The organism is Carboxylicivirga agarovorans (assembly GCF_050589845.1).
GTDB lineage: Bacteria > Bacteroidota > Bacteroidia > Bacteroidales > Marinilabiliaceae > Carboxylicivirga > Carboxylicivirga agarovorans.
The window spans coordinates 173,015-288,357 of sequence record NZ_JBNGPA010000004.1 but is presented as its reverse complement, the minus strand read 5'-3'; the positions used below and the strand labels follow the sequence as shown (position 1 = coordinate 288,357).

The following is a 115,343-nucleotide window of genomic DNA, read 5'->3' as shown; positions in this document are numbered from 1 at the left end:
CACGTGGTTTATAGAAATCTGTATCTATAGGATTTGGAATATTATAAAAATCCTTTCTCCTTAACAACTTACTTTCCTGAGAAAGAGTACGTAACCACTTACTACATGTGACTATACTTAAAGGTGATTCATTATAGATCTTTCGCTTTTGGGCAAAGATTCTGGCAGAGAGATCCTTTTTCCCTGATTTACGCAGAAATGGGCAATATGAACAAAACTCCAGAAATTCAAGACAGGTGCCAGCATAATGGCATCCTCCGGTAAAGCTCCACATATCATGCTGAGTCCATACAATTGGTTTCCCACATTTAAGCAATTTACCTAAAGTCTCAATAGATAAAAACCCTTGATTGATCCAATGCAAATGAATGATATCTGCTTCTTTAACAAGTGGGTGATCTGTAATATCAATACCGGTATTTGCAGGTGAAAATGCAAAACGAACGGAAGCATTGCGTTCATAGGGTAAGAAAGTTATCCTTTCCCAGGCAAAACGGGCAAAAGCTTTTTGCCGATAGGCAAATCCTGAACCAACAGGGTAAACCCCTTCTTCATCGCGAAACAAATCCTGAACCAACAATTTAGAGTCCACTCCGTTACGACGTAATGCCTGATTAAGACGATTGGCTGCTACAGCAGCACCTCCGCCTGCATCTGTTTTATTGATCTGTAGGATTTTCAATCTTAGACAATCTGGTTTGAGCCGTAAAAATAATAAATCTATTAAATAAGTAAAGCCTAAAAGCATTTAGCTTTCCAGCTTATGCGGGAAATCAATATTAAAATGCAATCCTCTGCTTTCCTTGCGCTTTCGGGCCATTTTAATGATCAGGTATCCAACATTGATCTTATTACGCAGATGGCAAATCTTTTCTGACACCTTAGAATCCTGATACAGAGCTTCAGTCTCCCTGTAAAGTACTTCCAGACGATCATAAGCTCGATTAAGTCGTATTTTAGAACGAACTATCCCAACATACTTACTCATAATTTGTTGAACCTCTTTATTTGATTGAGTGATTAAGATCATCTCCTCAGGATGAGAAGTTCCTTCATCATTCCAGTCAGGAATTCGATGATTAAATTCAATACTTTCTATTTTCTCCAACACATCTTCGGCTGCAGCATTGGAAAATACCAATGCTTCAATTAACGAATTACTTGCTAAACGATTAGCACCATGTAAACCAGTCGAAGCACATTCTCCGGCAGCATATAAATTAGTAATAGAACTCCTGGCCATCAAATCAACTTTTATACCACCACATAAATAATGGGCAGCCGGCACTACAGGAATCATATCTTTAGTAATATCAACCCCAAGAGACAGGCACTTTTTATAAATATTCGGAAAATGTTGCTTTGTTTCTTCAGCATCTTTATGAGTAACATCAAGATAAACAAACTCTTCCCCGCGGTTTTTTAATTCATTATCAATGGCGCGGGCCACAATATCACGTGGAGCCAAACAATCTCGTTTGTCATATTTTAGCATAAACTCTTCACCATTCTGCCGGCGAAGAATTCCGCCATACCCCCGCATGGCCTCTGTTATTAAAAATGATGGTCGCTCAGATAAATTATACAATGCCGTTGGGTGGAATTGCACAAACTCCATATTCTCAATAATACCTTTAGCTCTAAACACCATGGCAATACCATCACCGGTAGCTATTAAGGGGTTGGTAGTCGTCTGGTACACACTACCTATACCGCCGGTGGCCATCATGGTCGTTTTGGCCAGAAAAGTTTCTATTTTCCCATTGTCCTTATTGAGTATATATGCTCCGTAACATTCAATATCACGCATCCAGGGTTCAGTAACCTTACCTAAATGGTGTTGAGTAATAATATCTACAGCGAAATGATTTTCGAACACAGCAATGGAAGGATGATTTTTAACTTCATCAATTAAAGCCCTTTGAATTTCAGCTCCCGTATTATCTTTATGATGTAAAATCCGGTACTCGGAATGACCACCTTCTCGATGCAAATCAAATTTACCATCTTCGTTTTTATCAAAGCTGGTTCCCCATTCAAGTAATTGCTTAATCTGTTCAGGCGCCTCCTCTACCACTTTTTTAACGGCCTCTATATCGCATAGTCCATCGCCGGCTATTAAAGTGTCATTTATATGCTTTTCAAAAGAATCAGGTTCATAAGTTACAGATGAAATACCCCCTTGTGCATAAGCAGTATTGGTCTCTTTAAGCTCTGTTTTACTAACCACGGCAACAGAACCATGTTTAGCTACTTTTAGCGCATAACTCAATCCGGCAATGCCTGAGCCAATGACTAAAAAATCAAATTCTCTTCTCATTGGAAAAATCTTTGTACAAGATACAAAGGTAGCAAGAATTCAAAATTTTACGTCAGATCAGATTTTTAATTGCTATTGAACCGCAAAAGACCTGGTCAGTACTTCTTTTTCACCCTTCTTATTAACACCGGTAATTATCATAGTATAATCAGAAGAATCATCGCCAGTATAAAACTCAATACCTACCTTTTTCTTGTCATTCAAATGATTATAACTTGAGTAATACAAAACATTTCTGTAATCAGCTAATCTTGATTTCTCTAACTTATCCATTGAATAATCAGGGCTGTCATATGTATATGAATTTAAAAAACCATCATGTACCTGTCTGAAAATCCGTTGATCAAAATCCATATTACCCATATCATTCTCACGTGTATAAAACAACACCAAACGTCCCAGATTTTCATCTCTGATATAGTAATTCAGGTTAATAACATCAATTTTTTCAAGATACTTGGGGTCTATACCAAGGATACGGTTGGCATCACGTACCGGAACCCCATCGACAAATGTTAATGAACCACCATCTCTGGGATACAGTGATTTTTCTTCATAGACCCTAAAATCATATTGCCCCTTACTTTTTCTTAAACTGACGTATGGTACGATTTCTCGCACAACCTCTTCTGTGGTAGGTAAATCAATATACTTATCTATCAGGATTGTATTTTCAGCATCTCCATAAAATGAATGAATTTGCTCAATTGAATCAGCCAACTCTATTTCAGGCATATGACTGGCATAAATCGTATTGATTTGCATATTGATAATGGCTTTGTTTATCTCATTCACCCTAACAGTATCAAGGTCCAAAGCAGGCATTTCACGCGTTGAATAGTGACCCGAATAATTATCCTCTAATTCAATTTTATAGTTTAATAACGCAGTATCTGGCGAATAGGGCTGAATAACCATTTCCTGTCTGCCAAAGCGATTTGCTTCAAACACAAACTCTCCCTTCTCATTGGTTTCTGAAAACTCCAGAACAGGGTTCTCACTTAGAAAAGATAACATCATTTTCTCATTGACCAGAAATTCATTGGTATTTGTGTTAATTACCCTTCCTTTTATAATCTCCCCTTTATATTCAGGCACTTTCATTGTACCATCAACAGCAAATACTGAAGAAGAGCCTGCTGAAGAAAAATCTACTGGCTTATACAAACATGTTTTAACCACCGAAACAGTCAAACTATTCCAATTCAAATTTTCAACATCAAGGTCAACCTTAACTTTTTGGCGATTGGTATAAGTGGCTTTTAAACCTTCAATACCTGAGATGTTTTTCTTAGGGTATACAACAGCTTCCTGGTCACCCATTCCTTCATCAACCGACTGCTGTGGTAACGAATTATTTGCAAATGGATTAATGATTGATATGACTTTTGCCTCATAATTATCAGGTGAATAGTTACTCATCCAGCGGGTATAACATCGCACCAGATAATTACCGGTAGAAACAGAATCAGGAATAGTGACCATCGATGTTACCGATCCTTCTGAGAGAAATAATTTCTGCTGTATAATTGGTGTGTTTACACTGTTCAGCACTTCTAAATATGTCACCTTACTAAGATCAGAATTCCGAAATGTTTCATTACATATATTATTGACAGTAAACCAAATAGATTCACCTCCAATATAAATATCGCGATCTGTAGTTAAAATAAGTTTCTCTTGAGAAGAAACAAGCGATTGTAGAAGAAAGATACAGCAAAGGGTTAAATAGGTTTTTTTCATATTGGTATTGTTAGTCCACCCAAAAATCTGGTTTTTGAATATTTCCGGTTAATCTGCAGTCAGAACATCTTGGTTTAGCTAATAGCAGTCCTATAATCGCCATACTTCCTTCCGCTTCAACCCCTTGATAAAGATTATAACTACCTGTAATAACCAAAGTCTCATAAATCTCCAATGGAGAGCTATACGATAAACCGTCAGCAATAAAAGTATCAACCCGACACCCTTCATTGTATTTACGTATTGGCAAATCCAAATCAACAAGTTCATTTCTGTCAATAAAAATTCTCTTTGACGCAACACTGCCTGTTTGAAAATATCCCAGAACAGGCTCCTTTCCATCGTTAATATTCTTTATATTTCCTCTAATAGAAAAAGGCTGAACTCCAAAAACATCACCAACATCTTCAGTTGATATTTTCAATTTATTCCAAAACTCATATTCCTGTTTGGATATTGATAATTGCTTAACATTAATACTATAACGAACAGTCAACTTATCAGTTTCTTCAGACGGAACAAAACATACTTGCTTATCCTTTAATTCGGAATTACTCTGACCTGCAAACGAATGCACTATTACCTGATCAGAACTATGGCTCTTATAGCAAAATTCATTTACCGGCCTGACACGCTCCCAGTCCTGTAATTCGTAATTATAATCCAACATAATCGGATATGGTGTTTTAAACTTCCAGTCCTCATCATATAACCAACGAACATACCCTCCTTCATACGAACCTCCATCAACCATGATGTGAAGACCATTATATTCTTCAGTTTCATCTGAATTCCATTCTTTCCCTACTTTGTAACGAACATCTTCTATATTAGATTTAGGTAATAACGTACATGATTCTGATTGATAAGTAGTACCATTGGAGGTTCTGACAGAAAGGCTATATGTACCTCCAACCCTGGCAATGAATTGCAGCTTATCTGTTTCATAGACTCCAGGTTCTATTTCTGTAAGAACTTCTTCCTTACCCGTTTCATCGGTAATAATCACAAGGGCTCCGGATTCAACAGAAGGCTGAACGTCTAAATTCGGGACAGATCGGGAAAGATATACCCGATGATTTTTAACTTCATCAGTAATTAAAGCATCGACGACGAGTAAATCTTCGTAATCTTTAATATTGACTTCATATTTTTCAAGACAAGAAGAAAAACTTAAAGCAAGAAAAACAATTGGTATAAATATTCTATTCATAATAGGATTAAGTTGTGTGGTAATAAATTCAAATCTGCAAAAAAAAACTCAATTTTTAACACCTACTCAATAAAATGATTGATTTTTAAGTTTAAAAGGTCAACAATTGCTTGCTTTTTATATTTTTGTTGTTACACATTTAAAACTAAACCCTTATGCGTAACCTAATCCCACTTGTAACTTTCCTTATAAGTATTCTTACTTTTTGTCATGATCTTAAGGCCCAGCATCCAGCTCTTCCCAGCTCTTCCATTCATAAAGATTCCCTAGTTCAGTTATACAATAATAAATTCTATAACGAGCTCGAGTATATCAATGGGCGCGAGTATAAACCCTACCATTACCCAACGAACGAAACACCTTATCTGCATTCAAAGCCAGGAACAGGAACAATCTATATTGATGGTGATGAATACCCTAAAAAGAAATTACTGTACGATATCTATAAAGATCTTTTAGTTGTTAATCCCGAACACTACACACTTTCAAATACCTATATTCAACTTGCTAAATCAGAAGTAGACTCATTCACAATACTATTTGAAAATCAAGCTTATACCTTTATCAGCCTCAAAGACAACATTATTAAACCCGGCATTAAAGCGGGTTATTACGAACAAATTTATTACTCTGAACAAACTTCACTCCTGATCAGGCATTTTGCAAGAAGAGGCGTTGACAATGCTCTGCCAACCTATTCATACAACACCGATCGTTATTTACTTAAAAACGGACGGTACTTCAATGTCACAAGCAAGAAGAAGTTATTAAGCCTCTTTCCGGATGATAAAAAACAGTTAAAGAAAAAGATTAAATCCATCAATCTATCCTATAAAAAAATGAGTAATATCCAGTTATCTCAACTACTTCAATTTATCGACACACTCTAAGCCTAACCTATGAAACGCCTTATTTTTTTATTACTGCTCCTACCAGTATTCAATGCAGCAGGTCAAAACATCACTTTACAAAAAGATTCACTTGACTTCGATGAAATAATCACCCAACTGGAAACTAAATCAGATTACACGTTTTTCTATGCAGAGAGCTGGATTAAGGATATAAAGTTAAATCCTAACTTCACCGGGCAACCTATCAATAAAGTGATTCAATGGCTGGCTAATGAGTGCGGACTGGAATATACCATTATTGATAATACCAATGTAATTTTCACAAGTGACTATAAAGTCAAAAAAGACTATGCACAAACCTTTTCGAATTACATAAGAGACAAAAAGTCCATAACATTGGACTCTATCATTTATGAAGCCCCTCAAAAAGAAGACTTAACAGAGGAAAAAATAAACAAGGAATACCTGGTATTTACAATCGGCAGCCAGGCAAAGAACCTCTATTCAAACAATGCTATCTTGAGTGGAAAGATTACAGATATTGAAAGTGGTGAGCCTCTCGTTGGCACTGTTGTATATATTGATGATTTGAAAAACGGCACAGTGACCAACCTGTATGGACATTATTCATTTTCCCTTCCCAAGGGTCAATACAAAGTGGAATATCGTTCAGTAGGAATGAAAACCACCTATCGTAACATAGTCATTCACTCCGATGGTTCTCTGAATGTTGAAATGAAGAGTAAACCGACCTCCCTGAAAGAGGTAACCATTACCGCAAAGACAGAAGATCCTGTTCGCAACTTACGCATGGGAATGGATAAGATTACTATGAAAACATTAAAACAATTACCCCTTGGCATGGGTGAAGCTGATGTTATCAAAACAACTCTTCTTCTTCCCGGGGTTCAAAGTGTTGGTGAAGCATCTAACGGTTTCAATGTAAGGGGTGGTAGTACAGACCAGAATTTAATTCTGCTGAACGATGCACCTATTATCAATACTTCTCATTTCTTTGGCTTTTTCTCAGGTTTTAATGCTGATATCATTAAAGACATTACCCTATACAAAAGTGGTATCCCGGCTAAATATGGCGGACGCGTTTCCTCAGTAATGGACATGACCGTTAAAGAAGGAAACAGAAAGGAAACCAAGATAAATGGTGGTATAAGCCCGGTTTCAGGTCGACTTACACTGGAGTCCCCAATAAAAAAAGATAAAAGCTCATTTATTCTGGCCGGCCGTACAACCTACTCCGACTGGGTACTAAAATTACTCGATGATCCAAAACTAAAAAACAGCTCAGCGAACTTTCATGATTTACAAGGCAGCTTTTCATGGGATATTGATGATAAAAATAGTATCTACCTGACAGGTTATTATAGTCACGACGACTTTGATTATTACACAGAAGATGCGTTTGAGTATAATACTTTAGCTTCTACTCTAAAATGGAAACACATATTCAGTCCTAAATTATTTTCTACATTTTCAGGAGTTGTCAGCAATTACGACTATACAACTGAATCAAGAACAGATTCAAGTCTTTTGCATGAAATTGACTACCAGCTTAACCAATACAGTTTTAAATCGGACTTTTCATATTTATCAAGCAAAAACCACAAAATTGATTTTGGATTACAAGCAACATGGTATGACTTAATGCCTGGTAAACAACGCCCAACATCTACAGAGTCACTTATTGCCTATAAGGAACTTGAGAAAGAACAAGCGCTGGAGGCCGCCGTTTATATCAGTGATGAATTTGAGCTTACTCACTTCATGTCTATTTCTGCAGGCCTAAGGTATTCGATGTACAGTAATTTTGGACCCAAAACGCAATATAATTACGCCAGTGGTTTACCGCGCACTATTGAAAACATAACCGACACAACAGAACATGGAAGTGGCAGCATCTCCTTTTATTCTGGTCCTGAATTACGCTTTTCATCAAATATTCGTTTAAGCGGCAACAGCTCAATAAAACTAGGATATAATCGAATGTATCAGTACATTCAGATGATATCGAACACTGCAGCAATGGCTCCTACCGATATATGGAAGTTAAGTGATAAATACCTGAAACCACAGCGAGGTGACCAGTACTCCATTGGATTTTATAAAAACCTAAGAAACAACAGCATTGAAGCTTCTGTTGAAACCTATTATAAAAGCCTACATAACATTATTGATTACAAAGGCGGTGCACAGCTGGTGATGAATGAGCATTTGGAAACAGATGTTCTTAATGGAAGCGGAAAAGCCTATGGTATTGAACTCATGGTTCAGAAAAAAAGAGGTAAACTAACCGGTTGGATGAACTATACATATTCCCGAATTAAACACAAAATAGAGAGTGACTTTGATGAAGAACAGGTAAATAATGGCGATTATTTTCCTGCTAACTACGATAAGCCACATGACTTCAAATTCGTTGCCAATTATAAATTCAACAGGCGTCTAAATATTTCTTCTAACTTTTTCTACAGCACAGGTCGACCATTCACCGCCCCTGTTGCCTACTATAATTTTGGAGGAGCCGACAAGGTCTATTATTCAAACCGCAACTCAATGCGCATGCCTGACTACATTCGCCTTGATGTTGCAGCAACATTGAATGGTAACCTGGTTGCTAAAAAGCTCAATCACAGTTCATGGACATTTGCTGTATACAACGTTCTGGGTCGACAAAATGCTTATAACGTTTTCTTCAGGTCAGAAGGCGACAAGATTCAGGGATACAAAATGTCCATATTTGGTCAGCCTATTTTTACAGTTACCTATAACTTTAAATTCTTAGGAAACGCCAAGGACGACTTTTAAAGAAACGATACTAAAAACATAACGGGTGTGCCTTTGTTATAAAATCAAAGCACACCCTTTTTTTTTGAAAAAACACCTTACCATATTACTACTACTTGCGAGCTTAACCGCGTCGATAGGTGATTCATTTATTTTGTTGGTTTTTAAGCTCAACCAGCAATACATAGCTACGAATTTATGTGTGCAAAAGGAAGTTGATAACAACAATTGTCAGGGTTGTTGTCAACTAAAAAAACAGATGGAACAACAAAATGAGCAGGACAAAGCCAATCCTAATCAATCTAAACGTAAAATATTAATCGACCTGTTTACTGTCGCAACACAAACCAGCAGGATCATATGCAGTTCTAAAACAATTAGTTATTACACGGTTAATACCTTTCAACTTCAAACATTTATTGCGGAAATTTTTCACCCTCCTCAATCTTGATTTCCTCATATTATTCAAATTAAAAGTGCACTATCTGTTAGTTATACTAACAGATTAAGTTGTGCCATTTGTATTAATCATTACACACATCGAAAATGAATAAATTCATATTTTTTGTGGCGTTAATGTTGTGTTTGAGTTTCACCAAATCAAGCGGTCAATCGATCCAATTGCTTGATAAAAACCTGCAAACTCCCATCGTTAACGCTAACTACCAGTATGGCAAGCAACAAGGAATCAGCGACCAGGAGGGAATAATAACATTGATATATGACGCCAATTCAGTCTTAATAATATCACATGTCAATTATGGTATAATTCATCTTAGTTCCACTGACGTCGAATCCCTTATAAAAAAGAAAGAATTCCAATGGCAAAATCATGAGTACGAACTACACCCGGTAAGTATAATAGCTCTGCACCAAGCCAATACGGATTCATTATCCATCCTTTTTAACAATCAGAACCGCATGTCACACGATGCGTCGGCCTTATTGGGTCAAATGCCTGAAATTGCACTCATCCGTAAGAGTGGTAATTATGGCTTTGATCCTGTGTTACGTGGTTTTAAATATGACCGGCTGAATATTGTGTTGGACGGTGTGCAAAGTGCCAATGCAGCATGCCCGAATCGCATGGATCCTCCCAGTAGCCAGATGCCGGTTAATATGCTATCGCAAATCTCCATCTTAAAGGGCCCGTATTCATTGCGTTATGGCAATGCCTTTGGAGGCACCATCAACTTTAAAACAGACCAGCCAGACTTTGAGTCGGAGAAAAGCATCAAGGGACGTCTCTCTGGCAGCTATGAAAGCAACGGCGTTATTTATCGTAGCGAAGGCTTGTTTGGTTTTAATGGTCAATCGCATGATATAAAAGTGTATGGTTCACACTCAAGCGGTGATAATTACAAAGATGGTGATGGAAACACAGTACTTTCATCATTCTCGAGAAATAATATTGGTACCTCAATGGCATTCAGGGCAGGCACGAACCAGGTCCTTCGTCTCAATGCAAGCCATAACTACGCTTCAGATGTTGATTTTCCGGCACTGCCGATGGATCTCCGCAAAGATGATACATGGCTGGGTAGTTTGCATCATTCCATCCGTTTTAAGAAGAAACTTAAAGAATGGAACACTAGCATTTATTTGACTTATGTTGATCACCTCATGGATAATTTCAATAAGAAGCTGGACCCACGAATGGTCAATGCCGAAACAGCCGCCAAAACCTATAATTATGGAGGACGAACAGAAGGTCATTGGCTATTTGACACGAATCAACTATACGCAGGTATAGATTTTCGCGCAGACAAAGCCGAAGGTGAGCGTAGCAGACATTTTTTGATGGGGCCTAATATGGGAAATACCGTTTACGACAATGTGTGGCAGGATGCATTTATCAACAAAGCTTCTGCTTTTGCTGAATTCACGCAATCATTGGATAAATGGAATTTAGTATACTCGGCGCGAATAGAATACAATAAAGCCGATGCCGATGATCCGGATGCTAATTTTTCATCATTTTACAATGAGCTATCCTCAACAACTATCAATCCGGCAATCAGCTTTGGCGCAACACATCGCCTGGGTTCAAAATTCAGTGCCGAACTATGGCTGGGCCATGCCCATCGAAGCGGCAGTTTAACAGAACGCTATATCAACTTTCTACCTGTTGGGGTTGACCCCTATGAGATGCTTGGAAATCCTGAGTTAGGTTCTGAACAAAATAATCAGGTTGATTTGAGTTTCAGCTATGGCGACCATTCATCAAAGATAAAGATAACAGGTTTTATAGCATTGATGAACAACTATATATCATCAGAAATAAGAGATGATATTTCTCCCAAAATGCCTGGCAGTCCGGGTGTTCGCCAATTTATAAACATCGATAATGCAAGGCTGGCGGGCTTTGAAGCTGTGTGGTTGCAAAAATTACCTGCCAGGCTACGGCATCGTTTCAGCATAGCATACACTTACGGTAAAAACGACGATACAGATGAAGCATTGCCTGAAATACCACCATTGGACCTAAGGTATTTACTAGGTGGTCATTATTTTAACAATAAGCTAAGCCCCGAAGTAAGCATACGACATGTACTTGAGCAAAATCGAATTGCCCGTAGTTTTGGAGAGACAAGAACACCTTCATTTACCGTTCTTGATCTGTCGTTGAATTATAGCGTTAACCAACATTTGGAGCTGAGCGCTTCGGTCAATAACCTGTTTGATGAAAGCTATTACGAGCATCTTACACGATCTGTTAAAGGAACTGATCAGGCTATTTATGCTCCCGGACAAAGCTTTCTATTTACTCTTGTAGCTAAGCTGTAACAGCACTATCACATTTAAACCTGTCGGGTTTGGCAAACCTGACAGGTTTTATAATTTTGAAGGTCATGAAAATGGCTTTTATCAAAAACAAAAGGAAATGGGTATGGATTGGTTTAGCACTGTTGGCACTAAGCTATTATTTTTGCCTGCCCTCCAAACTATTTGACACACCCTACTCCTACATCATCAACTCCGGCAATGGAGAATTGCTATCTGCACATATTGCCCGCGATGGTCAGTGGCGCTTCGAAGCAGGCGACTCCGTTCCATATAAATTTGAGCAATCCATCATTTATTTTGAGGATGAATATTTTCGTTATCACCCCGGGTTCAATCCCGTATCCTTATTGAGGGCAAGCTGGCAAAACCTGTCAGCGGGCAAGATTAAAAGCGGTGGCAGCACACTATCCATGCAGGTTATAAGACTGGCCTTTAAACGCGAGCGTACCATAAAAAGCAAATTAATTGAAACCATACAGGCAACCCGACTTGAACTAAGATCTTCGAAAAATGAGATTTTAAATTTGTATGCCGCCCACGCTCCTTTTGGTGGCAATGTTGTTGGAATAGAGGCTGCTGCATGGCGATATTTTGGACGATCGGTGCATCAACTATCATGGAGTGAATCTGCCTTACTGGCCGTATTGCCAAATGCTCCATCGATGATCCACCCTGGCAAAAACCGCGATGCATTGCAGCGCAAACGGAATTTTCTACTCAAAAAACTACTTGTCAATAACATCATTGATTCGACAGAATACTACCTGTCTTGTGCTGAACCCCTTCCCGACAAACCGCTGCCTCTTCCCCAGGATGCCCCTCACCTGCTGAATACCCTGATAAAAAAACATAGCGCCAGTAGCTTCAAGTCCAACTTGAATAAAAACCTTCAACAGCAAGCCAGGCAGATTGTTAATAATTTTTATAGTATAAACAGACATAATGAAATACATAATATCGCGGCCATTATTATTGATAACAAGTCAGGACAGGTAATTGCCTATGTTGGTAATTCTTCATTTAACACACATGGTTACGGCCACGATGTGGATATTATCCAGGCTAAACGAAGTACAGGCAGCACCCTAAAACCTTTTCTTTACGCTGCTGCACTCGATGACGGTTTGATTTTACCCCATATGCTCCTGGCTGATATACCAACCTATTACAGCGATTTTTCACCACAAAATTATAATAAACGCTTTGATGGAGCAGTACCTGCTCATGCTGCATTGTCCCGATCACTAAATGTGCCATTTGTTCGACTCCAGCAAGATTATGGAACACAAAAGTTTCATGCTTTACTGCGAAAACTGGGAATTACTTCCATCAATAAGCCGGCTTCACACTATGGCCTGTCGTTAATATTGGGAGGCGCTGAAACGTCTTTATATGAACTATCATCTGTATATTCGTCCATGGCACGTTGCCTGTTGACTTATACTACCGAATCAGCTCAATACGATAAGTATGATTTTCATCCTGCTCATTTAATGCCAACTGACATAAAACCGCTTCCGGAACTTGATTATAACCCGAAGGTCGTTTCAGCAGCATCGGTTTACCACACATTTGAGGCTTTAACCAATGTACAAAGACCTGTGGAAGAAACCGGGTGGGAAAACTTTTCATCAGGGCGCAAAATAGCCTGGAAAACAGGCACCAGTTTTGGCTTCAGGGACGCCTGGGCCGTTGGTGTAACACCCGAATATACGGTTGGAGTATGGGTTGGTAATGCAAGCGGTGAAGGTCGTCCCGGCATCATTGGCGGAAGTGCGGCTGCTCCCATCCTGTTCGAATTATACCGTCAACTGCCTTCCACAAGCTGGTTTATGAAACCATATGACGACATGGAACAAACAGCCATTTGCAGGCAAAGCGGCTATAAGGCATCCCAGTTCTGCAATCAGATCGACACAGTTTATATTCCTAATATTGAACATGATGCACCCGTATGCCCTTATCATCAGTTGGTCCATTTAAGCGCCGATAAAAAATACAGGGTTAATGCCGACTGCTACCCAATTGACAAAATGCAACACCAGAGTTGGTTTGTATTGCCACCCGTAATGGCCTGGTATTACCAGTTTCGCGACCCGCTATACAAGCCATTGCCTGCATTTAAAAACGGTTGTTTCGAGCAACAAAAAGTCATTGAAATCATTTACCCGCAAGCCAACGCATTGCTCTATGTTCCCAAAGAAATAGACGGCAGCCTCGGACGAATTATTTGTAAAGCCACACACCAAAAAGCATCTTCTTACCTGTTCTGGCACATGGATAATGAGTATCTGGGTCAGACAATACATCACCATCAAATGGCCATTACCCCTGAAAAAGGCTGGCACACTCTACTTATCACCGATGAAGATGGTAATTCAGTAAGTTGCCGTTTTAAGTCCTTGGGAAAAGGAGAATAGGTCTGGATCCAGAGCTGTTCGATATATCATGTGAGGTATTTAAATGTTGGAGTATGTAATTGAATGTGCATTTCAATAGTAGTACAATTCAACAATTTTGAACTTTCTTCCCTCCTGATTGGTTAATAATAAGTTAAAGTCCCGCCCCTCATCAAGCTAACAACTTGATTCTTTTGTATGAAATATTAACTTTGTGAACCACGCTATGGTAAGGTCTTAGTTAAATGCAGAAAAAGACCGTTAAACTCAGGTAAAAAATAATAAAGACAGAATATGAATAAGTTTTTGAGAACACGTAAAGTAAGATGGATTACAGGTGTTTCGCTTGTAATGGTGATGATGTTAGGACTTTACAGTTTTAACGATGATAAACGCAACTTCGAAGTCGTTAAAAACCTCGATATTTTCTATACGCTCTTTCGCGAAGTAAACAGCTACTATGTTGATGAAACTGACCCTGAGAAACTGATCACCGAAGGGATTAACAACATGCTGGAATCGCTTGATCCTTATACCACTTATATTCCTGAGTCTGATATGGAGGATTTTCGTTTTATGACGACAGGCGAATATGCCGGTATCGGTTCATTGATTTCAAAGCGTGGAGAATATGTTGTAATTGCCGAGCCATACGAAGGTTTTCCGGCAGCATTGGCTGGATTAAAAGCAGGTGATAAAATTCTTGAAATCGACGGTAAGAATATGGTTGGCAAAAATACGCCGGATGTTAGCGATAATCTAAAAGGTCCTGCCAACACCGAATTAAAAATCAAGGTAGAGCGTCCAGGCACTGAAAAACCAATTAACATTGAGCTGGAACGCAAAAAGATTTCTATTAACCCTGTGCCCTATTACGGTATGGTAAACGACGAAACAGGTATCATCCAGTTAAATAACTTCACCCAGGATTGCTCGCGCGAAATTGAAAAAGCTTTTCTTGATTTGCGTGATAACCAGGGAGCTAAAAGCATTGTTTTGGATCTACGTGCCAACCCGGGAGGTTTGTTAGACGAGGCTGTAAAAATTGTTAACCTATTTGTTCCTAAGGGCTCGGAAGTGGTAAGCACTCGTGGAAAGGTAAAACAATGGGACAAAACATACAAAGCCATGCGTGAGCCAATTGATACGGTTATGCCCCTTGCCGTGATGATAAGTCGTGGTTCAGCCTCTGCTTCTGAAATTGTATCAGGTGCTATTCAAGACCTTGACCGTGGAGTGGTTATCGGACAGCGCTCATTTGGTAAGGGCCTGGTACAAACAACCCGTAACTTATCTTATAACGCCAAATTAAAAGTAACGACAGCCAAATACTATATTCCTTCTGGTCGATGCATTCAGGCCCTGGACTATACCCACCGCGATGAAGATGGTGCTGTTGGTTTGGTTGCCGACTCACTGATCAGTGAATACAAAACCTTAAACGGACGTTCTGTTTTTGATGGTGGCGGTATATCACCGGATATCAAAGTAACATCACCTAAGTATGCCAATGTAACATTTGCTTTGGTAGTACAAAGCATGATCTTTGACTTTGCAACAGAGTTTGTATTAAAAAACAAAACAATAGAAGCACCTGAATCATTTACTATTACTGAAGGTGTATACAATGATTTCGTTGAATTTGTCAAGTCGAAAGAAGACTTCAGATACGAATCATTATCTCAGGAGAAGTTCAAAGAATTAGTAAAAACAGCCAGGCGCGAAGGTTACTATGAAAAATCCAAAGACGACTTTACAGCCATGGAAGAGCTGTTGAAGTTGGACGTAGAAAAGGATATGCGCCAATTTGAGGACGAAATTAAGGAGTTAATGGTAATGGAGATAACCAAGCGTTACTACTACCAAAAAGGAGCCATTAAAGCCAGCTTACAGAAAGATATAGAATTGGAAGAAGCTAAAAAGCTGTTTAAAGACATGAACCAGTACAATGGTTTATTGGATGGCACAGTTGTCAGCCATGCTGGTGACAGACGTGCTACTTCAAAGAAAAGCTAACAAGCAGAAAGCTTATCAAAAAAAAGCGCTTACCAGGTGGTAAGCGCTTTTTTTTGCTTATATCCTATACTGCTAATCACCTTGCGAATTAATCAGTCCGCGTATTAGCTGAATGCCTCCAAAAACGATGGCACCCCAGAAAATATAGCCAATTTCAGCAGCTGTGGCTACAATTCCTCCAACACACCATATGGCTCCCCAGAGTATATCTTTATTGGCGCGCTTCTTCTTAGCATCAGAGATCTGGCTTTGTAAATTTTTCACAACAGTACCTGCAACATCTTCACTTAAGCCTTGCTCAACCAATGCAGCACGGGTTTCGCTAGCATTCTTTTTTTCGTTGACCATCAGGTTAGCGGCAAAATTGTAGATTTGATCTACAGCCTCTTGTTCGGTTAATTCTTTTTCCATTGGTAGATAAAATGAAGTTTATCTGGTATCATACTCGTTTTGAGCACATAGGTTGCATTTTGTTTCAAATAATCTGTCAATCACTTAAACAATCAACCCCTCCTTATAGCCACGCTCGCCCATATTCAATAATTTATGATACCCAGGTATAAACAATATCTTTTATCAACCAACTACAATCCTCTTTAACCAGGTATATGATAAACCCTCCAGCTCCCAGGCTGGCATAATGATGTGAAAACTCGAATACAGCCTGTGTTTTGTTTTTATTAAAACCTATCTGTGTTAAGCGCATATAACCATTGGAATCATGCGACTTGTAATATTCATTCCAGGAGTCATTAATATCCTGTCCGTTAAAAATATATTTCAACTCATCTGAAGTGATAAGTGCAAATTCCTGGTTGTGGTTCAGGAACTTGTTTTCAAACAAGAGGGACTCACTGTTTTGGTATGCTAAATCAGTCAGTAAGTAAGAATCAAAACCCGGATTATTTTTAAGCAGCATTTCATGAAAGGAATTATCTTTCTCAAGCCATAGATTTGTTTGTGAACTTTGGGCTATTACAATTTTATCAGATTCATACATCTCATCAAACACAGCTGAATAAATCAAATAATTATCGTCTGGTATTTCATCGGGCAAGTCCAGCTCAAACTGTGGTCGTTCAGCAGAACTATCACAGCTTATCATAGAAAAGCCAATTGCCGTTAGCATCAGTAAAAATTGTAGTGTTTTCATAGTCAGAGGTTTTACATTCTTACTTAAAGATGTAATATTTTTTGAATGGTTGCTTTTATCATTACATCTAATTGTTACAGCAAACTGCTATTTTAAATATAAGCAACTAAAAAATTCGCCCTGTAATGCACAACTATTATCATCTCTTTATAGCCTGTCATTCAAATGGGTCATAGTAGGAAAATGCCTTATAAGGGTTAATCACTCAACTGTGTCAGATCCGAATGACTTCCCATATTCAGCCTTATAAAACCAACCCCAGGTTTACCATTCTCACTTAATCCCTCAATATAAATACAGACTGGTGCCCGATCATCAGAAGTATAAAATGAAATTTTAGCTTTACCATCGTTGTTTGTAATGACCTCAGGATTCCAATATAGTGTTGCCCGATGATCTGGGATATCAACCTCTTCATTAGTATATTTTGGACTATAAAAATCACGCGCTTTATAATAGCCCTTAAGCTTTTGGAATATCGCACCTTTCAGGTAATCATTATCAGATGAAATAACACTTCCCTTTTTAGTATAGACTGCAAGTGCTCCTTTATATCCACGTACACCAAAAATAGCTGATTTAGAAGGATCAACGAACTCAACCTTATCAATAGTTGACATAGGTACAGTATTAATAAATTCTGAATCAACAGGCATACCATCTAATAAAATCAATCTTCTAGAACTTCTATATCTATCGTGTCTGCTTTCGTCTCCAATGGCAGCCTCACCCACCTCATCTACCTGTCTATCAATATCCTCATATGTGCCAAATCCAGACGAGAACCTTGAAAACGACGGCCATTTTACATCAATATAGTGCATAACATTCATGTACATAAAGTCTTCATCTTTTACAACAAAAACCCGATCCGCCTCACCATATAACCTAAAATGACCATCAACTGCTTCTACGTGTTTCTTAAATTCAGCTTTCACCTTAATTTCGTCAATCATCTTCGTATACTTTTCCGGAAAAAAGGCCTGATCCACCCTCTCCCTTTCTTCAGCCATACGATTAAAATGTTGATTACTAACACCATCAAACATTGTATAATAACAATGATTTGAAAAAACTTTTGGTGGATTGATTAAAGCTGAAACATTTACTATCTCAGTACTTTTTTTACCGTGATGATTCAACCCTTGAATAAACATTTGAGTTGAATCATAATAATTCAAATTACTAAATTTAAACAGTCCTAAACTATCAGTTGATGAGTGGCACAATTCAAATTGATTGTACTTCCTATTACTAAGAAATAGTGTTATATCTCCTCTTTTAATTCCTTTATTTGAAAAAAGCCTTTTTACTTTTCCTTGTATCTCTAATCCATATTTTTTTGCATGTGTAATGCTTTCAAGTGTATCTCTTAAGTTATTCCAGTTATAATTTCTCCATCCATGTGTCAGCATTAAAAGATCTAACTTTTCATTCGTTGCAATACCATTGTCTTTGAAGTAATATGATGGATTAAAAACCATTCCTTTAAGCTCAGAATCCAATAAACAATATGAGAGTATATTTTGAGGATATTCTTCTAATGACCTGACTTGATTGGCGTTAATAGCAGTAATAGAAAGGTTTGAAGCAACACTTTCATTATTAAGCATTGTTGAAATTTCAATATCTACCTTTTCCCTGTTTGCATAATCAAGCTTTTCCGGATGTAATTCAATATTTAGTAAAGATTCGTTTTTTATGAAAATTAACCTCTCTGCCAAAGGTTTCATTGTGTCATCTGTCAGAGTAAGTTCGTTAATTCCCATTAAGAATTGTTCCTTTGAAATCCGAAGATCAAACTCATCTTTATTCATTTCAATTGGCACAGCAAAGGTTACCAGACCTTTTGCGGTATTTACGAGGTATAGCTTTCTGTATTTGGAATTTGAACTAACTAACTTAACATGTATTTCCTTCTCTCTTCTTTTACCTACCGTAAACTTCACACCATCGATCGCTTGAGGTAATTCAATTTCCAGATCTTTGTAATTATCCAATACGGCATAATATTTTTCTCCTTTTTGTGGTATCAGCATTGTTTTACCCATACCGTCATGCACTGATTCAAATCGTATCAGTTTATTACGATTACTATTCCTTATCCAACCTTTTACTTCAATCGGCCTACCGTCCTGTGTTCGAGCAATAAAGCCCAGAGTATTCGCTTTATCATTGATCAGAAATCCCCCTTCTGGTAAAAACTGAAAGTCAATATTACCATTGGCAGATGCAGAGACATTATTTACAGCAACTTTAGAGCCTATAACAGTGTTATTGGCAACATCAATAATTAACAATTTCTTTTTAAAGAAGAATTCATTACCAAAATTTTGCTGATACTCTGTATAGGCACGTAATAAATAGTTTCCCTCCTTTAATTCGCTTTTGGATAAATCCATATCGCTTTTCCCGTAGCCATTATCTATTCTAACTACATTCCTATGGACAATACTATCTGATTCATCCAATAATTCAACATAAACACTTCTTATACCGGCACATTGGAAGTTAGTCTGCGACTCTGTTAAATAAACCTTAAACCAGACAGAGTCTTTGACAGAATAGATTTCACGATCGGTATGAACGTATATACAATCAGGTGAGTTTTCCGTCAGAATACGTGACGCTGAATCTTGTTTAATATTTAATGCCGGTTGAGATACAAGTACCTGGCAGTTTAAAAGAAGAAAACAAGTTAATAAACAATAACATTTAAATAGTTTAATCATAGTATTAGGCATAAGTTAAAGCAATACAATAACAAATTCTATACCAAACATATAAACTATCGTCTATATCATAAATACACGAATATATATATTATCATCTGATTACCTAATTATTACAAAACCTATTTAATTCATAAAATAACTGTATGTATTACAAATAAATCCTTCACAGCAGATGTCTTCTACTTACTAATATATTTTATTAGAAGTAATGGCAAGTATTTAAATCCAAGGTTATTATCATCAAATTATATTGTAATACTTTAACCAGTATGATACCATCATTCAATCTCTTTAAAAATAAAAGTGGTGCAAATAACATTATCCGAATTTCCTCCTGTAGTTGATTCCAAGGTATACCCTTTACTTTCTATTTCACTGATTTTTTCATGAATAATCAGAAGATTCTCTTCTGGTTTACCGGCATTTAGTTTTCCAAGAGCTGTTTTCTCAACGGTGCCATCCTCATAAATAGTTACCATACTCGATGGTTTCATGCCGTATATTTCAAGTGTTCTGACAATGATATATGAATTAGCCGGTATACTTGCTTTATCCTGCTTTGCGGCTTTTAAACCACTTAAGGTCATTACCCCGATAATTGAAATGATCAGGAGCAAAAGAATACTTGTTTTCTTCATAGATATTTTAAATTTGAATGTGTGTCTGGTTAATTAGTAATACTTTACATTGATTTATTAAAAACTTACTATAACAGTCTTAATCATCCAGTTTTTTTATCATTTCATATTGCTTACCGCTTACAGCAATAGAGAAAGTCGCCAGGAAATGTGTGAGTGAATGACAATCAATATCAGTATTTATCACTTTTACTGCATTGTGCTTATTACACTCCAAAGCCCTTTCTAATAGTAATGTCCCAACTCCGTTTCGTCTGTGATCAGCATGCACCAGTAATTGGGTGATATCACCCGCATATAATTCTGTAATACAATAACCAACGAGCTTTTCATCAATAAAAGCTCCAATGGCTGTAAACTTGTCAACTTGCCTGTCAATAGCTTCAAAACTATTTTGCCACGAGGGAGTAAACTCCATCTGATCAGTCAATGAGCTGCATTGATCAACATCAATTATTCTTATTGAAAGTGATCCATTATTGGGCCTTTCGATAACTTGAACAGCGGCTTTATCAGCCACAAAATAATTGAACTCACGACTCACTTTAAAACCAATATTCTTATAGATCTTGCAGGCTTTAGCATTATGTTGTAATACCTCAAGCAAGTATTGCTTAATACCCGCCTTCTTAAGGTAAGGCAGTGAAAACTCGAATATTTGTGTGGCCAGACTTCTCCCCCTGAACGAAGGTATGGTACCCGTGCCAGTATCATAGGCTGTTTTTATACCATTGAACCGACCAATACCATTGAGGGTGAATGAAACAATAGCATTATCCTCAACTGCAGCAAAAGACAGACCAGCCTCAAATCCACGTCTTTGCAGCATATTTTTCAACTCTATCTTAGATAGTTGGAAGTCATAATCTTTAAATGCTTCACTAAAAGCTTTAAATAACTGTTCAAAGCTAAAATTTGCTAAGGAAACAATCTCCATATATACAATTGGTTAGTTAAAAGTAAATGAAAAAGCAGAACATAAGCTTTATGAAAATACTTTCTATTTCTTAATAATAAGTTGAGATAATGCGTTAATACGTTTCTATTTAATGGCCCAGGAAAAGTATCAAATTTTGCGCTATCGTTTTTTAATCCCTCTTCCCCAGATCTTCTACCTTAGCCAGCCATTTTTCCCGCTTTATTGTAGCAGAGCCTTTAACCGGTGAAAAAACAGTCTTCCTGACCGGCTTAACACCACAGAAATTCAGAACACCTTTTTCCATGGCATTATGGCCAGGTTGTTTGTATATTAAACGATAATACCACGTAGGGGTATCCATCGTTACTATCAGGCGTGCACTTTTACCTTTCAACAATTTATCCCACCAAACTGAATCTTTCCGATATCCAAAAGCAAAACCAGGAAGAAAAACGCGTTCAATAAAACCCTTGAGTAACGCAGGCTGTGTACCCCACCAGGTAGGATAAACAAATACCAGGTGATCAGCTGTTTTGATAGCCTGCCAGGCCTTTATCAGATCAGGTTCCCAATCCGTACGTTGCCGATACCCATGCTTTAATATGGGTGAAAACTCTAATTCACAAAGGTTAATAAGCTCACAATTCTTACCAGCCTTTTCTGCCCCAGCCTTGTAGCGCCGCGCCAGTTCAAAACATAAACTCTCACTATCAGGATGTCCGTTAATAATTAAAAACTTCTTCATAATTAGTTGGCCTGGTTATTTTTATTCGTTTAAGGTATTAATTATCCAAGACTTTTATAAACAGGTAATCTTATAATTTGTCAATACGTTTTAAATCCAACATCGTAAACCATTAATCATTAATCGAACAGCCTCACAAACCCCTCACCTTTTGCGCTTTTAATTTCAGTTCCCTGTTCGATAATTCAAATGATGGCGCTTTCGATTTAGGCTTCATGCCGAACAGTATACGCATCAAATTAAATGGGCGAACTACGCACCAGTACAATATAATAGTTGAACTAAAAGATAATACGGTAATCGCTATTGCTTTCCATATCAATGCTATATCCCAACTAACTATATAATAAGCGAACAATACAATAACAGGCTGGTGAATTAGATAAAAGGGGTAAATGGCTTCATTGGCTATTTTCCTGAACGGCGTGTTATAATTCAAGTACCGGCGTGCATAACCTAAGGCTGCCAAACCACAAGTCCAGGCAAGTGTACAGCTTGCCAATCGCCACACAAGCCTTCCCAATGCTTCCGATCCCATTTGGTATGGAATAACAAACATGATAACTGCAGCCAGTATTGATTCTACCAGGTAAATGCGTCTTTGTTGCTCAATACTTTCCATTAAACGGGCATTAGAAACAATAATATAACCCGACAGGAAATACAGTATATAATAAGCCATTGCAGCCCAGTCGTTAATAAGATCATGCGTATTATCAGGAAAATATGGTCGCAGTATTAGTTGCGATATCACTATTGGTACTAAGAATATGTTGGCACCAAATCGTTTGGCAATAAGCGGAGTAATACTTTCAATACGGTTTTTAAAGCGACTGCTCCTCATATATTTAAGAAAAGGAGAAACTACCAAAGCAATGAAGAACAAATAAGCGATAAACCACAAATGGTGCCAGCTAAAGTTTCCAACCGGATAGATACCGTCAAACATGTGTGGATAATAATCCATTAATGAACTGTACTGACCGGCTCGCTCAAGGTAAACCTGCACAGGTACCAACACAAAGATGCCCGCTGTCAAAGGTATAAACAAACGCTTGAAACGCTCTGATAAATACTGTTTGACACTTCTCGTTCCTAATGCTAAAAAAGTACCTGCTCCTGAAACCAATACCAGTAAAGGCATGCGCCACTGACCAAGATATTCCATTATGTACCAGAGTGTACTCTTATGCGCAAAAGTCACCTCATTTTTGATGTGCCAGTCCCATGAATTAAACACCATTCCTATATGAAATAAAAAGACACTGACTATAAGTATAATCCTTAGCCAATCAATATAATACAATCGTTCTTTTTGAGTCGTTACCTGCTTTTCCATTTCTAATTCATTTTTGATGACAAAGCAAATCTACCATGCACATACGCATTTTAACGACTGAGCCGTTCATCGGGTCGTTCGATATGAACGGCTCGTACATCGCACAAAAAGTTAAATATCTGATTTATTATACCTTATGAATCCTTATTAAGTTGCCTGAATTCTGATGGAGTGTGACCTGTATAACGTTTAAAGGCAGAATTAAAAGAGGATTTGGAGTTATATCCAACCCTGTCGGCTATCTCTTCAATGGTCAGTTTCCTTTCTTTATCGCCGATTAAGATCTGCGAAGCTTCACGTACCCGGTACCAGGCTATTAACTCAAAAAAGTTTTTCTCATATTTCTCATTGATCACCTGCGAAACATGATGCTTATTTTCATGAATGCTTTTTGCCAGTCCCGACAGCGATACAAGGTTATTTTTGAAATAACTCTCCTCTTCCAGTATAATCCTCAGTTTTGATAAAATACGTTCTTTATCGGCCTCATTCAGCGACGAACGCTGATATTTCGCAAATGATAGTTCCGGAAATAAATGCGGCGTATCAAAATAGGATGATCTTTGCATAACCTGGTAAGAAGTTATAAAGAACATGAAGGCAATATAAGTAGCTATAAAATAACTGCCTATATCGCTATCCATACCAAAATAGAATTTCGTGCCCGTAAATATCAATACAATAATAAGAAAGTGAAGCATGGTATTACGTAACATGCGGAGCACCTCGTTCTTAGGGAATACAATGGATTGTTTAAGAACCCTTATTTTCCTAATTATTAATGACAATGACAATATGATATAAACAATAAAATGAATCAACGTCATTTCATTGACAAAGTTTCTCAGGCCCAGCGGATCATCTGGATAAATCCGATCCACATTCATATACTCCCATTCGGGATGTTTGGTCTCCAGATAAGAGTTGTACTTAAGTGCATCGGGCTGAATAAAGTAGAAAGTCATATACAATAGCCAAAACACTGCCGGGAGGAGATGCAGCCATTTTTTCGGTGATTTATCATGGTTTATTACTTCTTTACAATACAGGTAAAACAAGGGACCAAAGGTGAAATTCATGGGTTCTGAAAAATCAGATAAAGGTAAAACCTGAACAATATAACCGGTATTATTGAGCAGCTCCTCAAGAATCGTTAATGACAAAAACAGCAATAATAAACCCTGCAAGAGCTTAGACTGGTTTTCATGCCTGGCTTTTTTTAGCAACATGAAGGATAAAAAAATGCCCTGTATAACCCCCAGGAAGATGATCACATCAAAAACACCTATGCTAATTGTCTCATTCATAAAAACGGCTGGTTTGACTGATGTAATATCGGAAAATCCCGGGATAAAGAAGTTATTATTGCTTGAATTGTCGTTTTAAAACAACTAAGAATCAGATTCTGATACCGATTAAGCAAAAACAGTTGGATGCGATAAAACCAATCCAATTTTAGGGTGGGTAACTATATCTTATTTATCTAAATATAAAATATCATTCTTCCCTAGCGTCACCGACCTGGATGCTAACTGCTTCAAGGCTTTCAGGGGACATCTTCGGATCAACCTCGCTGTCGGCGAGGTTGATCCGAAGGTGTTCCGAACAAATCCCGAAGAACTACCGAAGAAGCTTTATTAAATTACCGAAGACATTTGGCGCATAAACTTGCTTAATTTTCGCATTATTTACATACTCGAAAGCATTATTGTAAAATAGAACAAAACTATTCAGATCAGAGGATCATTCCCGGGTCTATCCTTCTTTTGACGCTGAAAGGTGAGTTTTTTTGAGTGTGGGATCAAATTCTATCCAGATACTCATTTAGTATCAACAAGCCGAATCAAATAATGCACCTCGTTAACCTATAAACCATTTTAAATTAGACAGTTCAATAGATGATTAATAAATTAAGCGACCTTAAATTCAACTATTTGACATGCAACCATCCTAGTGTGCTTCAAGCCAGTTAACACCCACACCCATATCCACATCAAAGGGTACAGACAAGCTGATGGCATTTTCCATTTCTTCTTTCACGATGGTCTTCACCTGTTCCTCTTCCGATTTTATAACGTCGAAGTTCAATTCATCATGTACCTGAAGAATCATTTTAGAGGCTATTTTTTCACTTTTAAAGCGTTCCTGGATATTGACCATTGCCTGCTTAATGATATCAGCAGCAGTGCCCTGAATTGGCGCATTGATAGCATTTCTTTCGGCCATACCGCGCACAACACCATTTCTTGAGTTAATATCACTCAGGTTACGCTTACGACCAAACAGTGTTTCAACATAGTTGTTCTCCCTCGCTTTGGCCACACTACCATCCATAAACTCTTTCACTCCGGGGAAACTATCAAAATAGCCATCTATGATTTCCTTGGCTTCCTTGCGTGATATTGTGAGACGTTCAGCTAATCCAAAGGCAGAAATACCATAGATGATACCGAAGTTGGCTGTTTTGGCTTTACGACGCATATCACTTGTTACCTCTTCCAAGGGTACCTTAAATATTTTGGCAGCAGTTGCAGCATGAATATCTTCACCCCGGTTAAAAGCGTCAATCAAATGTTTGTCTTTACTGAAATGTGCCATCAGACGCAATTCAACCTGCGAGTAATCAGCCGATAGGAATACATGCTCATCATCTGATGCTGTAAAGGCTTTACGAATCTCTTTTCCGTTTTCGTCGCGGATAGGAATATTTTGCAGGTTAGGATTATTAGAGCTTAAGCGACCTGTTACCACGGTAGCCTGACTATAGCTGGTATGAATCTTACCGGTTTTCTGATTAATCAGTTTTGGCAAGGCTTCCACATAGGTATTCAGCAGCTTCACCAAACCACGGTATTCCAGAATAGCAGGAATAATGTCGTGCTTATCTTTAAGTTTTTGCAGAACCTCTTCACCCGTACTATATTGCCCACTTTTGGTTTTTTTCGCTTTTGCATCGATTTTTAAATGCTCAAACAATACTTCCCCCACCTGTTTGGGACTTGATATATTAAATGGCATACCAGCCAGCTCTTCGATCTTTTTCTCCAAATCGATGATCTGTTCGCGCAGTTTTTCCGCAAAATCCTTTAAAGCACCGTCATCCAGCTTAACGCCTTCAAATTCCATATTAGCGAGAACATCAATCAATGGCATTTCAATATCGTAGAAAAGTTTTTCAACATCACTGCCCTTTAGTTCTTCCTGGAACTTTTCGGCCAGTTGCAGAGTGATATCAGCATCTTCAGCGGCATAATCAAGAATGTTTTCCTGGGCAATATCACGCATGTTCTTTTGCTTCTTCCCTTTCGGTCCAACAATTGATTCGTAGGATATCGGCGTATAATTCAGGTAAGTTTCGGCCATAAAGTCCATACCATTCTTCATACCAGGGTACAGGAGGTGATGCGCTACCATCGTATCAAAAAACGCCCCCTTTACGTCAATACCATAGTTTTTTAATACCAGTAGATCGTATTTCAGGTTTTGCGCGATCTTAGTTGTAGCAGCATCTTCAAAAACTGCTTTAAATGAAGCTACAACAGAACTATCAACCTGACCATTAACCATTACAGGAACATAATATGCTTCATTGGCTTTCCATGAAAATGACATACCTACCAACTCGGCCTCCATGGCATTGACTGATGTTGTTTCGGTATCGAAACAAAACTGTTTTTTGGTGCTTAATTCCGCTCTTAAAGAAGCCAGTTTTTGCTCATCGTCAACCAGGTAATAATGATGAATGACATCCTTTAAGGTCTGACGAGAGGTATACACCTCTTCGACTACTTCTTCAACAGGTGCAGCTGCCATACCAAACAAATCGCCCTGAACAGGTTTTGTACCATACAGTGCATTGATCCGCGAGATCAGATTCTTAAACTCCAATTCATCAAATAGCTGATTGATGGCGTCCATATCAGGCTTTTCCTTCTTCAAAGCCTCAACATCCAGTTCAACCGGCACATCCAATCTGATTGTTGCAAGGCGATAGGATAATTCCACCTGCTCACGGAAGTTGATCATATTTTCCTTCTGCTTACCTTTCAACTCCTCAATATGCTCATAAATCCCAGGAATACTGCCATATGCTTTAATCAGGTCTTTGGCGCGTTTTTCGCCTACTCCTGGACAACCGGGAATATTATCGGCAGCATCGCCCCAAAGGGCTAAAATATCAATTACCTGTAAAGGATTTTCAATATTAAATTTCTCTTTTACTTCATCAATACCCCATATGTCAATTCCACCACCTTTACTGCGTGGTTTGTACATAAACACATTATCCTTTACCAGCTGAGCATAATCCTTATCAGGCGTAACCATATAAGTTTTAAATCCTGCTGCTGATGCCTTAGCCGATAAGGTACCGATCACATCATCGGCTTCAAAACCATCTTTGACTATAACCGGGATATTCATCGCCTCAATAAACTGCTTGATATAGGGAACAGAGGCCTTGATATCTTCAGGCGTAGCATCGCGATTGGCCTTGTACTCCGGAAATTCCTCGTGACGAAAATTGGGTCCCGGAGGATCAAAAACAACAGCTATATGGGAAGGGTTTTCCTTGGTCAATATCTCCAGTAATGAATTGGTAAAACCAAAAATGGCGGATGTATTAAACCCTTTGGAATTAATACGAGGGTTTCGTATAAACGCATAATAAGCTCTGAATATTAATGCATAAGCATCTAACAAATACAAATCCTTCTTTTCTTCTGCCATAGCTATCGTGTGTTTTTTTGCTAAAGATAGTAATTAGCTATCAGAGGCAGGCCGATAGAGCTCAGCTTATTTTGCGATAAATAAAAATGGCGAATGATCAGATCATTCGCCATTTTTAAGCTACAAACGAGTTTATAAATCGATCAAGCTTATTCGTTATCACTGGCATACCATTCGGCATAGCTAGTGGCAGTTTCATTAAGTTTTAGGCTGAACAGGCTAATATTAGCCGGCAAACGCTTGCGGATACGCTCGGCGAAATCGACCAACATATTTTCACAGGTTGGTTGATAATCCACTATCTCATGTCGTTCTCCCATTTGAGGTAATGCCAGTAGTTGTTCGGCAGGTGCATTTTTACTTAAAACTACCGCATGATCCAATTTATCTACTATTTCATCGTTGACAATTTGCTTTAAATCGCCAAAATCCATCACCATACCCAATTTTGGATTAGTTTCATCGGCAATGGGCTCACCTATCACCGTAACATTTAAAATGTATGAATGACCATGCAGGTTTTTACACAAGCCATCATAATTCCATAAAGCATGGGCCATTTCAAATCTAAACTCCTTAGTCAATCGTATTTTTGCCATCTTCACTAAATAAAAAAAGACTGAATAAATCAGCCTTCATATCATCAACTTCTTACATTCTTACTTTACAATCGTACACTTACTCACACAATCAACAATATTGCGCAAACTATTGTGTTTAAGGTAATAAAAAGTATTCTTACCATGACGTTCACTGGCCAGTACCCCTTTATCCTTTAATATTCCCAAATGATGGGAAGTGGTTGATTGTTCGATATTCAGCAATTTGTGAATTTCAGTAACAGTCAGTTTACTACCATCTTCCAGGTGGCTTAAAATAGCGATTCGCATAGGGTGAGCTATTGCTTTAAGCATACCTGCTGCTCTGTCGAGCATCTCCGTATCTAAATCTTTAATCTTCATCATGGAGCTTATCTATATAAATACTTACAAATGCAAATATATAACTATCTTGTTATATTAGTATTACGAACGGGCAAAAATATTTAAATATTTAGATAATATCAATATGATGGATAAAAATCCTGAATAATAATTAAATTTGGCATCCATCTAAAACGATTGGTATTAGAACACAATACATATGTCAGATACATCCATTATAAAAGCTCCTATAAAGGAGGAAATGAAGCAGTTTGAGCCCTTTTTCAAAGAGCAGTTAAAGTCCAGCATTCCTCTTCTTGATATAATTACAAACTACGTATTGCGCCGCAAAGGGAAGCAAATGCGCCCAATGCTGGTCTTTTTATCAGCCAAATTAAATGGTGAAATTTCAGAGGCCAGCTATATTTCAGCCACTCTCATAGAATTACTGCACACTGCAACTCTTATTCATGATGATGTAGTAGATGAAACCTATCAACGACGTGGCTTTTTTAGCATCAATGCCCTATGGAAATCGAAAATTGCTGTTTTAGTTGGTGATTTCTTTTTGTCTAAAGGCTTAAGTTTATCACTTAAAACTGATCAGATCGATGTATTAAAAGTTGTATCTGAAGCAGTAACCGAAATGAGTGAAGGAGAATTACTTCAAATAGAGAAGTCGCGTAAGCTTGATATTACCGAAGATGTCTATTACGAAATCATCCGCAAGAAAACAGCTACCCTTATTGCCGCCTGTACTAAAGCAGGTGCCCTTTCGGTAGGTGCCAATGGCGACAAGTTTAAAAATATGGCCAGCTTTGGAGAAAACCTTGGTATCGCCTTTCAAATTCGTGATGACTTGTTTGATTATGAGCAAAACGGCATGATCGGAAAGCCAACAGGTAACGATATTAAGGAAAAGAAGTTAACCTTGCCCCTTATTTATGCACTTAACAATGCGGATAAAACTGAACAGCGACGTATTCTTCGAATGATTCGCCGCCACCATAAAAACGAAAAGAAAGTACAGGAGATCATTGCTTTTGTTAAAGCTAATGGTGGTATTGAGTACGCTAATGAACAAATGGAAACCTATGCACAAAAAGCTAAGGATACACTGTCAAGCTATGAGGATTCAGATGCTAAAACAGCATTATTAACCATGGTTGATTATACTCTTAAACGAAAAAAATAATTGTCAACAACATAAAAGAAACGCTTCTTATTTAAACATTGAATAAGAAGCGTTTTTTATTTCTGGCTATGATTAGAAGTACTTAATCTCTTTCCTGTATCCGTTTTCAAGTTCAAATACATCACTTATCAGGTTATTTGCCAAACGACTGGCTCCTATCCTGAATAGTTTATTATTTAGCCATTCATCCCCACAAATCTGTTTAACCAGGCAATAGTAGATCAACGCATCTTCGGCAGTAGAAATACCTCCTGCAGGCTTAAAACCTATTTTATGACCTGTTTCTTCATAAAACATTTTAATGGCCGAAAGCATTGTATATGATGCGTCAAAGGTCGCTGCAGGCTGTTGTTTACCTGTCGATGTTTTTATGAAATCAGCTCCATATTCCATGGCAATAATGCTCGATGTCCATACATCTTCCTGCTTTGTGAAAGTTCCTGACTCAAGAATGACCTTTAAATGCGCATCTCCCATCACGCTTTTAATTCCTTTGATCTCCTCTCCCACAAATTCATAGTTACCTTCCATAAATTCTCCGACAGACTGAACAATGTCAATTTCCGTTGCTCCAAAATCAACAGCACGTTCAGTTTCCATCTTTTTCACATCAAGAAATGTTTGTGATGAGGGAAAGCCAGCCGAAACAACTGCCCGTCCAATGCTATCATCCTTTAATCCGCTTTTCAAAACAGCAGCAAACGCCGGATAAACGCACATGGCGGCAACCTGTGGAACAAAGTCAAAATGGGCGGGCAATTCGTTGACCTTCTCCACGAAATCCCTTATTCCATCGGCAGAATCTTCTGTATTTAAGGAGGTAAGGTCAATACAGTTGAATAGAAGTTTTAGCACATCTTTATCCTGTATCAGCGTTTTAGCTTCTTGTTTTGCAAGTTCAATACCTTCTTGTATTTGCTTATCTGAAAGCTTGAATTTGAACTTGTCCAATAATCCTTCCATATTGTAAAAGCTTATAGCTGCAGACAACTATGCTACAGCTGGTTATTGTTATTTTAATTTTTCGTTGTTTAAATGCCTTGTATTATCGCGTTCTGTTTTCTTTGCCATATTTTTTGCAAAGGCTTCTTCCAGATCAACCCCTGTTTGATTAGCAAGGCATATCAATACCCATAACACATCAGCCATTTCATCAGCCATATCAGCTTCCAGATCTGTTTTCTTAAAAGATTGATCACCATATTTTCGTGCCATTACACGTGCTAATTCACCAACCTCTTCAGTTAAAATGGCCATATTGGTCAATTCACTAAAATAGCGAACTCCATAGGTTTTTATCCATTTATCAACCTGCTTCTGAGCTTCTGATAATTCCATTATTCTTTTCTTTTAGAATCGATTATAATTGTCACAGGTCCGTCATTGATCAGTTGGACCTGCATATTGGCACCAAATTCTCCTGTACCCACCTCTACACCACTTTCCTTTTCTAGTTTTTGAATAAATTCCTCATACAAGGGTATGGCAATTTCAGGGCCAGCAGCATTCACATACGACGGTCTGTTTCCCTTTTTAGTGCGAGCCTGAAGGGTAAATTGACTAATAAGTAATAATCCTCCATTTACATCTAAAACAGATTTATTCATGACCCCTTCTTCATCATCGAAAATACGCAGATTAACAGCCTTTTTAACCAGCCAGTCAATATCACCTGATGAATCTTCTGTTTCAATACCAACCAATATCATTAACCCTTGTTTAATGGACGATTTAACCTGACCGGCTATTGAAACGGAAGCTTCACTAACTCTTTGAATTACCAAACGCATAGATAGAATTTTAAAAACCGAAAATACAATATATCTTTAGATAGTTCACATTAAAATATCAAAAACCGACCATTTGGTCTACATTATTTCCTTAAACAAAATCAAAAGATTGAAGTTTAATAAGGGATCACAAACCAGATAAGAAAAATGAACGGATTGTTAAGTACCACAAATGACCCTGCTTTTAATCTCGCTACTGAGGAATACCTGTTAAGACATTCTGATAAAGATGTCTTTTTTCTATACACAAATTCACCCTCTATCATAGTAGGTAAACACCAAAATACATTATCAGAAATAAATTACCGCTATGTAAATGACAACAACATACCTGTGTACAGACGACTAAGTGGCGGAGGCACGGTTTACCACGATAATTACAACTTAAATTTTTGCTTCATACAAACTGGAAAAAAAGGTGAATTAGTAAATTTTGCCAAATATTCAGAACCTATTCTTCTTGCACTCAGTTCATTGGGAATCAACGCAACATTTGGTAAGAGGCATGATATTCAGGTGGAAGGTAAAAAAGTATCTGGTAACGCTTCTCATGTTTACAAGAATCGAGTAATGCACCATGGGACATTACTCTTTAGTTCTGATTTAGATATTTTAAATAAATCACTTAAAAACAACCCTTTAATAATAAAAGACAAGGCTGTTAAATCAGTCAGAAGCGAAGTTACAAATATCTCCAGGCACCTTGATGCTTCTTTTGATTATCCAAGCTTCGTTAAATACATATTTAAAGCCCTTTTAAACTATTATAACGGATCAACAGAGCTATCTCTTACAAATAAAGAAACAGAGCAAATAAAGACCATTTCTGGAGATAAATACAATACTTGGGAATGGAATTACGGCTACAGCCCCAACTTTGAATTAAACAAGCGCTACAAGCTGAATAACGGAGTAAGGATCATCAGTCGTATAAAAGTTGCGAAAGGATTAATTACTGAATGTGATTTAAAGGCATCAGATTCATCTTTTTCGAATTTGATAAAAGAAGTGTCAAAATCAATTTTACAGGTACAACACGATAAAAGGTCACTAAAAGATTTATTATATACAATTGATGATGAAACATTATCAGAAACAATGATTTCAGAACTGCTCAATGGATTTTTTAGCTAGATGACTATTTCTATGATACGACACAATAAAGTCTTAATGTGCTGTTTTACTGATTCTTAAATCATTTTATCTTTATTAAAATATGAATATATTTTATTTGCTTTATCACTCCCCACCACAGACGCTAAATTTTCAATTGTAGCGGCTTTTATATTGTTAAATGACTTAAAGTGCTTGTACAATAATTCAATTGTCTTGTCCCCAACTCCGGAAATATTATTCAGTTCAGATTGGATAAAATTTATCGATCTCTTTTGCCTGTGAAATGTAATACCAAAACGGTGCGCTTCATTTCGGAGGTGTTGAATTATTTTTAAGGTCTCTGAATTTTTATCCAGATACAAAGGAACAGGATCTCCAGGATAGAAAATTTCTTCCAGGCGTTTGGCAATTCCAATAACAGAAATCTTGTCTGTCAAATCCAGATCTCTTAATATTTTGACTGCAGCACCAAGCTGACCTTTTCCCCCATCAATGACTACTAATTGCGGTAAACCCTGTCCCTCTTCTTTAAGACGTTTATAACGCCTGTAAACCACTTCCTCCATTGAAGCAAAATCATTGGGTCCTTCTACGGTTTTGATATTGAAATGGCGATAATCCTTTTTATATGGTTTCCCGTTTCGAAAAACAACGCAAGCAGCAACTGGATTTGTACCCTGAATATTTGAGTTATCAAAACACTCTATATGCCGGGGAAGCACTTTAAGGCGCAAATCAGATTGCATTACTTTCATCAAGCGTTCTTCTTTAGGCTCCTTCTTATGCAGGGACTGTTGCTTTAGTTTATCTAATCGAAAGTATTTAACGTTACGTTCAGATAAATCCATTAACTTCTTCTTATCCCCTATTTTGGGTACACTAAATTGAACCCTTTCGAATTCGACATCCACTTTAAAGGGTACTAAAACTTCTCTTGCCAGAAGTTTTAAACGGGTTTGAATTTCAGTAATAGCTAAAAGTAAAATCTCAGATAGATTCTCATCAAGCTTCTTTCTGAACTCCATGGTATGCGATTGAATAATGGCACCATTAACAACCCTGATAAAATTGACATAGCCGGCTTTATCATCGTCAATGATACTAAATACATCAACATTGGTAATTTTAGGATTAACAACGGTTGATTTTGATTGATACCCTTTTAATAGTTCTATTTTATTTTTAACCTCTTCAGCTTTTTCAAACTCCAAATTTTCAGCATAATTCATCATCACCTTATGCATATACTTAAGCACAGAAGTAATATTTCCCTGAAGAATATCTTTAATGGCCTGGATATTTTCCATGTATTTTTCTTCCTCATATTTACCAATACAAGGAGCTTTACATTTACCTATATGATACTCCAGGCATTCTTTGAATTTACCATCGGCGATGTTCTCCTTACTTAAATTATGCTTACAGGTTCGTATGGGATATATCTGACGAAATAAGTCAATTAAAGTTCTAACCATACCAACAGAGGTATAGGGTCCAAAATATATGCTACCATCCCGAATGAAATTCCTTGTTTGAAATACACGTGGATAAGGTTCGTTTTTTACCACTATATAAGGAAAGGACTTATCATCCTTCAATAGAATATTATATCGCGGCTGGTACTTTTTAATTAAATTATTTTCAAGTAATAATGCGTCTTCTTCTGTATCAACAACGATGTGTTTAATGTCAAAGATCTTACGTACAAGAATCCTTGTTTTGCCATCATCATGCTGTTTTGAGAAATATGAAGAAACGCGTTTCTTTAAATTTTTAGCCTTACCTATATATATAATAATACCATCTTCGCTAAAATACTGGTAAACACCTGGCGAAGATGGTAGAGACTGAACCAATAATTTCAGTCTGTTTTCTTGTTCTGAGGCGCTACTTTTCATCAACAAATAAACTGGTAAAGGCGAATTTATTCACATCAAAAAGCCCCTTATCTCCTATTTTTAAAGACGGAATAACTAATAAAGACATAAAGGCTAAAGTCATAAAAGGAGCCTTCATATCACATCCCATGAGCTTAACAAAGTCATTTATTTCCGTGTATTCTTGCGCTATTTTGACACCAGAATCAGCACTCATCAATCCGGCAACAGGTAATTTAAGCAGTTTTTTCACTTCAGAATTACACGCTATAATACCTCCTTTAGATTCAATAATTCCATTTATTGCAGTCAATAACGACTCATCGTCACAACCAATGGCGACGATATTATGACTATCGTGGGCAACTGAACTCGCCAAAGCACCCTGCTTTAGACCAAAATTTTTAATAAATCCAACAACTGGTTTAGCGGTAGAATAACGATTTACCACTACAATTTTCAAAATATCATCTTTTACACTTGACTGCAAACTATCTCCAGGCTCACAATTTGTCTCCCATATATACTCGTCAGTTAATAATTCGCCATCATCAGCAACCATTACTTTCACCTTGGAATTAGCAGTTGGACCTTTAATTTCGAGATCATTACTACTTAAAGGCTCACAATTAAAATTATTAATTATAGTTGTTTTGGGTACATCGAACAACACTTCCCCTTCTTCTGCTACTTTTATTCCATCAATATAAGTAGCTAAAACATTAAAAGATTCAAGGGAATCGACACTAATAAAATCAGCTTTATCACCTTCACGTAGCAAACCAATTGGTAAATTATAATGCTTCACCGGGTTAATTACAGCTACTTGATACATATCAAAAATTGAGTATCCTTTGCTTAATCCAAGACGAATTAATCGATCAATATGTCCTTTCGCGATGATCAAATCCGGGTGACTATCATCCGTACAAAGCATTGTATTATATGGTTCCTTTACAATTAATTCGTGTAAAGCTTCAAAATTACGCGCAGCACTACCTTCCCTAATTTGGGTTTTAATTCCCAATTTTATCTTTTCTAAGGCTTCTTCAATTGAGAAAGATTCATGATCAGTAGTAATTCCACCCTTAGAATACTTCACTAAATCTTCTCCTTTTAAACCTGGCGCATGGCCATCAATAGGTACTTTATACTTTTGTGCAAGATTTAATTTATTCCATACTTGCTCATCTTTATAAATAACACCAGGAAAATTCATCATTTCGGCTAAAAAAGGAGCTCCTTTTTTAAGGAGATACTCCACATCTTCGCTATCAATTCTGCTACCAGCACTTTCAAAATCAGTTGCGGGTACACAAGATGGCACACCAAAAAAACACTTTAAAGGAACCTTTTCAGCATCATCCATCATATACTCCACTCCCTTTACTCCGAGTACATTTGCTATTTCATGTGGGTCAGAAACAACACCTATCGTTCCACGTGGAACAACCAGTTCTGCAAAACGTGATGGCACTAACATACTACTCTCAATATGCACATGACTATCAACTAAACCGGGAAGTATATAATTAGAATAACTTAAATTAGTTTTTTCAACTTTTACAATAAGATCATTCTCCACAGTAATTTTACCTGGATAAATAATCCTATTAAAAATATCAACAAGATTTCCTTCTATAATCATATAAATTGTTTCACGTGGAACATTAACGCCCCATTAATACAAGTAGTACATTTATATCACTTGGCGATACACCTGAAATTCGACTTGCCTGACCAATAGTTTCAGGTTGTATCTTTGCCAATTTTTGACGAGCTTCTGTGGATAATGATTTTATGGAATCGTATTCAAACTTATTTTTAATGTTCAAATTTTCGAGACGCTTAAATTTATCAGCTAATAATTTTTCTCGATTTATATATCCCGAATACTTTAAAATAATTTCAGCAGATTCTAAAACCTCTTCCCTCCTATCTTCATTAATTGACTGCACAAAATCACTAAAAGGCTCAACTCCCTTAATTAAATCGTTTATGCCAATTTGAGGTCTCATTAGAATATCAATTAATTTCACTCCCTGCTTGAGAGGTGTCGTACCCATTTGAATTAACCACTCATTGATAAATTTAGGCTTAACACTAAATCCTTTTAGGAAATCTATTACCGAATTTCTTAATTCTATTTTCTTTTCAAGGTGCTCAACCCTATCATTTGATGCTAGTCCAATTTGATGGCTTTTAGGCGTCAAACGACTATCGGCGTCATCCTGTCTTAAAAGAATACGAAACTCCGCGCGAGATGTAAACATTCGATAAGGCTCATCAACACCTTTTGTAACCAGATCATCAATTAACACCCCGATATAAGCTTCATCCCTACCAAGAACAAATTCATCTTTACAATTAATTTTCTGATGTGCGTTTATACCAGCCATCATTCCTTGAGCTGCTGCTTCTTCATAACCAGTTGTTCCGTTAATTTGACCAGCAAAATACAAGTTTGATACGGCTTTTGTTTCTAAGGTATGATACAATTGTGTTGGTTCAAAAAAGTCATATTCAATTGCATAACCAGGACGAAACACTTTTACATCCTCTAATCCAGGCACTAATTTTAATGCATCTATTTGAGTTTGTAATGGCAAAGAAGAACTAAAGCCATTTAAATAATATTCAATGGTAGTTTCTCCTTCCGGCTCCAGAAACAATTGATGTCTTTCCTTTTCAGCAAATGTTACAATTTTAGTTTCAATACTTGGGCAATAGCGTGGACCAATACTTTGAATCGTTCCATTATACATCGGCGACTCATCCAAGCCCTCTTCAAGCTTTTTGTGAACGTCAGGATTAGTATAAGTAATGTAACAACTTCTCTTCTTTAACCCATTATCAGATTGAGGCAAATAACTGAAGAAATAATTACCCTTATCACCCTCTTGCTCTTCGCATTTATCAAAATTAATACTTCTTTCATCAATTCTTACAGGAGTACCAGTTTTCATACGTCCAACCGTGAATCCTCTATCAAAAAGTTGTTCAGATATACCTTTAGAAGCTGGTTCGGAAACACGACCACCTTCGGAAGTAACTGAACCAATGTGCATTAGACCATTTAAGAAGGTTCCGGTCGTTAAAATAACGGCCTCTGATAAGAACTCTACATTATTTGCCGTTCTAACGCCCTTAATTATGTTATCCTGAAATATTAATTGAACGACAGAGTCCTGCCAAAAAAATACATTGTCAATTTTCTCCAGTTGGGTTCGCCACTCAGATGAAAACACCATCCTGTCACATTGTGCACGTGGACTCCACATTGCCGGCCCTTTAGATCTGTTGAGCATACGAAATTGTATAGATGATTTATCGGTAATAATACCTGTATAACCACCCAGAGCATCAATTTCTCTAACAATTTGACCTTTGGCAATTCCTCCAATAGCCGGATTACAAGACATTTGAGCAAACCTACCCATGTCCATTGTAATCAGCAAAACCTTACTACCTAAGTTGGCAGCTGCAGCAGCTGCTTCGCAACCGGCATGCCCTCCCCCGACGACAATCACATCGTACTTAAAATCCATACGTTAAAATATTATTCATTCACTGTTAGATAAACAGCAAAATTAATGAAAAGTTGATAACAATGATAAAGCCTTATCTTCCTCTTGACGCATTATGACCTTTTCATCTTCTGTTGCATCTTTGAAACCAATGAGATGAAGAATACCATGTATCATTACACGGTGCAGCTCATCATTATACGGGGTATTGAATTTATCAGAATTGCTTTTGACGGTATCCAGACTAATTATAAGATCACCTGAAATAACCATTCCATTACAGTAATCGAAGGTTATAATGTCAGTATAATAATCGTGATCAAGGTATTTCTGATTAACTTTAAGAATTTGTTCGTCTGAACAAAATAAATAATTTATATCGCCTTTTTCCTTATTAAATGAACATATTACTTCATCAATCCAACGTTTTGTAAGGTCAGATAAAAAAGAAGGTAAAACTACATCCTCGGTAAGAAATTCGATCATTTAAATAATATTGAAAGTCATTTTGACGATACTTCCTTCCTCTTCAAATTCAATATCATCAGCTAAATGATGCATTAAAAAAATACCTCTACCATGCGTCTTTTCAAGGTTTTCAGGCTTTGTTGGATCAGGAATATTAGTATAGTCAAATCCGATTCCTTCGTCCATAATAGTGAACTCTACCTTCTCATCATCAATGGAATATTCTACAGTAACGATCTTGTCTTTATCAAGTTTATTTCCGTGAACAATCGCGTTATTAACCCCTTCAACTACAGCCAATAATAATTTACCATAAATATCGCTATGCAAATCATACTGACTTGATAAATCATCTATTAATTTCTCTACGATATTAATATTTTTAGTTTCAGAGTTGAATTCTAATTTATTCACGGTCAATTCCATTATATAATGCTTAAAATTAGAAAGAGTTAGCCTTATTTAAAAGACTTTTATTCAATATTCTATTAAACTCATTCGTTTTATACGAAATAGTTATGAAATAGTTATACGATCAATCAACAATTAATGTAATAACCAGTGCTCAGGGTTCAATTTCACACTTTCCTCCCAAATTTCAAAGTGTAGAACACCAGAATTTTCACCTTTTCCGTCGTATATAGTACCAATATTAGTGTTTTTAGTTACGTTTTGCCCGGGATTTACATGAACTTCCTCAATATTGGCGTAAACGGTTAAAAATCTTCCATGACGAACCAATACGGCTTTATTATAACCTGGAATTGGAACAATTCTGGTAACTTTTCCACTAAATACAGCCTTTGCGGTATTATCAGAAGTACTTTGAATATCTATACCATTATTATTAACCTTAACGTATTTTAAAACAGGGTGTTGATGCTCGCCAAATTTACTTACAACGATACCTTTTTGAATAGGCCAGCTTAATTGTCCTTTGGCTAAATGAAAATCTGACGGTTCAACCTTTTCTTTTGACATTTCAGCAATAACTTTAACAATGGCATCTTCAAGCTTTTTTAAGGCTCTCTTTTGTTTGCGTATATCCTGTTTTACTGACGATTCCTTTCGTTTTAAATCCTGAATTTTACGATTAACAGCAGACTTATCAGACACCAACTGTTCATGCTGTGTTTTTACACTGTTTAAAGCATTATTTTGAACTTTTAATTTAGTATTTAATAAAAGGTATGAATTATCAAGTTCCTTCGCATTTTTCTCTATCAAAACACCTTGATTATGACGGAATCTATTGTATTCTTTCAACATTGAATAACGCCGGTAAGCTTCATTGAACGATTCTGCGCCGAAAAAGAACGATAACTCATTATATCTCTTCTTGTTATTATAGGTTTCAGAAATCAACTTGGCATACTGCATTTTTAACTGCTCAAGTTTTTCTTTTGTTTCGTCTATTTCAATTTCTAAAGTCCTTATATCAGACTCGAGTACTTTGATTTCCTCCTCGTAAATAGATATAAGACGTTCACGATCTTTGATTTGAAGATTTAATAAATTGATATTTTTAATACTGGTAGTTTTTTGCTTATTATAGCTTACAAGTAGCGCGTTCGCATTTTTAATACGTTGATTTAACTGCTTTTTTTCATTCTCGAGTTGCTCGAGAGACTGACTACTTGCCTGAAAGGAAAGTAGTAAACCAATTAAAATTATAAACCAGGTATTAATCTTCATTACTAATAACGACTTTTTTGTATTTGTCAGAAAACTTAAATCCAAGCGAACTATCACTATCTATATCAATATGTTCGAAGCGAAGTTCAATGGAGAAACTATCATTACCACGCTGACCATTGATATTGATTATAGAAGGAAAGATACTCTTATTTATATTTAAAAAATTATCATAGTTAATATCTAACTCGCTATTGGCATTAAAATCCTTGATATTTACTTTTGATATTTTAAAAACATCTGGCATAATCGAGAACTGATGAAAAATCATTTCATTCGTTTTTTCCTTTCGATATTTCCTTTCAAACCTGCCGGTTTTAACAGATTGTAGCAGGTATTCCCCGATACCAACTTCATGTTTGTATCGTTTAATTAACTTTTGATCACTATTGATAGGATAAACAAATAACTGATTTGTCAGTATACTTTGTAAGGTATGATAGTCAAGCTCAACCATAAATTTATCCCATAAAATTTTATAGTCTCCACTAGTATATGTCTTCTTTCTTTTATCAAGAATTTCAACAGAATTATTTGTTAAACGGACTCTAAACCATTCTATACCTTTTAACACGGAAACTACTATTGATGAATCCTTTTCAATGTATAAATTACCGGTAAAAGAAAGTGTATTATTCGAATCTTCGTATCTCGCCTTAAAACGCTTATAGAAAAGTGTATTATAATTCAAATAATTCTCAGTAGTTGAATTAATTAGTTTATAATCAGCTATATTTCTTAAAGTCCCTTCCTTGGTGTAATATTCTTTTGTTGATTTACAACCTGAAAAAAGAATCAATATAATCCCAACTAAAATAATCCCTGACTTTCCCACTATTCAATATATGTTTTTGACTCAATTTTCATTTTTATAGTTTTGCTGTCACTTCCCATTTCAAGGGCTTTTTCCCATTGTAAGACAGCACCATCTATGTCACCGTTCTTGTATAATATATCACCATAATGCTCGACAATTACAGCACTATTATCTCCGCCATTATCAATGGCACGTTCAATGATATATTTAGCTTCAAAGTAGCGTTCTCTTTTAAAAAGAACCCATGCATAGGTGTCGAGATAGGTAGAATTACCTGGCTCTAACTCCACACATTTACTACTCATTCGTTCAGCTTTATCCAAATCTTTACCTTCAAGGGTCAGGTAATAGCTGTAATTATTTAGAACCACAATATTCAGTTCATCGATCTTTAGTGACTTTTCGTAAGATTCAAACGCTTTATCCGGATTATTATCAGAATAAGCAATATCACCAATATTAGCATAGAACTGAGCCTCCATGGCTTTATTATCCTTGACCTTTGACAATCCAAGTTCTAATAGTCTTATTGCTTCCTTATGCTCATTCAACTGACCTGCAGAACTTCCGGCTAGCAAATAAAAGAAAGCATTATCTGGAAAATGATTGAGAGCAATCTTGGAGTTACCATAGATTTTATTGAAATCCTGACCATCGATCATTAACAAAAGGTAATCCTGCCAAATCAATTCATTCTTTTCCTCTATTGACAGAGCATCTCTATAAGCAACCAAAGCATTATCATTATCATTTAATGCACGATAAAAATTACCTTTATAAACATAAGCCATGGCCTCATATGGGTGTGCTTCAATTATCGTGTCAAGGAACTCGACTAAAAAGCCTTTGTACTTATTTAGGTTTTTACTATCCATTAAAAAAGGAAGAATACGCTGAAATTTTAACTCAAAAGGTGTTGTTTTAGACTGTAATCCTTGTTTATAATATTCAACAAACTGAACCGTATCATTGGCCTGGAAGGCAAGGTTACCAAGACTGAAAAATGCCATAACGTTCCCAGGATCTTTTTCAAGAACTATATTGTAGTAGTTTCTTGCGTTTTCATCATCCTCAAGATAGAGGTAATAATCAGCAATAAAACCATAGTATCTGGCTTCGTCAGGATACTTCTTAACTAATTTATTTAATTCTTGTAAGGCTGATTTATTTTTGCCTATTCCAAGTAATATCTTTTCCTTCTCAAGAATTATAACCTCATTAAGACCGAGACTTTTTTCAAGTTTATTATAGGCGGACAGTGCCTTTTCATTTTCACCATTTCTTTGGTATACTTGAGCTAAACCATATAAATATTCATCATTATTGGGGTAGTCGGCTACAATCTGTTCATACAATCGTATGGCTTGAAATCCCATTTTATTCTGCTGATATAGCTCGGCCAGCATTAATCGATACCAAATATTTTCGGGTTCGATTGCAATGGCACGTTCTAAAAGACCTTGAGCTTTAACAACTTCATTACCCGCAACCAGAATATTAGCCAGTTCATACATCGATGCACTGCTTGTCGCATCAATTTTAAGGCACTCAGTTAAATACATGGCCGATTTTTCAAGATTTCCTTTCATCTTTTCACGACTGGCTTCGTAAAAAAAGTAATCGAATTTCCGTTTCTGTATATCTGTTAACTGAACCTTTTTAATTTGTTCCTTACTAACTTCTAGGTCTGTACCAGGCTTTAGAGATTTACACCCGAATAATGAAAATGTAAGTAAGGTTATGAACAAGAATCTAATATTCATTGTATTAAATAATTAAAAGTGTAAGAATTAATTCGTTCCAGTGTGCCCAAAGCCGCCACTGCCTCTAACACTTTCTTCTAGTATTTCAACTTCATTCAGCTCCACTTTGGTATACTGAGCTATAACCATCTGACAAATACGTTCTCCATCATTAATCGTGAAATCTTCATTAGATAAATTTACAAGGATAACTTTTATTTCACCCCTATAGTCTGCATCGATAGTTCCTGGTGTATTTAAAACAGTTACGCCGAATTTAGCAGCTAAACCGCTACGTGGCCTTATCTGAGCTTCATGTCCATCAGGTAATTGAATATATAACCCGGTTGGGATTAGAACACGTTGTAATGGTTTTAATACTACAGGACCATCAATGTTAGCTCTTAAATCCATTCCTGCAGAATGCTCAGTACTATAACCAGGTAAAGAATGCTTACTTTTATTAATAATTTGAACTTGTGTCATGATAAAATTTTAATGAACTCTTTTCTTTCAATTATATAAAGAAAAGCAAAATAACTAACAAATATAGTGCCTTTGATGGCATAATGAAATAATAGAGAATCTGAACGAAACAGATTACTTACATAAACTATTAAAATAGCAGCAACAATATGAATTATTATTCTCGTAAGGGGATAGTCTATCGGATAATATTTCTGCCCTAAAATATAAGAAATCAGTGTCATAATAAAGAAACAACAAAGAGAACTAATAGCTGCCCCTAAATATCCGATTATAGGCACTAAAACAACGTTACCAATAATTACAAGTATTGCACCTAAACCACTAATTAAGGCACCATAATTAGTACGATCGGTAAGCTTATACCAAAGCGATAAGGAGTAATAAATACCGAAGAATAATTGTCCCATAAGTATAAATGGAATAATAACATTTCCTTCGTAATACTCTGGTAATAAAAGAATATTTACAACATCAATAAAAACAAGAACACCAACATAAATAATACATCCAAAAATAACAAAGTACTTAAGAATCCGGGCATACAAATCTTTTGAGGCCTTTTCCTTTCCCTCTTTAAAAAAGAATGGTTCAAACGCCAGACGATATGATTGTATGAACAACGCCATTAATATACCTATTTTGTAGTTTGCTCCGTAAATACCAAGAGCTTCCATAGGATCCATAAAATCAGTATCAATCAAATGCACCATCAATATTTTGTCACTGTTTTGAATCAGCATTCCAAACAAACCGACCACCATGATAGGTAAAGAATATTTCAATACTTTTTTGATCAACTTTAAATCAAAGGAAGCTTTTACAAAGAACATTGTTGGTATCAAGAAAAAGCTAATTATAAGAGAACTTAATAAATTCGATACAAAAACGTAATAGAGCTTATTTTTTGGATCAAATATAACTTCAATGATGTCATACCCCTCTTTTAGCAGATAAGGGCAAATAACGAGGAAAAAGACATTAAAACCCACATTCAAAATAACTGAGATAAACTTTAAAGAAGCATAACGTATTGTTCTGTTTTGAATTCTCAGATCAGCAAATGGAATACTGGTGATTGCATCGAGAGCAACAATAGCGGCGGCGATAAGAAAATAATCAGCTCGTAAATACTCATCTCCAAGCACATCAGTTATAGGAGATTTAAACATATAGACTAAAACGACAAACAATAAACTGAGTGATGTAATAACAGTTCCAAGATTTTTGAGCAGTACCTGCCTTCTGTGTTCTTTAACAAAACGAAAATATCCGGTTTCGAAACCTAAGGTCAATATAACAAGAATTACAGCTATATAACTGTAAATATTTACAACACCACCAAATTCGACTTTATCAAGAGTTCGAATGTAAAACGGCATTAACAACCAATTAATTAATCGCCCGAGTATGGTGCTAAGACCATAGATAACTGTATCTCCGGCAAGCTTTTTAAGTTTACTCAAAATACTATGAAAATAGGGTTCCCTGGTTTAAATTCGTTTCTCTTCCTAAATGTTCATATGCATGGGCTGTTGCCATACGACCTCTTGGTGTGCGTTTAATAAACCCTTCCATAATTAAAAACGGCTCATAAACTTCCTCAATGGTACCGGCATCTTCGCCAACTGCAGTTGCAATGGTATTAACACCAACAGGACCACCATTAAACTTATCGATTAATGTTAACAGGATTTTATGGTCCATGGTATCAAGCCCAAAAGTATCTATATTCAAAGCATTTAAGGCCAACCTGCTTATATCAAGGTTAATTGTTCCATCTCCCTTGACCTGTGCAAAATCACGAACCCGTCTTAACAAAGCATTGGCAATACGTGGTGTACCGCGACTTCTTCTTGCAATTTCATCAGCGGCGTTTTGGTGAATACGTACCTCAAGAATATCTGCTGAACGCTCAATAATGTGCGCGATGGTTTCTGAGTTATAATACTCCAGATGACTGTTTATACCGAAGCGGGCTCTAAGAGGAGCTGTCAATAAACCACTGCGAGTAGTAGCCCCTATAAGTGTGAATGGATTTAAGTCTATTTGTATACTTCGCGCACCAGGACCTTTATCAATAACGATATCAATTCTGAAATCTTCCATCGCACTATACAAATATTCTTCAACAACGGGGCTTAAGCGATGTATTTCATCAATAAACAATACGTCATTCTCTTCAAGACTTGTCAAAATACCTGCCAGATCACCCGGCTTATCTAAAACAGGACCACTTGTTAACTTAAACCCAACACCTAACTGATGTGCAATAATATTTGATAATGTTGTTTTTCCCAATCCAGGAGGACCATGCAACAAAACATGATCCAACGCGTCGCCCCTCATTCTGGCAGCCTGAACAAATATTTCGAGATTTTCGACAATTTTATCCTGTCCTTTAAAATCAGAAAATGAAAGGGGCCTTAAAGCCCTCTCAAGCTCCTTTTCTGTATCTCCATTACCTCTTATGTCGAAAGTCATATACAGTTTAAATTATATTCAATTTCTTTAAATTAGTGAAGAATTCCTGAAGATCGAAAGGTTTAGCCATATACTCGTCCATACCATATGACAGACACTTTTCACGATCGGCGTCATAGGTATTAGCAGTTAAACCAACTATTGGCATATGTTGCTTTGTGACTTTCTCCTTTTCACGAATCGCAACTGTCGTTTCCAATCCATCCATAATTGGCATCATCAGATCCATAAGAATCAGGTCATATTGACCGTGCTCCAGTTTTTCCATAGCTTCCCTGCCATGATTGGCGATATCAATCTTAAAACCATACTTGGATAAATTGAGAAAGATCAATTTTTGGTTCAACACATTATCTTCGACTAATAAAACAGATACAGGATGTTCTAACTTTTCCATTGCGGGTAAGGTTCGTTAAAGGTTCTTAAAGTCCGGCTTTTTTTGAAATATCCAACATTCTATTAATTGGTTTAACTGCATCCTTTCGAATATCCTCATCCACATCAATAGATGGCCATTCATACTTTAGTGAATTATATAATTTCTCCATGGTGTTGAGTTTCATATATTCACAATCATTGCAAGCGCATGTCGAATCATTGGGAGGAGCAGGAATAAAGACTTTATCTGGACTCTCTTTCTGCATCTGATGAATGATTCCTGATTCTGTTGCAACAATAAATTTGTTAGCATCACTGTTAATTGAATGTTTAAGAAGTGCTGCGGTACTACCTACAAAATCGGCCAGTAATAAGAGCGGCTTTTTACATTCAGGGTGTGCCAGCACAACAGCTTCAGGATGTTCTTTCTTTAATTCTACTATTTTTTCAACAGAGAATTTTTCATGAACATGACACGCACCATCCCATAACAACATATCCCTTCCTGAAATACTATTAAGATAATTACCCAGGTTACGGTCAGGACCAAAAATTATCTTTTCTTCTTTAGGTAAACTATCAACAACATTTTTTGCATTCGTTGACGTCACAACGATATCAGATAAAGCTTTAATTTTTGCAGTGGTATTAACATAGGTTAGTACGGTATGATCAGGATGCTGATCAACAAAAGCTTTAAACTCCTCAGGCGGACAACTGTCAGCAAGACTACATCCGGCATTTAAATCAGGCACCAGGACTAATTTATCAGGTGAAAGAATTTTAGCCGTTTCACCCATAAAATGAACACCCGCTAAAACAATGATTTTAGCGTCTGTTTTAGCCGCTTCTTGTGCAAGGGCTAAACTATCCCCAACAAAGTCGGCAATGTCCTGTATTTCGTCTGTCTGATAGAAATGAGCCATTATAATAGCATCCTTCTCTTCCTTCAAACGAATTATTTCCTTTTTAATATCTATATGTGTTGGAACCGGTTCATTCACATATCCACTTTTCAACCAACTATCTTTTATATTCATATTATATTATAGAAAGAAATTTAAAAAATATAGTAATAATGATATCCTGTTAGCAAGGTTAGTATTTTTATTGAATAAAGTTTGTTTGTCAGGTTTTCACAATAAAGCTAATGCTTACTAACCGCTTATTAACATGTTTACAATCTGTTAATTCATTGATATTAATTAGATTTTAAACTATTTCAACAAACTGTTAATAGGCTTCAAATTTAATAATTTCTTTGTTTGTTAATGTTTAAAGAGGGGTTAAAAACGGTTTAAAAATCAAGATAAAATAAATGGCTTACCAACATCTATAATTCAATTGCGTGTTTGTATTGTAATTATCTTTTACATTATCAAGACAAAGTTTTCATTATTAATGAAAGAAAGTTCACATCTTTTTAACATTAAACAACAGGTTTTTTAACATGTTTTAAAATGCCTGAAGCATCACTATCTTTGTAAAAAAAAAATAGGATGATATTTAAATCAATTGCATTAGCAGCAGACCATGCCGGATACGAGGCAAAAGAAGCCATTAAACGTTTTCTAATTGAAAAAGGTGCAGAAGTAAAGGACTATGGTACTTATTCAGAGGAAAGTACCGATTATGCCGATTATGCTCATCCCATGGCATCAGCTGTCGAAAACAACGAATATGAAATAGGTATTGCAGTTTGTGGAAGTGGAAATGGTATTAACATGACTGTTAATAAACATCAGGGGATCCGTGCTGCTCTTTGTTGGAGTGTTGAAATCTCAGAGATGGCCCGCTTACATAATGATGCTAATATTTGCACTGTGCCAGGACGTTATGTGTCAGAAGAAGTAGCAATTAGTATTGTTGATAAATTTGTTAATACCTTGTTTGAAGGTGGAAGACACCAAAAACGCATAGATAAAATTCCTTTAAAATAGGTTTATTGAATACTGTTCATTCATTTAAAAAAGACGCTGCAAGAGTATCGGGCGATATTGATCATCGACGTATTATTCATTATAATATGTCAAAGTATGATATGGCCGTGAGCGCGGGGAAAGAACGGTATCAAAATTTGGGACTGGCAAAGGATATAGCTTCAGATATAAAAGACACCGCTATTAAGCATCTGCCTTATTATCTTGAACTATTCGAGCAGAATGCAATTAACAACGGGGCAGAAGTTTTATGGGCTGAAGATTCGAATGATTTAATAAAACAGTTATCATCTGTTTTACAAGCAGAACAATGTAAGATGCTTGTTAAAAGTAAGTCCATGGTAACTGAGGAGATTGAATTGAATAAAGAGCTGGATAAAATAGGAATTGAATCTGTTGAAACTGATCTGGGTGAATTTATTGTGCAGGTTGCCGGAGAGAAGCCCTACCACATTGTTACTCCTGCCATGCATAAATCAAAGCAAGATATTGCTGATTTATTTAATGCGCATTTTCAAACAGATAAATCCCTGACAGCTCAAGAATTAACAGGTTTTGTTAGAAACTTGTTAAGAAAGAAGTTCATCAATGCTGATGTGGGGGTTACCGGAGCTAACTTTCTTTGTGCCGATGAGGGAGCTGTTGCAGTAACTGAAAATGAAGGAAATGCTCTACTATCATCATCTTTTCCAAAGCTGCATATTGTTATTGCAGGTATTGAAAAGGTAATACCCGGTATTGAACAACTGCCGCTTTTCTGGCCTTTACTGGCAGCTCATGGTACAGGTCAGCAATTGACGGTTTATAGTAATGTATTTTTTGGTCCTAAAAAAGAGCAGGAATTAGATGGGCCTGAAAGAATGATTATTTTTTTACTGGACAATAAACGTTCTGAAATATATCAAAACGAGAATGTTAAAAAATCCCTGAAATGTATCCGGTGCGGTGCATGTCTTAATGCTTGTCCTGTATACAAAAATATAGGAGGATACACTTACGGTACAACTTATAGTGGACCAATCGGTTCTGTTTTATCACCTTATTTCAAGGGTTTTAGAGATTACAATCACCTGAGTTTTGCCTCTTCATTATGTGGTATGTGTGAAGAGGTTTGCCCTGTTAAAATACCTTTAACTGATATGTTGCTTTATAATCGTCAGCTTGCTCAGCTTAATCAATCAATAATTGATAAAGGGACCAATGCTTTTCTATTCAGGATTTTATCAAGCCGTCAATTGATGAATAGTTTCGGAGGAAAGTTAAAGAGTACATTCTTTAAAATTGTAAAGAATCGTTTTATCGGCCGAAAGAAGGATCTTTCTCCTTTTTCTGAAAAAACATTTAATGAGCAGTGGAAAAAGCATATAAAGAGATAAAGGTTTTTTAATGATTTTATTACCTTAGCCACAAACTCAATAAAAATGTTATCAAATACGTGTAAATATGCCATTCGTGCAGTAATTTATTTAGCTGTAAATGACGAGGATGGAAAGAAAATTGGCATCAAACAGATTTCAAAAGATCTGGATATTCCCACGCCTTTTCTTGGAAAAATATTGCAAAGTCTGGCTAAGCAAAAATTATTAAAAAGTACAAAGGGTCCTCATGGCGGTTTTAGTATTGGACGTGCAGCTGAAGAAATTACCCTTTATGATATAGTATCTATTATTGATGGCAGCGATGTATTTACCAATTGCCTGATAGGTATGCACTCATGTAAAAGCAATAGTGAAGAGGGCTATGCTTGTCCGGTTCACGATCAGTATAGTTCTATTCGTAAGCAAATGTTTGACTTCTTCTCCAATGAGACTATCGCAAAGATTCTGACTAATATGGAAGAGAAATCAGATTATATTAAGCTTTAAACATTGGCTTTTTTAATGGGAATAACATCCATTTATTGAAAAAGGTGTTATTCCTTAAATAAGCTACCGCTATGAAAGCTGCAAAAATTCCGCAGCCGTTAGCTAACATATCCCACCAATCTCCACTTCGGTATGGAGTTACTGCATACTGCAACACTTCCATAATACCGCCGTAAATAAGTGGTAGTATCAAAATTTTTGAAACACGGGTAATGGTTTTATGATGGTGAATATAGTATTCAAACATGAATACAAATCCCAAAGTAAAATACATCAGGAAATGAACAATTTTATCAAAATGTGGTATTACTGGCAGGTTATCGGGTTTTATTCTGACCGTATTAATGAGGCTTAATACAGTAATTATTAAAATTATACTTAATGTTTTATGGTATTTTTTGAAATAATACATTTGCTTGTTGAAGTTGTTAATAAGTTAGATTTAAATGTTTAAAAACTGTTGATAACCGGTTAATAAACGACTGTTCTTCAGTGTTTCACGTGAAACAATCCTAGTAATGGCAGGCATTTACATACATGTTCCGTTTTGTTATACACGATGTTCATATTGTGATTTCTACAAAACGACAGATCAACAATTGAAAGACGAATATATTAAAGCTCTTTGTAAAGAAATAGAGCTTAATCGTACTTTTTTCTTAAAAGAAGATATTCAAACCATTTATTTTGGAGGTGGAACACCTTCAACCCTATCGATATCTGAACTTGAAAAAATCATTCTAACCTTGAAAGAATTTGCTTCATTTAAAAATTTACAAGAGTTGACCCTCGAAGTTAATCCGGATGATGTAAATGAAGAATATATTAAAGATATCGTAGCACTCGGTGTTAATCGTTTGAGTATGGGTATTCAAAGTTTTTTTGACTCTCATCTACGAAAAATGAATCGCCGGCACAATGCTGATCAGGCTCAAAGAGCTATTCATATTGCCAATGAAATGGGCATAAAAAATATGAGCATTGACTTAATATATGGATTACCATATATGACATTTGATGAATGGAAGGAAAATGTAAGACTGGCCATTGCCAGCAATGTACAACATATTTCAGCCTATCATCTGACATTTGAAAAAGGAACCCTCTATTACGATTATTTAAAGAAAGGTAAACTTAAAGAGGTACCCGAAGAGTCAAGTATCGAACAATTTGACTATCTGGTTTCTGCCCTGAAAGATGCCGGTTTTGAGCACTATGAGATTTCGAATTTCTCAAGAAAAGGACTTGAATCAAAACACAATAGTAATTACTGGACTGGTATGAAGTATCTTGGTTTAGGTCCCTCGGCTCATTCTTTTGATGGAATAAATCGAATGTGGAATGTCAGGGATCTACGGAAGTATTGCCATGCTTTACTTAATGATCAATCCTATACAGAGAAGGAAACCTTAACTGATACTGACAGGTATAATGAATTTGTTATGCTTGGCCTGCGCACGCAAAAAGGATTTCATCTGGATTTTATGGAAACGTTCAATTCTAAAATAAAGCACCATTTTAACAATGAATTAAGGCACCAGTTAAAACAAAACAATGTCGTGGTGCTTGATGGATTTTGTTTTGTATCAGAAGAGAGGAAAATGATAACAGATAGTATTATATCTGATTTTTTTTACGTTGATTAAGTATCAGCATCCTGAGTAAACAAATCATCAATTAGATTGTCTTAACCCTTGAAATTATTGATTTTTTTATGGAAAATAAGACTGGGATTTTAGCCACCTATGGCTCAATCTTGTTAAATATCTTTTTATTTGCGATTAAACTCTGGGCAGGAATTGTAAGTTCATCGGTAGCCATCATTGCTGATGCCTGGCATACATTAAGTGATAGTATTTCATCAGTTGCTGTATTGATTGGTCTAAAAGTGTCAGCTAAACCCGCTGATAAAGAACATCCATACGGACATGGTCGTGCAGAAGTTATTGCCTCAATAATTGTTGGTATGTTATTAGCCATCATTGGTTTTAGTTTTTTGAAAGAATCAATTCTTAAATTACAAAGTCGCAGCGAAGTGGAATATGGAACAGTAGCTATTGTTGTTACAGTTATTTCCCTCGTTGTGAAAGAAATTATGGCACAATATTCCATTATTATTGGGAAACGAACACATTCTAAATCGATGGTTGCCGATGGCTGGCACCACCGTTCTGATGCCATATCATCATTGGTGATATTAGTTGGCATATTCATCGGGCATTATTACTGGTGGATTGACGGCGTGTTAGGTATTATTGTCTCATTATTATTGTTCTATACTACCTATTCTATTTTAAAGGAAAATATCAGCCATCTGTTAGGAGAAGGAATAGAAGATGATTTACGTAAAGAAATTGTTCTATTAGCAAATGAAGTAGCAGATTTTGAGTTGTATCCACATCATTTTTTAGTTCATCAATATGGGAATCATACAGAAATGACTTTTCATATTCGTTTACCTGCTGAATTTACCATTCACCATGCACATGAAATTGCTACTAATTACGAAATTCTAATAAAAAAGCGAACCAATATACAAGCTACCGTGCATATTGACTCGCTGGAATAATATTCTTAGTCAGGTTGATTTAGTAATTAAGTGACGCACCTGTAATGGCCATAAAAATATCTAAATCGCGTAACTGATCATTAATTTTTAATAGTTGTGATAGCTTGATATAACCTATTTTATAACTGTACTCGGGTCCTTTGTATTCTTCACTAATAGATTCAAAGTTAAATTTTTCCAGTATTGCTTCATCCGAGTATCTGAGGTAGAGCTCTACCTGGTGCTCTTTTGAGTAATTGAAATCATCAGCATAGTTCATCTTTTTATATTCATAGGCATAGTTGTGTGCCAGTGCTGTTATATCAGATAATACTGCCGAACCCGTTGGATGAGCTCCTGCTCCTTTTCCAAACATGAACTGTTTGTCGTATGCTTTTCCCTTGATCACAACGCCATTGAATTCGTCTTCAACACTGTAGATGTATTTATCTTTACGAACAAAACGCGGTAAAACAAACAAGGTTATATTATTACCAGGCAGCCGTTCTACCTGACCAACTAACTTGATCTTGTAGCGTTTTTCACGCGCGTACTGGATGTCAAAATCAGAAATGTTGGAAATACCATAGGTTAATACATCATCAGGATCTATAACTGATCCAAAGCTATGTAAGGTTAGTATAATCAGCTTATATAACGAATCAAAGCCTTCTACATCAAACGTTGGATCGCTTTCGGCAAAACCCAGATCCTGGGCATCCTTTAGTGCTGTCTCGTATGATTGGTTGTGATCAAAGATTTTTGATAAGATATAATTGGAGGAACCATTCAATATTCCGGTAACCGAAAGTAACAGATCATTGTCATAGTACTCTTCCAGGTTTCTGATAACCGGGATACTTCCACAAGCTGAGGCTTCATAAAGTAATGAAACATTGTTTTCTTTTTGCAGTTGTATCATCTCTGCCATGTTCTCAGCCAGCATTTTTTTATTGGCTGAAACAACATGTTTTCCATTTTGTAAGGCCTTTTTTACAATGCGATAAGCTTCATCGGCATTATCAATTAATTCTACAACAGTGTTGATATCCGGATCATCCAATATATCATCAGCATCGTAACAAAAGAAATTTTCAGGAAGTGAACGTTCCTTCTTGTTCTTTACACAAATCTTTGAAATTTCAGAATCAAACGCAGGGCTGGTTTTCAATACTTCGTATAATCCCTGACCAACTACACCAAAGCCGAAAAGACCAATGTTAAGTTTTTGTTTCATGGTTGTCTTTTTTAACAAGTTACTTAAAGCTTGTTATTGGTTATTTTTGTTTTGCTCTGCAAAAGTAAAGGAAATTACAAACCATCCAATGTGTTAGCTAATCAGATGGTTTGAAATATTATTTAAAGTTGATCAAAAGCTTGTGACAGATCATTCTTAATATCATCTATGTGTTCGATACCAACAGACAGTCTCAATAATCCAGGCTCAACTCCTGAGGCTTTCTGTTCCTCCAGACTTAATTGTTCATGAGTGGTTGAACTTGGGTGAATAATTAAAGATTTAGCGTCACCAATGTTGGCGAGGTGACTTATTAATGACAGGTTGTTAATAAAATTATCAGCCGCCTGAGCATCACCTTTAATCTTAAAGCTCATCACACCACCAAAACCTCTTTTAAGGTATTTTTTAGCTAATGAATTGTATGGACTTGATGATAATCCAGGATATTTCACATAGTCGACTTTTGGATGACTTTCAAGCCATTCAGCTATCTTAAGCGCGTTTTCTACATGACGGTCAACACGCAAGGATAAGGTTTCGAGACCCTGAATTAGAAGAAAAGCATTAAATGGACTTAATGCAGAACCATAGTCACGGAGTCCTTCCACACGGGCGCGAATAATAAAAGCGATGTTACCAAACTGACTGTCTGCTCCAAATACTTCCCAATATTTTAGTCCATGATAGCCTTCTGACGGTTCAGTAAAGGAAGGAAATTTACCATTACCCCAGTTAAAATTACCTCCGTCAACAATGACACCACCAATGGATGTGCCATGGCCACCAATCCATTTCGTTGCCGATTCAACTACAATATTTGCACCATGTTCCAATGGACGGAATAAATATCCAGCTGCTCCAAATGTGTTATCGACCACCAAAGGTATATCATGAGCACTTGCAATGGCAGCGATGGCTTCAAAGTCAGGAATATTAAACTGTGGATTCCCTATTGTTTCGATATAAATGGCTTTTGTATTTTCGTCAATGGCAGCTTCAAACTCTTTTGGATCATCACCTTCAACAAATTTTACCTTGATACCAAGTCGCTTGAATTGCACTTTAAACTGGTTATATGTTCCGCCATATAAATATGAGGTGGAAACAAAGTTATCACCAGCCTCCAGAAAGTTTGTCAATGCAATGAATTGTGCGGCCTGGCCCGATGAAACGGCCAATGCCCCTACTCCACCTTCCAATGCGGCAATACGTTTTTCAAATACATCAGTTGTTGGATTCTGGATGCGTGTGTAAATATTACCAAATTCTTTTAAGCCAAAAAGATTAGCCGCGTGCTCTGAATCTTTGAATAAGTATGAGCTGGTCTGGTAAATAGGGACTGCTCTTGACAAGGTTGTTTCATCTACATCATGACCAGCGTGTAACTGGAGTGTTTCAAATTGAAAATCAGACATAATTATTTAGTTTTTATGGTTAATGTTCTGTTTTAACCTCTACCGGGCTCAACGCACCGGTCTGTACTATTAATTGTTTGATTTTCAGATACGATGCGTTGTGACACTTAGCGTGTCATCATCATACACATCATCATATGAGAAGTGAAATTAATTGCTGTAGCAGCGATTAATCTGGTAGAAGCGATATGAAATAATTGCTTTTTCATTGTTTACAAATAAAGAGAATTTACTCTTAAATTCAAATAAAAAAAATAATTATTTGCATAATAATTAGATAGTCAATCCGTTATGAATATTAATAAATGTTGATGGAAATTTTCTCTTGACAAACGCAACCTTAAGTAATATGTTACGTCTAGAGGAATGAATCGGGAGTTGGAATAGTAGTAAGAAACTGTAATTTACATTGAATAAAACCAGTAAACTATGATGGCTCGAAAATTATTAACCATTAGAGAATGGGTCAGAGGAATTGACATTCCAGTAAGGTTCCTGATTTTGCAGATTTTTATTTTATCTGTTATCGCCTTAAGCCTTGCCTTATAAGGTTAAAAAAACTGACTGAAGTATAAAAAACAATACTCCAATCAGTTTTTTTATTTTATTGATCTGATGGTGGAAATGCACTACTGTCATTCCATAATTCTTTATTTTCTCTATCTGACATCTCAAATACAAGGTGACCTCCCGCACTTACCTCATGATGGTAAATATAAGCTCTGTCTAAAGGTTTCCCATTGAGTGTTACATTCGTTACATATTTGTTGTTCTGAGACATATTATTAGCTGTCATTTCAAATGTTTTACCATTGGCAAGTTGAATGCTGGCCTTTTTCCACAGAGGTGTCCCTATGACATAAATGCCATCAGACGGATTAACCGGATAAAAACCCATTGAACTAAAAATATACCAGGACGACATTTGTCCGCAATCTTCATTTCCACAATGACCATAAGGAATTGGAGCATATTGAGTTTCTAATATTTCTCTTACACGTTCCTGGGTTTTCCAGGGTTTACCCAGGTAATTGTACAAATAGGCCACATGATGACTTGGTTCATTACCATGGGCATACTGGCCAATCATACCAGTACTGAAAATTGGTAATTCATCGTCATCTTTTGGGTGATATGTAAACATGCTATCCAATTTTTCTTCGAAGCGCTCATAGCCACCTGTTTTATCAATCAAACCCTGTATGTTATGCGGAACAAACCAGAAATAATGCCAGGCGTTACTCTCACAAAAATGATCGGTATAATCTTTAGCTGTAAAATTCTCCAGGAATTTACCATCAGCCTTTTTAGGGCGTAAAAATGATGACTCACTATCGTAATGATTTTGCCAGTTGCCGGCGCGTTGCATAAAATAATTGTAATCATCTTCTTTATTCAGTGCTTTAGCCAATTGTGCTATACACCAGTCGTCATAAGCATATTCAACTGTTTTTGAAACCGACCAGTTTTCATGATCAAAAGAAACCGGTACATAGCCCAGTTCGCGATACTCTTTGATTCCATGAGCATCGTCCATGGCATTTGATTTACAGGCCTCGTATAATAGTTCAGGATCAAAATCATTCAGTAATCCTTTAAAATAGGCATCAACAATTACCGGAACAGCATGATAACCAATCATCATATCAGTTTCATTGCCTTGCATTGACCATACCGGTGATAATCCTGTTTCCTTATAGTGGCTTAACATGCTATTGACAAAATCTTTTACTCTCTCAGGATGCATGATGGTGTATAGAGGATGGGCCGCTCTGAAGGTATCCCATAGTGAAAAAGTATCATACTTGTCATAGTCGTCAGCCAGGTGGTATTCTCCATCAGCACCTTTATAATGACCTTCAGTATCACTCAGTAATGTTGGTGCCAGCATTGACTGGTAAAGGGTGGTGTAAAATGTTTTTTTCCAGGTATCGTTGTCTGTTTCAATCTTTATTTTAGATAATTCTGCCTCCCACATATCAGAGGCTGATTTAGTGTATTTGCTAAAGTCATTATGATATGCCTCTTTTTCAAGGCTTTTTGATGAACCAAGATTCGATGCTGTTGAAAAGCCAACTTTAACCAGTATTTTTTCACTTTCACTTGTAGAAAACCTGACGATTACTTTCGTGTTTTTATGTGTCACAGATGAACTTTCAGAGGGCTTGTTGTCGGCATAAAGCTGAGTGGTTTCAAATGGTTTAGAAAACTTAGCTGTAAAAAATACACGTTGATCTTTGGCCCATCCTGTTGAAAAGCGATATCCTTCTATGGTTGTATCATCCACTATTTTAAGATATGTATCAGTTGGAGCATCCCAGTTTAAAGCATATCCCAAATCTATTATAAAACCCGAACGATCATCCTGAGGAAAGGTGTACTGATGAATTCCTGTTCGACGTGTAGTAGTTAACTCCGCATTAATTCCGTAATCCTGCAGGTATACCTGGTAATATCCCGGCTCGGCATGCTCATTATCGTGTGAGAATGTACTATAAGGACGATTTCCGTTTTCAGCTATTGTCTTCGTAGCTTTAGAGTTGATCGGACTTAAAAGGATATCGTACAAATCACCTGCACCTGTACCTGTTAAATGCATGTGACTAAAACCTGTAATAATAGTATCAGGATAAAAGTAACCAGCAATGCGATCCCAACCACCAATACCATGGTCCGGACTAAGTTGTATCATACCAAAAGGAACAGAAGAGCCAGGATAGGTATTGCCAGGTCCATCTGTGCCCATAAAAGGATTAACATATGATGTAAACCTCTCTGCTGTATCTGCTTTTTCGTTGGTGCATGAAAGAACAACAGAAAGCAAAAGTGTAGTGAATACGAGTGTAATGTTTTTCATTTGAAGAGTATTTTCTGACGCAATTCGTTAAATTACAAAGAAAATATCCGCGGTGCATTACTAAGGTAGTCAAAGGTTCAATTTAGTATATTTTTCATATTAATGTGAAGAATATAGGAAAACGACAGTACTGTTACTTAGACCAATTCTAAAAAGTATATTTAGAGGTTAAAAAATCATTAATAGAATGTAAAATAAACATTAAGAGATGAAAAAAAATTACATCTTTGGGGCTTTTATTTTGAGATAGTTGAACGGGTTTATTTTTGAGGATTTAAGACCTCTCATTTCATGAAATTATGAATTATTCACTTTTTGATTTTCTAACCCTGATAGGATCATTAGGGTTGTTTCTTTTTGGGATGAAGATGATGAGCGAAGCATTACAAAAGGTTGCTGGTGCTCGTATGCGAAAGATTTTGTCTGCCATGACATCCAATCGATTTTTAGGTGTGTTAACCGGATTTTTGGTAACCACCATCATACAATCATCATCGGCCACTACAGTTATGGTAGTGAGTTTTGTTAATGCCGGTCTAATGTCGCTGGTTGAGTCCATTGGAGTTATTATGGGAGCCAACATAGGTACAACCATCACTGGCTGGATGATCACTTTACTTGGTTTCAAAGTGAAAATAAGCGCTTATGCCTTGCCAATGATAGGTTTGGGTTTGCCTCTGATCTTTTCAAAAAATTCGTCTCGTCGCTCCTGGGGAGAATTTTTGGTTGGTTTTGCACTCCTCTTCTTAGGGCTGGAGTATTTAAAAGGTTCTGTACCTAATATTAAAGAGAGCCCTGAGGTTTTGAGCTTTTTACAGCATTACACGAATCTTGGATTTGGCTCAACACTAATATTCTTATTTATTGGTGCCATTTTAACTGTTGTTATTCAATCTTCCAGTGCAACAATGGCCCTGACCTTCGTAATGTGTAATCAGGGTTGGATTCCTTTCCACCTGGCAGCGGCCATGGTGATGGGTGAGAATATAGGTACTACCATCACTGCTAATATTGCCGCTGCGGTCGGTAACGTATCTGCTAAACGAGCTGCACGTGTTCACTTACTGTTTAACCTTATGGGTGTAACCTGGATGCTAATGGTCTTCCCGTGGTTTGTTGATGCCATTGATCACTTTGTATCCAAAAGCAATGGTGTTTCACCATCTGAATCAGTGGCGGCTATTCCAACGGCATTATCTATATTCCATACTTCATTTAATGTTCTTAATGTACTACTGTTTATATGGTTCGTACCTGTATTTAAAAAGGTAGTTGTAAAAATGGTTCCTTCATCGGAGCTTGAGGAAGAGGAATTTCGTCTGAAGTTTATTACAACCGGTATGCTTTCAACATCTGAGCTATCTATATTGCAAGCTCGTAAAGAAGTGCACTGGTTCGGTAAACACAGTAAAAAGATGTTCGGCTTCATTCGTAAGCTGATGAACCAGAATAAGGATAGTAAGTTCAGTAAGCAGTTTGCACGCATTGAAAAATATGAGGGTATCTGTGATAATATAGAAGTTGAAATTGCAAACTACCTTGCACAGGTTAATCAGGGTAAACTCAGTGATCTTGGACGTAAAAGGGTTCGTTCAATGTTAAAATTGGTTGATGACCTGGAAAGCATTGGCGATTGTAACTATAATCTGGCCAAGACGATCAACCGAATGCGTAACGCCAATATTAAATTTGATGAAGAAATTCTGAAAAAGCTGGAGTTAATGTTTAACCTGGTTGATGAGTCATTGGATGTGATGCTGACTAACCTCGATGATTCCAACGAAGACATTCACATAACAAAAGCAAAGCAGTTGGAAGATGAAATCAATAATTACCGTAACCAGCTTAAGGTAGAGCATCTGGATAACCTTAAGAATGGGGTTTATACTTATGAGGCTGGTATTATATTCAATGATTTATTCTCAGAATGCGAGAAATTAGCCGATTATGCCATTAATGTAAGCGAGGCTTTAGCTGAAGTTAATGCCTAGAATATAACTGCATAGAAGTAAAAGAAAAGAGGATGTTGATAACAACATCCTCTTTTTATTTCATGGCTTTTAATTAAGTGTGCATTGCCTTAGTGGAGGTAGGCTATGCTTATTTGTCATGGAAGGTAAATACCTGTTTATAAATTGGGCTGAAATACCTATCTGTATTTATCAAAATACCATTTTTTAGCATGCCTTAATGCTTCTGGTCTGGAAGTGACCTGCCATGGGGCTTACAGGTACCTGCTTCGGATCAACCTCGCTGCCAGCGAGGTTGATCCGAAGCAGTTCCGAAGAATTACCGAAGAACCCCCGAAGGAGACCCAAAGATTTACCGAAGAAAACTTCATGCTTAAAAGCTTTAAAATACTTAGAAAAGCCATGTTTATTTATATTATTGTTAAATAATAATTCTTATTCAGGTGTAATATATCTGCTGAAGTATTACCCTATAATGCGAGTTTTATAAATAGTGTATATAGTAGCAGTCACACGCTATGGGTAATGGCAGATAAGCTCGCTTAGGACAAATTTTTACTCAAGCCCTTTTTTAAGCAATAATTACGGATCATATTCAAAAGTTGGGTCTAATCTGAAAATGTTTAATTTTGTTGACAATTAGAATTAAACTAAAGAGCTTATTAAGGAAGTTATCAGCTTTTTTCTATAAGCATAATACACCAGCTTGTATCTAAGATATTTCTTAGGCTGAATTGAAAATCGACGCAGTCAAAGCCTAAAACATCACAACAAGGGGCAACGCCCCTTGTAAGATTAATCGATTAATTATCAGGCTGTAAGTCTGAAACTATCGCCAATAATATTCAGGCTTATATTCCAGGTTATACTCCTTAAAAAACATCTCAAGCTCCTCTTGATAGGATAAAAGCTTATGATGTTCTTTTTGGTTGATTATATATCTATTTATAATTTCTATTTTTGAACTACTTACTGAAAAACATCCGTAACCTGTTTGCCATGAAAAATTAGGACAGGAAGGAATATTATCTTTCACCCATTTAGAAGATTCTTTCTTAATATTTTCAACTACTTTGGATAATGCATAATTCTTTGACAAGCGAAACAGGATATGAACATGATCTACAGCACAATTAGATACAATACAGGAAGAATCATGATTCTTTAAAATTCCTGCAATAAATGCCAGAAGTTTTCTCTCCCAATCCGAAGAAATAAAAGGATATCTTTCTTTTGTGCCAAAAGTCAGATGGACATAAAGTTGTGTTAATGATTGTCCCATAGTTTATGGATAATCGTATTATAAATGTTCCAGACCTACAGCCTGGATTGTCATTGTATATATGTGCTTGGGGCGATGCCCCAAGTTTTGATGTATCAGGCTTTCAGCCTGACATACAGCTATAATATTATTAAATTTTTCATCAACGGAGAAACTGAAATTTCAGTTAATCACCCCAAACCTAAAATAATAAAAACAGAAGGCAGTTTAGAGGCGTGACAGATGTGAAGTTCTTTCTCTATCGTTTGTGTAAAATTTATGCCTGGACCCAGAAATTGGTTGTGATCCATAATTACCTTTTTATACTGGTATTACAGCATTCATTGTAGCTAATGAAATCAAGGACTATTTATAGATGGTTAATAGCTTTAAAGCTCCGGTTTAATGTGGGTGATCCCTTATTGGTTCATAAGAGACTTGTATAAACGTAAAAAGGTTCGGCGAACCGAACCTTTTTTCATCTGGATTTTATCTGATTTAAGGGAAAGGGCTTAACTTTCACGTGTTAAATATATATAAAAATGTAGTTGTTTCTTCTCTTTGATAAAAAAAAAATAAGATGTAATTAACTCATAGCTAATAAATTGAAATTGTTTATTTTGAAATAAATATAAATACCCCTTGAAAATAAGGTGTGAAAAATTGTTAAAATGTATTTTTTATAATACACCCCCTAAAAAATTATACAAACATCACTAAAAAGTATAAAAAAATATTCTTTACCCCCTGTTGTAATTTTAAAGGGTAAGGTATTTTTAACTTGCCTATTTATAGTGATTCAAAATAAAATTTACTCGGCGTAGGGAAATTTAATGTCTTTAACCATTACCTGTAATGTGGTAATACCGTTATATACATTTTCTTCAACTGTGTAGCATATGTCGAACGGATCATTGGATTTAATATTATCAATCACATGACCCATTGAAAAGGCAATGCCTTGTTTAATAGCCGCTGAATGTTCTTCAATAATTTCCAGTTTAAGATGGTCACGATCTTTTCCAACACATTTACTGGTTCCATAATCAAATACACGTTCAGACGAGAAAACGGGTTTCATATTTCCAGGTCCGAAAGGACGGAATTGCTTTAAAATACGGTAAAATTTTGGGTTAATATCCTTAAGGTGTAGTTTTGAATCTATCTCAATTTGAGGAATTAGCTGATCAGGTGTGATATTTTCTTCCACATACTGCTCAAAACGACGTTGAAATTCGGGGATATTCTCGATTTGCAAGGTTAATCCTGCGGCATACATATGCCCTCCAAAGTTTTCTAAAAGATCACTGCATGATTCAATGGCTTTGTATAGATCAAAACCGTCAACAGAACGGGCACTTCCGGTGGCTAATCCTTTTGATTCGGTTAAAATAACCGTTGGTCGATAAAACGATTCGGTTAATCGCGAAGCAACAATACCAATGACGCCTTTATGCCAGTCTTTATTATAAAGAACAGTCGACTTTTTACTAAGTAATTCAGGATTGGTGGCGATCAGATCATGAGCTTCGATGGTAATGCTCCTGTCCAGATCTTTTCGTGTTTCGTTACACTCATCAATGTCCTTACTCATCAGTCCTGCATTACCTGAATCACGGCTCACCAACAGATCCACAGCATCACTACCGGCATCAATTCGGCCTGCAGCATTAATGCGAGGTCCTATTTTGAACACGATGTCACTGATGGTGATTTCGCGGCCTTCCATACCTGCAATCTTGATGATTGAGCTCAGCCCTATGCCTGGATTTGAATTAAGCTTTTCTAAGCCATAGTAGGCCAAAATGCGGTTTTCACCGACAATAGGAACAATATCTGAAGCGATACTAACGGCTACTAAATCGATTAAATCGTATAATTGTGACTCTTTGTAATCTTTAAAACGGCAGAAGCCTTGCATTAGTTTAAAGCCTACACCACATCCCGAAAGATTTTTATCAGGATAGGTACAGTCATGACGTTTTGGATCAAGACACGCCGCGGCATTGGGTAATACATCACCGGGTGTGTGGTGATCGCATATAATAAAATCAATGCCCTTTTCACGGGCATAATCCATTTTTTCAACGGCTTTAATACCACAGTCAAGAGCAATAACAAGGGTTACACCCTTATCGGCAGCGACGTCAATGCCTTTGTATGAAATACCATAACCTTCTTCATAACGATTGGGTATATAGTAGTCAATCTGGCTGTAGTGGAGACTCAAAAACGAATAAACCAAGGCCACACTTGTGGTACCATCTACATCATAATCACCGTAAATAAGAATCTTTTCATTGTTATCAAATGCCTTAACTATACGGTGTACGGCCTCTTCCATATCTTTCATAAGGAATGGATTATGAAGATCGGTGAGTTTCGGGCGAAAGAATGCTTTCGCCTCATCGTAATTGGTTACTCCTCGTTGCACGAGCAAATTAGCCAATACACGATTGATATTTAGAACCTCGGATAAGTGACCAATTATTTCTTCATCACTTTCGGGTTGTATGCTCCACCTTTTTTCCATCTCCTTACTTGCCCGTTTAAAAGCATAAATTTTTCGAAAAATTATCTTAAATCAAAAGCCGAAAGCGCAATTGTTAATAAAAATTAATTACTAAAAAAAGATCATTAACCCTATGTTGTTTAAGCTCACTTGTTTAATTGTAATTCAAATATGTCAGATAATTTTTGAAGTAAGACATTCTTTACTTCCTGCATATCCAGTTTTTTGCCAAGTTCCTTTTCCATTGAGGTTACACCTTTATCTATAAAACCGCATGGATTGATATGATTAAAATAAGTAAGGTCAGTATTAGTGTTCAGCGCAAAACCGTGCATAGATACATAACGGCTGGCTTTTACTCCTATTGCACAGATCTTACGTGATTTTCCGGGAACTGTCGTATCGATCCATACACCGGTAGCGCCATCAAGACGTTCGCTTACAATATTATATTCGGCTAAAGTTTGAATGATGGCTTCTTCCAGCTTATGAATGTATGTTTTAACTGTTAATCCCAGTTCCTCCAGATCTAAAATTGGATATCCAACAATTTGCCCAGGTCCGTGATAGGTAATATCTCCTCCCCTGTTAATTTTATAAAATGTAGCGTTTATCTGCTTAAGAAACTGATCATTGATCAACAGGTTATTTTGAACGCCACTCTTACCCAAAGTATAAACATGTGGATGTTCAACAAATAAAAGGTGATCAGTGATGCTTTTTAAATCTTTAGGGTTATCACGGTTGTGTAATTTTACATCAACAACTTCAGAGAATAACTTCTCCTGATAGTCCCACACCTCTTTATAGTCTTTTACTCCAAGGTCTTCAAATATAGTGTTGTGTTGCATGCGTTCCTTATTTGAAATATTAGTTCATTCAGCCACTTATGGTGATGTTAAGGGCTTAACTTATTAAGTTTGTTAGCTATTCAACGCGTTAATATGTTGCTCAGCGTGGTAGGACGAACGTACCATTGGTCCGCTTTCAACGTACTTAAAACCTTTTTCAAGGCCTACATGTTTATATTTTTCAAACTGTTCGGGCGTTATATATTCAGTAACAGGCAAATGATTTTTGGATGGCTGAAGGTATTGACCAATGGTCATAACAGTCACACCTGCTGCTAACAGATCATCCATGGTTTCAAATACTTCTTCTTCCGTTTCACCTAATCCAAGCATTATTCCCGATTTGGCTACCATGCCTCCATCAGCAATATACTTTAAAACTTTAAGACTTAAATCGTATTTGGCTTTGGTTCTGATTTGTGGTGTTAGTCGACGAACCGTTTCAAGGTTGTGTGAAATAACCTCTGGTTTGGCGTCCATTACCTCCTGAATCAAATGGTGCAATCCATTAAAATCAGGAATCAGCACTTCCATAGTTGTATTCGGATTAAGCTCTTTTGTTTTTCTGATGGTCGCTGCCCAGATACCGGAACCCCCATCTTCAAGATCGTCGCGATCAACGGATGTGATAACGGCATGTTTAAGCTTCATGATCTCAATTGAACGGGCAATTCGTAAGGGCTCTTTAACATCAACAGGATTGGGTTTACCTGTTTTTACATTACAAAATTTACAGGCTCGGGTACATATATCACCCAAAATCATAAATGTAGCTGTTCCTGCAGCCCAGCATTCGGCAGCATTCGGACATTTACCACTCGTGCAAATGGTATGTAATTTATTATCACGGATGGTATTGTGCATCCATTTATAATCACCGGTATTAGGGAGTTGTATCTTGAGCCAGTCAGGTTTTTGTCTTAGTCTTTTTTCTCTAATCTTCACCATCTTGTATCACTTATTAAATCGTTATAATTTGGCAATGTTACTTAAAATTGTTGGTCTAAAAAATGAGTAATATTGGGTATTTCGACCTTAATGGTATCAACTTACCGTAACTAAACAGCAGATCAATAGCATTGTTCATGTGCTTATAACTTTACATACGTGTATTTTGGTATGTTTTGAAACAGTATTACTTCCCACTTCCAATCTGTGTTTTTTATATATATTGCACCACTTTCGATGGACAACCTGTATACAATAAAAATAATTTAAAACAGATGAGACAATTCCTATTGCTTTCGTTGGCAATGGTATTCGCCTTTTCGGCTTGCCAGTCGCCACAAAAAACAGAACAAAGCGGAGAGAACCCGTTTTTTAGCAAATACAACACAGAGTATAATGTACCGCCTTTTGAGAAGATAAAGGCTGAACACTACCTGCCAGCCATGGAGAAAGCGATGGCAGAACACAAGCAGGAAGTTGATGCGATCATTAACAATAGTGAAGCGGCTACTTTTGAAAATACGATTGTTGCCCTTGATGACGCGGGTAAAATGTTATCGGAAGTGATGTCGGTTTATTACGGTTTGAAGTCTGCACACGGAACTGAGGGAATCATGAAAATTGCACCTGAAGTAGGTAAAAAAATGAGTGCACATGGTGATGATATCAGTTTAAATCCTGCACTATTTGAGCGCGTAAATGCTGTTTATGCTCAAAAGGATGAGCTTGGCTTAAATGGTGAGCAGATGATGCTTCTTGAAGATACTTACAAAGGTTTTGTAAGAAGCGGTGTTAGTTTACCTGAAGATAAGAAAGCTGAATTACGTGAGATCAACTCTCGTCTTTCGGAGTTGTATAACTCATTTTCAACAAATGTTTTGAATGAAACCAATAAGTTCAAATTGGTTATCGATAATGAGGCTGACCTGGCTGGTTTACCTGAGTCTGCTATTCTTGGTGCTGCTGAAACAGCCAAAGAAATGGGAATGGAAGGTAAGTGGGTTTTCACCACACAAAAGCCAAGTATGTTGCCATTCCTTTCTTATGCTGATAAACGTGAATTGCGTGAGAAACTGTACAAAGGTTACTATATGAGAGGTAACAACAACGATGATCTTGATAACAAAAAGAATATTGAAGAGATCGTTAACCTTCGCATTAAAAGAGCAAATCTATTAGGCTATGAAACTTATGCCGACTATGTGTTGGAAGAGCGCATGTCTAAAACTTCGGATAAGGTGTATGAACTGCTTGAGCAGCTTTGGGACAGAGCATTACCGGTAGCTAAGAAAGAACGTGCTGACATGCAGGCCATTATTGACCGCGAAAAAGGTGGTTTCCAATTAGAATCATGGGACTGGTGGTACTATGCAGAGAAAGTTCGTCAGGAGAAATATGATCTGGATGAAAGTGAAGTACGTCCTTATTTTGAGTTAAACAACGTGCGTGATGGTGCTTTTAATGTTGCCACCAAATTATGGGGATTACAGTTTGAAGAGATCACAACAGAATTTCCTAAACCACATGCCGATGCACAGGTCTTTAAAGTAACCGAGGCTGATGGTTCACACAAAGGTATTTTATACATGGACTGGCATCCGCGTGCTACCAAAAAGCAAGGTGCCTGGTGCGGTGCTTTCCGCAAGCAAAGCCGCAGAGGTGGAGAGGATATTCCTCCTGTTGTAACCATCGTTTGTAACTTCTCTAAGCCTGTAGGTGATATGCCTGCTTTATTGAGCTTTGATGAGGCTTCTACCCTATTCCACGAATTTGGTCATGGTTTACACCAATTATTCAGCGATTGTACTTACCAGGGCTTGTCAGGTACATCTGTGCCTCGCGACTTTGTTGAATTACCATCACAGATCATGGAAAACTGGGCTGGTGATCCGGCTGTAATGAAAGAGTATGCCCGTCATTATAAAACAGGTGAGGTTATTCCTGATGAGTTGGTTGAGAAGTTAAAGAACAGTGGACAATTCAACCAGGGTTTTGCAACCACTGAATACCTGGCTGCAGCTTTATTGGATATGAATTACCATACTCAAAAGGAAATCAAGGCCATTGATGTTAATCAATTTGAAGAAGATTATTTAAAGAGTATAGGATTAATTCCTGAGATTATTTCTCGCTACAAATCAACTTATTTCATGCACATTTTTGCAAGTAGCGGGTATACAGCAGGATATTATAGTTATATCTGGTCAGGTGTATTGGATGCTGATGCATTTGAAGCGTTTAAAGAAACAAGTCTTTATGACCAGGCTACCGCGAAATCATTCCGTGAAAACATCCTTGAAAGAGGAGGAACGGTTGATGCAATGGAGATGTATACAAATTTCCGTGGACGTGAGCCAAAAATTGAAGCTTTGCTTCGTCAACGAGGATTAGAGTAACAGAACCCTCATACCCAATCAATAACAACTAAGTATATGGCTGCTTCACAATGAAGCAGCCATTTTTTGTTAATTGAATTTTTACATGAGCCATGTTTTATTCATGTATCTTTGCAAATAAATACTATTTATTGATAACGATGAACGACCTGAAAACCACCAATAGATTACTATTAATCATTATCATTCCTTTTATCTTTTATTTGCTGAAAGTACTCTCTTTTATATTTGTGCCCCTGGTATTGGCTATGTTTATTTCGCTTTTGTTTTTGCCCATTATGCGATGGTTGGCCAAAAAGAAGGTACCAAAACCAATGAGTATTTTGCTGGTCATATTAATGATGACCGGTATATTTAAGGTGGGTGGAGAACTCATTAAACTCTCCAGTCAGGAAATTCTTTCGGCAGACAGTCAGTTTTTTCAAATGGCCGAAGTAAAGATTGTGGATGTGATTGTTTCCATTGAAGATTTTTTTGGCATTACCCGTCTGCAGGGAGAAACCGTCTTCAGTCATTACTTTAAGAGTAATAATATGCTCAATAATATAGGTGTAACTATCGATTTTATAGGCAGTGCACTGTCGTTAACACTAACAACCGCATTTTTTGTTGTGTTATTGTTATCAGGGTCGATGAATTTTGAGAAGCTGTTAAACTCCACTTTGTTTAAGGTGAAGTACTCATCGGTAAAAGCATTCAGAAGAGTTGAGAAGGATATAATTAAGTTCGTTCAGGTGAAGTTTATTATCAGCCTGCTGACAGGTCTTGGCTTTGGGCTGGCTTGTGTTTTCTTCAATGTTAGCTTTCCTGTATTCTGGGGTTTATTTGCGTTTGCCATCAACTTTGTTCAGATGATAGGTTCCATTATTTCTGTCGTTTTATTATCTGTCTTCGCCCTTGTTGAATTGGATCCAAGCGGAACCTTGTTGTTTTTTATCTTGTCAATTACCGCCGTGCAGGTGGTAATGGGAGGTGTACTTGAACCTGTTTTTATGGGAAAAACATTTTCGGTCAATGTTATTATCATCTTGGTGATGTTAATGTTGTGGGGTTATATCTGGGGTATTCCTGGTTTAATTCTTTCTATTCCTATAACCGTGTTTGCAAAGATATGCTTTGACCAGTTTCCGCGATATAAAGCTGTTTCCAATATCATAAGTGGCAATAATTAGTTGTAAATAAGCTAAATGCAGGTGTGATTAACAGAGTCTTTAAGAGCTCTGTAAGTTGTTTCATGATCTTAATGCCTTTATGGTAATCACATCTTACACCGGTATGAATTAATAACCTGAGTTCGAAATTATATGTCGACCTCAGGTTAATACATGACCGGCTTATTATAAACTGATGTTTATTCCAAAGTTATATCCAATCCACATGTAGTGCATGTTTTGGTCACCTTTATGGTCCCAAATTGTTTCAGGCATATCAAGTGTGCCGTATTTACCATCTACTTCAACTTCGGTTATATAAAAATTGAGTGATGGACCGCCTACCAATGAAATACGCTTGCTTAAATGGAACTGATAGGTCAGGTTAAGCTTATTCAGCATGTTAAGCTTGCTCCAGTCGTCATCGTAAGCCATTTGGTTAGTTATTCCTTCAATAGCTAATGAATGACGTTTGTGAAGCGGTATCAAGGTACCTAAACCAAGACCGTAGCTGTAAACATCTTTGCTGTTGTAACGGGTATAGCCCATCGTGTATATATTATACAGGCTTGATGTACTACCCATTTTATAACTGACATTAGCATACATAACTTCACTGTTACTTGCTTCCAATGCAAAATAACCATTACGGGCATAGCTTATAAAACCAAGGGATGCTCCATCAATACTGTCAGCCACATTAACAAAGCCTAATTGAAAGCCTTTAAGTTTATTGGCAAAGTTTACAAAGCCAAGCTGAAAACCATTCATTTGACCGTGTGTGCTGTTGATAAATGATATTTGAGAACCGGTCATATCGTTAGCGGCCACATTGGCTAATCCTGCCAGCATTAACCCTTTTGATCCACCACCATTTATATTTGTGATACCAGCTAGCTGCAAAGCACTGGCATTACCTTGCGTAATGTTGGCAATTCCACTCAAATGGAGTCCACTGGCGTTTTCGGTAGTCACATTGGCAATGCCGCTTATTATCGCTCCCGAACTATTACCCTCGGTAATATTAGTGATACCTGCCAGCTGAAATCCATTTACATCACCGTGATTTTGGTTACCTATTCCTCCCAGTTCAAAACTTTTTACTCCACCGTTAACACCATAGAGTACATTAAATGAAAAGCGGTTTGAAATATCCTTTGATTGCTGACCATTGGTACCTATTGGATATGCAAATGTTACCTGTGCAGGCGCAGTTGATTCCTGTGCCTTTAATCCCAATACAATTAGTAGCAGTACTGTCAGAGTCGTTAGTCTTGATCTTGTCATCTTTAGTATTTTAAAAGTTTGTTTTCTGTTTTACATCAGGATGACAAGTGTTTTTTGAAGTACCCCCACTCAATAATTAAAAAAAGTCCGCTTTTTTTAATCTGCTTATAAAAAGGTATGCTTGTAATGACTTATTCTGCATTAAACGCCGTGGCCCATATGGACAGAGGTATGTTGATCAGATAATGCCATTGGCGATATATATGCTTTGTATATTGTTATTATGCGTGTTGGATTGTAATTTATTATAAAACGAAATTAAAACCTTACACTGCAATGCCAGCCAAACCAGCTTTGATTGGATTGTGACCTTATTGACTTTTCAAGGTAGTATTGTCCATAGTAAACACCCGATGGTTTGGATATAACAGCAGGAGGTGAGCTACCCGACTCACTGAAAGCATGCAAGAAGTTAAATGCAGGACCAATTGATATGTTTAGGTGTTTGGTAAAATGATAGTTCAAACCCAGTTGAGCGCGGTACAAAGTGCCCATGTAGCTGTTGGTTTCAGCATCAGGATCGATGACAGCTGCGCCACTCAGGTCGAAATTAAATGAGGTTTTCTTTTTATGATTGCTTGTATAACCAAAACCATATCCGGCGCTAATATATGTATCAATTCCTGCAGATAAGAAACTATAAAGATGATTACCACCGGTTTTAAATGCCGCATTAAAGCGAAAGGTTTCATTACTTGAAAATTCGATGGCTTTATAGCCATGCTTCACAATGTTTATTAAACCTATTGGTAGTCCGTTTTCGATGGTGTCGGCAATGTTAATAATACCAATCTGCAGGCCATTCAACTTTTTCGTATAATTACAAAAAGCACTGATCTGTAATCCGTTTATCTTTTCGGCCTGGTTCCAAACGGATGTTATTTGCAGGTTTGAGGTATCCTTTAAATGTATGTTGGCAACACCCGAAATCTGGGAGTTAAGGCCTTTTATGGATGGATTATTGTTACCTGCTTCAGTTATGTTTGCAACACCAGCTATCATGGTTCCCGAATGATGACCTTTGACACGGTTAAAAACACCACTGGCTTGAGCTCCTTCGAGGTTACCCAGTACAACGCTTGCCACGCCGGCGGCCTGAAAACCAACTACGTTTTTACCAACTACATTGCTCACACCCGCAGCCTGAAATCCAATAACATCATTTTGAATAAAATTACTGACAGCACCAAATTCAGCACCTTCGATCTGAGCGGTGTAACCACCAATAATATTGATTGATACATTATTGGTAGTCAGTCCATTCATTAAATCATTAGTACCTACATATGGTAAGAGTGATACCTGTGCCGATTGCCAGTTGAATGTATTCAGGTTCTTAGATACATACAGTGCTTCATCATTCACCATAAACCTGACCAGCTTTATATCACTCATGGTTTGTAGTTCAGCATTGGCCAGGGCAGGAGCGCTTTTTCCTTCCAGAGTCTTAAAGTCACTTGGTAGTATTGGTTGCCGGGGCAAGGGAATAATTCGTACTTTTTGCGTTTGTCCCGGACTCACATAAATAACCGTGTCACGAAAACCGGTATAGCTTATATTCAGCGCTACCGGATGGTTTTTATCGCGAAAATTGAATCTATAATACCCGTCATAGCTGGTAATTGCTGCAGTTTGCCGATTGGCTTCATAAACAATTGCATTTTCCAATGGCTGATTGTCGGGGCCAACAACCTGCCCGCTATACGAGAAACGCCCTCCCCGCTTGTTTAGTGGAGGAAGGCTGCTTTGAATGATCACATGGGTACCCACGACTTTGTAATCGTAATCGTTACCCAGTACTTCCTTTAAGACCTTTTTGAGTGCTTTATTTTGTTCGTTCAGGCTCACCTTTTTCGAATCATCAATCAATTGTGCTTCATATGAGAAGTTAAAAGAAAGCTGATTTTCCAACTCGTTAAATACCGATACTATTGATGTGTTTTGCATCTGCACGGTAACAGGCATTTCAAGAAAGTTTTGTCCGTAGCTGATAAAAGGTACAAATAGCAATATAAGGCTTCGCAGTAGCTTCATACGTTAAGGTCTGTAGATTCGGTAAGTTTTACCCTGTTGCTGATAAGCAATATCAAATGTGGCGGCAATTACATCAAGCACTTCATTGACCTCCTTATCTTTAAAAGTTGATGATAAATTAGTGAGATTGATATTATTGTCGTCACAATCGATACGAATATCATAGCACTGCTCCAGAGTTTTAAATACCTCCTGTAAAGGTTTATTCTTAAAAATAAGTGTTCTATCCATCCAGAACAGAGATGAAGGTGTTGATATATTGCTGCTAAGACTATTGTTTTGATGTGAAAGAATACCGCGCTCACCAGCTTTAAGTTTTAAACGCAGTGTATCTTTCGAATTCCCGACAGGATAAAATAATTCCACGAGACCCGATTTAACATCCACTGTTACATCTGTTGAATTGGTAATTTTAACATTGAAGCTGGTTCCTAAAACGCGTACACCACCCATTCCCGCTTTGATTACAAAAGGTCGAAGTGTATCGCGTACCACATCAAAAAAGGCCTCTCCTTCAAGCACCATGTTCCGGTGCATATCATCGGCAGAGCTTAAGTAGGTAAGTTTACTTCCGTAGTTAAGTATCACAATTGAACCATCAGGTAGGGTGTCGGTTTGGGCGCCACCAACTGTGTTGGCTACAATAACAGGTTCGGTGCTTATAGCATCGCGTGTATCTGTTTTGAAAATGTTTAACAGGAGTACTATAAGAACAATAGATGCAGCGGCATAGATAGCTGGTGTAAGAAAACGTTGTATACCTTTTCTTTTGTTGTCATGAGCATCTAAACGCTGTTCAAGCTTACTCCAGGCCTGAGGAACATCAACAGGAAGTGGAGCAGGATCTAATTCACCGCTTTTGATCCAGGCTGCTTCCAGATTATCCAATTCAGCCTGGTTAGCAGGGGCAGCTTCCAGCCATTCAATTACGTGTAATTGTTCTACCTGAGACACTTCGCCAAGAATAAACCTGGTAAGTAATTCAGTATTGATATGTATGTGCTCGTTCTGCATATTTATTAAGCTAAAGGCTGTATGCTGCCAGCTCCTGGCTTTTACTTTCCATGTCTTTATGTTTCAGTTTTAATCTGTTGTCAACCTATCTTTACAGGATGACATTCCAATCGCCTTGTAACCCTATTTGCCATTTAGTATTTGATGAAAAAAGATAAGAATCAGTGGCAGGTAGTCTTTTAATTCTTCACGTAAATACTGCAGCGCCTTTCCCATCTGGTTTTCAATTGTTTTTTTTGACAAGCCCATTTTTTCAGCAATTTCTTTGTAAGTCATCTCTTCATAGCGACTCATTAAAAAAATCTTTTTGCGCTGAAGGGGCATGTTATCTATAGCTGTTCTTATTTTTGAATCCAACTCGCTAACTGTCAGTGTATCGGTGTGCTCAGCATCAGCTTTATCAATCTCATATTGATTGTGGGCTTTATAATTTTCACGAATATCAATGTGTTTGATAAGGTTGATGCATCGATTACGAACAGCCCGGTACAGGTAAGAACTGATGGCTGTTTTTATTTCCGTCTTTTCCCGATTGATCCATAACTGGTAAAATACTTCCTGGGCAATTTCTTCAGAAGCTTCCTGTTCCTTCAAAAAATTAAAGGCATACGACACCATTCGGCTATAATGTTCGTTAAAAAGTAATTCATAGCCTTTGCGCGTTTTCCAGTCGGTTTGTATTTGAGCTTCTGTCGTCAATTAGTAAGGATTATCGACACAAATGTAAGAAAAGGAGTATAAAAAAGTCGCGGTGGAGGCCGCGACTATCATTAATAACAATTATTTATCACTGGGCAAAAAAGTGAGCCGCTCCTTCACTACCATTATAAACGGTGGTAAAAAAGTTCTCGGTCATGGTTTCTTCATGTGTCAGGGAATCAACATAGTTAGCCGTTATTTTTACTTTGCCCGACTCGTATATTCTTATCTTTACATAATTGTATACATAGCCTTTTCCTTTAGGATTGGCAATAAGCTTTGATGTTGATGCTACCACAAAGGCCTCTTTGTTGCGAATAGAACCTTTTGCAAAATATTCCCAGGTATCGATCTTCATACCGCCAATGGCATCAACACTTTCCTCTTCTATTTCATTGTCGCTTATTAGCTGGCAGTCCTTATAATAAAAAACAGCACTAACAGTTTGACCTTGTTTTAGCGCGTCCATTACCTGTTCAAAGGATTGTAAGGCATGGTTTTTTGCCATCACTGTCAGTGGTATAAGCATTAACGATAGGATAAGTAATTTTCTCATGTGATTTAAATTTTAGGTTTCATATCTACAGCACCTTTTTGAAGTTCTGCATAAACAGGTGCTATTATTCCTTATAAACTTATAAAAATAAGGGTTAACACCTATGTATTGGCCTATGGTTATCTAATAAATAAAAAAAATGATTTTTTAATTGTCAGTCTGTTAGTCGTTTATGATGTTTTTTTAAAAAAAGTCAATTTTTCGGTAGGGTAACAGTAAAGTCATACGGTAGTCATGTGTAAGAGCACTCAAAAATATATTCAAAGGAATTAACACGCTCTTTCAAATTTGAAATTAACTAATCACATAAAAATAGAATTATGAAGAAGGTATTATTATCATTAGCAGTTGTAGCCGCATTAGCATCATGCGATAAGAATGACAGCATTATTGAGGACCTGCCGGTTTCAGATGTTGACTTAAAATCAACCACCGAATCGGTTGTTACAACAGAAGCTTCACTAGATGACGTAGCCGAAGCAGCCGAGTATGAAGTAGATTTGTTTACAGGTACTGATGGAGCAGCAGAACAAATGGCTGTTGAGCAGACAGGTGCATCGCTTAAATCGGGTGGTGAAGGAACAAATACTCAGAACCGTTATCGCCTGCGTTACAAATGGGGAAAGTGTCCCGATATTCATATAGTAAAAGAAGAAGGTGGATGGCCACGAACTATTACTTTAAATTACGGTGAAGGAACAGAATTGGAAAATGGTCGTGTGATCGCCGGTATTATTGAAATTTACCAGACGGCTGCCCGTCGTGATAATGGTGTGCGCACAGTTACCTTTAACGAGTTTAGTGTTGATGGTATAGGTATTGCCGGAACAAGTGTTAAAACATTCGATGCAACAGCATTAACAATAGCTGTTGTACGTGATCTAACATTCACATTGGAAGATGGAACAACCATTGACCGTGTTGCCGAGCGTCTTATTACCTGGACTGAAGGTATGGATACTCCGCTTGATCACAGTGATGATATTTTTCAAATCACAGGCTTTGTAAACTGTGAAGATTCTGATGGTAATGTTTACCGCCGGGATATCACTTCTCCATTGATCAAAAAAGGCGGATGCCGATGGATTGTTGCAGGTGAGGTTTCTTTAAGCAAGAATGGTGTTGAGTTTGCAACCATCAACTATGGAGATATGGAATGCGATCGCGTAGCAACAATGACAACAGCCGAAGGCAGTAAAGAATTCTATATTGGCCAACGCAAACGCGAAAAGCGTCAGGAAAACAACAACGAATAACAACTTCCCGTTCACTCATAACTAAAAGTTCCCGGAGAGGTAAACGTACCTCTTCGGGTTTTTCGAAAAAAATAATATTCACAACGAAACAAATAGGTTTTACTTTTACGTATTAGATGAGCTAACACAGATCACCAATTATTTTATTTTGAAGCGGGAAGATTTTAAAAGATTGTTTAATGAGCATTTTGATCCATTGCGTAATTATATTTATTATCGCTGTGGAGACGCCGAGCTGGCTACAGACATTGCACAGGATGTGTTCATGAAACTGTGGGAAAAGCAACTGGATAAGCCTCCTGAAGAACTGCTTGGCTTGCTTTATAAAATGGCTAAAGATGCTTTTATCAGTAAATACAGGCGAAGTAAAACAGAGCAGGAATTTATAGCGAGGCCTCCTGACAAAGATGAGATTCAGTCACCCGAGGAAGAGTTGAGTTATAAAGAGTTGAAACAATCATACGAAAGAGCTCTGAAGGAAATGCCCGAAATACAACGTGAAGTATTTTTGATGAGCCGTAATGAAGAACTCAAATATCATGAAATAGCCGACCGACTGGAGTTAAGCATTAAGGCAGTAGAAAAGCGAATGAAAAACGCATTGCAATTTTTAAGACAAGCACTGGCAGTACAATGAAACAAGAAGAATTAAATAACGAACAATGGACCAATGATGATGACTTTATGAAGTCATTGCCAAAGGTTGAGCTGCCATACTCGCGTTCAAAGGAGGATGTTTGGAAAGAGATGGAGGCCTTAATGGGAGAAGAAACACTGGAAGAAGAGAAAGCTACAGAAGACACAGGTAAAGGTAAGATCAGATCTTTTCGACCAATACTAATGTCGGTGGCTGCTGTTCTGCTTGTGTTATTAGGGACAACAGCATTTTTCCGCTTGTATACCAAAACTGTAAATGCTGAGGCGGGGCAACACCTGACAGCTTTACTTCCTGATGGTTCAAGCATAGAATTAAATGCCGGTTCGGTAATAAAGTACAAACCATTATGGTGGCGCTTTAACCGTGAAGTTCAGTTTGAAGGCGAAGGCTTTTTTAAAGTGCAGAAAGGCAAATCTTTTGAGGTGACGTCATCAATGGGACGAACCATTGTTTTGGGTACCAGCTTTAATATTTATTCCCGTAAAAATGATTATAAAGTAACCTGCTATACCGGAAAAGTACGCGTTGTTAGTGTTCTAAGTGGTGAGTCAACAGATATTACTCCTAATATGCAGGCCTACATTAAAAACAATGGTCGTGTGCTGAGCACTGAAGAAATCAGTATGTCGGAAACGATCTCCTGGGTTAATGAAATGTTTTACTTTACAGGATCTGAGATTGAGATGGTTTTCGAAGAGGTAGAACGACAGTATGGAATCATAATCAAGCTGGCTGAGCCATTGGGTTATGCTTATACTGGTAACTTTTCACGTGAGCGTTCGGCTGATGAAGTGATGCACATGATTTGCAGGTCAATGGGGCTGAACTACGAAAAAACAAGTTACGGATATAAGGTGAGCAAGTAATCGCTTGACCAATGTTTTGTGTTTACTGTTTTACAATGATGAAATCGGCATATTAAAGGATTACTTTTAGATAGTTGAAAGGAATAACGATTTGACTTAAATAGGATTAGTGAAACGATTATTAATTTTTTTCATAAGTGTTTGGAGTATATCCATCTCATCAGTTTTTTCGCAAACTATTGAGGTGGATTACCAGTCTAAACCCCTTAATGAAATTTTAATAGAATGGCGAGATGCCTATGACCTGCAATTTTCGTTCAATGACGCACAACTGGCTTCCTATTTAATAAGCATCAGGCAACGTTTTAAAAATCCGGATGAAGCACTAAAAACTATTTTAAAAGGTTTGCCGCTCGATTATGAGAAAAGTGATGAAGTCTACATCATTTATCCTGTCAAGAAAGAAAAGAAAAAAAAGAATTACACATTAGTAGGAAAGATTATTGAAAGGGGAACGGGCGAACCATTGCCCTTTTCGCATATTATGGCCAATGGTCAGCAGGCCGTTACTGATGTAAAAGGGGTTTTTAGCTTCAACTTTGTCGATGATAGTGTATACCAGGTTGTCGCGTCTCATTTGGGCTGCTTTATATTGGATACCACCTTGGTGGCTGGCAATAACCATGTATTGGTTTTAAACCCTTCAGCGGTTGGCATTAAAGAGGTGGTGGTGACCAATAATATTGTTGAACAATCAACCCAGATAGGAGAGGAGTCCGGATTAACAAGCTTAAACCATCATATAGCCAATTATTTGCCGGGGAATGGTGATAACTCGGTCTTCAATTTGTTACGTCTTCAACCAGGTATACTGGCAGCCGGCGAGCAGCCAAATGATCTTATTATATGGGGAAGTCCTGAAGGAACAAGCAGGGTTACTTTCGACGGATTTACCATATGGGGCTTGAAGAACTTCAATGATAATATTAGTGCAGTCAATCCTTACCTGGCAAAAAATATTGAAATTAAAAAGGGTGGCTACGATGCTACTAATGATGATGTGGTGGGTGGTATAGTTGATATAACAGGTAAAAAAGGCAGTACCCTTCAACCGGGTCTCAACCTGTTTATTAATAATCAAACACTCAACGGAATGGTTGAGTTGCCGGTAGATCAAAAATCGGCTTTGGTATTGGCATTCAGACAAACATATTATAACCTCTTTGGTTCGGAAGATTTAACCCGTCTGGATAAATGGAAAGAAGATATTCCAAATCTAAAAGTATCGCCTGAATATAATTTCCGTGATTTTAATGTAAAGTATTCCTTACAAGGTGATAATGGTGATTTGTTTTATGTGAGCCTCTTACATGCTACTGATAATTTTGAGTTAGATATCAATCACAACGAGGAACGAACCAATGGAAGAGGCCAGTTATTCGATATTAATTTTAGCAGGGTTGAAGAAGAAGAAAACAGGCAGCTTGGAGGAACCATCTTTTACGGTAAAACATGGGCAAATGGCAACTCTTCATCACTATTAACAAGCTATTCGGGTCTCCAGTCAGACTATTCTTTAGTAAGGGAGAATAGACGACCATCGATAAGTAGAATTATCAGAAATGAAGGAGTCCAAAATGATGTTAGTGAGTTTAAACTTAAGTGGGAGAATAAACTGTTGGCTGGCGAAAAACATGCCTTTAGCCTGGGAATGGAATGGGTTAATAATGATCTTGTATTAGTTGAAGACACCTTTAATGTTGAATTTATCAACCTGTCGGAAAGGGCCAACCGATTGAATTTGCATATTCAAGACCGTTTTGATATTAACAGACGACTGAGTTTAACTGCTGGTTTGAGGTATAACCATTCCTTTTTTATCGATAGAATATATTTCGACCCGCGTGTAAGTATATCATACAGAGCCTCTGGTAATATAAAACTGAATGCTGCCTGGGGTAAATATCATCAGTTTTTGGTTAAGAGTTCAGTGGTTGATGAATATAATAATTACAGGTATAGCTGGACTATTGCAGATGATGACGAGGTACCTGTTATTGAATCGACACACTATGTTGCAGGTGCTGCCTATACTGTACCGACATTTCAATTTAGTATTGACGCGTTTTTTAAGGAAAATGATGGTATAAGCCGTATGTTTCGTGGTCAGAATGATAACTATATTCTCCATGGTGACAGCCGTTCTTACGGTGTTGATTTCTACGGTAAAAAAGATTTTAAGGGTCATTCTGTGTGGGCATCATACTCCTTAAGTAAAACAGAAGAGTTTTTTCCTTTTTATGTTGATGCCCGTTACCGCCGGGCGCTTCAGGATCAGCGTCATGAACTTAAGGTGGCTGGCTTATTTAACCTGGGATCTTTTCATTTATCAGCAAGTTATGTATATGGTTCGGGCTTCCCCTTGTATACGCATTACAGAAATGAAGAGTATACCGAGCCTGATTACAACCGCCTCGATGCGGCTTTGATCTATCGTTTGTCATCTCAAAAGTTCACCGGCGAAGTGGGACTCTCTGTATTAAACGTGACAGATGCCGATAATATTAAATTTACCCAGTTTGAGCGCGTACCACTTGATCAGATAAATCTTGCTTATATCAACTCTGATGCTGTACCATTTACGCCTTTATTATATCTGAAAGTGCATTTTTAACAGAAGCTTAAAGTCTTTATTTTATAATTAAAGTGGGTTATTAAATAATTTTATCTATAATTGTAACCCTATGGTAGTTATGACGTAAAGTAGGAAGCTATCTTGATCAGAGTTTTATTAAAACTACATTCACATACATTTATTAACTCAAACTATTTAAAAATGAAAAGAATTCTATTAGCATTGGCAGTTGTAGCTTTGGTTGTTTCATCATGTGGTATGAAAACAAGTGCTCAGGGAGAAGAAACTAAAGAAAAAGCTGCTGTAGAAGCAACAGTAGATGCAGAAGCTGAAAAAGCTTGTTGCGATAAGGATGCGAAAAAAGAAGGTTGTTGTGAAAAAGATAGCACAAAATGTACTGACGGCGAGAAAAAAGCTTGTTGTGAAAAAGACAGTACAGCTACCGAAGTAGCAAAAACAGAGTGTGAGAAATCATGCGAAGAGAAATGTGAGAAAGAGTGTGAGAAGAAGGAAGAAGCATAACGCTTGTCTCGAATTCGTCTCATAAAATATATGAGAATAAGAAGGCTGTTCATTTGAACAGCCTTTTTTATTGATCTACTGGTAACTTATACAAAATAAGAGCTTTGCCTTTACTCAAAAGCCCATTCCATATAAATGGATTTTTGAATTTGTTGCTCTTTAGGATTAAGCTCAACACCTGAGAATTTTTGTCTGCTGGTCGGTGCAGATACAGCATCAGAAGTAGTTTCCGACATTAAATATACAGGACTTTTATAAGCAGCTTGTGAGCCATAGCTAATACTTGATATACCTGATAGTTTAAGTCCTGAAGCCATCGCAATTGTTTCAGCTTTCTCTTTAGCATCAGCAACAGCCAGTTCAATCGCTTTCTTTCTCAGCTTTGTTTTTTGCTCTTCACTAAAGCCAAAGCCAATGCGGTAGTTTATATTCAGACTTTCCTGATCAAGGCTGTTTAAAAGTGCATTGGAGAACTTTTGAGTAAAAGAGCTTCTTAATTCCAATGAAATGTTGGATACATAACCAACTTTAGAACGTTTACCCTGGTTGTATTGCCAGTCTTCATTAACTGATATGTTTTTTGATTGTATAAGTTTCGGATCAATACCATTGCTTTTAAATACTTTTTTAAGAGCATTAAGTGAAGCCATGGATTTATTAAAGCACTCCTGGTATAAACTGTCTTTAACGGTTAGATCAACAGATACAATAATTTCTTCTGGTACTTCCTTGATGCGGGCAGTACCTTCTACTTTGATTACGTTTTTACTTTGAGCTGTTACAGCAAAAGCAATAAATAGTATGAAAAGGCTAATGTAGGTTGTACGTTTCATAACATTCTATTTTAAATTATTAATTCTATTTGTTGGTATAAGGATGCATTGAATATTTAAAATCCATAAAAACCTGAAGTTTTTTTTGAAACAGGTTCTTATGGATTTAATTACAAGCTTAACTATTACTTTTTAATTATTATGGTGGCTTCGCTTGTTTCTTTGTAAATCATTTTAACAAAGTACATTCCTTTTTTCACGGTTTTATCATTAATGCTACGACCATTCCATTTATATTTTAAATGTCCTTTTTGCTCATGCTTGTCTGTCACAACATTAACAATATTACCGGCCAAATCGTAGATGGTGATGTTAACATGTCCATCTTCCGGGATATAATACTCTAAGATACAGTTGTGAATAAATGGATTAGGATATGCTTTTTTGAATAACTTGGATTGGTTTATTAAATTGTGATTTGTCGCATGGATGTGTCTGGTATTGGGATAAAAACGCCACACATCATTATCAATATTTAAATAGTTTGTATTGTCTGTGAAATCGAATGTTTCACGGTCGCCTCCCACAGTTAAAATTGATGGAGGTGTTTGCTTTTTCGTGCCTGGTATTACAATAGCATGGAAATCATATTTTACCTCCTTAGGGGATGTTGCATTCCAGGGTGAACCAGTTAATCGCACCCATTCTTTTCCATCATGGCTCATCCATATATCCATGGGATTAAATGCTTCGAATGAAAATGGAAATCCCGGGTCAAGGTTGAAACCACCAAAAAGGATGAACTGATTTTTATAAAGCAATACTTCATGTCCGGGACGTGCCGACCATGGTGCTTGTTCAGTTATTAATTCCCAGTTTTGACCGTCTTCACTTCGCCATACGTCATTATAGTATGGAGGCGGAGTACCAGGTATTACCGGAGTAAAACCACTTTCGCCACCCATTAGGTACATGAATCCATTTTTAACAACTATTCGCATGCCTGCCCTGGGCTGCCAAGGAGCGTTATCGGTTACCAACTCCCAGTTTTTGCCGTCCTTTGATTTCCATACGTCATTGAAATAAACACGCAAAGGTTGATTATTAACAATTATGTCGTCATCGTTTTTTGAACCACCTAAGACATAGATCTCGTTTTTAAATACAAAACTGCTTAATCCTGCACGACCTACCCATGGTGCATCCGCTGTCATAAGCTCCCAGTGAATACCGTCTTTACTTCGCCATACATCGTTAAAAAAAGTTGAAGGACCAAATAGGTTGAAGTTCTGTCCGCCTAAAATATACATGTATTGACCTTTTGTTATAGCTTTAAAATAAGCTCTGGCGGGCCAGTGTTTTGTGTCGTCGGTTTCTAGAACTTGTGTCCACCTTTTACCTTTAAGATCGCTTTTCCACACATCGCCCCATATTTCGCTATCACCAGGTATATTGGATTGAAGTGGGGTTCGGCCTCCCATTACAAACAAACTGTTTTTTAGTTTAATAATTTGCAATCCCGCCCTGGCTGACCATTCCGCATTTTCTGTAATTAATTGCCAGCTATCTTTTCTGTGCTGTTGTGCCTGGCTTGATAAAATGACTGGAATACTAAAGAATAAAGCAGAACAAATTACTGTCCTTACCCAATGGTTGATCTTGTAATTTTTCCTCATAACACCTTCCTTTTTAATTAAATAGGAGAAGTTACAAGTATTATTTATCAAACACAATAGTTAATGCATTGAAATATAGAGGTATATGTATTTTGTTGTCTTCTGTTTAATGATATCTGAAATAGCGGTTGCAATTCTGGTAATCAACCTGTCCATCACCCTCTTCCAGGTATGCCATCAGTGTTTGAGCTGCAGTTAATGGCTGCAATTCGCCTGCGTCAGGAAAATAATCATCGTGTACAGCCGGAATAAAATCGTTAATACCAATGGTTAAGATGGTCTCATCCGATAGTTCATTGCCACTCAAATCATGGATAATGATCGTTTGCCCGTTTTGCTCTATCCTAACACCGGAGTAGTAGAAGCCTGATGCACTGCCTATAAGAAACTGCTTTATTTCCAATACACTCATTTCGTATTTGATAACACCGTTTTTAAATGGCGAAATTTCAAAAATCTCCCTCCTGGATATATCGCCTGAATATAGTCCTGATCTGACGCCTCCCGTATTTTGAAAGGACACATTGACATCAAGATAGTTACGCAAGGCATCGGTATAAAAGCAACCAACCTGCGATCGGTCATGATCATTATGTGAGTAACCAATGATTTCCTTGAGGTATGGAAGGTTGTTGTAGTCATCAATCAATAGCTGCATATCTGCATCATAATCCCTATAAGAAGATAACTCAATGATGTCGTAGTCATATTCAATCACTTCTTGATTCTTTATTACCAGTGTGATTTTACCCAATTGATTTAAATAACTTCCAGCCTGAAAAACAGGTGTACCATTGATGAGTTCCTGGGCTTTGCTATGAGAGTGTCCTCCAATAATTAAATCAAAAAAGGTATGTTGTTTTGCCAGTTCTTTATCACTGTTTAATCCTATGTGTGTCAATGCTACCAGCAAGTCACACTCTTCTTCGTATTTGAGTTGTGCATAGTTGCCGGTCACATGCGTATGATCTTCAAAACTTATGCCCTTTACTTTATTGGGATGCGTCGACGGAATAGCACCATCCTTTCCGTATGTTTCAACCAATCCCAGAAAGCAAATATTTAAATCCCCTTTGCTAATTGTATGGTAGGCTTTGGGTTGAGGTATATCGCTTGAGCTCATATCCACATTGGCACATACCCATTCAAAGTCGGCCTGGTTCATTCTGTTTTTTAATACTTCCTGCCCATAGTCAAACTCATGATTGCCTATCACTGAAATATCAAAGCCAATACGATTCATGAGGTCAATCATGGGAGCCCCTTCTTCGCTGGCATTGTCTACAACCGGATTACCTGAAAACATATCACCACTGCAGGCTACTATCACATTTGTTTGAAGCCTTTCCGTATCTATAATGTGTTTAATTTTAGAGAAGTTGTCGATCTGACCATGCTGATCGTTGATAAAGAATATGGTGAGCGATTTTTCGACAGGTTCCGGATTGGGTTTATCGCTGTTTGAACAGCTTAACAGAAAGACAGTAATAAAAACTGTCAACAACATATTTAAGGACTTCATAGTATAGGTTTATTTGTTATTAAGTTGATGTTTTCCTGAACCAACAAATATTAATACAATGCCGGCAATAATGTAGGGGATACTTAATATTTGTCCCATATTGAGCATTAACTTGTCTTCGAATGTAACCTGATGTTCTTTGATAAATTCGAGGAAAAAGCGAGTGGTAAAAATAAGGGTCAGCACCAATCCGAAGGCTGTCCCGTTTTTGATTTTGTCTTTTTTCGTACGATATAAGAACATCATCAAACCAAAAATAAGAAAGTAACAGATCGCTTCATACAGCTGCGCCGGGTGACGCGGCAACATATCTACTTGTTTAAAAATAAAAGCCCAGGGAACATCGCTGGGTTGTCCTACGATCTCTGAATTCATCAGGTTGGCCAAACGGATAAATCCCGCACCTAAGCCTGCTGCAATTGCTAAGAGATCGAGGGCATCGATCAATTTGTGTTTTGTTATTCGTGAATAGATGATTAATGCAATAATTAAACCTAATGCGCCACCATGACTGGCCAAACCTTTGTAACCTGTAAGTTCAATACCTCCCGATTCAAGTATTTTTATGGGCAGTAACATTTCTACAGGATGAGCCAGGTAATAGGAAGGTTCGTAGAATAAACAATGCCCCAGTCGAGCACCAACAACAATTCCAATCAATCCAAAATTAGTCAGCTTATCCAGGTGTGACTTGGGCAGTCCTTCTTGCTTGTATAAATAGTGTAATACCAGTATACTTAACAATAAACCTGTAACAAACAATAAGCCATAATAGCGTATAGAGACGCCAAAAAGATTGACAATCTCAGGGTCGGGGTTCCAGTTGATATAGTTTAAAAGCATAATGGGGTTAAAATTATATGATGCAATTTACATAAATGGCTGATTAAAAAGTAGCCTGACAATGATTTAAATCTTAGTCATATTATTAAGCTCTCCTATACTTTTAACAACATGATTTAGGACCTCAGTGTGTTCTTTAGTGGTGCTGAATACGATAATTTTCAGATCTCTCTCAACTTTTGCAGAGTGACCGGGTGGAATATAAAAAATATCACCGTCTTTAATAAGTTCCTCTTCTCCATTGTCATATGTAATAAGTAAAGTTCCTTCAAGTACAGCGCCATAATGACTACAATGACAATGATCCTTTTTTAGCCCTCTTAAGTGTGGTCCAAAATCTGTTCCGGCAGTCATTTCATTGTAACTGGCCGTCATTTTTCCCAGGTGCTTTTGTGAACGTAATACGGTACCTGAACCAGACATGATTACAGGTATCTCCTCTTTGTTAATTTTCATTTTGCTGGTATTTAAAGTTTCTGCATTATTATCTGCTTAAAGCAAAGTACGAGGATGACTGTTACTTGTCAATATGAAGCGGGGTTAAATGCCAGATGGGTTGAAAATGAATGTTTAATACCTGTAAATGATTTTGTAGATTTGTTATGTTTCTTTATTTTAGATAGTTTTATGGATGGTTTGCTCTTTTTGTCTTTCGTCATTTTTGCAATTAGTTAAGGGCTATAAACTGCATGATATTAAGAGGATTGATAACCTGATATACGATACATATTCCGCTTATGAGACATCTGAAACGATCTGCTGGTTTTGTAATAATGCTGTTAGCTGCCAACCTTGTCTTTGCGCAAAACGGCACCACTCCGAATCTATCGTATGATTTTGAACAGAAAAGGCTTGAATGTCTATTGGCTTTAAATAAAGATAGTGTTGTGCAAACTATAGCGCCGAATTCAGAAAAATACCTCTTACTTGATTTTTCTTTTGTTGGCTGCCGTGGGTGTATGAAGGAATTGCCAAAGCTGGATGACCTTGGTCAGGAGTTAAAAGATAAGTTAGACATTGTTATTGTTTGGAATGCAGCTGATTATAATTTCTGGAAGTCCTATGTTATTAACAACTACAGCAGATCGGGTTATATAAACCTGTGTGATAGTGAAGGAACAATCAGTAGTGCTTTGAAGCTGGAAGTAGCACCTTCTTATTTGCTTTTCGATAAAGAAGGGCAGCTTCTGAAACAGTGGAAAGGACGCTTACCCGGGAGCATTAAAAAGTACATGGAGTAAAATTGTGACTCATTGTAAGATCTGTTATCTGTAATGGCAGATGCACACCTGCCAATTATAGATTTGTTAATCCTCCCTTGTGAGGAGGATCAGTGAATATAAGCTATTCTCTATACCTTTTTAGCAACTATTATATCGCGCTTAATTGATTTATCCACCATGTGTTCAAATCCCTCATATGGTCCTTTACCAAGTACCTTCAAGCCATGTTTTGTAAAAAGCTCTGCCAGCTTTTGTTTCGGCGCTACAAAGCTATTCCAGGCCAGTACAATGGTACCTCCCTTTTTCAGCACCGCTTTCCAGGCCGGCAGACATGATTCAATCAGTTCCGATGGATTACGTGTACCGGTTGAGCTTTTGTTTGCGCCAGTATTGCCATGTGCAATGCCATAAGGTAAATCACCTGCTATAATGTTAAAACTGTTCTTTTTATAGTATTTATCGGCATCTTGTGAATTGCCGCAGATAAGCCCCAGCTGTTTGCGCTCTTCTTTGTTTTTAAAAGCTTCTTTACTGTTGGCGTATTCAAACTCGTGCATGTAAATAGCTTCTTTCTTATTTTTGCCATAAACCATACGCTTATCTGCTGTGAACTTATAGCGCTCGTTTTGAAGGTACTTTTTAAAGAAGATTTGATTTTCGTGCACCGATTTATTCTCTATTTCAATACCAAAGGCATTAAAGCCATAGACAGTAGCTTCGTTTAAGGTGGTGCCTCGTCCCGCAACGGGATCCAGCAATGTAATGGCATCATCATAACTAAAGTCACTGGCCAGTAGAGCTACGTTCACCATCATTTTTGTGAATAGTTCATTGGTTTTGCCGGCGTACTTCTGTATAGTGCTGATTTTGCTGTCGATGTACTGAAAGTTAGCCATTGGGATAGGAGCCAGGCCATCATCGGCATGCAGGCCAAACTGATTAAATATTGCAAATACAAATGACAGGCGTGACAAGATTGCAATGTCTTCAGGGCTTAACTCATCATCCAGGGTAATGGTGATATAGCGTACCCCACAAACATCTTCAAAGTCTATTTTCTGACAACCAACGCTTAAACGTTTGGCAGCAATGCTTAATTCCGATACAGCCAGTTGTGCCGCCACATTATAATACACACGGTTATGACCGGGGTATTGCAAAATCAAATACTTCATCATGCTGCAAAAGTACAAAAACAAAAAGTGTGAAACCAATTAGCCAATACAGAGTCTTGTCTCGCCATTAACTAATGGAATCGTTATGTGATTGCTTCATGAATCATTACACTGTAACTTTTATGAATTGCCTGAGTGGTGATAAAAATTACGTAAAATGCGTATATAAGAAGTAGTTGTTTTCCCACCACTTATTTCACTTTAATTGTGCATCTTTGCAACCGCAAAAATCCCCCTGTTGGTTTTATCTTATAATGAAACTTACTGCCTATCGTTTATTGAATGGTGGTTTTTTGTAACTGTCAGTATGACAGTGTTATAATAAAGCTTTAAATCGCGCTTTTCTTTCTTATAAACCCTTTTAGTGATAAGGTGTGCAGACACAAAAAATGAATATTTGTGACAATAGGTTTATAAATCTGTAAATAATAATTACGCAAAATGCGTAGATAAGAAGTAGTAGTTTTCCCACCATAACATTCCAGGTTCTTTCTCAATTTTATGAGGTCTTAAATCCTTTGAAACGTCAGAGGTAGGCCCGAGTTTTTTTACTATACGTTAAAATTGAGAGCAGGACACCATCCCAACTATAGATGTGTATTTTAATTATACTTTTTTATTCTCATAGCTCTGTTTAGATTGTGTAATGCTTTGGCACTTTTGGGAGCTTGAGATCTGCAAATGTTAGTTTCCTTGAGAGTTCTTCTCCTTTCTGCTGTTCGGTGCTCCTGCTCTTTTTTTCTATGTTGCCTGGTTATTCTAAAAAATGACAGAACGCTTAAGAACAATTATTTAAACACATGAGTTTTTTATGCTATAGAATAGCAGTTTAATTAAGCTTGGTAACTTGACGTGTTACACATTAATCCTTTTCGTTTCATACTATTTTCTGGTATTAGTGTAACTGGCTTTCATTGTTTACCTGAAAATGTTCCAATACAGTCTTAAGTTTAGATGATTGCTCATTGAGTTCATTGATGGTGTGCGTCATCTTTTCAGAGGCAGCTGCGTTCAGCTGAGTAATATGATTGATTTCCTGAAGGCTGGTTGTTACCTGATTAATACCATTGGATTGCTCGTTACTGGCCATAGCAATCTCTTCAATTAGTGATGCATTTTCTTTAACCGTTGGGATGATCTTAAAAAGACTATCTGTGGTTAGGGTTGAAACTTCAAGACTTTCATTAGCCATGGTAACAATCTCCTGTGCTTCCTCTCGTGTCTTCTCAGCGAGTTTTTTCACTTCCTGGGCTACAACAGCAAAGCCTTTGCCATGCACACCGACACGTGATGCTTCAATGGCCGCATTTAGCGCCAAAATATTGGTTTGATTGGCTATTTCTGTTATAACACGAACCTTATCGCTGATTGTTTTTACTGTTTCGTAAGAATCACCAGCTTTAGTTTTCACCTTCTCAAGTTCATTGCTGGCCTCGTTAGACGATTTAAAGGTATTTTGTGAATTGTATGAGTTTTGCTGCGCATTGGAGTTGATCTCCTCCATTGAGCTTGCAATTTCTTCAAATGACGATGCCTGTGTCAATGCACCCTGTGACATGTCACCCGATGTTGAAGCTAAGGCATGACTGGTTTTATTAAGTTGCGATACCACTTCTGCAATCTCATTCATCAAAGATTGCAAAGTGTCGACCATGATGACAAAGGTATGCAATACTCCTTTTGCATTCTTCCGTATTTCACTGCTAATTGCCAGATCGCCATTGGCCACCTGTTTGGCAATCTCCGCGACCTCATATGGTTCAGCTCCCAACATCTTGCGGACCCCGCGAAGAATAAAGATGCTGAATGTAACAACTAAGCTTGCTCCAATCGTGATAAAAAATATGATCCACCAGGTGATCTCACGAGTGTGTCCTGTCAGCTCTTCAACAAGGATGGTTTTTGACTCCTGAATAACCGGCTCTATTTTATGCACCTCATTTCTCAGCTCGCCCAATAAGCCACTTTTCTCATCTAATCCTAAATTAACTTGTTTATTGACGACCTTGATAAATGTTTCTTCATAATTGTTCAGCAATGTTATTAATTGTGCCTTGGAGCCAGACTGGTGGTTGGACTGATTTATTGCAGTCCTGAACTTTTCTGCGTTATCTAAAAATTTACCCTTGTACTTTAAATCATGGCGCAATAGAAAGTCCTTTTCATGGCGGCGACTCGTCAGCATGAATACCATCAGGTGGTTGTCGTTATATTGTTTAAGAGTTGTTTCTATATCATGAATGGCCTGACGCATTTCACCAACCATTCCATAGTCTTTAAATCCTTTTAGCAGTACGTGCGTTTTTATTTGTTCGAATAAGTAATGGTAATTATTTAATGATACACAGATGGAGTCTACTTTCTGTTCCATCTTGTTTTTTTGAATAAACCGCGTGTTAGATAGTTCCTCACATATGGCTAAGGCATTATCCATGTTGGCATTAAGACGCAAAGCATAGTTGCTGTTCTTTTTTGTGTAAAAATCGGGGTTCCTGACTGCCCGTGCCAAAAAATCTTTTTCGTTACGGCGCATCTGAAGCATTAAAGCTTCCAGATTGTAGATGTTGTTTTCAATGACATTGTTGCTCTTAATATTTTGAAGAGCAAAATGAGTATAAAAGCCTATACCACTAAAAGTAGTTATGAGCAAAACGGTTAGTAGGGTAAAGCGAAAACGCATTGTACCTCGTTGCATGGTGTTTAGTTAATTGGTTCAGTTTGCCGGATGTTTATTTGGCAAATATATTATCATGCGACAAGGCAAATGTGAATGCTGCATTAATTTAATGCTAATTAATCCGTAAGCATAACCGGGCTTTTGGCATTAGTTATACATTGTTATTCGATAATTGGCGATAGTCCGTTTTAAGAAGATAAACACGTATTGATATAAAAAAAGAGGCAACTATTTAGTTGCCTCTCCCTTGTTTGTGTATTGTAATGAATAACCTTGAAGTGCTTATCCTCTATAGATCACATCAGCACCAATCGTTCCTTCAAGATCTTTTAAATATGATTCAGATGATGAATAAGCCAATAACTCTTTAGCTTTAGTTAATCGCTCTTCAATATCTAAGTCGACCTTAATTTCGGCGTTTTCTGCATTGGAAGCAAAGTTTTCAAGGTAAGTGATCTGACCCTGACGGAATGCTACTTCTTTTTCTTGCTTTAATGCTAAACGTTCCTTATACCAGTCGCTATTGATCACATAATCACGATCAAAGTATTTACGTAATTCAGGATCGCTGATCTCTTTACCTTCATAATTGCCATAAGCCATAATATGAAGTAAGATTTTCAATGGAGGAATTGCTCCGTCAACAGATCCTTCCTCGAAGTAACGTTGTGCTACTTTTTGCTGTGCTTCAACAATGTTGTTAATACCATCAACGAAATCTTCCATTCCCTGAAGCTCTGGCTTAAGCATTTGCTCATTAAATACAGCCAATGGCTCATCAAACAAGCGGTTCATACAACGGAACGCAAAGTTTTCTGTGATACGATATCCCAGACGGCTGGCTAGTACTTTTTGACCTTCGAATTCAAAGTCTTCCAGTTTCTCTAATGAGCCGTTTTCGATCAATAACTTAGGATCACGATCTTCAGGTACTAAGCGTGCCCAGATTTCAGGAATAAGGATTGAAATATCATGATCAAAACGGTTCTGTCCAACGTATCCGGCTGCAGAGCTGAAACCTTGGTACTCAGTTAAGATATATGATAAAAGAGCATTGTTCAGGTCAGTTGTTGGAACTAACATGTTGAAAGGCCCTTTGGTTAATGCACCTTCAGTACCAGCACCCGTTGTTGATGGTGATTTACCTGTTAAACTACAGATGAAATCCATGAATAATTCAGGAAGCTCCTGGTAGTGGATAGGGTTGTAAACTGCCAATGGACGGATGCCATTCTCCTTGTCAACCGGGTTGTTACGACGACCTGGTAACACTGCATTTACAACATCAATAACAGGCTCTTCCGATTTAATCTTACGGAATAAACGTACACCAACTTCACCCAGGTAATTGTCAATAATATCATCTTTAAAGATATTACGCTCAAGGTAACGTGGATTGTTTGTAGGTGTTCCGTCAACAATACGAGTGTGTGATGGTACAACAAAATAACCATCTTTCTCGCTGTTGATCACTTTCATCAACAGGTCTTTAACTGGTTGAGTATACTTGTCAAAGTTGATCGCATCTTCATACAATTCAATAGCATCCTTCTTAGTTAAAGGCTCGTAGTTTGTTAAGAAAGTTCCATCTGTTACAATATCACGCTCTGCTCCTTTATCGTATCCGCGGATAATTGCTTCATCAGGGCGCTGGAATAAATGACTTTCACAGTTGGTAACTACCTTGTAACTCTTGTTCTTATACTCAGGATTAAGGTTGCTTAACTGGCTTGCAGGCAATACAATTGTAGCTGAAATATCATCTTCCATCTGTATTTTCTGGCTTGGAACAAAGTCAGAACGCAATTTGTGTAATAACCAGTTACCATCTTCGTTAAATCCAATTCGTACGTAACTTGCAGTTACTTTATTATTTTTATACTGAAGAGTTGTTCCTTCACGACCGTTGATAAACTCAACTGACATGTAGTCTTTCCAGTTTCCTTTTTCGCTTTCGTTACGATACAGTCGCTTAATGAAAAGGACCAATGAACGAATGTGAGATGGAATACTGTTTAAGAAAGCATTATACTCATCGCTGTACTGATCAGAAGGAGTTAATAGCTTAACTGCGGAACCTAAAGCACGTTTAGGGCTTAAGAATGGACGTGATGGTTCTGCATCAGGACGAATGTCTTTCCAGCGATTAGAGAAATCATAGTTGATGATTTCGTCAGCAGCCTTAAAGTCTTCTTCAAGATTAACAATGTTAAATGTACCGTACTGGATAGCATTTTGCATCGATTTAGAGATCTCTGACTTACCACCACCAGATACTGTACATGGCTTGTGACAAAAGATACCTTCAGGCTGAGTGTTAACAATGCGCCACATTGGTTGTGTCGGGTGTTTCGCTAACTGGAATTTATGACCTGATGGGTGAATGTAGATCTTCTCAGGAGAAAGTTTTAATGATTCTTCCTTACCATCTTTTGTCCATACAACCAGGCTTCTGTCAATATCGATATCAGCGTGCTCCTGAATGTATGTAATGTTAGAGAATTTCTTGTCAATAGCATAACCATTAGGGTATACCGAAACTCTGTCGCCTAATAAAGCCATAGCTTCATCGAACGAATATGATTTCCCAAGTTTGGCAGAGAAAATATCTCCATATACACTGTCACTCATAATACCACGTGGGTAAGCAATAGCTCCACCTGCGTGCTCTTCTTCCACCAAACCAATCATGTTGGCCGAGTAGCTGATCTGTGTTTTGATTTCCTTTTTAGAATAACCGTAGTAGTTATCTCCAATCAAAGTAACCACAACACCATTATCATCACGACAAGTGATTTTGAATGCACCACCTTCGTTATATAATTCGTTTTCATCTTTCCAGCACATGCCATCTTTACGCTGACGCTCTGTTGCATCATCATAATGAGGAAGACCAATGTCTTTTTTCTTTAATTTGGTCATCTGAGGTGCAAGAATAATACATCCGGTAGTTCCTGTCCAGTGCTCAACATCTAAGGCTGAGTCATTTTCGGCCAGGTTATGATCACCTGCATTACCAAAAATATTCTCAACAAAATCAAGGTTACTAACCAATGTACCCGGAGCGAAAAAGCGAACTTCCATGCTTTTTTCAGAGATTACACCAGGAACTTCAGGGCATACTATCGGACGAAGTAGTAATGATACCATTGTTTTAGCCTTTTCTTCCTGAGTAGAAGTAAAAGGTAGGATATTCATATCATCGTCAGGGTTAACCGCGGCTTTTAGCATGTTGGCAAAAGCAATTTTAGGTACCTCTTTTTTGTCCAATGGAACTGGCAAACCACCTTCAACAATGTGGAACGTTCCTTTAGTGGTACGCTTATCTTTATCAGGATTGTTAAGAATTCCCTGCTTAAGACGATACGAACTTACCAGGTCACTTTTAAACTCATTGGCATCAGGCGGAAGACTAACCTCACGCGCTAAACCTTTCTGGTTTAAAACAAATGTTTTATTTGGTAAGCGGTATTCTGAGTTGTCAACGTCAACATCGCTTAAATAACTGTTCAAAAAGTTCTGAATACGCGTGTCAGCCGGTGAAAGATGATCGGATAACAGACGTGATTTTTCTTTGAAACTATTAATCAACCCCTCGGTTAACGAAAGGAATTTTGAATTAGTGTATTTGGTATCGGCGTCACTCGCATCGTAGTATAAAGGTTGGCCTATTGAGGCTAGTTGAAGGTTGATGTATTGGATCATATCCTTCCGGTCCTTCTTACTCGGTTTTAGCTTCTTTTGCATATCATCTTTCATTTTGGTACGCGTTTTAAGTTATGAATGAGCGACAAATTTAAATAAATCAAAGATGTTTTAATAACATTTTAATAGGTTTTGAATGTTAATAATTCTAAATTATTTCAATAAATAATTGAAATGAAACATAATGATAAAAATGAATAGTATTACTTACATCATTAAGTGGAGTAGTTTTAAATGTGTTAAAAGCCTTATATGTAGTGGGGTAGGCTGAGGTTTTTTATGGTAATCTGGTAATTTAAAAGCGTGTGGTAGTATTTTTATTGAAAATGAAAGTTGGATCTGCTTTTAAAGAATGACGATTGTCATCTGTTTGGGCTGCTAGGATTTTAAAATGAAAGAAAACAGGGCTTAATAATTATGAATTGACAAATAAATAGTAAAAAAAAGGAGCCTCATTGGGCTCCTTTCTTGATATTGCTATTAATTTCCTACTTCTGAAATAAACTTAATTCTTACTATTCTGACATCTTCTTCTGAGTATTGGTCTTCCCCCAATTCTTCCAGAGCAGCCTGAACGTCATCTGTTTCTGCATCTTCTTTGAAGTAGTAGAAGATGTCGTCACGGTGGTCGTCATCCATAACCTGGTCGATATAGTAATCAATGTTAACGCGGGTCCCTGAATAAACGATTGATTCTAATTCTTTAATCAGGTCGTCCATTTCCATCCCTTTTGATGAGGCAATGTCGTCCAAAGGCATTTGTCTGTCAATGCTTTGGATGATTGCTATCTTGTTTTTTGATTTGTTAGCAACCGATTTGACAACCATGTCCATTGGACGATCGATTTCGTTTTCTTCAACGTGCCTGGCAATTAGTTTAACAAACTCTTTACCAAAACGTGAGGCTTTTCCAGTACCTACACCGGGAATATTTTGTAATTCCTCAATTGAAATCGGATAATAAGTTGACATGGCCTCCAGTGAAGGATCCTGGAATATAACAAATGGGGGCAGATTGAGTTTCTTAGATAAGTCTTTCCTAAGATCCTTTAGCATATTAAATAAAGTAGTATCAACCGCCGCAGTGCCACCTGTGTTTGTTTCTTCCTCAACCACATCAAAATCGTGGTCTTTGGTCATCATTGTAGACTCGGGCTTCTTTAAGAAATCATTTCCATTTTTACTGACGCGAAGCAACCCATACGACTCAATGTCTTTAATAATATAGCCTTTAACCAATGACTGACGCACAACTGCATTCCAGTGTTTCTCATCATGTTCGTCACCCGAGCCAAATTGAGGGATGTCATTGTGTTTATATGACTTAATGGCTGTATTAACATTACCGGTTAAAACATTAATAATATGGTCAGCCTTAAAGCGTTCTTTTAGCAGGAGTATCATGTTAAGCAACTTAACGATGTCTCCTTTTGCTTCAAATTCTTCTTTGGGATTAACACAGTTGTCGCATGTTTCGCAGTCTTTAACCGTATACTTTTCACCAAAGTAATGCAATAATGTTTTGCGTCGGCAAACGGATGATTCAGCATAGGCTACGGTCTCCAGTAGTAATTGTTTGCCAATCTCCTGTTCTGCCAGAGGCTTACCCTGCATAAACTTCTCCAGTTTCTGAATGTCTTTGTAGCTGTAAAATGCGATACATCTGCCTTCACCACCATCACGGCCTGCTCTGCCCGTTTCCTGGTAATATCCTTCAAGGCTTTTGGGTATGTCGTAATGCACAACAAGGCGAACATCCGGTTTGTCAATACCCATGCCAAATGCTATTGTAGCGACAATGACATCAGTTTCTTCCATAAGAAACTGGTCCTGATTTTTAGCCCGTGTAGATGCATCCATGCCCGCATGATACGGCAAGGCTTTAATTCCATTAACAATTAAGGTTTCTGCTAACTCCTCTACCTTTTTACGACTTAGACAATATATAATGGATGATTTACCGGAATAGTTCTTAAGGATCTTAATGATCTCTTTAGAAACATTATTCTTTGGTCTTACTTCATAATAAAGGTTAGGCCTGTTAAATGATGATTTGAATATCATCGCATTTAGCATACCCAGATTCTTTTGTATGTCATGTTGCACCTTGGGTGTTGCAGTTGCTGTTAATGCGATTACAGGAGAATCGCCTATCTCACTTATAATAGGTCTTATTCGCCTGTATTCAGGCCTGAAGTCATGTCCCCATTCCGAAATACAGTGTGCTTCATCAACTGCATAAAAGGAGATTTTCACTTGTTTCAGAAATTCAATATTTTCTTCCTTGGTAAGTGATTCGGGAGCTACATACAGTAACTTGGTTTTACCAGCTAATATGTCTTCTTTAACTTTATTAATAGCTGTTTTAGTTAGTGAAGAGTTCAGGAAATGCGCAATGCCATCATCTTCACTGAAGTTTCGCATGGCATCAACCTGATTTTTCATTAACGCAATTAACGGCGATATAATAATAGCCGTACCATCTAATATTAACGCCGGAAGTTGGTAGCATAATGACTTTCCACCACCTGTTGGCATTAAAACAAATGTGTCATTGCCTTCTAAAACATTGTTGATGACCTCCTCTTGATTCCCCTTGAAGGTATCAAACCCAAAATGCTTCTTTAAACTAGCACTCAGATCTACCTGCTTTGCCATAACAAAATCCCTATTTCGTATTGCGCCCTAAATGCAATACTTGTTATCCTCGATTATTGATTGCAACAAAAATAAAATAACCTTTTAATTTTTTATCAAATATGCCTACTAATGTCAATCTAAATAAGTGTTTATTGAGGCATATTTGTCCATTGGATATGTTGCAACGTTCAATGAAGTTAGATAATATCTTTGGTTTAACCAAAAGTTTGTGTTTAGGTGCAGGTATGTTATCTTCGCATAGAGCTTATTGCTCCTGTTGAGCAGGTGTGGGTTTAAATATTTTTAACTTTTTGTTAAAGGCTGATACTCTACTTTTGTTTATCGGATAATACATTTTTTAAGTTTTATAATACATGTCAGAAGACACCAATAAGGAAATGTCATTTTTGGAACATCTTGAGGTCCTCAGGTGGCATCTAGTAAGAGCTTTTGGTAGTATAATGGTATTTGCCATTGCTGCTTTCATCTTTAAGGGCTTTGTGTTTGATACGATAATTTTGGCGCCCTCAAGCCCGGGATTCTTTACCAACAGGTTGTTATGTAATCTGGCCCAAATGCTTGAAATGCCTCTGTTGTGCATAAATCAGGTGCCGCTGAGTTTTCAGAATATAAATATGTCGGGACAGTTTACCACGCATATCTGGGTATCTTTTGTTGCAGGTATCGTTGTTGCTTTTCCATATATCTTTTGGGAATTCTGGCGTTTTGTCAGACCTGCTCTGTATCAAAATGAAATTAATAATTCGCGGGGCGCAATCTTCTTCGCATCAACGCTTTTTTCAATAGGCATTTTATTTGCGTATTATATTATATGTCCTTTGTCAGTGCATTTCCTTGGGACCTATCAAGTGAGTGATAAGGTGGAGAATATTGTTAATCTGGGTTCATATATCAGCACTGTAACTTCTATCGTTTTAGCAGGAGGAATCATATTTGAATTACCAATATTCATCTATTTCCTTGCAAAAGTAGGGTTAGTGACATCCGGATTCCTTATTAAATACAGAAAGCATTCAATTGTTGTGGCATTATTACTGGCGGCTATTATTACACCGCCCGATGTGATAAGCCAATTGTTGGTTTGTTTTCCTTTAATTATATTGTACGAATCAGGAATAATGATCGCCAAAAGGCTGGAGAAGAAAAATCAGGTGGAAGTGCCTGCAAATGTTTAGAAAAATGGAAGAACAACCTTTAAAGTTACATACCGATACACTGATTAAGAAGTACAAGAGCAGAACAGTGGTAAAAGGTGTTTCTGTAAATGTACAACAGGGTGAAATTGTTGGCTTACTGGGACCTAATGGAGCTGGAAAGACCACATCGTTTTATATGATGGTAGGTTTGATACAGCCTAATAGTGGAAAGATATTTCTGAATGATGAAGAGATAACAGATGCCCCTGTATACAAGCGTGCGCAAAAAGGTATTGGTTATCTGGCTCAGGAAGCAAGTGTATTCAGACAGCTTAGTGTTGAGGATAATATAAAAGCTGTATTGCAGATGACCGATTTTTCCAAGGAGTACCAAAAGCATCGCCTGGAGGAACTGCTGGAAGAGTTTAGCTTAACGCATATCAGAAAGAGTTTGGGTATTCAGTTGTCAGGTGGAGAACGACGACGTACTGAGATCGCACGTGCCTTAGCGATCAATCCTAAATTTATCTTGCTTGACGAACCATTTGCTGGTGTGGATCCAATTGCAGTGAGAGATATTCAGGAGATTGTAGCAAAATTAAAATTTAAGAATATTGGCATCCTGATTACCGACCACAACGTGCATGAAACACTTGCAATTTGTGATCGCGCCTACCTGCTTTTTGAAGGTAAGATACTGAAAGCCGGGACCGCGGAAGAATTAGCATTGGATGAAGATGTAAAGCGTTTATATCTGGGTGATGACTTCGAATTACGCCGTCGGGAATTCGAGCCGGAAAAATAATTTCAAAAAATATTAGCCAAAAATTTGGAGGCAAAGAAAAAGGATATATCTTTGCACCGCGAAACTAAGAAATGCGGATGTGGCGTAATTGGTAGCCGCGCTAGACTTAGGATCTAGTGCCTTCGGGCGTGGGGGTTCGAGTCCCTTCATCCGCACAAAAACCGCCTCACTTTCGATTTAATCGGTGGAGAGGCGGTTTTCTAATTTGGTACAAATTGTGAAGTTAAATAGATGCCACCCTCAATTGGTTTCGAGTAAACTATCGAGGAGAGGTTCACTTTAAATCTTTAGGAAATGAATATTTCAAAGGAAAACATTGATGCATTGAATGCAGTTATTAAACTAACTGTTGAGAAAGAGGACTACGCAGGCCGAGTTGATACTGTTCTTAAAGACTACCGTAAGCGTGTTAACATGCCGGGTTTCCGTGCTGGTAAAGTGCCAATGGGTGTTGTTAAGAAGATGTACGGAAAAGCTGTTATTGCTGATGAAGTGAACAAGCTGGTTTCTGAAAAAATTCACAACTTCATAGTAGAAGAAAAACTAGATCTTTTAGGAGAGCCTCTTCCATCAGAAACTCAGGAGTTGATCGATTTTGATAACTCTGATAAATTCGAATTTGTATTCGATGTAGCAATTGCTCCAGAGGTTGAATTAAGTTTAAGCAAGCGCATTAAATTACCTTACTACAAGGTTGAAATCAGCGAAGACATGTTTAAGCAGCAAAAAGACTCAGTAACTGGTCGTTTTGGTAAGTCTGAAGTTGTTGAAGCTGTATCGGAAAAAGCGCTTGTAAAAGGTAATTTCGCCCAGTTAGAGAACGGTGAGGTGAAAGAAGAAGGAATCGCCCCTGAAGATGTTGTGTTGTCAATGGCGATCGTTAAGGACGAAGACGAGAAAGCAAAATTAATGGGTGCTAAAGCCGGTGATGTTATCGTATTCGATCCTAAGAAAGCATTCCCGAATGATTCTGAGATTTCACATATGTTGAAAATTACTAAAGAAGAGGCAGAAGCCTTAAATGGTGATTTCCAATATACTATTACAGAAGTAACCGAGTTTGTTGAAGCAGAGTTAAACCAGGACTTATTCGACCAGGCATTTGGTGAAGGAACAGTTAATTCTGAAGAGGAATTCAATGCGCGTATTAATGAAGATATTGCCAAGAACCTTGAAATGGAAACTGAATACCGCTTTTCTCTTGATGTAAAAGAGAAGTTAATGGGTAAGGTAAGTGTTGATTTTCCTGAAGCATTCCTGAAGCGTTGGTTGTTAGCTACTAATCGCGATAATGATAAGCTTGATGCTGAAACAATTGATTCAGAAATGCCTCGATTCCTTGAAGATCTTAAATGGCAATTGATCCGTAACAACATCATTAAGAACAACGAAATAAAAGTTGAAGAAGCTGATGTTATCGAATTCGCTAAGAAGTCAGCTAAAATGCAGTTCATGCAGTATGGTTTAGCAAGTGTGCCTGATGAGCACCTTGAAAATTATGCTCAGGAAATGATTAAGCAAGAAGAGCAACGTCGCCAAATGGCTGAAGGTGCAATGCAGGATAAAGTAATCGCATTCATCAAAGAAGCTGTTAAGGTAGAAGAGAAAGAAATTTCTCGTGATGACTTCAATAAATTGTTTGAAACAAAGTAATCCGTTCAGTCTTAGACTGATTGTTATTTGATACAATATAAATAGCCCCGCCTAGGTCGGGGCTTTTTTTATGTCTGTAATACACTGAATTTACTACTGATGTCAGTTAACTTCTGTAATGTTATCCAAGGGCCTTCCCGGCTCACTATGAAAGCCTGTTTATGGTTTTTACAAATCGATATTAAACCATTAATGTACAATAAGTGTTAAGAATTACGCATATATCTTTACTTTGTAAGATAGTTCGCAGTAAATTGTTAATTTAGCACATTCAAACAAAAATTTTTTGAAAATGATTGATCCAAAAGATTTTAAAAAGTACGCTACTAAGCATTTAGGCATCAATAGCCTGGCTTTAGACCAATATACATCGGTAACAAACAGTTACATATCACCAACCATTATTGAAGAACGTCAGTTAAACGTTGCCAGTATGGACGTGTTCTCTCGTTTGATGATGGATAGAATCATCTTTTTGGGTTTACCAGTCGATGATTATGTCGCCAATGTTATTCAGGCACAGTTACTGTATTTAGAGTCAGCCGATCCTTCAAAGGATATTTCAATTTACTTTAATACTCCAGGTGGTTCGGTTTATGCGGGACTTGGTATTTATGATACAATGCAATACATTTCCTCTGATATTGCTACTATTTGTACCGGTATGGCTGCTTCTATGGGAGCCGTTTTGCTAACAGCTGGAACGAAAGGTAAACGTACAGCATTGAAACACTCACGTATTATGATTCATCAGCCTATGGGTGGTGCTCAGGGGCAAGCTTCTGATATTGAGATTACAGCACGTGAGATTGGTAAGTTAAAGAAAGAATTATATACGATTATTGCTGATCACTCTGGCAATACTTTTAAAAAGGTTGAGAAAGATTCTGATCGCGATTACTGGATGACAGCTGAAGAGGCTAAGGAATACGGAATGATTGATGAAGTTCTGGTTCGTAATTCAGGTAAATAAGCTAATTTAAAATTATAAGCGATGCAGAATCAGCTATATGGTTGACTCTGCATTCGTGTTTTTTACTAGGGAAAGAAATATGGATAAATGTTCATTTTGCGGTAGAGAAAGAAAAGACACTAATTTACTGATTGCCGGTGTTTCTGGACATATCTGCGATAGTTGCATTGAACAGGCGCATTCCATCTTAGATGAAGAAGTTAAGAAGAAGAATTCGTTTGACGTAGATGAGATAACACTTTTAAAACCGTTGGAAATTAAAAATTTCCTGGATCAGTATGTTATTGGCCAGGAAGCAGCTAAAAAGTACTTGTCGGTTGCTGTTTATAATCACTATAAACGTTTAATGCAGAAAAGCAGTTCGGATGAAGTAGAGATCGAGAAATCGAACATTATATTGGTAGGTGAAACAGGAACGGGTAAAACCCTATTGGCCCGCACCATTGCAAAAATGTTGCATGTGCCATTTACTATTGTTGATGCCACTGTGCTTACTGAAGCTGGTTATGTGGGTGAGGATATTGAAAGTATTCTGACGCGCTTATTGCAGGCCGCCGACTATAATGTTGAAGCAGCTGAAAAAGGGATTGTCTTTATTGATGAGATCGATAAAATTGCACGCAAAAGCGATAATCCATCTATCACTCGCGATGTATCCGGTGAAGGCGTTCAGCAAGGTTTACTGAAGTTACTGGAAGGTTCAGTTGTTAACGTGCCACCGCAAGGCGGGCGAAAACATCCAGAGCAGAAAATGATTCCGGTTAACACCAAAAATATCTTATTTGTTTGTGGTGGTGCATTTGATGGTATTGAGCGTAAAATTGCTCAACGTTTGAACACTAAAGTGGTTGGGTACATGGCCAGCAAGTCAATTGAAAAAATTGACGCACAAAACCTCTTACAATACATAGCTCCACAGGACCTGAAGTCATTTGGTTTAATTCCTGAAATCATCGGGCGTTTACCAGTGTTAACCTATCTGCAGCCTTTAAATCGCGAGATTTTACGACGCATCTTAACAGAGCCTAAAAATTCTATTATCAAGCAATATGAAAAGTTGTTTGAAATTGATGGTATTGAATTGAAATTTGACGATGAGGTGCTGGAGTACGTTGTTGATACTGCAGTTGAATTTAAGCTTGGTGCACGTGGCTTGCGTTCAATTTGCGAAACCATTATGATGGATGCGATGTTTAACGCACCTTCTGAAGATGTGAAAGAACTGGTTATCTCGCTTGATTTCGCCAAAAAGAAAATGGAACATGCTAATATGGCACGTCTGAAGGCCAGTTAATATGATCATATGATATCTAAAAAAGGCAGCTATACGGCTGCCTTTTTTCATACCTGATAGTTATATAATGCCAACTGACTTTGAGCATTTAGCCTGAAATGCCTTTGATTGATTATTTTTTAAGGGCAAACTAAAATAAAAAGTCGATCCTTCTCCAGGTTCAGAAACAAGCCATATATGACCGTCTAAACTCGTGCATATTGCTTTGCACAGGGCAAGTCCAATTCCTGTTCCCTGATATGACCTTGCCAGACCTTCGTCTATCTGCCTGAATGGCTCAAATATAACTTGTTGTTCATTTTTGGAAATACCCATTCCTGTATCTTTTACAAACAAGATCAGCTGTTGTCCACTTTCGTAAGCGCCTATATCTATACGCCCTTTGTCGGTAAACTTAAAGGCATTTTGAATCAAATGACGGAAGATGGTCTTAATGCGCTTCGCATCGCTTTTGATACCTATATTGGCGGGTAATTTTAGAAAGTTAACAGTTAGATCCGGCTTATTGATGCCGGCCCGAATGTTGGACACAAGGTCCTGCAAATTGTCAAGTATACTATTCACATCTATTTCTTTGCAATTGGTTTTAAACTGATCACTTTTGATCAGTGAAAAATCCATAATGTCATCAAACAAATGAAGCAATTGATTACCATGAACAATTATTTGCCTGATAAAACCTTCATCATCGAAGTCCTTTGGAAGTCGGTCGTTTAATAAGTGACTATAGCCTAATACGGCATTTAGTGGAGTTCTGACTTCATGTGATACATTGGCTATAAAAGCTGATTTTAATTGGTCGGCTGCCAATGCTTTTTTACGTTCTGCTTTAAGCATTTTTATATAGCGATATCGATCTGATATGTCAATTACAACTCCGCGAATACCATTTATTTGACCATCAACAATAATATCATCGGTATAAAGTAATGCGGGAAACCAACTTCCATCCTTACGTTTGGCTATAACTTCATTTATTCTGGCCTGATCCTTATTGTGATTCTTTTTAAGAATCAGGTTGTCAAATGTTATTTTACTGCCAAGCTCAGATTCATTGTAGCCGAACGATTTTTTCCAATGGCTGTTCACGTATTTAAACTGCCCTCTGGTGTTGGTTTCAAAAATACTCTGAGGAAGCCGGTCTGCCATGTTTCTGTACCTTTCCTCACTTGACAATAGCTTATTGATTAAGATATTTCTTTCATTATCGTGGATAGCAAGTTGATGTAATAATCTGTTGTATGCCTCGTACAGAATTTTTATTTCATACGAATACTGTTGTACCTCCAGTTCAGGTTTCTTATCATAGTTGCCCTGCTTGATTGCTTTAAGGTGTCTGACAAAGTCGGTTAACGGTTTTGATATCCTGCGTGAGAGCAATGCGCTTATTGATAGACAAAAGGTAAATAAAACCAAGGTGGCAAACAGGTAAAAAAGCTTCAGCTTGAGGAAAGCTTCATCAACATCCTGATCAATCATTATTTGCAGCTGTTCAAACTTTTGTTGAGCTTCAAACAATGATGTGTCCAAAGCGGCTTTTAAGCCAGTGTTGTTATGGATGCCAATTTCAGAATCAAGTTTTACCAGGGTATGAAAACAGTTAGAATATAATAGCAGTACCTCAATGCAGTTGTTTTGAACTTCAGAATCAATGATACTGTGATGGACTTTATCTCTTATTTGAGACATTATTGAATCAAAGTTGTTAATATACTGGGGTTCATGTCTGATAATAAAATCCTTTTCCCGTCTCCTAAGACTCAATAAGAGTTCTTTGTCGAGCTGAGGAAATGACTCCAGGTTATGGGCGTGGCGGCGCATCCTGCCCACCAGGCCAAAATCTTTATAACCTCGTTCCCAAACCTTATGAACCAGTTGGGTAAAAAGTAGCTCCTGCCGGTTCATGTTTTCCTCTAAAATCCCAATTGCCGTCTTTCTTTGAGTGTTACTCCGGTACTCTTCCTTTAAATAATTAAATGTGGCATATATCAACGAATCCTGTTCGTATTTCTGCTTTATAAACTGGCTTTTTCCCGATCTGAAGAATTGGGGACTGACTGATTCAATCGACAAAAAATTACTGATCAGAACACTACTGTTGAGAAATTTTAGCTTCAAATCAGTGATGTATTCCTTATTTTCGTTTATTCTGTTGGTTTCATTTATGTACTTATTAGCCAATAAAAAAGTCAATATTATTGTCGCAACTAATACCAAAGAAATCCACAAAAAAAGTTGTTTACTTAGTTTCACAGGTTATTACTCTCATGTTGAGCAACAAATGTATTCAATGTCAATAGGACAAATCTGAAATGTGAGTGAATTGTTTGTTAAGTAAAAATTAGCTTGGGGAACTGATATTAATAGAAAATTAAATGGTACGCGATTTCCATTGGATTGTATTAAAGGCAGGAAATATCAGGACAGAAATTACATAAACAGGGTAGAGTAATTGCAATAATAAGACCTCAAAAAATGTGATGTTGAAATTGAGATCTTTACTCCCTGACTGGAGAAGCAGATAGTCCCATATACTTTTAACCATTATTGAGACACCAGCTACTGCCCACAAGGCAGGTAGCCATATTCCTCCTGTCAATGCGGCAAATATCATCAGGTTGAGAGAGCTGACCATAAGGCCGGTGGTAATTATGTGTTTATCCCTGTAACGTGGCGCTTTCGCTGCCCAGCGTGCTCGTTGCTGTAAAAATCCTATACAGGTATGTACCGGCTCTGTTTGAACCAAAACCTGCTTTGATTTTATAAAAGCAATTTTTTTATGCTGTGATTTCATCCATTCAAGCAAAAACATGTCATCGCCAGATGCTATTTGTGGCTGTAATTGAGCTTTTAAGTACAATTCTTTTTTGCACATTATATTTGCTCCATTGCACATTATGGCTTTGTTTTGCAGGGCAGCGGCAGCTCCGCTCAGCTGCAGGGCCGCAAAATCAATTTGCTGAAACCGGCTTAAAAATCCTTTGGTTCGCTTTATTGTAACAGGGGCAATAATTAGATCAACGTTCCGGGATGAATGGAATGTACTTAATGTATTCAGCCAATCCTTATGGAAGGTGCAGTCAGCATCAGTGGTAACTATAAGCTCATATTTGGCAAGCTTGACTCCTTGAAGTAAGGCTGCCTTTTTACCTAGGTTCTCCGCATTTATTATCCGACTATCAATATGACAATTCCTTAACAGGGTTTTGGCAATGGAAGAGCCATTGTCGGTTGAATGATCATTAATAAGAATAAGTTCCCAGGTACCAATGGTCTGATTCTTTAAAGAACCGATAAGTTGCTGCATATTATGAGCTTCATCTTTAAACGGGATGATCAGGGAAACACCGGCTTTACTATCACCTTTTACGGTAAATTCAACTTCTTTTGTCCATCGTATATACCAGCCAGTAAGCTTAATGGCGTATACAATTAAAGGAAGCAGTAATATTAAATATAGGAGCAACATCTAAAAATAAAGCCGGATACATTGTCCGGCTTTTTGAATTATTTTCTTTTTGTGATTATCCAGCTTTCCATTCGCTCGCTGTTGAGAATTTCTTCCTGACGTGCCTGGGCTTCATAGACCTTAGCAAATGACTCGAGACTAACAAGGTAGCGATTGTTGTGCATAAACCAGAAACTCTGGTCATATCCCTTTTCTTTCAGTTTCTGAATCATTTTCTCGGCGTTGGCTTCATTACTAAAACTGCCAACTATTAACTGGTGTGGTTTGTATACCTTTGGTTCAGGCTCAGGAATAGCCTCCGGTTCCTCAATTTGCTGTTTCGCAGTGTCAGGTCCGGCTTCAATGGTACCTGCTGCAGGTTCTAATTCAACCTTATCTGTTTTTTGAACATCAGCAATTTGTTGTTCTGTTTTGGCTGGTGAATTATCTTTGATCAGGAAGAAATACACCGAGAATCCAATAAGAGGAAGCAGAATAAAAAGGGATAAAAATATCGCGATAGAACGATTACGCTTTGAATTATCTTCTTCCAGATATTTATTGGCAATGGCAACAGGATCTTTTTCTTCTGTGCTATTTATTTCTTCTTTTTCAAAGTCACTAACACTTCCTGTGGGCTCTTTAGTTTCCTCTTCAGGCTTAATGTCATCTTCAAATTCTGCAATTGGCGTTGTTTCATTTAGACTGCTTGCTGCTACTGGTGTTACAGATGGCTCCTGAAGATCTTCTTTTTCAGAATCAGTATTGTCGATGTCCAGCAAGTCATCTGTGTTTTTTTCTTCAGCAACCGACTCCTCAATTGTATCACTATCTGCCAGTTCATCACTTTGCTCAAAGCGCAGTATACCTGTGGCATCTTTGGTGAATGTACCTAGTCCTTTTATAGAGTAACTGCCTTTCTCATCAAGCTCCTGCTTAAGGTTTACTACATATTCATCAACCTTTTTTTCAACTTCTTCTCTGCTTATACCTTCTTTTTCAACAATATGGTCAACCAATAGACCGTCGTTGAAGCTCAGGAAATTATTAAATAATACCGAAAAACCATTTTCTTTGGCAACAATGAAGGCTCCAAAATTAGGTACGATAACTCGGTTGTTTTCTTTGATTAATGAAAGAATGTAGTTTTCCATTACAAGGTTTGTTCAGGTTAACAAATACTATAAAGCACCTAAGATAAGCAGATTTCTAAAAAAACGTAAAGGTATTATGTTTCTTTTTGCTTAACTAACTGTTTTAATAGCTTTTGTTGCACCAAAATATACGATCCTAACAGCGTTGGAATAATTACATTGGACAACCATAAGCAAAAAGTAGCTGCCAGTATTAAGGGAGAACTGGTGAAGAATGGTGTGAAAAGAAAAATAGCGATACTTCCCCTGATGCCCATATCAACCAATATGTGTGAGGGTATAATGGTTATCATGAAAAAGTAAGTGCTTGCCAATGCTAAATACTCGCTAATACCACTATTTAATCCCCATAAGTTTAACCAAAAATAAAGTTGAGTAATATATGTCAGATAACGCAGACAAGTCCAGAATAGTGATTTTAATACGATTATCCTTTTGGTGCTGACAAAAATTCGGAAGTAGTACCTGAACTTTTGAGGAAATACAATCCTTAATCCTAAGGTGATAAGACCAGATATTCCCAATAAAAACAGGACTAACTCACCCAGCTCCAAGGGTAATTTCAATAGTTTTGATACATCAGGGCTGAAAACAAGGCTTATTACACCTGCTGAAATAATGACAAGATTTTGAAAAATACCTCCGATGCTTGTCATGATAGCAGCGTTTAAGCGCTGTTGTTTTGGCAGTAGAGCCATTCTTCCTCCCATTTCAGCAATACGCGCCGGGGAACCAACAGCAGTGGTTGTACCGGCCATTATCTGACACCAGGCATCTTTGAATCTTAATCTTATAAAAGCTTGCATCAGAACCTGCCACTTTTTTGCTTCAAAGCTTAAGTTCATAAACCACAAAAGCACCAGTAGAAATATAATGACTATTGTGCTGCCTGATAATTTGAAGGAGGTGCTTAGTGTATGCCAATGCTCAAAATTAACCAGCTTTCGGATGATGTATCCATAAGCCAAAACAGAGCATAAAATAATAAATGCCTTAGCTATCGGTTGCCAATACCTTTTCTTCATTTTTTGCACCGTTAATGATTGGTAAGGCTCCAAAAGCCAGAAGACCGGCTCCAATGATCATTAAATTCTGGGCTGCGTGCACAACTAAAGCGAATACACCACCTTCATCGCCCGAAATGCCATATAGTTTAAGGGTGGCGATAACCATAAAATGCCAGGCACCTATTCCTCCCTGAACGGGGGCAACCATTCCCAGACTACCGGTAAGCAGTATGGTAATTCCTGCGTTGATACCAAGAGAAGACGTAGCCGGCATGCTATAAAAACACACGTATATCATCAGGAAATACATGGTCCAGATAAATAGGGTGTGAAATATAAAAAGGGGCTTGTTCTTTATCTTTCTGATGGAGCTGAGACCTTCTGTAAATTTAGACATCAGGTTTTGTAAGAACATCAGTGCACGATACTGCTTGGCGTATCGCTTAATCAGAAATACAGAAAGTACTATTAAAATGATAAATCCAAAAAACAAGGGTGATAAAAACAGCTCTCCAACAGATTCCAGCTTTAAAGTTCTCATCAGAAAACCGCCAAGGAAGTCAAATTGCACAGTCAGAACTGTAAGCATGATCAGTATTAGCATGAACAGGTCGGTCAAACGTTCTGCAACAACTGTTCCTACCACACGTGTAAAGGACAGGCGTTCGTATTTACTTAAAACGCCACAACGCGACACTTCACCCATACGCGGAAAAACCAGGTTGGCCAGGTATCCGGTCATAACCGAACAAAAGGTATTAACTAAGCCGGGCTTTTTCTCAACTGGTTCTATCAACATTTGCCAGCGCATAGCTCTGCTTATATGACTTAGTATTCCTAAAATAATAGAGAGGGCAATCCAACTGTAATCAACATCATTACGTAAAGCTTCTCCTATTTCTGCAGCATTCTGATCTTTGTATAGCTGATAGATGATAAATATACCAATGGCAGGAAATAGAATGAACTGGACTAGTTTGGATATTGATTTCTTCACTGATTGAACGAATTTAAAAAATTAGGTATCTTCATAACGGCTTTCAGACACGTTTTTTTACCTTTGCGCGCGAAATAGCGCCGAAAGATACTAATTTGTTATCCTTATACAAAAACGGGTATTCTCAGCCGTATATGATCACCTTAAAAACAAGATTGGGTTATGGTAAAAGCAAAAAAGCACTTAGGTCAACACTTTCTGACTGATTTGGATATAGCCCAACGTATCGTTGACAGCTTGTCATCAGAACAAAACAAGGTGATGGAGATAGGGCCTGGTACAGGGGTATTAACACAGTACCTTGTTCAGAGACCGGATGTTGATCTTAACCTTATCGAACTTGATAAAGAATCAGTAGAATACCTTACCGCGCATTACCCCGAATTAAATGGCCGCATCTTCTTTAAGGATTTCCTGAAGTTGGACCTAAAAGAGATCTTCGAAGGACCTTTCGCTTTAATAGGAAATTTCCCCTACAACATATCAGGTCCAATATTCTTTAAGGTCTTTGAATATCGCAATCAGATACCTGAAGTGGTTGGCATGCTGCAAAAAGAAGTTGCCGAACGACTGGCTGCCGGACCTGGAACAAAAGTTTATGGGGTGTTAAGTGTGCTTTTACAGGCTTTTTATAAGATAGATTACTTGTTTACTGTAGGTGCTCATGTCTTTAATCCTCCTCCTAAGGTTCAATCTGGTGTTATTCGCCTGACCAGGAATGATGTGATGAAATTACCTTGCGACGAAAAGTTATTTGTTAAAGTGGTGAAAGCTATTTTTAACCAAAGGCGTAAGGCAATACGTAATTCGCTTAAAGCCATTCCTTTCAATAAAGAAGCCATAGCTGATCATGATTACCTGACGCGTCGTCCGGAACAAATGAGCGTGAATGACTTTATTGAGTTGACATGCATGATTGAAAATAACCCACTAAAGTAACATCACTAAATCCCTGTATTATGGTGAATTTTGAATTAACAAGGGAGTACGTAGAGAATCTTCAGGAACTGATAGAAGCCAAAAATGAAACGGCTATTTCAGAACTTATGGAAGAATTGCACCCGGCCGATATTGCTGAGATCTATGAAGAGCTAAGTATCGACGAAGCTAAATTCATCTATTTCCTTATGGACGATGATACAGCTGCTGATGTACTGACAGAACTGGAAGAAGACGATCGAAAGAAGTTTCTTGACAGTCTGCCAAGTGATGTTATCGCCAAGCGCTTTATCGATAATATGGACTCTGATGATGCTGCCGATATCCTGGGTGAGTTGGATGATGAGCGTCAGCAGGAGGTATTATCGCATATTGAGGATGTATCTACCGCTGGAGATATTGCTGACCTATTGGCATATGATGAGGACACTGCAGGTGGTTTGATGGCCAAAGAGCTTATCAAAGTGAAAGAGAACTGGGGTGTACCAACATGTTTGCGCAGTATGCGCCGGCAGGCTGAAGAAATTGATGAAGTGTATTATGTATATGTTGTTGATAGTGACGGTATATTAAAGGGTACACTTTCTCTTAAACGCATGCTTTTAAGTGCCACCGATGTATTGGTAAAGGAAATATATAATTCGGATATTATTTCGGTTAAAGTGGATGTGCCGGCTGAAGATGTTAGTAATATCATGGATAAATACGACCTGGTGGCATTACCTGTTGTAGATTCGGTTGGTCGACTGGTAGGGCGTATTACCATCGATGATGTGGTGGACGTTATTCGTGAGGAAGCTGAAAAAGATTATCAGCTGGCATCTGGTATTACCGAAGATGTGGAAGCATCAGATAGTGTATGGCAACATACACGGGCGCGTATTCCCTGGCTGTTAATAGGAATGGTTGGCGGAATCTTAGCTTCATGGGTGGCATTTGGCCACCTCGATCTGATCGATAAATTTCCGATGGTTTCCTTTTTTATGCCACTGATCGCTGCAATGGGAGGTAATGTAGGAATGCAATCATCGGCTATCGTTGTACAGTCTTTGGCTTCCGGATCGGTGGACCTGGAGACCAACTGGCTCAAATTGTTAAAGGAATTGGGATTGGCCATGTTAAATGCCAGTATCCTGTCTGTCCTGATCTTTGCATACAGCTATATCTTTGTTGGTGAACTGGCATTAACAATCACATTGGGCATCTCTATGTTCTCAGTTGTCTTCTTCGCTAGTTTATTCGGAACCTTTGTGCCTTTGTTATTGAATAAGATAAAAATTGACCCGGCTGTTGCCACCGGGCCGTTTATTACCACTATGAATGATATTATTGGTATGTTCCTGTATCTTTCTATCGGTAATGTAGTTTTTGCAATGTTAGCGTAAAGGTAATAGCTGAATGAAATTATTCCTTAAAGAGAAAAAAAAACAGTCGTTATTCAACGACTGTTTTTTTTAGTTTCAATTATTTGGGTAGGCCATCCTAATTGTAGTTATAATAGGTAAAGTTGATTGTGCTATTGTACAGGTAATAGCCAATTGAGAAAGAATAATTGCCGACTAATACACCATCAGGATTGTAACAGCAGGCCATTAAGTCTCTGTGTCTGATCGTGTTTATAGTGACCATCCCTTCCGAGTTCGTTATGCCCTTATCTACCGCGATATTTTCAATGAGTGATTTGTCTTGCAGTTGATTATAATGCATATTCCTGTAATCAGCATAATTAATAATGTAAATTTCACAATCCTGGTAAGCTTCGTAATGATAATAGTAGCTTGAATTGTCATAAGTGCGTTGTTGCACGAAGAAAACCTGGTCTACTCTGTATTCACGAATCTTGATTGATTCTATATGATATTTTAAATAAACCGTTTTGTTTTTGTTGTAGGCGTTAATGTTTGTTCCGCTAATATAATAATTATCATTAGTATAAAACATTAGCAAGTAATTATGTAATGGTATATTCTCAAATACAAACTCTTCTGTTATTCCATCTGCCTGTATTTCCGTTAAGATATACTCCTTTAACTCTTCGAGACTTAAATTGTCATAACCAAACTGGTACATGTGCTGATCGGGCAGATGTAAAAGAGCTATCTTCACATCACTTCCAAGTGGGATACTACTTGACTCATATTGATAATACTCAAACGCCTTTAAATTGATAGAAGCATTATATTCAGAGGGAACTATTGTTGTTTCTTTATGTTCGGCAGCTACAATCTGAACCTGTTTGTAAACATTATAAGCATATTCACCATCCTTAATGTCCTCTCCATAAATAGTGTAATTACCCGAGTTGACACTCCCAAATTTAACTGACCCGTTGGCATCTGTTTCTTGTTCATCAAGCTCTTCACCATCGTCTTTAAGCTTGAGTTTAACCCCTTTGATGGGCTCCCCATTGGCATTTTCCAACTTAACGCTTAATTCTCCTGAAAATTTGTGAATAAGCGTATACTCATCTTGTTCTTTTTCACATGAAGAGAATACAATGGCTGTCATTGCCATCAGTAATAGTAATTTTTTCATAAGTTATTTGTAAGATTAAAATCAACGCAAAAATAACATAATAACATTGAAAGTTTATTAGAAGATATACTTAATGTCAACTCATTGATGAATCAGATAAATATGTATGATTAATAGGGTGTTTTTTGTGATGAATAGCAAATTGAAATAATTATAAAATAACAGAGAAAAGGGGGCTTCATGTTGCCAATAAAAATGAAATAGCTTGTAACTTTAAGTTTTTACAAGCTGAATTATGGTACTATTTAAACGATTACTGAAGTATTTTGCACTATTACTGGTTGTGATTCTATTCGTGTTGGGATTTGTCCTTTATCCTCTCTTACGCGGAGCCACTGGTTATTCTGCCAAAATGCTTTGCTCAGGAGTTTTTGTTGAGGGGCAGTCGCAACAACGAGTGGAACAGATGGAGCTAACATCTTTCCCTTTTGACAGGGTTGTAAATACTGTAGATACAGAATCAAAATCTGTTACCAGTACTATATTCGGACTTGTGTCACAAATTGCCGTCTTTGAGGATGGAAAGGGGGCGACTTTATTTCCGGAAGGTTATCAAGCAATTGAAGGCCGGGAACCGCTTCCACGACTAAATAACGATACACTACCATGGCCACAGGGTAGTATTGTAGCTGATACACTACCCGCCGGTGTTGATATTGAAGGCTTGAAACAATTTGTTGACGAGCAATTTAATTCTACATCGAGGGCTGTTGTGATTGTAAAAGACGGTCAGCTTATTCTTGAAAAATATGCCGAAGGCATAGATGAAACTACACCACTGCTTGGCTGGAGCATGACAAAAACAATTACGGCTGCTTTAACCGGAATCCTTGTTAAGGAAGGTCGGCTCAATGTTGACCAGGACGCTTTAATCAAAGCCTGGCAAGATGATGAAAGGAGTGTAGTAACACTTAACAACTTGCTGCAGATGAGCAGCGGGCTCATATGGAATGAAGACTATTCCAAAACAAGTTTATCTGATGTGTCAGAAATGTTATACATCAAAGATGATATGTTTCAATATGCTTCGTCACCAAAATTATTGTCAAGACCTGATTCAGTTTGGCAATACTCTTCGGGTACCACCAATATACTATCTGGCATTTTACGACAATGCTTCAATAATTATCAGTCTTATTATCAGTTTCCGCAAAAAGCCCTGTTCAGGAAAATAGGTATGGAGCATAGTTATATTGAGACAGATGCAAGCGGCACATTTGTAGGATCATCTTACGGCTATTGTTCGGCACGCGACTGGACCCGTTTCGGAATGCTGTACCTCAATAATGGTAATTGGTATGGCGAACAGATTTTGCCCGAATGGTGGGTTCAGTACAGCACAACACCGGCCATTAGTTCCAATGGCAAGTATGGCGCCCAGGTATGGTTGAATGCCTCAAAGATAAATATACCGGATATGCCATCCGATGTATTTTTCTTTAATGGTTACCGGGGACAAAGGGTGACTGTTATTCCATCGAAAAACATGGTTGTTACATGTCTTAACTCGGCACCCGATGGAGTGGACTATAACTACTACCTGACAGAAATTATGAAGTATATATCTGAATAGTGCTTTTACCGATGGGGCATTCTGTTTTCGCAACTCATCGGTATTATTCCGCAATTCACCGAATTTCTGTTTAAAGTCCTCTAATAGCACATTACTTTAGCATCATAATTAGTTAAAACTTAAAACAATATAATTATGAATGAAAAAGGAAATCATAATAAACGCGGGTTGTTGGGGGCTTTCTTAATAATTATTGGAGCTGTTTTGTTACTCGATAATTTAGGCTATGTGCCGTATCAAATCGGTGATGTAATTTTCAGATGGCCT

Annotated in this window: 89 protein-coding genes and 1 tRNA gene (2 of these 90 running past the window's edge); 31 read left to right on the top strand and 59 right to left on the bottom strand. The window is 37.4% G+C overall.

From position 1 onward, the window contains the following. The 4 genes from ACRD69_RS07140 to ACRD69_RS07125 form a co-directional block, all read right to left on the bottom strand. Window positions 1-682 carry the 5' portion of a glycosyltransferase family 4 protein gene (locus ACRD69_RS07140; RefSeq protein WP_430814390.1) on the bottom strand. It extends 581 nt beyond the left edge of the window, so the window shows 682 of its 1,263 coding nt (coding positions 1-682); the start codon lies at window positions 680-682; its stop codon lies off the left edge, out of view. A gap of 66 nt (window positions 683-748) precedes the next feature. Beyond that, on the bottom strand, window positions 749-2,320 hold the full coding sequence (gene nadB, locus ACRD69_RS07135) for an L-aspartate oxidase (protein WP_430814389.1): 1,572 nt from the start codon (window positions 2,318-2,320) through the stop codon (window positions 749-751). A gap of 72 nt (window positions 2,321-2,392) precedes the next feature. Beyond that, window positions 2,393-4,063 carry a hypothetical protein gene (locus ACRD69_RS07130; RefSeq protein WP_430814388.1) on the bottom strand — a complete coding sequence of 557 codons (1,671 nt, stop codon included), beginning with the start codon at window positions 4,061-4,063 and terminating at the stop codon, window positions 2,393-2,395. A gap of 10 nt (window positions 4,064-4,073) precedes the next feature. Next, on the bottom strand, window positions 4,074-5,276 hold the full coding sequence (locus tag ACRD69_RS07125) for a DUF4249 domain-containing protein (RefSeq protein ID WP_430814387.1): 1,203 nt from the start codon (window positions 5,274-5,276) through the stop codon (window positions 4,074-4,076). Window positions 5,277-5,431: 155 nt separating this feature from the next. On the opposite strand from ACRD69_RS07125, the gene ACRD69_RS07120 reads away from it, so the two are divergent. The 5 genes from ACRD69_RS07120 to ACRD69_RS07100 all read left to right on the top strand — a co-directional run bounded on the left by ACRD69_RS07120 (window position 5,432) and on the right by ACRD69_RS07100 (window position 16,131). After that, window positions 5,432-6,166, top strand: a complete 735-nt coding sequence (locus ACRD69_RS07120) for a hypothetical protein (RefSeq protein WP_430814386.1) — start codon at window positions 5,432-5,434, stop codon at window positions 6,164-6,166. Window positions 6,167-6,175: 9 nt separating this feature from the next. Then, the gene (locus ACRD69_RS07115; protein WP_430814385.1) at window positions 6,176-8,950 is read left to right on the top strand and encodes a TonB-dependent receptor; all 2,775 of its coding nucleotides are present in this window, start codon (window positions 6,176-6,178) and stop codon (window positions 8,948-8,950) included. Window positions 8,951-9,475: 525 nt separating this feature from the next. Beyond that, on the top strand, window positions 9,476-11,716 hold the full coding sequence (locus ACRD69_RS07110) for a TonB-dependent receptor domain-containing protein (RefSeq protein WP_430814384.1): 2,241 nt from the start codon (window positions 9,476-9,478) through the stop codon (window positions 11,714-11,716). A 65-nt stretch (window positions 11,717-11,781) separates the two neighbouring features. Then, window positions 11,782-14,136, top strand: coding sequence for a penicillin-binding protein 1C (gene pbpC, locus ACRD69_RS07105; protein ID WP_430814383.1), 2,355 nt, complete (start codon window positions 11,782-11,784; stop codon window positions 14,134-14,136). A gap of 273 nt (window positions 14,137-14,409) precedes the next feature. After that, complete coding sequence (locus ACRD69_RS07100; protein WP_430814382.1) at window positions 14,410-16,131, top strand: S41 family peptidase; 1,722 nt, start codon at window positions 14,410-14,412, stop codon at window positions 16,129-16,131. 72 nt (window positions 16,132-16,203) lie between these two features. Here ACRD69_RS07100 and ACRD69_RS07095 read toward each other — a convergent pair whose 3' ends face one another. The 11 genes from ACRD69_RS07095 to ACRD69_RS07045 form a co-directional block, all read right to left on the bottom strand. Continuing rightward, the gene (locus ACRD69_RS07095; RefSeq protein WP_430814381.1) at window positions 16,204-16,542 is read right to left on the bottom strand and encodes a hypothetical protein; all 339 of its coding nucleotides are present in this window, start codon (window positions 16,540-16,542) and stop codon (window positions 16,204-16,206) included. 133 nt (window positions 16,543-16,675) lie between these two features. Beyond that, window positions 16,676-17,284, bottom strand: a complete 609-nt coding sequence (locus ACRD69_RS07090) for a hypothetical protein (protein ID WP_430814380.1) — start codon at window positions 17,282-17,284, stop codon at window positions 16,676-16,678. Window positions 17,285-17,481: 197 nt separating this feature from the next. Next, a complete protein-coding gene (locus ACRD69_RS07085) occupies window positions 17,482-20,016 on the bottom strand; it encodes a hypothetical protein (protein ID WP_430814379.1) in 2,535 nt (844 codons plus the stop codon). 281 nt (window positions 20,017-20,297) lie between these two features. Next, on the bottom strand, window positions 20,298-20,657 hold the full coding sequence (locus ACRD69_RS07080; RefSeq protein WP_430814378.1) for a hypothetical protein: 360 nt from the start codon (window positions 20,655-20,657) through the stop codon (window positions 20,298-20,300). A gap of 79 nt (window positions 20,658-20,736) precedes the next feature. After that, complete coding sequence (locus tag ACRD69_RS07075; protein ID WP_430814377.1) at window positions 20,737-21,594, bottom strand: GNAT family N-acetyltransferase; 858 nt, start codon at window positions 21,592-21,594, stop codon at window positions 20,737-20,739. A gap of 151 nt (window positions 21,595-21,745) precedes the next feature. Beyond that, window positions 21,746-22,321, bottom strand: a complete 576-nt coding sequence (locus tag ACRD69_RS07070; RefSeq protein ID WP_430814376.1) for an NAD(P)H-dependent oxidoreductase — start codon at window positions 22,319-22,321, stop codon at window positions 21,746-21,748. A 133-nt stretch (window positions 22,322-22,454) separates the two neighbouring features. After that, complete coding sequence (locus ACRD69_RS07065) at window positions 22,455-23,660, bottom strand: acyltransferase family protein (RefSeq protein ID WP_430814375.1); 1,206 nt, start codon at window positions 23,658-23,660, stop codon at window positions 22,455-22,457. Between the two features lie 134 nt (window positions 23,661-23,794). Continuing rightward, window positions 23,795-24,967: a helix-turn-helix domain-containing protein gene (locus ACRD69_RS07060; RefSeq protein WP_430814374.1), complete on the bottom strand. Its 1,173-nt coding sequence runs from the start codon at window positions 24,965-24,967 to the stop codon at window positions 23,795-23,797. A 643-nt stretch (window positions 24,968-25,610) separates the two neighbouring features. Next, window positions 25,611-28,388, bottom strand: coding sequence for a DNA polymerase I (polA, locus tag ACRD69_RS07055; RefSeq protein ID WP_430814373.1), 2,778 nt, complete (start codon window positions 28,386-28,388; stop codon window positions 25,611-25,613). A gap of 149 nt (window positions 28,389-28,537) precedes the next feature. Then, entirely contained in the window at window positions 28,538-28,987 is a 450-nt protein-coding gene (locus ACRD69_RS07050) for a 6-pyruvoyl trahydropterin synthase family protein (protein ID WP_430814372.1), read from the bottom strand. A gap of 60 nt (window positions 28,988-29,047) precedes the next feature. After that, window positions 29,048-29,353 carry an ArsR/SmtB family transcription factor gene (locus ACRD69_RS07045; RefSeq protein ID WP_430814371.1) on the bottom strand — a complete coding sequence of 102 codons (306 nt, stop codon included), beginning with the start codon at window positions 29,351-29,353 and terminating at the stop codon, window positions 29,048-29,050. Between the two features lie 178 nt (window positions 29,354-29,531). Between ACRD69_RS07045 and ACRD69_RS07040 the strand changes: the two genes are divergently transcribed. Beyond that, a complete protein-coding gene (locus ACRD69_RS07040; protein WP_430814370.1) occupies window positions 29,532-30,506 on the top strand; it encodes a polyprenyl synthetase family protein in 975 nt (324 codons plus the stop codon). A 72-nt stretch (window positions 30,507-30,578) separates the two neighbouring features. On the opposite strand, the gene deoC is transcribed toward ACRD69_RS07040, so the two are convergent. From deoC to dtd, 3 genes are read right to left on the bottom strand one after another with little or no spacing between them, the layout of a single operon-like run. Continuing rightward, complete coding sequence (gene deoC / locus ACRD69_RS07035) at window positions 30,579-31,469, bottom strand: deoxyribose-phosphate aldolase (protein WP_430814369.1); 891 nt, start codon at window positions 31,467-31,469, stop codon at window positions 30,579-30,581. 48 nt (window positions 31,470-31,517) lie between these two features. Beyond that, the gene (locus ACRD69_RS07030) at window positions 31,518-31,844 is read right to left on the bottom strand and encodes a nucleotide pyrophosphohydrolase (RefSeq protein WP_430814368.1); all 327 of its coding nucleotides are present in this window, start codon (window positions 31,842-31,844) and stop codon (window positions 31,518-31,520) included. Continuing rightward, the gene (gene dtd, locus ACRD69_RS07025) at window positions 31,844-32,296 is read right to left on the bottom strand and encodes a D-aminoacyl-tRNA deacylase (RefSeq protein WP_430814367.1); all 453 of its coding nucleotides are present in this window, start codon (window positions 32,294-32,296) and stop codon (window positions 31,844-31,846) included. The genes ACRD69_RS07030 and dtd overlap by 1 nt, the downstream gene beginning before the upstream one ends. A 147-nt stretch (window positions 32,297-32,443) precedes the next feature. Here dtd and lplA point away from each other — a divergent pair, with 147 nt between their 5' ends. Continuing rightward, window positions 32,444-33,430, top strand: a complete 987-nt coding sequence (gene lplA / locus ACRD69_RS07020) for a lipoate--protein ligase (RefSeq protein ID WP_430814366.1) — start codon at window positions 32,444-32,446, stop codon at window positions 33,428-33,430. A 56-nt stretch (window positions 33,431-33,486) separates the two neighbouring features. On the opposite strand, the gene uvrC is transcribed toward lplA, so the two are convergent. The 13 genes from uvrC to nadA all read right to left on the bottom strand — a co-directional run bounded on the left by uvrC (window position 33,487) and on the right by nadA (window position 47,926). Then, window positions 33,487-35,310 (bottom strand): excinuclease ABC subunit UvrC, encoded by a 1,824-nt coding sequence (uvrC, locus tag ACRD69_RS07015; RefSeq protein ID WP_430814365.1) that lies wholly within the window; start codon window positions 35,308-35,310, stop codon window positions 33,487-33,489. Further along, complete coding sequence (gene ade / locus ACRD69_RS07010; protein ID WP_430814364.1) at window positions 35,300-36,937, bottom strand: adenine deaminase; 1,638 nt, start codon at window positions 36,935-36,937, stop codon at window positions 35,300-35,302. Before ade ends, uvrC begins: the two co-directional genes overlap by 11 nt. A 22-nt stretch (window positions 36,938-36,959) precedes the next feature. Continuing rightward, the gene (mnmG, locus tag ACRD69_RS07005) at window positions 36,960-38,837 is read right to left on the bottom strand and encodes a tRNA uridine-5-carboxymethylaminomethyl(34) synthesis enzyme MnmG (protein ID WP_430814363.1); all 1,878 of its coding nucleotides are present in this window, start codon (window positions 38,835-38,837) and stop codon (window positions 36,960-36,962) included. Window positions 38,838-38,879: 42 nt separating this feature from the next. Further along, the gene (gene ybeY / locus ACRD69_RS07000; RefSeq protein ID WP_430814362.1) at window positions 38,880-39,302 is read right to left on the bottom strand and encodes an rRNA maturation RNase YbeY; all 423 of its coding nucleotides are present in this window, start codon (window positions 39,300-39,302) and stop codon (window positions 38,880-38,882) included. After that, on the bottom strand, window positions 39,303-39,698 hold the full coding sequence (locus ACRD69_RS06995) for an ATP-binding protein (protein ID WP_430814361.1): 396 nt from the start codon (window positions 39,696-39,698) through the stop codon (window positions 39,303-39,305). A gap of 132 nt (window positions 39,699-39,830) precedes the next feature. After that, window positions 39,831-40,979 carry a murein hydrolase activator EnvC family protein gene (locus ACRD69_RS06990; RefSeq protein ID WP_430814360.1) on the bottom strand — a complete coding sequence of 383 codons (1,149 nt, stop codon included), beginning with the start codon at window positions 40,977-40,979 and terminating at the stop codon, window positions 39,831-39,833. Then, complete coding sequence (gene lolB1, locus ACRD69_RS06985; RefSeq protein ID WP_430814359.1) at window positions 40,969-41,814, bottom strand: lipoprotein insertase outer membrane protein LolB1; 846 nt, start codon at window positions 41,812-41,814, stop codon at window positions 40,969-40,971. The genes ACRD69_RS06990 and lolB1 overlap by 11 nt, the downstream gene beginning before the upstream one ends. Beyond that, a complete protein-coding gene (locus tag ACRD69_RS06980) occupies window positions 41,814-43,559 on the bottom strand; it encodes a tetratricopeptide repeat protein (RefSeq protein WP_430814358.1) in 1,746 nt (581 codons plus the stop codon). Before ACRD69_RS06980 ends, lolB1 begins: the two co-directional genes overlap by 1 nt. Before the next feature lie 27 nt (window positions 43,560-43,586). Further along, the gene (dut, locus tag ACRD69_RS06975) at window positions 43,587-44,024 is read right to left on the bottom strand and encodes a dUTP diphosphatase (protein WP_430814357.1); all 438 of its coding nucleotides are present in this window, start codon (window positions 44,022-44,024) and stop codon (window positions 43,587-43,589) included. Then, entirely contained in the window at window positions 44,021-45,490 is a 1,470-nt protein-coding gene (locus ACRD69_RS06970; RefSeq protein WP_430814356.1) for a lipopolysaccharide biosynthesis protein, read from the bottom strand. The genes dut and ACRD69_RS06970 overlap by 4 nt, the downstream gene beginning before the upstream one ends. A 4-nt stretch (window positions 45,491-45,494) precedes the next feature. Further along, window positions 45,495-46,508 carry a Holliday junction branch migration DNA helicase RuvB gene (gene ruvB, locus ACRD69_RS06965; RefSeq protein ID WP_430814355.1) on the bottom strand — a complete coding sequence of 338 codons (1,014 nt, stop codon included), beginning with the start codon at window positions 46,506-46,508 and terminating at the stop codon, window positions 45,495-45,497. Window positions 46,509-46,515: 7 nt separating this feature from the next. Continuing rightward, window positions 46,516-46,905 carry a response regulator gene (locus tag ACRD69_RS06960; RefSeq protein WP_430814354.1) on the bottom strand — a complete coding sequence of 130 codons (390 nt, stop codon included), beginning with the start codon at window positions 46,903-46,905 and terminating at the stop codon, window positions 46,516-46,518. Between the two features lie 25 nt (window positions 46,906-46,930). Further along, on the bottom strand, window positions 46,931-47,926 hold the full coding sequence (nadA, locus tag ACRD69_RS06955) for a quinolinate synthase NadA (protein WP_430814353.1): 996 nt from the start codon (window positions 47,924-47,926) through the stop codon (window positions 46,931-46,933). 459 nt (window positions 47,927-48,385) lie between these two features. On the opposite strand from nadA, the gene rpiB reads away from it, so the two are divergent. From rpiB to ACRD69_RS06940, 3 genes are read left to right on the top strand one after another with little or no spacing between them, the layout of a single operon-like run. After that, window positions 48,386-48,826: a ribose 5-phosphate isomerase B gene (gene rpiB / locus ACRD69_RS06950; RefSeq protein ID WP_430814352.1), complete on the top strand. Its 441-nt coding sequence runs from the start codon at window positions 48,386-48,388 to the stop codon at window positions 48,824-48,826. Between the two features lie 5 nt (window positions 48,827-48,831). After that, on the top strand, window positions 48,832-50,202 hold the full coding sequence (locus tag ACRD69_RS06945; RefSeq protein ID WP_430814351.1) for a lactate utilization protein B: 1,371 nt from the start codon (window positions 48,832-48,834) through the stop codon (window positions 50,200-50,202). Between the two features lie 45 nt (window positions 50,203-50,247). Then, window positions 50,248-50,691 carry an RrF2 family transcriptional regulator gene (locus ACRD69_RS06940; RefSeq protein ID WP_430814350.1) on the top strand — a complete coding sequence of 148 codons (444 nt, stop codon included), beginning with the start codon at window positions 50,248-50,250 and terminating at the stop codon, window positions 50,689-50,691. On the opposite strand, the gene ACRD69_RS06935 is transcribed toward ACRD69_RS06940, so the two are convergent. Beyond that, a complete protein-coding gene (locus tag ACRD69_RS06935; RefSeq protein ID WP_430814349.1) occupies window positions 50,681-51,103 on the bottom strand; it encodes a VanZ family protein in 423 nt (140 codons plus the stop codon). The genes ACRD69_RS06940 and ACRD69_RS06935 overlap by 11 nt on opposite strands. A 106-nt stretch (window positions 51,104-51,209) precedes the next feature. Between ACRD69_RS06935 and hemW the strand changes: the two genes are divergently transcribed. Then, entirely contained in the window at window positions 51,210-52,337 is a 1,128-nt protein-coding gene (hemW, locus tag ACRD69_RS06930) for a radical SAM family heme chaperone HemW (RefSeq protein WP_430814348.1), read from the top strand. A 68-nt stretch (window positions 52,338-52,405) separates the two neighbouring features. Beyond that, window positions 52,406-53,260 (top strand): cation diffusion facilitator family transporter, encoded by an 855-nt coding sequence (locus ACRD69_RS06925; protein ID WP_430814347.1) that lies wholly within the window; start codon window positions 52,406-52,408, stop codon window positions 53,258-53,260. Window positions 53,261-53,279: 19 nt separating this feature from the next. Here ACRD69_RS06925 and ACRD69_RS06920 read toward each other — a convergent pair whose 3' ends face one another. The 3 genes from ACRD69_RS06920 to ACRD69_RS06910 all read right to left on the bottom strand — a co-directional run bounded on the left by ACRD69_RS06920 (window position 53,280) and on the right by ACRD69_RS06910 (window position 58,751). Continuing rightward, window positions 53,280-54,476 (bottom strand): homoserine dehydrogenase, encoded by a 1,197-nt coding sequence (locus tag ACRD69_RS06920; RefSeq protein WP_430814346.1) that lies wholly within the window; start codon window positions 54,474-54,476, stop codon window positions 53,280-53,282. A 122-nt stretch (window positions 54,477-54,598) separates the two neighbouring features. After that, window positions 54,599-55,894 (bottom strand): O-acetylhomoserine aminocarboxypropyltransferase/cysteine synthase family protein, encoded by a 1,296-nt coding sequence (locus ACRD69_RS06915; RefSeq protein ID WP_430814345.1) that lies wholly within the window; start codon window positions 55,892-55,894, stop codon window positions 54,599-54,601. Between the two features lie 604 nt (window positions 55,895-56,498). After that, the gene (locus ACRD69_RS06910; protein ID WP_430814344.1) at window positions 56,499-58,751 is read right to left on the bottom strand and encodes a GH92 family glycosyl hydrolase; all 2,253 of its coding nucleotides are present in this window, start codon (window positions 58,749-58,751) and stop codon (window positions 56,499-56,501) included. Between the two features lie 299 nt (window positions 58,752-59,050). Between ACRD69_RS06910 and ACRD69_RS06905 the strand changes: the two genes are divergently transcribed. Then, entirely contained in the window at window positions 59,051-60,742 is a 1,692-nt protein-coding gene (locus ACRD69_RS06905; protein WP_430814343.1) for a Na/Pi cotransporter family protein, read from the top strand. An 808-nt stretch (window positions 60,743-61,550) separates the two neighbouring features. Here ACRD69_RS06905 and tnpA read toward each other — a convergent pair. The 4 genes from tnpA to lipA all read right to left on the bottom strand — a co-directional run bounded on the left by tnpA (window position 61,551) and on the right by lipA (window position 66,293). Next, entirely contained in the window at window positions 61,551-62,003 is a 453-nt protein-coding gene (gene tnpA / locus ACRD69_RS06900) for an IS200/IS605 family transposase (RefSeq protein ID WP_430814342.1), read from the bottom strand. A 790-nt stretch (window positions 62,004-62,793) separates the two neighbouring features. Further along, window positions 62,794-64,515, bottom strand: a complete 1,722-nt coding sequence (gene recJ, locus ACRD69_RS06895) for a single-stranded-DNA-specific exonuclease RecJ (protein WP_430814341.1) — start codon at window positions 64,513-64,515, stop codon at window positions 62,794-62,796. A gap of 125 nt (window positions 64,516-64,640) precedes the next feature. Next, entirely contained in the window at window positions 64,641-65,345 is a 705-nt protein-coding gene (lipB, locus tag ACRD69_RS06890) for a lipoyl(octanoyl) transferase LipB (protein WP_430814340.1), read from the bottom strand. Window positions 65,346-65,417: 72 nt separating this feature from the next. Continuing rightward, window positions 65,418-66,293, bottom strand: a complete 876-nt coding sequence (gene lipA, locus ACRD69_RS06885; protein WP_430814339.1) for a lipoyl synthase — start codon at window positions 66,291-66,293, stop codon at window positions 65,418-65,420. A 275-nt stretch (window positions 66,294-66,568) separates the two neighbouring features. Between lipA and ACRD69_RS06880 the strand changes: the two genes are divergently transcribed. Further along, window positions 66,569-68,689: a M3 family metallopeptidase gene (locus ACRD69_RS06880; protein WP_430814338.1), complete on the top strand. Its 2,121-nt coding sequence runs from the start codon at window positions 66,569-66,571 to the stop codon at window positions 68,687-68,689. A 140-nt stretch (window positions 68,690-68,829) separates the two neighbouring features. Continuing rightward, complete coding sequence (locus ACRD69_RS06875; protein ID WP_430814336.1) at window positions 68,830-69,861, top strand: AI-2E family transporter; 1,032 nt, start codon at window positions 68,830-68,832, stop codon at window positions 69,859-69,861. 165 nt (window positions 69,862-70,026) lie between these two features. Here the strand turns inward: ACRD69_RS06875 and ACRD69_RS06870 are convergent, their stop codons facing one another. The 5 genes from ACRD69_RS06870 to ACRD69_RS06850 all read right to left on the bottom strand — a co-directional run bounded on the left by ACRD69_RS06870 (window position 70,027) and on the right by ACRD69_RS06850 (window position 75,430). Then, on the bottom strand, window positions 70,027-71,127 hold the full coding sequence (locus tag ACRD69_RS06870) for an LA_2272 family surface repeat-containing protein (RefSeq protein WP_430814335.1): 1,101 nt from the start codon (window positions 71,125-71,127) through the stop codon (window positions 70,027-70,029). 258 nt (window positions 71,128-71,385) lie between these two features. Beyond that, on the bottom strand, window positions 71,386-73,161 hold the full coding sequence (locus ACRD69_RS06865) for an STN and carboxypeptidase regulatory-like domain-containing protein (RefSeq protein WP_430814334.1): 1,776 nt from the start codon (window positions 73,159-73,161) through the stop codon (window positions 71,386-71,388). A 3-nt stretch (window positions 73,162-73,164) separates the two neighbouring features. Further along, the gene (locus ACRD69_RS06860; protein WP_430814333.1) at window positions 73,165-74,175 is read right to left on the bottom strand and encodes a FecR domain-containing protein; all 1,011 of its coding nucleotides are present in this window, start codon (window positions 74,173-74,175) and stop codon (window positions 73,165-73,167) included. A gap of 123 nt (window positions 74,176-74,298) precedes the next feature. Beyond that, a complete protein-coding gene (locus ACRD69_RS06855) occupies window positions 74,299-74,874 on the bottom strand; it encodes an RNA polymerase sigma-70 factor (protein ID WP_430814332.1) in 576 nt (191 codons plus the stop codon). A gap of 88 nt (window positions 74,875-74,962) precedes the next feature. After that, complete coding sequence (locus ACRD69_RS06850; RefSeq protein WP_430814331.1) at window positions 74,963-75,430, bottom strand: VirK family protein; 468 nt, start codon at window positions 75,428-75,430, stop codon at window positions 74,963-74,965. A 320-nt stretch (window positions 75,431-75,750) separates the two neighbouring features. Between ACRD69_RS06850 and ACRD69_RS06845 the strand changes: the two genes are divergently transcribed. The 5 genes from ACRD69_RS06845 (at window position 75,751) to ACRD69_RS06825 (ending at window position 81,307) form a co-directional block, all read left to right on the top strand. After that, window positions 75,751-76,686, top strand: coding sequence for a hypothetical protein (locus tag ACRD69_RS06845; RefSeq protein ID WP_430814330.1), 936 nt, complete (start codon window positions 75,751-75,753; stop codon window positions 76,684-76,686). A gap of 148 nt (window positions 76,687-76,834) precedes the next feature. After that, window positions 76,835-77,323, top strand: a complete 489-nt coding sequence (locus tag ACRD69_RS06840) for an RNA polymerase sigma factor (protein WP_430814329.1) — start codon at window positions 76,835-76,837, stop codon at window positions 77,321-77,323. After that, complete coding sequence (locus ACRD69_RS06835; protein WP_430814328.1) at window positions 77,320-78,210, top strand: FecR family protein; 891 nt, start codon at window positions 77,320-77,322, stop codon at window positions 78,208-78,210. The genes ACRD69_RS06840 and ACRD69_RS06835 overlap by 4 nt, the downstream gene beginning before the upstream one ends. A gap of 109 nt (window positions 78,211-78,319) precedes the next feature. Beyond that, on the top strand, window positions 78,320-80,824 hold the full coding sequence (locus ACRD69_RS06830) for a TonB-dependent receptor (RefSeq protein WP_430814327.1): 2,505 nt from the start codon (window positions 78,320-78,322) through the stop codon (window positions 80,822-80,824). A gap of 162 nt (window positions 80,825-80,986) precedes the next feature. Then, the gene (locus ACRD69_RS06825; RefSeq protein ID WP_430814326.1) at window positions 80,987-81,307 is read left to right on the top strand and encodes a hypothetical protein; all 321 of its coding nucleotides are present in this window, start codon (window positions 80,987-80,989) and stop codon (window positions 81,305-81,307) included. Window positions 81,308-81,417: 110 nt separating this feature from the next. Here the strand turns inward: ACRD69_RS06825 and ACRD69_RS06820 are convergent, their stop codons facing one another. The 5 genes from ACRD69_RS06820 to ACRD69_RS06800 form a co-directional block, all read right to left on the bottom strand. After that, window positions 81,418-82,140: an SIMPL domain-containing protein gene (locus tag ACRD69_RS06820; RefSeq protein WP_430814325.1), complete on the bottom strand. Its 723-nt coding sequence runs from the start codon at window positions 82,138-82,140 to the stop codon at window positions 81,418-81,420. 125 nt (window positions 82,141-82,265) lie between these two features. After that, entirely contained in the window at window positions 82,266-83,756 is a 1,491-nt protein-coding gene (locus ACRD69_RS06815; RefSeq protein ID WP_430814324.1) for a T9SS type A sorting domain-containing protein, read from the bottom strand. 106 nt (window positions 83,757-83,862) lie between these two features. Further along, a complete protein-coding gene (locus ACRD69_RS06810) occupies window positions 83,863-85,278 on the bottom strand; it encodes a bifunctional metallophosphatase/5'-nucleotidase (protein ID WP_430814323.1) in 1,416 nt (471 codons plus the stop codon). A 9-nt stretch (window positions 85,279-85,287) separates the two neighbouring features. Then, the gene (lgt, locus tag ACRD69_RS06805; protein ID WP_430814322.1) at window positions 85,288-86,121 is read right to left on the bottom strand and encodes a prolipoprotein diacylglyceryl transferase; all 834 of its coding nucleotides are present in this window, start codon (window positions 86,119-86,121) and stop codon (window positions 85,288-85,290) included. 66 nt (window positions 86,122-86,187) lie between these two features. Then, window positions 86,188-86,577 carry a cupin domain-containing protein gene (locus ACRD69_RS06800; protein ID WP_430814321.1) on the bottom strand — a complete coding sequence of 130 codons (390 nt, stop codon included), beginning with the start codon at window positions 86,575-86,577 and terminating at the stop codon, window positions 86,188-86,190. A gap of 281 nt (window positions 86,578-86,858) precedes the next feature. On the opposite strand from ACRD69_RS06800, the gene ACRD69_RS06795 reads away from it, so the two are divergent. Then, window positions 86,859-87,362, top strand: a complete 504-nt coding sequence (locus tag ACRD69_RS06795) for a TlpA family protein disulfide reductase (RefSeq protein WP_430814320.1) — start codon at window positions 86,859-86,861, stop codon at window positions 87,360-87,362. 110 nt (window positions 87,363-87,472) lie between these two features. Here the strand turns inward: ACRD69_RS06795 and ACRD69_RS06790 are convergent, their stop codons facing one another. From ACRD69_RS06790 to recQ, 4 genes are all read right to left on the bottom strand, one after another. Then, window positions 87,473-88,522, bottom strand: a complete 1,050-nt coding sequence (locus tag ACRD69_RS06790; protein WP_430814318.1) for a TRM11 family SAM-dependent methyltransferase — start codon at window positions 88,520-88,522, stop codon at window positions 87,473-87,475. Window positions 88,523-89,414: 892 nt separating this feature from the next. After that, window positions 89,415-91,214 carry a methyl-accepting chemotaxis protein gene (locus ACRD69_RS06785; RefSeq protein WP_430814317.1) on the bottom strand — a complete coding sequence of 600 codons (1,800 nt, stop codon included), beginning with the start codon at window positions 91,212-91,214 and terminating at the stop codon, window positions 89,415-89,417. A gap of 264 nt (window positions 91,215-91,478) precedes the next feature. Continuing rightward, window positions 91,479-94,955, bottom strand: a complete 3,477-nt coding sequence (locus ACRD69_RS06780; RefSeq protein WP_430814316.1) for a PPi-type phosphoenolpyruvate carboxykinase family protein — start codon at window positions 94,953-94,955, stop codon at window positions 91,479-91,481. A gap of 426 nt (window positions 94,956-95,381) precedes the next feature. Then, on the bottom strand, window positions 95,382-97,559 hold the full coding sequence (recQ, locus tag ACRD69_RS06775) for a DNA helicase RecQ (RefSeq protein WP_430814315.1): 2,178 nt from the start codon (window positions 97,557-97,559) through the stop codon (window positions 95,382-95,384). A 356-nt stretch (window positions 97,560-97,915) separates the two neighbouring features. Here recQ and tatC point away from each other — a divergent pair, with 356 nt between their 5' ends. The 6 genes from tatC (at window position 97,916) to clpX (ending at window position 103,423) form a co-directional block, all read left to right on the top strand. Then, a complete protein-coding gene (tatC, locus tag ACRD69_RS06770) occupies window positions 97,916-98,737 on the top strand; it encodes a twin-arginine translocase subunit TatC (protein WP_430814314.1) in 822 nt (273 codons plus the stop codon). 4 nt (window positions 98,738-98,741) lie between these two features. Continuing rightward, a complete protein-coding gene (gene lptB, locus ACRD69_RS06765; RefSeq protein ID WP_430814313.1) occupies window positions 98,742-99,503 on the top strand; it encodes an LPS export ABC transporter ATP-binding protein in 762 nt (253 codons plus the stop codon). Between the two features lie 73 nt (window positions 99,504-99,576). Beyond that, window positions 99,577-99,658: transfer RNA gene (locus ACRD69_RS06760), tRNA-Leu, on the top strand. 139 nt (window positions 99,659-99,797) lie between these two features. Beyond that, complete coding sequence (gene tig / locus ACRD69_RS06755; RefSeq protein WP_430814312.1) at window positions 99,798-101,156, top strand: trigger factor; 1,359 nt, start codon at window positions 99,798-99,800, stop codon at window positions 101,154-101,156. Between the two features lie 292 nt (window positions 101,157-101,448). Then, entirely contained in the window at window positions 101,449-102,129 is a 681-nt protein-coding gene (clpP, locus tag ACRD69_RS06750) for an ATP-dependent Clp endopeptidase proteolytic subunit ClpP (RefSeq protein ID WP_430814311.1), read from the top strand. 79 nt (window positions 102,130-102,208) lie between these two features. After that, the gene (gene clpX / locus ACRD69_RS06745) at window positions 102,209-103,423 is read left to right on the top strand and encodes an ATP-dependent Clp protease ATP-binding subunit ClpX (RefSeq protein ID WP_430814310.1); all 1,215 of its coding nucleotides are present in this window, start codon (window positions 102,209-102,211) and stop codon (window positions 103,421-103,423) included. 60 nt (window positions 103,424-103,483) lie between these two features. Here the strand turns inward: clpX and ACRD69_RS06740 are convergent, their stop codons facing one another. From ACRD69_RS06740 to ACRD69_RS06720, 5 genes are all read right to left on the bottom strand, one after another. Further along, on the bottom strand, window positions 103,484-105,604 hold the full coding sequence (locus ACRD69_RS06740) for an ATP-binding protein (RefSeq protein WP_430814309.1): 2,121 nt from the start codon (window positions 105,602-105,604) through the stop codon (window positions 103,484-103,486). 190 nt (window positions 105,605-105,794) lie between these two features. Continuing rightward, a complete protein-coding gene (locus ACRD69_RS06735; protein ID WP_430814308.1) occupies window positions 105,795-106,892 on the bottom strand; it encodes a glycosyltransferase in 1,098 nt (365 codons plus the stop codon). A gap of 38 nt (window positions 106,893-106,930) precedes the next feature. Next, on the bottom strand, window positions 106,931-108,025 hold the full coding sequence (locus ACRD69_RS06730) for an HU family DNA-binding protein (protein ID WP_430814307.1): 1,095 nt from the start codon (window positions 108,023-108,025) through the stop codon (window positions 106,931-106,933). 74 nt (window positions 108,026-108,099) lie between these two features. After that, entirely contained in the window at window positions 108,100-109,050 is a 951-nt protein-coding gene (locus ACRD69_RS06725; RefSeq protein ID WP_430814306.1) for a hypothetical protein, read from the bottom strand. Continuing rightward, window positions 109,019-110,029 (bottom strand): lysylphosphatidylglycerol synthase transmembrane domain-containing protein, encoded by a 1,011-nt coding sequence (locus ACRD69_RS06720; RefSeq protein ID WP_430814305.1) that lies wholly within the window; start codon window positions 110,027-110,029, stop codon window positions 109,019-109,021. Before ACRD69_RS06720 ends, ACRD69_RS06725 begins: the two co-directional genes overlap by 32 nt. 162 nt (window positions 110,030-110,191) lie before the next feature. On the opposite strand from ACRD69_RS06720, the gene rsmA reads away from it, so the two are divergent. After that, complete coding sequence (rsmA, locus tag ACRD69_RS06715; protein ID WP_430814304.1) at window positions 110,192-110,968, top strand: 16S rRNA (adenine(1518)-N(6)/adenine(1519)-N(6))-dimethyltransferase RsmA; 777 nt, start codon at window positions 110,192-110,194, stop codon at window positions 110,966-110,968. 20 nt (window positions 110,969-110,988) lie between these two features. Next, window positions 110,989-112,353 carry a magnesium transporter gene (gene mgtE, locus ACRD69_RS06710; protein WP_430814303.1) on the top strand — a complete coding sequence of 455 codons (1,365 nt, stop codon included), beginning with the start codon at window positions 110,989-110,991 and terminating at the stop codon, window positions 112,351-112,353. A gap of 97 nt (window positions 112,354-112,450) precedes the next feature. Here mgtE and ACRD69_RS06705 read toward each other — a convergent pair whose 3' ends face one another. Then, window positions 112,451-113,503, bottom strand: a complete 1,053-nt coding sequence (locus ACRD69_RS06705) for a SpaA isopeptide-forming pilin-related protein (RefSeq protein ID WP_430814302.1) — start codon at window positions 113,501-113,503, stop codon at window positions 112,451-112,453. Window positions 113,504-113,738: 235 nt separating this feature from the next. Here ACRD69_RS06705 and ACRD69_RS06700 point away from each other — a divergent pair, with 235 nt between their 5' ends. Continuing rightward, window positions 113,739-115,076, top strand: coding sequence for a serine hydrolase domain-containing protein (locus ACRD69_RS06700; protein ID WP_430814301.1), 1,338 nt, complete (start codon window positions 113,739-113,741; stop codon window positions 115,074-115,076). A gap of 135 nt (window positions 115,077-115,211) precedes the next feature. Beyond that, on the top strand, window positions 115,212-115,343 hold the start of the coding sequence (locus ACRD69_RS06695; protein ID WP_430814300.1) for a LiaF transmembrane domain-containing protein. 570 nt of this gene lie beyond the right edge of the window; only the first 132 of its 702 coding nucleotides appear in the window; its start codon is at window positions 115,212-115,214; its stop codon lies off the right edge, out of view.

Excerpts from the sequence above, each read along its gene's own strand:
- ACRD69_RS07110 (WP_430814384.1), top strand. The coding sequence starts at position 9,476 with ATGAATAAATTCATATTTTTTGTGGCGTTAATGTTGTGTTTGAGTTTC.
- mnmG (WP_430814363.1), bottom strand. The coding sequence starts at position 38,837 with ATGGATTTTAAGTACGATGTGATTGTCGTCGGGGGAGGGCATGCCGGT.
- ACRD69_RS06735 (WP_430814308.1), bottom strand. The coding sequence starts at position 106,892 with ATGTTGCTCCTATATTTAATATTACTGCTTCCTTTAATTGTATACGCC.
- tnpA (WP_430814342.1), bottom strand. The coding sequence starts at position 62,003 with ATGGGACAATCATTAACACAACTTTATGTCCATCTGACTTTTGGCACA.
- ACRD69_RS06920 (WP_430814346.1), bottom strand. The coding sequence starts at position 54,476 with ATGAAACAAAAACTTAACATTGGTCTTTTCGGCTTTGGTGTAGTTGGT.
- ACRD69_RS07030 (WP_430814368.1), bottom strand. The coding sequence starts at position 31,844 with ATGGAATTATCAGAAGCTCAGAAGCAGGTTGATAAATGGATAAAAACC.
- ACRD69_RS06730 (WP_430814307.1), bottom strand. The coding sequence starts at position 108,025 with ATGGAAAACTACATTCTTTCATTAATCAAAGAAAACAACCGAGTTATC.
- ACRD69_RS06910 (WP_430814344.1), bottom strand. The coding sequence starts at position 58,751 with ATGAAAAACATTACACTCGTATTCACTACACTTTTGCTTTCTGTTGTT.
- dut (WP_430814357.1), bottom strand. The coding sequence starts at position 44,024 with ATGACACAAGTTCAAATTATTAATAAAAGTAAGCATTCTTTACCTGGT.
- ACRD69_RS06785 (WP_430814317.1), bottom strand. The coding sequence starts at position 91,214 with ATGCAACGAGGTACAATGCGTTTTCGCTTTACCCTACTAACCGTTTTG.
- pbpC (WP_430814383.1), top strand. The coding sequence starts at position 11,782 with ATGAAAATGGCTTTTATCAAAAACAAAAGGAAATGGGTATGGATTGGT.
- ACRD69_RS07075 (WP_430814377.1), bottom strand. The coding sequence starts at position 21,594 with ATGGAGATTGTTTCCTTAGCAAATTTTAGCTTTGAACAGTTATTTAAA.
- ACRD69_RS06860 (WP_430814333.1), bottom strand. The coding sequence starts at position 74,175 with ATGCAGAACGAGCACATACATATCAATACTGAATTACTTACCAGGTTT.
- ACRD69_RS06850 (WP_430814331.1), bottom strand. The coding sequence starts at position 75,430 with ATGAGAAAATTACTTATCCTATCGTTAATGCTTATACCACTGACAGTG.
- ACRD69_RS07060 (WP_430814374.1), bottom strand. The coding sequence starts at position 24,967 with ATGAATGAGACAATTAGCATAGGTGTTTTTGATGTGATCATCTTCCTG.
- nadA (WP_430814353.1), bottom strand. The coding sequence starts at position 47,926 with ATGAATATAAAAGATAGTTGGTTGAAAAGTGGATATGTGAATGAACCG.
- ruvB (WP_430814355.1), bottom strand. The coding sequence starts at position 46,508 with ATGACTTTCGACATAAGAGGTAATGGAGATACAGAAAAGGAGCTTGAG.
- ACRD69_RS07050 (WP_430814372.1), bottom strand. The coding sequence starts at position 28,987 with ATGGCAAAAATACGATTGACTAAGGAGTTTAGATTTGAAATGGCCCAT.
- rsmA (WP_430814304.1), top strand. The coding sequence starts at position 110,192 with ATGGTAAAAGCAAAAAAGCACTTAGGTCAACACTTTCTGACTGATTTG.
- ACRD69_RS07100 (WP_430814382.1), top strand. The coding sequence starts at position 14,410 with ATGAATAAGTTTTTGAGAACACGTAAAGTAAGATGGATTACAGGTGTT.
- ACRD69_RS06865 (WP_430814334.1), bottom strand. The coding sequence starts at position 73,161 with ATGAAGCTACTGCGAAGCCTTATATTGCTATTTGTACCTTTTATCAGC.
- mgtE (WP_430814303.1), top strand. The coding sequence starts at position 110,989 with ATGGTGAATTTTGAATTAACAAGGGAGTACGTAGAGAATCTTCAGGAA.
- clpX (WP_430814310.1), top strand. The coding sequence starts at position 102,209 with ATGGATAAATGTTCATTTTGCGGTAGAGAAAGAAAAGACACTAATTTA.
- ACRD69_RS06705 (WP_430814302.1), bottom strand. The coding sequence starts at position 113,503 with ATGAAAAAATTACTATTACTGATGGCAATGACAGCCATTGTATTCTCT.
- ACRD69_RS06915 (WP_430814345.1), bottom strand. The coding sequence starts at position 55,894 with ATGTCTGATTTTCAATTTGAAACACTCCAGTTACACGCTGGTCATGAT.
- ACRD69_RS06800 (WP_430814321.1), bottom strand. The coding sequence starts at position 86,577 with ATGAAAATTAACAAAGAGGAGATACCTGTAATCATGTCTGGTTCAGGT.
- ACRD69_RS07120 (WP_430814386.1), top strand. The coding sequence starts at position 5,432 with ATGCGTAACCTAATCCCACTTGTAACTTTCCTTATAAGTATTCTTACT.
- ACRD69_RS06825 (WP_430814326.1), top strand. The coding sequence starts at position 80,987 with ATGAAAAGAATTCTATTAGCATTGGCAGTTGTAGCTTTGGTTGTTTCA.
- ACRD69_RS06905 (WP_430814343.1), top strand. The coding sequence starts at position 59,051 with ATGAATTATTCACTTTTTGATTTTCTAACCCTGATAGGATCATTAGGG.
- lipA (WP_430814339.1), bottom strand. The coding sequence starts at position 66,293 with ATGGTGAAGATTAGAGAAAAAAGACTAAGACAAAAACCTGACTGGCTC.
- ACRD69_RS07085 (WP_430814379.1), bottom strand. The coding sequence starts at position 20,016 with ATGATTAAACTATTTAAATGTTATTGTTTATTAACTTGTTTTCTTCTT.
- ACRD69_RS06700 (WP_430814301.1), top strand. The coding sequence starts at position 113,739 with ATGGTACTATTTAAACGATTACTGAAGTATTTTGCACTATTACTGGTT.
- ACRD69_RS06870 (WP_430814335.1), bottom strand. The coding sequence starts at position 71,127 with ATGACAAGATCAAGACTAACGACTCTGACAGTACTGCTACTAATTGTA.
- ACRD69_RS06795 (WP_430814320.1), top strand. The coding sequence starts at position 86,859 with ATGAGACATCTGAAACGATCTGCTGGTTTTGTAATAATGCTGTTAGCT.
- nadB (WP_430814389.1), bottom strand. The coding sequence starts at position 2,320 with ATGAGAAGAGAATTTGATTTTTTAGTCATTGGCTCAGGCATTGCCGGA.
- ACRD69_RS07090 (WP_430814380.1), bottom strand. The coding sequence starts at position 17,284 with ATGAAAACACTACAATTTTTACTGATGCTAACGGCAATTGGCTTTTCT.
- ACRD69_RS06925 (WP_430814347.1), top strand. The coding sequence starts at position 52,406 with ATGGAAAATAAGACTGGGATTTTAGCCACCTATGGCTCAATCTTGTTA.
- clpP (WP_430814311.1), top strand. The coding sequence starts at position 101,449 with ATGATTGATCCAAAAGATTTTAAAAAGTACGCTACTAAGCATTTAGGC.
- ACRD69_RS07080 (WP_430814378.1), bottom strand. The coding sequence starts at position 20,657 with ATGAAGAAAACAAGTATTCTTTTGCTCCTGATCATTTCAATTATCGGG.
- ACRD69_RS06940 (WP_430814350.1), top strand. The coding sequence starts at position 50,248 with ATGTTATCAAATACGTGTAAATATGCCATTCGTGCAGTAATTTATTTA.
- ACRD69_RS06835 (WP_430814328.1), top strand. The coding sequence starts at position 77,320 with ATGAAACAAGAAGAATTAAATAACGAACAATGGACCAATGATGATGAC.
- polA (WP_430814373.1), bottom strand. The coding sequence starts at position 28,388 with ATGGCAGAAGAAAAGAAGGATTTGTATTTGTTAGATGCTTATGCATTA.
- ACRD69_RS07115 (WP_430814385.1), top strand. The coding sequence starts at position 6,176 with ATGAAACGCCTTATTTTTTTATTACTGCTCCTACCAGTATTCAATGCA.
- ACRD69_RS06875 (WP_430814336.1), top strand. The coding sequence starts at position 68,830 with ATGAACGACCTGAAAACCACCAATAGATTACTATTAATCATTATCATT.
- ACRD69_RS06815 (WP_430814324.1), bottom strand. The coding sequence starts at position 83,756 with ATGAGGAAAAATTACAAGATCAACCATTGGGTAAGGACAGTAATTTGT.
- ACRD69_RS07045 (WP_430814371.1), bottom strand. The coding sequence starts at position 29,353 with ATGATGAAGATTAAAGATTTAGATACGGAGATGCTCGACAGAGCAGCA.
- ACRD69_RS06845 (WP_430814330.1), top strand. The coding sequence starts at position 75,751 with ATGAAGAAGGTATTATTATCATTAGCAGTTGTAGCCGCATTAGCATCA.
- ACRD69_RS06820 (WP_430814325.1), bottom strand. The coding sequence starts at position 82,140 with ATGAAACGTACAACCTACATTAGCCTTTTCATACTATTTATTGCTTTT.
- tatC (WP_430814314.1), top strand. The coding sequence starts at position 97,916 with ATGTCAGAAGACACCAATAAGGAAATGTCATTTTTGGAACATCTTGAG.
- ACRD69_RS07065 (WP_430814375.1), bottom strand. The coding sequence starts at position 23,660 with ATGGAAAAGCAGGTAACGACTCAAAAAGAACGATTGTATTATATTGAT.
- ACRD69_RS06960 (WP_430814354.1), bottom strand. The coding sequence starts at position 46,905 with ATGGAAAAGTTAGAACATCCTGTATCTGTTTTATTAGTCGAAGATAAT.
- ACRD69_RS06725 (WP_430814306.1), bottom strand. The coding sequence starts at position 109,050 with ATGAAGAAAAGGTATTGGCAACCGATAGCTAAGGCATTTATTATTTTA.
- ACRD69_RS06990 (WP_430814360.1), bottom strand. The coding sequence starts at position 40,979 with ATGAAGATTAATACCTGGTTTATAATTTTAATTGGTTTACTACTTTCC.
- recQ (WP_430814315.1), bottom strand. The coding sequence starts at position 97,559 with ATGGCAAAGCAGGTAGATCTGAGTGCTAGTTTAAAGAAGCATTTTGGG.
- ACRD69_RS07125 (WP_430814387.1), bottom strand. The coding sequence starts at position 5,276 with ATGAATAGAATATTTATACCAATTGTTTTTCTTGCTTTAAGTTTTTCT.
- ACRD69_RS07070 (WP_430814376.1), bottom strand. The coding sequence starts at position 22,321 with ATGAAGAAGTTTTTAATTATTAACGGACATCCTGATAGTGAGAGTTTA.
- ACRD69_RS07095 (WP_430814381.1), bottom strand. The coding sequence starts at position 16,542 with ATGGAAAAAGAATTAACCGAACAAGAGGCTGTAGATCAAATCTACAAT.
- lptB (WP_430814313.1), top strand. The coding sequence starts at position 98,742 with ATGGAAGAACAACCTTTAAAGTTACATACCGATACACTGATTAAGAAG.
- deoC (WP_430814369.1), bottom strand. The coding sequence starts at position 31,469 with ATGGAAGGATTATTGGACAAGTTCAAATTCAAGCTTTCAGATAAGCAA.
- ACRD69_RS06880 (WP_430814338.1), top strand. The coding sequence starts at position 66,569 with ATGAGACAATTCCTATTGCTTTCGTTGGCAATGGTATTCGCCTTTTCG.
- ACRD69_RS07040 (WP_430814370.1), top strand. The coding sequence starts at position 29,532 with ATGTCAGATACATCCATTATAAAAGCTCCTATAAAGGAGGAAATGAAG.
- uvrC (WP_430814365.1), bottom strand. The coding sequence starts at position 35,310 with ATGAAAAGTAGCGCCTCAGAACAAGAAAACAGACTGAAATTATTGGTT.
- ACRD69_RS07130 (WP_430814388.1), bottom strand. The coding sequence starts at position 4,063 with ATGAAAAAAACCTATTTAACCCTTTGCTGTATCTTTCTTCTACAATCG.
- lipB (WP_430814340.1), bottom strand. The coding sequence starts at position 65,345 with ATGCAACACAACACTATATTTGAAGACCTTGGAGTAAAAGACTATAAA.
- ACRD69_RS06780 (WP_430814316.1), bottom strand. The coding sequence starts at position 94,955 with ATGAAAGATGATATGCAAAAGAAGCTAAAACCGAGTAAGAAGGACCGG.
- tig (WP_430814312.1), top strand. The coding sequence starts at position 99,798 with ATGAATATTTCAAAGGAAAACATTGATGCATTGAATGCAGTTATTAAA.
- rpiB (WP_430814352.1), top strand. The coding sequence starts at position 48,386 with ATGATATTTAAATCAATTGCATTAGCAGCAGACCATGCCGGATACGAG.
- ACRD69_RS06935 (WP_430814349.1), bottom strand. The coding sequence starts at position 51,103 with ATGTATTATTTCAAAAAATACCATAAAACATTAAGTATAATTTTAATA.
- ACRD69_RS06980 (WP_430814358.1), bottom strand. The coding sequence starts at position 43,559 with ATGAATATTAGATTCTTGTTCATAACCTTACTTACATTTTCATTATTC.
- ybeY (WP_430814362.1), bottom strand. The coding sequence starts at position 39,302 with ATGATCGAATTTCTTACCGAGGATGTAGTTTTACCTTCTTTTTTATCT.
- ACRD69_RS06810 (WP_430814323.1), bottom strand. The coding sequence starts at position 85,278 with ATGAAGTCCTTAAATATGTTGTTGACAGTTTTTATTACTGTCTTTCTG.
- hemW (WP_430814348.1), top strand. The coding sequence starts at position 51,210 with ATGGCAGGCATTTACATACATGTTCCGTTTTGTTATACACGATGTTCA.
- lgt (WP_430814322.1), bottom strand. The coding sequence starts at position 86,121 with ATGCTTTTAAACTATATCAACTGGAACCCCGACCCTGAGATTGTCAAT.
- recJ (WP_430814341.1), bottom strand. The coding sequence starts at position 64,515 with ATGGAAAAAAGGTGGAGCATACAACCCGAAAGTGATGAAGAAATAATT.
- dtd (WP_430814367.1), bottom strand. The coding sequence starts at position 32,296 with ATGCGTTTGGTAATTCAAAGAGTTAGTGAAGCTTCCGTTTCAATAGCC.
- ade (WP_430814364.1), bottom strand. The coding sequence starts at position 36,937 with ATGATTATAGAAGGAAATCTTGTTGATATTTTTAATAGGATTATTTAT.
- lplA (WP_430814366.1), top strand. The coding sequence starts at position 32,444 with ATGAACGGATTGTTAAGTACCACAAATGACCCTGCTTTTAATCTCGCT.
- ACRD69_RS06790 (WP_430814318.1), bottom strand. The coding sequence starts at position 88,522 with ATGATGAAGTATTTGATTTTGCAATACCCCGGTCATAACCGTGTGTAT.